At 67.6% G+C, this 111,751-nt stretch carries 109 protein-coding genes (2 of these 109 only partly in view); 52 read left to right on the top strand and 57 right to left on the bottom strand.

What is annotated here, in order from left to right:
* A protein-coding gene (locus tag FKQ52_RS15395) for a serine hydrolase (protein WP_141627986.1) crosses the window boundary here: on the top strand, nucleotides 1-469 show its 3' portion. It extends 1,169 nt beyond the left edge of the window; the window shows 469 of its 1,638 coding nt (coding positions 1,170-1,638); its start codon lies beyond the left edge, outside the window; its stop codon occupies nucleotides 467-469.
* On the top strand, nucleotides 466-1,323 hold the full coding sequence (locus tag FKQ52_RS15400) for a tetratricopeptide repeat protein (protein WP_141627987.1): 858 nt from the start codon (nucleotides 466-468) through the stop codon (nucleotides 1,321-1,323). Before FKQ52_RS15395 ends, FKQ52_RS15400 begins: the two co-directional genes overlap by 4 nt.
* Before the next feature lie 9 nt (nucleotides 1,324-1,332).
* Here the strand turns inward: FKQ52_RS15400 and FKQ52_RS15405 are convergent, their stop codons facing one another.
* The 4 genes from FKQ52_RS15405 to prmC all read right to left on the bottom strand — a co-directional run bounded on the left by FKQ52_RS15405 (nucleotide 1,333) and on the right by prmC (nucleotide 5,070).
* Entirely contained in the window at nucleotides 1,333-2,037 is a 705-nt protein-coding gene (locus FKQ52_RS15405) for a DUF4893 domain-containing protein (RefSeq protein ID WP_141627988.1), read from the bottom strand.
* 57 nt (nucleotides 2,038-2,094) lie between these two features.
* Complete coding sequence (locus FKQ52_RS15410) at nucleotides 2,095-2,751, bottom strand: DUF4893 domain-containing protein (protein WP_141627989.1); 657 nt, start codon at nucleotides 2,749-2,751, stop codon at nucleotides 2,095-2,097.
* Between the two features lie 140 nt (nucleotides 2,752-2,891).
* Entirely contained in the window at nucleotides 2,892-3,785 is an 894-nt protein-coding gene (locus FKQ52_RS15415) for a DUF4167 domain-containing protein (protein WP_370450982.1), read from the bottom strand.
* Nucleotides 3,786-4,161: 376 nt separating this feature from the next.
* Nucleotides 4,162-5,070: a peptide chain release factor N(5)-glutamine methyltransferase gene (gene prmC, locus FKQ52_RS15420; protein WP_141627991.1), complete on the bottom strand. Its 909-nt coding sequence runs from the start codon at nucleotides 5,068-5,070 to the stop codon at nucleotides 4,162-4,164.
* A gap of 143 nt (nucleotides 5,071-5,213) precedes the next feature.
* On the opposite strand from prmC, the gene FKQ52_RS15425 reads away from it, so the two are divergent.
* On the top strand, nucleotides 5,214-6,392 hold the full coding sequence (locus tag FKQ52_RS15425; protein ID WP_240811678.1) for a YihY/virulence factor BrkB family protein: 1,179 nt from the start codon (nucleotides 5,214-5,216) through the stop codon (nucleotides 6,390-6,392).
* 51 nt (nucleotides 6,393-6,443) lie between these two features.
* Nucleotides 6,444-7,103 (top strand): HPP family protein, encoded by a 660-nt coding sequence (locus FKQ52_RS15430; RefSeq protein ID WP_141627993.1) that lies wholly within the window; start codon nucleotides 6,444-6,446, stop codon nucleotides 7,101-7,103.
* Here the strand turns inward: FKQ52_RS15430 and prfA are convergent.
* Nucleotides 7,100-8,170, bottom strand: coding sequence for a peptide chain release factor 1 (prfA, locus tag FKQ52_RS15435; protein ID WP_141627994.1), 1,071 nt, complete (start codon nucleotides 8,168-8,170; stop codon nucleotides 7,100-7,102). The genes FKQ52_RS15430 and prfA overlap by 4 nt on opposite strands.
* A 166-nt stretch (nucleotides 8,171-8,336) precedes the next feature.
* Between prfA and FKQ52_RS15440 the strand changes: the two genes are divergently transcribed.
* Nucleotides 8,337-9,116 carry a sulfite exporter TauE/SafE family protein gene (locus tag FKQ52_RS15440; RefSeq protein WP_141627995.1) on the top strand — a complete coding sequence of 260 codons (780 nt, stop codon included), beginning with the start codon at nucleotides 8,337-8,339 and terminating at the stop codon, nucleotides 9,114-9,116.
* A 65-nt stretch (nucleotides 9,117-9,181) separates the two neighbouring features.
* On the opposite strand, the gene FKQ52_RS15445 is transcribed toward FKQ52_RS15440, so the two are convergent.
* The 7 genes from FKQ52_RS15445 to FKQ52_RS15475 all read right to left on the bottom strand — a co-directional run bounded on the left by FKQ52_RS15445 (nucleotide 9,182) and on the right by FKQ52_RS15475 (nucleotide 17,463).
* Nucleotides 9,182-9,673, bottom strand: coding sequence for a translation initiation factor 2 (locus tag FKQ52_RS15445; RefSeq protein WP_205750801.1), 492 nt, complete (start codon nucleotides 9,671-9,673; stop codon nucleotides 9,182-9,184).
* A gap of 168 nt (nucleotides 9,674-9,841) precedes the next feature.
* On the bottom strand, nucleotides 9,842-10,450 hold the full coding sequence (locus FKQ52_RS15450) for a glutathione S-transferase N-terminal domain-containing protein (protein ID WP_240811679.1): 609 nt from the start codon (nucleotides 10,448-10,450) through the stop codon (nucleotides 9,842-9,844).
* Nucleotides 10,437-11,309, bottom strand: a complete 873-nt coding sequence (locus tag FKQ52_RS15455) for a serine aminopeptidase domain-containing protein (RefSeq protein WP_141627996.1) — start codon at nucleotides 11,307-11,309, stop codon at nucleotides 10,437-10,439. The genes FKQ52_RS15450 and FKQ52_RS15455 overlap by 14 nt, the downstream gene beginning before the upstream one ends.
* A 60-nt stretch (nucleotides 11,310-11,369) precedes the next feature.
* Nucleotides 11,370-12,521 carry a flavodoxin-dependent (E)-4-hydroxy-3-methylbut-2-enyl-diphosphate synthase gene (gene ispG, locus FKQ52_RS15460; RefSeq protein ID WP_141627997.1) on the bottom strand — a complete coding sequence of 384 codons (1,152 nt, stop codon included), beginning with the start codon at nucleotides 12,519-12,521 and terminating at the stop codon, nucleotides 11,370-11,372.
* Nucleotides 12,522-12,592: 71 nt separating this feature from the next.
* On the bottom strand, nucleotides 12,593-13,681 hold the full coding sequence (locus tag FKQ52_RS15465) for a RodZ family helix-turn-helix domain-containing protein (RefSeq protein ID WP_141628411.1): 1,089 nt from the start codon (nucleotides 13,679-13,681) through the stop codon (nucleotides 12,593-12,595).
* Nucleotides 13,682-13,870: 189 nt separating this feature from the next.
* Nucleotides 13,871-16,075, bottom strand: coding sequence for a phosphoenolpyruvate--protein phosphotransferase (gene ptsP, locus FKQ52_RS15470; RefSeq protein ID WP_370450983.1), 2,205 nt, complete (start codon nucleotides 16,073-16,075; stop codon nucleotides 13,871-13,873).
* 113 nt (nucleotides 16,076-16,188) lie between these two features.
* Nucleotides 16,189-17,463, bottom strand: a complete 1,275-nt coding sequence (locus FKQ52_RS15475; protein WP_141627999.1) for an aspartate kinase — start codon at nucleotides 17,461-17,463, stop codon at nucleotides 16,189-16,191.
* Nucleotides 17,464-17,518: 55 nt separating this feature from the next.
* Here FKQ52_RS15475 and ubiG point away from each other — a divergent pair, with 55 nt between their 5' ends.
* Nucleotides 17,519-18,319 (top strand): bifunctional 2-polyprenyl-6-hydroxyphenol methylase/3-demethylubiquinol 3-O-methyltransferase UbiG, encoded by an 801-nt coding sequence (gene ubiG, locus FKQ52_RS15480; RefSeq protein WP_141628000.1) that lies wholly within the window; start codon nucleotides 17,519-17,521, stop codon nucleotides 18,317-18,319.
* Between the two features lie 106 nt (nucleotides 18,320-18,425).
* The gene (locus tag FKQ52_RS15485; RefSeq protein WP_141628001.1) at nucleotides 18,426-18,653 is read left to right on the top strand and encodes a hypothetical protein; all 228 of its coding nucleotides are present in this window, start codon (nucleotides 18,426-18,428) and stop codon (nucleotides 18,651-18,653) included.
* On the opposite strand, the gene FKQ52_RS15490 is transcribed toward FKQ52_RS15485, so the two are convergent.
* The 7 genes from FKQ52_RS15490 to FKQ52_RS15520 all read right to left on the bottom strand — a co-directional run bounded on the left by FKQ52_RS15490 (nucleotide 18,650) and on the right by FKQ52_RS15520 (nucleotide 22,873).
* On the bottom strand, nucleotides 18,650-19,183 hold the full coding sequence (locus FKQ52_RS15490; RefSeq protein ID WP_240811680.1) for a GNAT family N-acetyltransferase: 534 nt from the start codon (nucleotides 19,181-19,183) through the stop codon (nucleotides 18,650-18,652). The genes FKQ52_RS15485 and FKQ52_RS15490 overlap by 4 nt on opposite strands.
* The gene (locus FKQ52_RS15495; RefSeq protein ID WP_240811681.1) at nucleotides 19,138-19,608 is read right to left on the bottom strand and encodes a DUF6265 family protein; all 471 of its coding nucleotides are present in this window, start codon (nucleotides 19,606-19,608) and stop codon (nucleotides 19,138-19,140) included. The genes FKQ52_RS15490 and FKQ52_RS15495 overlap by 46 nt, the downstream gene beginning before the upstream one ends.
* Nucleotides 19,609-19,638: 30 nt before the next feature.
* A complete protein-coding gene (locus FKQ52_RS15500; RefSeq protein ID WP_141628003.1) occupies nucleotides 19,639-20,478 on the bottom strand; it encodes a helix-turn-helix domain-containing protein in 840 nt (279 codons plus the stop codon).
* Nucleotides 20,479-20,481: 3 nt separating this feature from the next.
* Entirely contained in the window at nucleotides 20,482-20,916 is a 435-nt protein-coding gene (locus FKQ52_RS15505) for a DUF1178 family protein (RefSeq protein ID WP_141628004.1), read from the bottom strand.
* Entirely contained in the window at nucleotides 20,913-21,761 is an 849-nt protein-coding gene (locus FKQ52_RS15510; protein ID WP_141628005.1) for a carbon-nitrogen hydrolase family protein, read from the bottom strand. The genes FKQ52_RS15505 and FKQ52_RS15510 overlap by 4 nt, the downstream gene beginning before the upstream one ends.
* Nucleotides 21,758-22,015: a glutaredoxin 3 gene (gene grxC, locus FKQ52_RS15515; protein ID WP_141628006.1), complete on the bottom strand. Its 258-nt coding sequence runs from the start codon at nucleotides 22,013-22,015 to the stop codon at nucleotides 21,758-21,760. The genes FKQ52_RS15510 and grxC overlap by 4 nt, the downstream gene beginning before the upstream one ends.
* 63 nt (nucleotides 22,016-22,078) lie before the next feature.
* Nucleotides 22,079-22,873 carry a ComF family protein gene (locus FKQ52_RS15520; RefSeq protein WP_141628007.1) on the bottom strand — a complete coding sequence of 265 codons (795 nt, stop codon included), beginning with the start codon at nucleotides 22,871-22,873 and terminating at the stop codon, nucleotides 22,079-22,081.
* Between FKQ52_RS15520 and FKQ52_RS15525 the strand changes: the two genes are divergently transcribed.
* Nucleotides 22,872-23,756 (top strand): methyltransferase domain-containing protein, encoded by an 885-nt coding sequence (locus FKQ52_RS15525; RefSeq protein ID WP_141628008.1) that lies wholly within the window; start codon nucleotides 22,872-22,874, stop codon nucleotides 23,754-23,756. The genes FKQ52_RS15520 and FKQ52_RS15525 overlap by 2 nt on opposite strands.
* 7 nt (nucleotides 23,757-23,763) lie before the next feature.
* Here the strand turns inward: FKQ52_RS15525 and FKQ52_RS15530 are convergent, their stop codons facing one another.
* The 4 genes from FKQ52_RS15530 to FKQ52_RS15545 are packed head-to-tail and all read right to left on the bottom strand — an operon-like array spanning nucleotide 23,764 to nucleotide 26,699.
* Nucleotides 23,764-23,943, bottom strand: a complete 180-nt coding sequence (locus tag FKQ52_RS15530) for a Flp family type IVb pilin (RefSeq protein WP_141628009.1) — start codon at nucleotides 23,941-23,943, stop codon at nucleotides 23,764-23,766.
* Nucleotides 23,944-23,962: 19 nt separating this feature from the next.
* Nucleotides 23,963-24,373, bottom strand: a complete 411-nt coding sequence (gene mutT, locus FKQ52_RS15535; protein WP_141628010.1) for an 8-oxo-dGTP diphosphatase MutT — start codon at nucleotides 24,371-24,373, stop codon at nucleotides 23,963-23,965.
* On the bottom strand, nucleotides 24,370-25,767 hold the full coding sequence (gene argJ / locus FKQ52_RS15540) for a bifunctional glutamate N-acetyltransferase/amino-acid acetyltransferase ArgJ (protein WP_141628011.1): 1,398 nt from the start codon (nucleotides 25,765-25,767) through the stop codon (nucleotides 24,370-24,372). The genes mutT and argJ overlap by 4 nt, the downstream gene beginning before the upstream one ends.
* On the bottom strand, nucleotides 25,764-26,699 hold the full coding sequence (locus FKQ52_RS15545) for a peptidyl-prolyl cis-trans isomerase (RefSeq protein ID WP_141628012.1): 936 nt from the start codon (nucleotides 26,697-26,699) through the stop codon (nucleotides 25,764-25,766). The genes argJ and FKQ52_RS15545 overlap by 4 nt, the downstream gene beginning before the upstream one ends.
* Before the next feature lie 235 nt (nucleotides 26,700-26,934).
* Between FKQ52_RS15545 and secA the strand changes: the two genes are divergently transcribed.
* Nucleotides 26,935-29,790: a preprotein translocase subunit SecA gene (gene secA, locus FKQ52_RS15550; protein ID WP_141628013.1), complete on the top strand. Its 2,856-nt coding sequence runs from the start codon at nucleotides 26,935-26,937 to the stop codon at nucleotides 29,788-29,790.
* 123 nt (nucleotides 29,791-29,913) lie between these two features.
* The gene (locus FKQ52_RS15555) at nucleotides 29,914-31,077 is read left to right on the top strand and encodes an aminotransferase class V-fold PLP-dependent enzyme (protein ID WP_141628014.1); all 1,164 of its coding nucleotides are present in this window, start codon (nucleotides 29,914-29,916) and stop codon (nucleotides 31,075-31,077) included.
* A 7-nt stretch (nucleotides 31,078-31,084) separates the two neighbouring features.
* Here the strand turns inward: FKQ52_RS15555 and FKQ52_RS15560 are convergent, their stop codons facing one another.
* From FKQ52_RS15560 to FKQ52_RS15575, 4 genes are all read right to left on the bottom strand, one after another.
* Nucleotides 31,085-32,005, bottom strand: coding sequence for a hypothetical protein (locus tag FKQ52_RS15560; protein WP_141628015.1), 921 nt, complete (start codon nucleotides 32,003-32,005; stop codon nucleotides 31,085-31,087).
* Nucleotides 32,006-32,114: 109 nt separating this feature from the next.
* Nucleotides 32,115-33,617 (bottom strand): CoA-acylating methylmalonate-semialdehyde dehydrogenase, encoded by a 1,503-nt coding sequence (locus FKQ52_RS15565; protein ID WP_141628016.1) that lies wholly within the window; start codon nucleotides 33,615-33,617, stop codon nucleotides 32,115-32,117.
* Nucleotides 33,618-33,698: 81 nt separating this feature from the next.
* Nucleotides 33,699-34,589 (bottom strand): alpha/beta fold hydrolase, encoded by an 891-nt coding sequence (locus FKQ52_RS15570; RefSeq protein ID WP_141628017.1) that lies wholly within the window; start codon nucleotides 34,587-34,589, stop codon nucleotides 33,699-33,701.
* Nucleotides 34,590-34,647: 58 nt separating this feature from the next.
* Entirely contained in the window at nucleotides 34,648-35,133 is a 486-nt protein-coding gene (locus FKQ52_RS15575; protein WP_141628018.1) for a Fur family transcriptional regulator, read from the bottom strand.
* 106 nt (nucleotides 35,134-35,239) lie between these two features.
* On the opposite strand from FKQ52_RS15575, the gene FKQ52_RS15580 reads away from it, so the two are divergent.
* Both FKQ52_RS15580 and FKQ52_RS15585 read left to right on the top strand, forming a co-directional pair.
* Nucleotides 35,240-37,264, top strand: a complete 2,025-nt coding sequence (locus FKQ52_RS15580; protein WP_141628019.1) for a TonB-dependent receptor — start codon at nucleotides 35,240-35,242, stop codon at nucleotides 37,262-37,264.
* Between the two features lie 91 nt (nucleotides 37,265-37,355).
* Nucleotides 37,356-38,147, top strand: coding sequence for a SapC family protein (locus FKQ52_RS15585; protein ID WP_141628020.1), 792 nt, complete (start codon nucleotides 37,356-37,358; stop codon nucleotides 38,145-38,147).
* 51 nt (nucleotides 38,148-38,198) lie between these two features.
* On the opposite strand, the gene FKQ52_RS15590 is transcribed toward FKQ52_RS15585, so the two are convergent.
* Together FKQ52_RS15590 and FKQ52_RS15595 are read right to left on the bottom strand one after the other, a co-directional pair.
* On the bottom strand, nucleotides 38,199-38,606 hold the full coding sequence (locus tag FKQ52_RS15590; protein ID WP_141628021.1) for an acyl dehydratase: 408 nt from the start codon (nucleotides 38,604-38,606) through the stop codon (nucleotides 38,199-38,201).
* Nucleotides 38,607-38,619: 13 nt separating this feature from the next.
* Complete coding sequence (locus FKQ52_RS15595; protein WP_141628022.1) at nucleotides 38,620-39,642, bottom strand: NADP-dependent oxidoreductase; 1,023 nt, start codon at nucleotides 39,640-39,642, stop codon at nucleotides 38,620-38,622.
* A gap of 321 nt (nucleotides 39,643-39,963) precedes the next feature.
* Here FKQ52_RS15595 and FKQ52_RS15600 point away from each other — a divergent pair, with 321 nt between their 5' ends.
* Nucleotides 39,964-40,245, top strand: coding sequence for a hypothetical protein (locus FKQ52_RS15600; protein ID WP_141628023.1), 282 nt, complete (start codon nucleotides 39,964-39,966; stop codon nucleotides 40,243-40,245).
* A gap of 63 nt (nucleotides 40,246-40,308) precedes the next feature.
* On the opposite strand, the gene FKQ52_RS15605 is transcribed toward FKQ52_RS15600, so the two are convergent.
* Entirely contained in the window at nucleotides 40,309-41,103 is a 795-nt protein-coding gene (locus FKQ52_RS15605; RefSeq protein ID WP_141628024.1) for a response regulator, read from the bottom strand.
* Between the two features lie 186 nt (nucleotides 41,104-41,289).
* Here FKQ52_RS15605 and FKQ52_RS15610 point away from each other — a divergent pair, with 186 nt between their 5' ends.
* From FKQ52_RS15610 to FKQ52_RS15635, 6 genes are all read left to right on the top strand, one after another.
* A complete protein-coding gene (locus FKQ52_RS15610) occupies nucleotides 41,290-41,484 on the top strand; it encodes a NepR family anti-sigma factor (protein ID WP_141628025.1) in 195 nt (64 codons plus the stop codon).
* Entirely contained in the window at nucleotides 41,481-42,077 is a 597-nt protein-coding gene (locus FKQ52_RS15615; protein ID WP_141628026.1) for a sigma-70 family RNA polymerase sigma factor, read from the top strand. The genes FKQ52_RS15610 and FKQ52_RS15615 overlap by 4 nt, the downstream gene beginning before the upstream one ends.
* A gap of 7 nt (nucleotides 42,078-42,084) precedes the next feature.
* Nucleotides 42,085-43,854, top strand: coding sequence for a sensor histidine kinase (locus FKQ52_RS15620; protein ID WP_141628027.1), 1,770 nt, complete (start codon nucleotides 42,085-42,087; stop codon nucleotides 43,852-43,854).
* A gap of 40 nt (nucleotides 43,855-43,894) precedes the next feature.
* Nucleotides 43,895-44,032, top strand: a complete 138-nt coding sequence (locus FKQ52_RS15625) for an entericidin A/B family lipoprotein (RefSeq protein ID WP_141628028.1) — start codon at nucleotides 43,895-43,897, stop codon at nucleotides 44,030-44,032.
* 193 nt (nucleotides 44,033-44,225) lie between these two features.
* A complete protein-coding gene (locus FKQ52_RS15630; RefSeq protein WP_141628029.1) occupies nucleotides 44,226-45,884 on the top strand; it encodes an MFS transporter in 1,659 nt (552 codons plus the stop codon).
* Nucleotides 45,885-45,923: 39 nt separating this feature from the next.
* On the top strand, nucleotides 45,924-47,375 hold the full coding sequence (locus FKQ52_RS15635) for an NAD-dependent succinate-semialdehyde dehydrogenase (protein WP_141628030.1): 1,452 nt from the start codon (nucleotides 45,924-45,926) through the stop codon (nucleotides 47,373-47,375).
* Nucleotides 47,376-47,378: 3 nt separating this feature from the next.
* On the opposite strand, the gene FKQ52_RS15640 is transcribed toward FKQ52_RS15635, so the two are convergent.
* Nucleotides 47,379-47,855, bottom strand: a complete 477-nt coding sequence (locus FKQ52_RS15640) for an Lrp/AsnC family transcriptional regulator (protein ID WP_141628031.1) — start codon at nucleotides 47,853-47,855, stop codon at nucleotides 47,379-47,381.
* Between the two features lie 145 nt (nucleotides 47,856-48,000).
* Here FKQ52_RS15640 and ald point away from each other — a divergent pair, with 145 nt between their 5' ends.
* Nucleotides 48,001-49,116: an alanine dehydrogenase gene (gene ald / locus FKQ52_RS15645; protein ID WP_141628032.1), complete on the top strand. Its 1,116-nt coding sequence runs from the start codon at nucleotides 48,001-48,003 to the stop codon at nucleotides 49,114-49,116.
* Between the two features lie 64 nt (nucleotides 49,117-49,180).
* On the opposite strand, the gene FKQ52_RS15650 is transcribed toward ald, so the two are convergent.
* Entirely contained in the window at nucleotides 49,181-49,984 is an 804-nt protein-coding gene (locus FKQ52_RS15650) for a hypothetical protein (RefSeq protein WP_141628033.1), read from the bottom strand.
* 159 nt (nucleotides 49,985-50,143) lie between these two features.
* On the opposite strand from FKQ52_RS15650, the gene obgE reads away from it, so the two are divergent.
* The 10 genes from obgE to FKQ52_RS15700 all read left to right on the top strand — a co-directional run bounded on the left by obgE (nucleotide 50,144) and on the right by FKQ52_RS15700 (nucleotide 58,818).
* Entirely contained in the window at nucleotides 50,144-51,205 is a 1,062-nt protein-coding gene (gene obgE, locus FKQ52_RS15655; RefSeq protein WP_141628034.1) for a GTPase ObgE, read from the top strand.
* A 61-nt stretch (nucleotides 51,206-51,266) separates the two neighbouring features.
* A complete protein-coding gene (locus FKQ52_RS15660; RefSeq protein ID WP_141628035.1) occupies nucleotides 51,267-52,268 on the top strand; it encodes a DUF6624 domain-containing protein in 1,002 nt (333 codons plus the stop codon).
* A 49-nt stretch (nucleotides 52,269-52,317) separates the two neighbouring features.
* Nucleotides 52,318-52,500, top strand: a complete 183-nt coding sequence (locus FKQ52_RS15665; protein ID WP_141628036.1) for a hypothetical protein — start codon at nucleotides 52,318-52,320, stop codon at nucleotides 52,498-52,500.
* 152 nt (nucleotides 52,501-52,652) lie between these two features.
* The gene (locus tag FKQ52_RS15670; protein WP_370451065.1) at nucleotides 52,653-53,240 is read left to right on the top strand and encodes a nicotinate-nucleotide adenylyltransferase; all 588 of its coding nucleotides are present in this window, start codon (nucleotides 52,653-52,655) and stop codon (nucleotides 53,238-53,240) included.
* A 117-nt stretch (nucleotides 53,241-53,357) separates the two neighbouring features.
* Nucleotides 53,358-53,762: a ribosome silencing factor gene (rsfS, locus tag FKQ52_RS15675; protein ID WP_141628038.1), complete on the top strand. Its 405-nt coding sequence runs from the start codon at nucleotides 53,358-53,360 to the stop codon at nucleotides 53,760-53,762.
* A 15-nt stretch (nucleotides 53,763-53,777) separates the two neighbouring features.
* Nucleotides 53,778-54,242: a 23S rRNA (pseudouridine(1915)-N(3))-methyltransferase RlmH gene (gene rlmH, locus FKQ52_RS15680; RefSeq protein WP_141628039.1), complete on the top strand. Its 465-nt coding sequence runs from the start codon at nucleotides 53,778-53,780 to the stop codon at nucleotides 54,240-54,242.
* 108 nt (nucleotides 54,243-54,350) lie between these two features.
* Nucleotides 54,351-55,424, top strand: coding sequence for a murein hydrolase activator EnvC (locus FKQ52_RS15685; protein WP_141628040.1), 1,074 nt, complete (start codon nucleotides 54,351-54,353; stop codon nucleotides 55,422-55,424).
* 146 nt (nucleotides 55,425-55,570) lie between these two features.
* Nucleotides 55,571-56,941, top strand: a complete 1,371-nt coding sequence (locus FKQ52_RS15690) for a S41 family peptidase (RefSeq protein WP_141628041.1) — start codon at nucleotides 55,571-55,573, stop codon at nucleotides 56,939-56,941.
* 105 nt (nucleotides 56,942-57,046) lie between these two features.
* Nucleotides 57,047-58,234, top strand: coding sequence for a divergent polysaccharide deacetylase family protein (locus FKQ52_RS15695; protein ID WP_141628042.1), 1,188 nt, complete (start codon nucleotides 57,047-57,049; stop codon nucleotides 58,232-58,234).
* Between the two features lie 110 nt (nucleotides 58,235-58,344).
* Nucleotides 58,345-58,818 carry an RNA pyrophosphohydrolase gene (locus FKQ52_RS15700; RefSeq protein ID WP_141628043.1) on the top strand — a complete coding sequence of 158 codons (474 nt, stop codon included), beginning with the start codon at nucleotides 58,345-58,347 and terminating at the stop codon, nucleotides 58,816-58,818.
* A 51-nt stretch (nucleotides 58,819-58,869) separates the two neighbouring features.
* On the opposite strand, the gene FKQ52_RS15705 is transcribed toward FKQ52_RS15700, so the two are convergent.
* The 7 genes from FKQ52_RS15705 to FKQ52_RS15735 all read right to left on the bottom strand — a co-directional run bounded on the left by FKQ52_RS15705 (nucleotide 58,870) and on the right by FKQ52_RS15735 (nucleotide 64,630).
* The gene (locus tag FKQ52_RS15705) at nucleotides 58,870-59,112 is read right to left on the bottom strand and encodes a DUF1272 domain-containing protein (RefSeq protein ID WP_141628044.1); all 243 of its coding nucleotides are present in this window, start codon (nucleotides 59,110-59,112) and stop codon (nucleotides 58,870-58,872) included.
* A 49-nt stretch (nucleotides 59,113-59,161) separates the two neighbouring features.
* Nucleotides 59,162-59,542 (bottom strand): multidrug efflux SMR transporter, encoded by a 381-nt coding sequence (locus FKQ52_RS15710; protein WP_304580235.1) that lies wholly within the window; start codon nucleotides 59,540-59,542, stop codon nucleotides 59,162-59,164.
* Nucleotides 59,543-59,706: 164 nt separating this feature from the next.
* Nucleotides 59,707-59,976 (bottom strand): ATP synthase F1 subunit epsilon, encoded by a 270-nt coding sequence (locus FKQ52_RS15715; protein ID WP_141628046.1) that lies wholly within the window; start codon nucleotides 59,974-59,976, stop codon nucleotides 59,707-59,709.
* A gap of 5 nt (nucleotides 59,977-59,981) precedes the next feature.
* Complete coding sequence (gene atpD, locus FKQ52_RS15720; RefSeq protein ID WP_141628047.1) at nucleotides 59,982-61,535, bottom strand: F0F1 ATP synthase subunit beta; 1,554 nt, start codon at nucleotides 61,533-61,535, stop codon at nucleotides 59,982-59,984.
* Nucleotides 61,536-61,578: 43 nt separating this feature from the next.
* Entirely contained in the window at nucleotides 61,579-62,457 is an 879-nt protein-coding gene (locus FKQ52_RS15725) for a F0F1 ATP synthase subunit gamma (protein WP_141628048.1), read from the bottom strand.
* Nucleotides 62,458-62,491: 34 nt separating this feature from the next.
* Nucleotides 62,492-64,024 carry a F0F1 ATP synthase subunit alpha gene (gene atpA / locus FKQ52_RS15730; protein ID WP_141628049.1) on the bottom strand — a complete coding sequence of 511 codons (1,533 nt, stop codon included), beginning with the start codon at nucleotides 64,022-64,024 and terminating at the stop codon, nucleotides 62,492-62,494.
* Nucleotides 64,025-64,075: 51 nt separating this feature from the next.
* Complete coding sequence (locus FKQ52_RS15735; RefSeq protein ID WP_141628050.1) at nucleotides 64,076-64,630, bottom strand: F0F1 ATP synthase subunit delta; 555 nt, start codon at nucleotides 64,628-64,630, stop codon at nucleotides 64,076-64,078.
* A 258-nt stretch (nucleotides 64,631-64,888) separates the two neighbouring features.
* Between FKQ52_RS15735 and FKQ52_RS15740 the strand changes: the two genes are divergently transcribed.
* Both FKQ52_RS15740 and FKQ52_RS15745 read left to right on the top strand, forming a co-directional pair.
* Nucleotides 64,889-65,734 carry a TerC family protein gene (locus tag FKQ52_RS15740; protein ID WP_141628051.1) on the top strand — a complete coding sequence of 282 codons (846 nt, stop codon included), beginning with the start codon at nucleotides 64,889-64,891 and terminating at the stop codon, nucleotides 65,732-65,734.
* 2 nt (nucleotides 65,735-65,736) lie between these two features.
* A complete protein-coding gene (locus FKQ52_RS15745; RefSeq protein WP_141628052.1) occupies nucleotides 65,737-66,549 on the top strand; it encodes a glutaminyl-peptide cyclotransferase in 813 nt (270 codons plus the stop codon).
* Between the two features lie 157 nt (nucleotides 66,550-66,706).
* On the opposite strand, the gene FKQ52_RS15750 is transcribed toward FKQ52_RS15745, so the two are convergent.
* Complete coding sequence (locus tag FKQ52_RS15750) at nucleotides 66,707-68,869, bottom strand: primosomal protein N' (protein WP_141628053.1); 2,163 nt, start codon at nucleotides 68,867-68,869, stop codon at nucleotides 66,707-66,709.
* Between the two features lie 30 nt (nucleotides 68,870-68,899).
* On the opposite strand from FKQ52_RS15750, the gene fsa reads away from it, so the two are divergent.
* The 4 genes from fsa (at nucleotide 68,900) to FKQ52_RS15770 (ending at nucleotide 72,256) form a co-directional block, all read left to right on the top strand.
* Entirely contained in the window at nucleotides 68,900-69,553 is a 654-nt protein-coding gene (gene fsa, locus FKQ52_RS15755) for a fructose-6-phosphate aldolase (protein ID WP_141628054.1), read from the top strand.
* Nucleotides 69,554-69,577: 24 nt separating this feature from the next.
* Complete coding sequence (locus FKQ52_RS15760) at nucleotides 69,578-70,279, top strand: DUF484 family protein (RefSeq protein WP_141628055.1); 702 nt, start codon at nucleotides 69,578-69,580, stop codon at nucleotides 70,277-70,279.
* Nucleotides 70,261-71,190: a tyrosine recombinase XerC gene (locus FKQ52_RS15765; protein ID WP_141628056.1), complete on the top strand. Its 930-nt coding sequence runs from the start codon at nucleotides 70,261-70,263 to the stop codon at nucleotides 71,188-71,190. The genes FKQ52_RS15760 and FKQ52_RS15765 overlap by 19 nt, the downstream gene beginning before the upstream one ends.
* Before the next feature lie 118 nt (nucleotides 71,191-71,308).
* Nucleotides 71,309-72,256 carry a retropepsin-like aspartic protease gene (locus tag FKQ52_RS15770; RefSeq protein ID WP_168196882.1) on the top strand — a complete coding sequence of 316 codons (948 nt, stop codon included), beginning with the start codon at nucleotides 71,309-71,311 and terminating at the stop codon, nucleotides 72,254-72,256.
* On the opposite strand, the gene lpdA is transcribed toward FKQ52_RS15770, so the two are convergent.
* From lpdA to FKQ52_RS15790, 4 genes are all read right to left on the bottom strand, one after another.
* Complete coding sequence (lpdA, locus tag FKQ52_RS15775; RefSeq protein WP_141628058.1) at nucleotides 72,257-73,678, bottom strand: dihydrolipoyl dehydrogenase; 1,422 nt, start codon at nucleotides 73,676-73,678, stop codon at nucleotides 72,257-72,259.
* A 106-nt stretch (nucleotides 73,679-73,784) separates the two neighbouring features.
* Entirely contained in the window at nucleotides 73,785-74,255 is a 471-nt protein-coding gene (locus FKQ52_RS15780; RefSeq protein WP_141628059.1) for a hypothetical protein, read from the bottom strand.
* 85 nt (nucleotides 74,256-74,340) lie between these two features.
* The gene (locus FKQ52_RS15785; RefSeq protein ID WP_141628060.1) at nucleotides 74,341-76,209 is read right to left on the bottom strand and encodes an ATP-binding protein; all 1,869 of its coding nucleotides are present in this window, start codon (nucleotides 76,207-76,209) and stop codon (nucleotides 74,341-74,343) included.
* 290 nt (nucleotides 76,210-76,499) lie between these two features.
* Entirely contained in the window at nucleotides 76,500-79,328 is a 2,829-nt protein-coding gene (locus FKQ52_RS15790; RefSeq protein WP_240811682.1) for a TonB-dependent receptor, read from the bottom strand.
* Nucleotides 79,329-79,555: 227 nt separating this feature from the next.
* On the opposite strand from FKQ52_RS15790, the gene FKQ52_RS15795 reads away from it, so the two are divergent.
* Nucleotides 79,556-80,656, top strand: coding sequence for a phytase (locus FKQ52_RS15795; RefSeq protein ID WP_141628061.1), 1,101 nt, complete (start codon nucleotides 79,556-79,558; stop codon nucleotides 80,654-80,656).
* Here the strand turns inward: FKQ52_RS15795 and FKQ52_RS15800 are convergent.
* Nucleotides 80,653-81,321 carry a TMEM175 family protein gene (locus FKQ52_RS15800; protein WP_168196883.1) on the bottom strand — a complete coding sequence of 223 codons (669 nt, stop codon included), beginning with the start codon at nucleotides 81,319-81,321 and terminating at the stop codon, nucleotides 80,653-80,655. The two genes, FKQ52_RS15795 and FKQ52_RS15800, sit on opposite strands and share 4 nt — an antisense overlap.
* Before the next feature lie 39 nt (nucleotides 81,322-81,360).
* Nucleotides 81,361-82,059 (bottom strand): MarC family protein, encoded by a 699-nt coding sequence (locus tag FKQ52_RS15805; protein WP_141628063.1) that lies wholly within the window; start codon nucleotides 82,057-82,059, stop codon nucleotides 81,361-81,363.
* A 98-nt stretch (nucleotides 82,060-82,157) separates the two neighbouring features.
* Between FKQ52_RS15805 and pyrF the strand changes: the two genes are divergently transcribed.
* Nucleotides 82,158-82,880, top strand: coding sequence for an orotidine-5'-phosphate decarboxylase (pyrF, locus tag FKQ52_RS15810; protein WP_168196911.1), 723 nt, complete (start codon nucleotides 82,158-82,160; stop codon nucleotides 82,878-82,880).
* On the opposite strand, the gene FKQ52_RS15815 is transcribed toward pyrF, so the two are convergent.
* Both FKQ52_RS15815 and FKQ52_RS15820 read right to left on the bottom strand, forming a co-directional pair.
* A complete protein-coding gene (locus tag FKQ52_RS15815; RefSeq protein WP_141628065.1) occupies nucleotides 82,877-83,743 on the bottom strand; it encodes a hypothetical protein in 867 nt (288 codons plus the stop codon). The genes pyrF and FKQ52_RS15815 overlap by 4 nt on opposite strands.
* A gap of 143 nt (nucleotides 83,744-83,886) precedes the next feature.
* Complete coding sequence (locus tag FKQ52_RS15820; protein ID WP_141628066.1) at nucleotides 83,887-84,123, bottom strand: DUF1674 domain-containing protein; 237 nt, start codon at nucleotides 84,121-84,123, stop codon at nucleotides 83,887-83,889.
* Between the two features lie 86 nt (nucleotides 84,124-84,209).
* Here FKQ52_RS15820 and htpX point away from each other — a divergent pair, with 86 nt between their 5' ends.
* Complete coding sequence (gene htpX / locus FKQ52_RS15825) at nucleotides 84,210-85,181, top strand: zinc metalloprotease HtpX (RefSeq protein WP_141628067.1); 972 nt, start codon at nucleotides 84,210-84,212, stop codon at nucleotides 85,179-85,181.
* A 1-nt stretch (nucleotide 85,182) separates the two neighbouring features.
* Here the strand turns inward: htpX and recQ are convergent, their stop codons facing one another.
* Nucleotides 85,183-87,039 (bottom strand): DNA helicase RecQ, encoded by a 1,857-nt coding sequence (recQ, locus tag FKQ52_RS15830; RefSeq protein ID WP_141628068.1) that lies wholly within the window; start codon nucleotides 87,037-87,039, stop codon nucleotides 85,183-85,185.
* A gap of 65 nt (nucleotides 87,040-87,104) precedes the next feature.
* On the opposite strand from recQ, the gene FKQ52_RS15835 reads away from it, so the two are divergent.
* The 9 genes from FKQ52_RS15835 (at nucleotide 87,105) to FKQ52_RS15875 (ending at nucleotide 95,552) form a co-directional block, all read left to right on the top strand.
* Entirely contained in the window at nucleotides 87,105-88,004 is a 900-nt protein-coding gene (locus FKQ52_RS15835) for a class I SAM-dependent methyltransferase (RefSeq protein WP_141628069.1), read from the top strand.
* Between the two features lie 34 nt (nucleotides 88,005-88,038).
* Complete coding sequence (locus tag FKQ52_RS15840; protein ID WP_141628070.1) at nucleotides 88,039-88,776, top strand: pseudouridine synthase; 738 nt, start codon at nucleotides 88,039-88,041, stop codon at nucleotides 88,774-88,776.
* Between the two features lie 51 nt (nucleotides 88,777-88,827).
* Nucleotides 88,828-90,042 carry an FAD-binding oxidoreductase gene (locus FKQ52_RS15845; RefSeq protein WP_141628071.1) on the top strand — a complete coding sequence of 405 codons (1,215 nt, stop codon included), beginning with the start codon at nucleotides 88,828-88,830 and terminating at the stop codon, nucleotides 90,040-90,042.
* Nucleotides 90,043-90,074: 32 nt separating this feature from the next.
* A complete protein-coding gene (locus FKQ52_RS15850) occupies nucleotides 90,075-90,713 on the top strand; it encodes a phosphoribosylanthranilate isomerase (RefSeq protein ID WP_141628414.1) in 639 nt (212 codons plus the stop codon).
* Nucleotides 90,714-90,745: 32 nt separating this feature from the next.
* Nucleotides 90,746-91,960, top strand: coding sequence for a tryptophan synthase subunit beta (gene trpB / locus FKQ52_RS15855; protein ID WP_141628072.1), 1,215 nt, complete (start codon nucleotides 90,746-90,748; stop codon nucleotides 91,958-91,960).
* A gap of 6 nt (nucleotides 91,961-91,966) precedes the next feature.
* A complete protein-coding gene (locus FKQ52_RS15860) occupies nucleotides 91,967-92,401 on the top strand; it encodes a hypothetical protein (RefSeq protein ID WP_141628073.1) in 435 nt (144 codons plus the stop codon).
* A 76-nt stretch (nucleotides 92,402-92,477) separates the two neighbouring features.
* Nucleotides 92,478-93,308, top strand: coding sequence for a tryptophan synthase subunit alpha (gene trpA, locus FKQ52_RS15865; RefSeq protein WP_141628074.1), 831 nt, complete (start codon nucleotides 92,478-92,480; stop codon nucleotides 93,306-93,308).
* 67 nt (nucleotides 93,309-93,375) lie between these two features.
* Nucleotides 93,376-94,269: an acetyl-CoA carboxylase carboxyltransferase subunit beta gene (locus tag FKQ52_RS15870; RefSeq protein ID WP_141628075.1), complete on the top strand. Its 894-nt coding sequence runs from the start codon at nucleotides 93,376-93,378 to the stop codon at nucleotides 94,267-94,269.
* A gap of 8 nt (nucleotides 94,270-94,277) precedes the next feature.
* Complete coding sequence (locus tag FKQ52_RS15875) at nucleotides 94,278-95,552, top strand: folylpolyglutamate synthase/dihydrofolate synthase family protein (RefSeq protein ID WP_141628076.1); 1,275 nt, start codon at nucleotides 94,278-94,280, stop codon at nucleotides 95,550-95,552.
* A 70-nt stretch (nucleotides 95,553-95,622) separates the two neighbouring features.
* Here the strand turns inward: FKQ52_RS15875 and trxA are convergent, their stop codons facing one another.
* The 7 genes from trxA to FKQ52_RS15910 form a co-directional block, all read right to left on the bottom strand.
* A complete protein-coding gene (trxA, locus tag FKQ52_RS15880; RefSeq protein ID WP_141628077.1) occupies nucleotides 95,623-95,958 on the bottom strand; it encodes a thioredoxin TrxA in 336 nt (111 codons plus the stop codon).
* Nucleotides 95,959-96,067: 109 nt separating this feature from the next.
* Nucleotides 96,068-99,511, bottom strand: coding sequence for a double-strand break repair helicase AddA (gene addA, locus FKQ52_RS15885; RefSeq protein WP_141628078.1), 3,444 nt, complete (start codon nucleotides 99,509-99,511; stop codon nucleotides 96,068-96,070).
* Nucleotides 99,508-102,582 (bottom strand): double-strand break repair protein AddB, encoded by a 3,075-nt coding sequence (gene addB, locus FKQ52_RS15890; RefSeq protein WP_141628079.1) that lies wholly within the window; start codon nucleotides 102,580-102,582, stop codon nucleotides 99,508-99,510. The genes addA and addB overlap by 4 nt, the downstream gene beginning before the upstream one ends.
* The gene (murU, locus tag FKQ52_RS15895) at nucleotides 102,579-103,274 is read right to left on the bottom strand and encodes an N-acetylmuramate alpha-1-phosphate uridylyltransferase MurU (RefSeq protein ID WP_141628415.1); all 696 of its coding nucleotides are present in this window, start codon (nucleotides 103,272-103,274) and stop codon (nucleotides 102,579-102,581) included. Before murU ends, addB begins: the two co-directional genes overlap by 4 nt.
* 20 nt (nucleotides 103,275-103,294) lie before the next feature.
* On the bottom strand, nucleotides 103,295-104,383 hold the full coding sequence (gene amgK, locus FKQ52_RS15900) for an N-acetylmuramate/N-acetylglucosamine kinase AmgK (protein WP_141628080.1): 1,089 nt from the start codon (nucleotides 104,381-104,383) through the stop codon (nucleotides 103,295-103,297).
* On the bottom strand, nucleotides 104,376-104,834 hold the full coding sequence (gene tsaE / locus FKQ52_RS15905) for a tRNA (adenosine(37)-N6)-threonylcarbamoyltransferase complex ATPase subunit type 1 TsaE (RefSeq protein WP_141628416.1): 459 nt from the start codon (nucleotides 104,832-104,834) through the stop codon (nucleotides 104,376-104,378). The genes amgK and tsaE overlap by 8 nt, the downstream gene beginning before the upstream one ends.
* A gap of 1 nt (nucleotide 104,835) precedes the next feature.
* Nucleotides 104,836-105,696 (bottom strand): GNAT family N-acetyltransferase, encoded by an 861-nt coding sequence (locus tag FKQ52_RS15910; RefSeq protein WP_141628081.1) that lies wholly within the window; start codon nucleotides 105,694-105,696, stop codon nucleotides 104,836-104,838.
* Between the two features lie 143 nt (nucleotides 105,697-105,839).
* Between FKQ52_RS15910 and FKQ52_RS15915 the strand changes: the two genes are divergently transcribed.
* The gene (locus FKQ52_RS15915; RefSeq protein WP_141628082.1) at nucleotides 105,840-107,945 is read left to right on the top strand and encodes a S9 family peptidase; all 2,106 of its coding nucleotides are present in this window, start codon (nucleotides 105,840-105,842) and stop codon (nucleotides 107,943-107,945) included.
* A 74-nt stretch (nucleotides 107,946-108,019) separates the two neighbouring features.
* On the opposite strand, the gene FKQ52_RS15920 is transcribed toward FKQ52_RS15915, so the two are convergent.
* Nucleotides 108,020-108,319, bottom strand: coding sequence for a hypothetical protein (locus tag FKQ52_RS15920; RefSeq protein WP_141628083.1), 300 nt, complete (start codon nucleotides 108,317-108,319; stop codon nucleotides 108,020-108,022).
* Between the two features lie 191 nt (nucleotides 108,320-108,510).
* Here FKQ52_RS15920 and FKQ52_RS15925 point away from each other — a divergent pair, with 191 nt between their 5' ends.
* From FKQ52_RS15925 to FKQ52_RS15935, 3 genes are all read left to right on the top strand, one after another.
* Nucleotides 108,511-110,532, top strand: a complete 2,022-nt coding sequence (locus FKQ52_RS15925; RefSeq protein ID WP_240811683.1) for an AsmA family protein — start codon at nucleotides 108,511-108,513, stop codon at nucleotides 110,530-110,532.
* 46 nt (nucleotides 110,533-110,578) lie between these two features.
* Nucleotides 110,579-111,436, top strand: coding sequence for an alpha/beta hydrolase (locus FKQ52_RS15930; RefSeq protein WP_141628085.1), 858 nt, complete (start codon nucleotides 110,579-110,581; stop codon nucleotides 111,434-111,436).
* A gap of 81 nt (nucleotides 111,437-111,517) precedes the next feature.
* Nucleotides 111,518-111,751, top strand: the beginning of a protein-coding gene (locus FKQ52_RS15935) for an AMP nucleosidase (protein ID WP_141628086.1). 1,212 nt of this gene lie beyond the right edge of the window; the window shows 234 of its 1,446 coding nt (coding positions 1-234); it begins with the start codon at nucleotides 111,518-111,520; the stop codon falls past the right edge of the window.

Genomic DNA, 111,751 nt, shown 5'->3' on the forward strand with positions numbered 1-111,751 from the left:
GCGCAGCGGGATCTCCGACATCCTGATGGGCAAGACCGGCTTCGACTGGATCGCCGACGCGGTGCGCCTGACGCAGGAAGGCAATGCCAAGTCCATCGCGGCGGCCGCGGAGATCGACGCCAAACAGGCGGCGGGCGCGGCGCCGTCCCTGCCGCTGGAAGCCTATGCGGGGAGCTGGGTCGATCCCTGGTACGGCGAAATCCGCATCGAGCCGCGCACCACGGGCCGGGGCCGCAACCGCCGGACGACCCTGCATCTGGATTTCACCCGCACCAACGCCCTGAAGGGACCGCTGGAGCCCTATGACGGCGACACCTTCCGCACCCGTTTCCCGGACACGCGGGAAGAAGATACGTTCGTCGTCTTCAAGGTGGAGAACGGCGTGGCGGTATCGGCAACCCTGAAGGCCGTCAGCCCGGATGCGGACTTCAGCTACGACTATCAGGACCTGAGGCTGACCAAGGCATGACCCCGATGCTCTCCCTGCTGTTCGCCCTGATGACCTCGCCCGCGCAGGCGCAGGAGCCGCCTCCGCCCGCCTGCATCGGCGCGACCTTCGTCAGCTGGCAAGCCTGCGCCGAGGCCGCGCGGGAGGGTACGCCGGCCTATTCACTGGCCATGATCAATCTGGGTACCGAGGCCTATCTGAACGGCGATCTGGCCGCGGCGCTGGTCCATTACGACAAGGCCCGGCTGGACGGTCAGGAGATGACCTCGGACGTCCTGTTCCACACGTTCCGGGCCGATACCCTGCGCTACGCCGGGCGGATGGATGAGGCGCGGGCCGATGCGCGCATCGCCTGGGGCTTTCTTGACGGACGACCGCCGGCCGATCTGCCCGCCGACCTCGCGCGGCCGGTGGACAATGAACTGCGCGCACCGATCCTGAGCATTCTCCTGCCGATCATGAAGGAGGACGACGCCGGAGCCTTCCGCCGGGCCCGCGACCAATATCTGGCCCTTCCGGCGACCGACTGGACGACGTTGAGCCAGCGATCCGGCGTCCTCACCAGCCTGGGCGAGCATGAGAGTGCAGTCACCGCCAGCAAGGCAGCGCTGGACCTGCGTCCGCAGGACCCGCTGTCGCAGAACAACCACTGCTACGCCCTGGCCGAGGCCGGCCGCGCGGCGGAGGCCCTGCCCTATTGCGAAAGCGCGGTCGCGGGCCTGCCTGAACTGGGGCCGGTCCGGCACAGCCTTGCGACGGTTCTGGCGAAGCTGGGCCGGTGCGCCGACGCCGAGGCCCAACTGGTCATCGCCAGACGGCTGGAGCCGGGCAGCAGCCTGTATCGGGAACAGCTGACCTGCACGCCGAAGGGCTGAAGACGCGCGTCACTTCACCAGCTCAAGGATCTCCAGTTTCGCCTCCTGACGTGGCCAGGGGACGACCAGACGCCAGCGGGACGAACCGATACGCTCGAAAACGCCGACCTGATCGCGCACGGGCTGCTGACCATAGTTCGGGAAGCCGGTTTCGTCGTCACCCCAAGCCTGGGCGCCGACGAAGATCAGGCGATTGTCCGTGTCCGGATAGAGCAGGCCGCGCGTGCGCTGGGAGCCGGTCGTCTTGGTCAGCACCAGATCGCCGCCGGGGGTCAGTTCGACCGAACAGCGGAAGAAGGGATAGGCGACATAGGCCAGGGTGTTCCCGGCTTTTGAACCCAGCTTGATCGTGCGGCAGCGATAGGTCCCCGGCGGCGGCTGGAGACGGCCGGACTGGCCCGCCATGGGATCGACCAGCGGTCCCAGAGCCTCGACCTCGGAAGCGAACCCCTTGTCCTCGGCCTCTGCGCGGCCCAGTCGCCAGGCCTGATCCAGACGGCCCAGATTGCCGGAATCCTCCGTCGAAACGATCTGGCGCCAATCGGAGATTCCGCCCTGTTCACCTTCCGTCGGAGGCGCGGTCGGAGCCGGGGCCGGTTCAGGCGCGGGGGTCGGATCGGTCGCGGGCGCCGGGGCCTCGGGCGGGGACACCGCATTGTCCCCGCAGGCGGCGAGCAGGGCGGCGACGGAAGCGACGGCGATCAGGGTCCGCATGGGGCAGGCTCCATAAGGCTGAGCTTGCACAACGGACGGGCGCGCCGGGGGTTGCCCTCAGGCGACGGGGACGAGCTCGATCAGGTCAAGATTGGATTCGTTCTGCGGCCATGGGATCACCAGCCGCCAGCGACGCTCGCCGATCCGCTCCAGCGACGCGACCAGATCGCGGTCCGGGCGCTGGCCATAGGAATTGGCGGCCGGTTCGGACGCCAGAGCCATCGAGCCGAGCATGACCATGTGCCGGTCGTCCTCCGGGAAAAGCAGGCCGGAAGGACGTTGTGACCCGGTCTCCTTGACGAATTTCAGTCCGTTGGGGGTCTGTTCGATCCGGCAGGCGAACCAGCCGTAGATGACATAGCCCAGACCGTCCTCGCCGCCCTGCGAGCCCAGCTTCACGGTACGGCAGCGATAGGCGCCGGCGGGCGGGACGACGGAGGGACGGCGCGCATCCGGGGCGATCAGCTCGCCCAGACTGTTCAGATCGCCCGAGCCGCGCTGGCGGCGGGCCTGTTGCAGGGCCAGGGACCAGGCGGCGTCGCGCCGGGTGTACCGGTCACGGTCCGACGCGGTGATGATGCTGCGCCAGTCCCGCAGGGTCGCGCCCGGTCCACCTGACGGCGGCGGGGGCGGCGGGGCCGGCGTGGAGGCGCAGGCCGAAAGGGTCAGGGCGGCGCCGACCAACAGGGTCGACAGCCGGAACAGGCGAGGCATGGGCGCTCCCGAACGCAGGCTGAGGGCTTGGCTCAACTCTTTTGGACCGGTTCAGGCAGCCGCCGTCAACCGCCCTCGCGTCACGAGGCGTCACAAGGCGATGGCGGTTCAGCGGTTTCCCCCTTGAGGGGAGGCCAGCGTCAGCCTTCCTCGGCGGGCGCCTCGACCTTGGGCTTGCGCGGCGCGCGGGTTCGCTTGGGCGCCGGAGCCTCCTCGCCTTCCGCCTCGGCGGCCGGAGCGGGCGCGGGGGCGGTCGAACGGGTCAGGAAGCCCGGCAGGCCGCCCGTGTCTTCCGACGACTCTTCGCGGCGCGGACGACGCGGCGTGCGTTCGGCGCGTTCCGACGCAGCCTCGGCGGCGACCGGTTCGGCCTCGACAGCGGCGGGCGCATCACTCTCGGCGGCGGCTTCACCACCTTCACCTTCGAAGCGACGGTTGCGCTCGTCACGACGACGTTCCCAACGCTCGCGTCGGCTTTCGCGGCGACCGCCTTCGCGGGGCTGACCGTCTTCGCCCTCGGCGCGGGGTTCGCGCGGCTCGCGCACTTCACGGGGTTCGCGGTCGTCGCGGTCACGCCATTCGCGGCGGCCTTCGCCGTTGTTGTTCTGACGATCCTGCTGGCGCTCGTCCTGCTCGCGCTGGCGGGCTTCCTGCTGGGCGGCGCGATCAGCCTCGGCCTGCTGGGCGGCGAGGATGGCGGCGGCCTGGGCGCCGGATTCGTCTTCGAAATCGATGTCGAAACCCTGACCGGCCAGTTCGCGCTGGGCGATCTCTGAGACCGAACGCTGGGGCTGCAGGGCGCGCAGGACGCGGAAATAGTGTTCGGCGTGCTGGGTGTAGTTCTCAGCCAGAACGCGGTCGCCGCCGGCCGACGCATCGCGGGCCAGCTGCATATAGCGCTCATAGACGGTCTGGGCGTTGCCACGGACCTTGATGTTCTCGGGACCTTGCGAGTCCCACGAACGGTTCGGGTTGGTGGCGTTGGCGTTGTTGCCGCCGCCGGGCTTTCTGTTGCGTCCGCGTTGACGCTTCATGCCCTTGAAATCTCTCATCGGACGCTACCGTGCCTTGATGGGGAGGACGGACCGGGCCTCCTGGGCTCGGTATCCATCCGGGGGTGTTCCGTCTCGGGCGGGGCCTATTCCCCGCTGGCGATGTGTTCGGAAAGCCGTGTCGCCCCGGACCATCGGACTCGATGGTCCGCTCGACGTTGGGCGGAAATCTGAGTTCAGATGCAAGAGCGTCTGAACCGATTTCCCGCCGGTCCGCCGGGCGACCGGCCCGACCGTCACTGCCCGAAGCGCGCGCGAAACAGGAACCGAAGCGGTTCGAGGCGTTTGCTTGGGTGGGAGACGAGAGAGACTTAGCGCGGGTTTGTGGCGTTTCCAAGGGGGTTTATGAGCCCCCGCATCAGCCCGCCTCGGGATACATCGGCGGAATGGGGTTGGTGCGGGGGTCCGGGCCGTTGGTGACGACGCGATCGCGGTTGGACAGGTCCTTGACCACGATGACGTTCTCGAAGCCCGCCTGTTCGAACAGGGCCTTGACCTGCGCCCCCTGATCCCAGCCGATCTCGACCGCGAAGGTCCCGCCCGGCTTGAGGATGCGCATGATCTCCGGCGCCAGTTCGCGATAGGCGACCAGACCGTCCGGACCGCCGTCCAGCGCCAGATGCGGATCATGCTCACGCACTTCGGGGTCCAACCCGGCGATGTCGTCGGACGGGATGTAGGGCGGATTGGACACGACCAGATCAAAGCTGTGGTCGGCGAAGCCCGCGGCCCATTCGGTGCGGATGAAGTCGCAGCGGCTGTCCAGATCGAGATTGGCGGCGTTCTCACGCGCCACGGCCAGAGCTTCGGTCGAGATGTCGGTGCCGACCCCCTTGGCCGCAGGCCGCTCGGCGAGCGTCGCCAGCAGGATGGCGCCCGAGCCCGTGCCCAGATCGATCATGGTGAAGCTGTCCTGCGGCTGGAAGGCCAGCATGACGACGTCGAGGATCGCCTCGGTGTCCGGGCGGGGGCTGAGCACGTCGGGGGTGACGTTCAGAATGATCTTCCAGAAGCCCTTCTTGCCCAGAATGCGCGACACCGGCTCACGCTTCAGGCGGCGGGCGACATAGCCGTCCATCGTCGCCTTCTGTTCGGCGGTGACCGGCCGGTAGGGGTCGGTCAGGATGTCGGTGCGCGAGCAGTCGGCGGCGACTTCCAGCAGCAAGCGGGCGTCGATCGACGGGCTGTCGATCTTCCCGGCCTTGAGCTCGGCCTGCGCGGCTTTCCAGGTCTTCAGCAGGGTATGGGCGGGGGCGGTGTCGGTCATGCGCAGGGCCTTGAACCGGACGCGGTCGGATTTCAAGCGTAGAGGATGCGGAACGACAGGTCAGCTTGGCCGTTGAGGCGCGGATGCAGAACCAGTCGGGACAGATGGGCTCGAGACGAAAGAGCGGGCCAGGTCTCTGGAGCGTGGCCGGAGCCATCGTGGGCGGTCTTGCGGCCGGGGCGGGCGCCGCGCACCTGCTCTATACGCGCGGACACAAGTACGGGATCGAACTGCGCCCGGCGCGACCGGAGATCCTGCCGCCAGCCCCGCCAAAGCCGGAGGATTTCGACGCGAAGGAGCCCGGGCGCGGGCGCATGGCCCAACGGCCGGAACATATTCCGCGCAAGGGTTGGGTCGACATCTTCTGGCGGGTCGGCGCGGCCTATTTCGGCGACCGGGTCGGCTTCGTGGCCGGCGGCGTGACCTTCTTCGTGGTCCTGTCGCTGTTCCCGACGCTGGCGGCCTTCGTGACCGTCTATGGCCTGTTCGCCGATCCGAACGGCGCCTGGGACCGGCTGCAGTTCCTGTATTCCGTCCTGCCCGGGGGCGTGGCCGAGTTTCTGGGTCAGGAGATGCAGCGCCTCGCCGAGAACACCAACACCGCGCTGACCTTCACCCTGGTCTGGACCCTGCTGCTGTCGCTGTGGACGGCGAACGGGGCGATCAAGGTGCTCTTCTACGGCCTGAACATCGCCTATCACGAGGTCGAGCGGCGCAATATCGTCCGCTACAACCTTATGTGCATGGCCTTCACCGTGTCGGGTCTGTTGGCGGTGCTGATGTCGGCGGGCATGGTGGTGGGCGCCCCCCTGGTGCTCGACTTCCTTGGACTGAGAGAGGAGTGGGGCTATCTGGCGCCGTTCCGGTGGCCAGTGCTGCTGCTGATCTACATGGCCGCCCTGACCGTCATCTATCGCTTCGGCCCTTGCCGACAGAAGGCGCGGTGGCGGTGGCTGACACCCGGAGCAATCTTCGCGGCCCTTCTAAGCCTCGGCCTGTCGCTGGGCTTCAGCTGGTACATCGGCGCCTTCGTCCGCACGGCCTCCTATGGCCCGCTGGCGGCGATGATGGGCTTCCTGTTGTGGACATGGCTGACGGTGCAGATCGTCATCATGGGCGCCGAACTGAACGCCGAGATCGAGCACCAGACCGCCATGGACACCACGACGGGCGACCCACGTGACATCGGCGACCGGGGCGCGGTGGTGGCCGACACCGTCGGCCCCAAACGCGGAAGCCCGGCGGCGCTGGCCTTCACCCTGAAGCACGCCGAGGCGCTTTCGGATCGGCTTGTCCGGCGACGTATCAGACGGGACAGCTAGCCCACGGTCCCCCGATATGCTCTGGCTCCGCGCAAAGCGGCGAGGAGACCGATGAGACTGTTCCAACCTCTTCTGGCGGGCGCGACTCTCCGTGACCGGGCCATCGCCTGTCTCGGCGCCCTGCTGGGCATCGGAGCGACCGGGCTGCTGTCCCGCGTCGTACTGGGCGGCGACACGGCGCTGTCGCTGTTGATGGTCGCGTCCATGGGCGCGTCAGCGGTGCTGGTGTTCGCCGTTCCCGCCAGTCCTCTGGCCCAGCCCTGGCCGCTGATCGGCGGCAATGTCATCTCGGCCGTGGTCGGGGTGATCGCGGCGCGACTGATCCCGGACCCGATGATCGCAGGCGCGGTCGCGGTGGCGACGGCCATCGGCCTGATGTCGCTGCTGCGCTGCCTGCACCCGCCGGGTGGCTCGACGGCCCTGATCGGGGTGCTCGGCGGATCCAGCATTCATGGCGCGGGCCTGATGCTGGCGCTGGCGCCGGTGGGGCTGAACGCGATGATCCTGGGGCTGTCCGCCTGGGTGTTCCACCGCTTCTCCGGCCACGCCTGGCCCCACAGGGCGGTCGCCACACCGGGCCCCGCGCCGGTGACGGACGAGGATATTGAAGCCGCGCTGGAGACCGTCGGGGAACCGCTGGACGTCAGCCGCTCTGATCTGAAGGCCGTGGTGAAGCTGGCGCTGGATAACGCCGCCTCGCGGAAGCCTTAGCCGCCGAACTCGGCTTCCAGATCGGCCAGACGGGCGGCCTGATCCTCGGCGATCAGGGCGTTCAGCATGGGGTCGATGTCGCCCTCCAGAATCTGGGGCAGGCTGTGCAGGGTCAGGCCGATGCGGTGGTCGGTCACCCGGCCCTGCGGGAAGTTGTAGGTGCGGATGCGCTCGGACCGGTCGCCGGAACCGACCTGTGACTTGCGGGCGTCCGAGCGGGCCTGATCCTTGGCCTGCCGCTGCATGTCGTACAGGCGGACGCGCAGGTTCTTCATCGCCTTGTCGCGGTTCACGTGCTGCGACTTTTCGGACGAGGTCACCATGATCCCGGACGGGAAGTGGGTGATGCGGACTGCGGAATCGGTCTTGTTGACGTGCTGACCGCCCGAGCCCGAGGCGCGGAAGGTGTCGATGCGGATGTCCTTGTCAAGGATCTCGATCTCGACGTCCTCAACCTCGGGCAGGACCGCGACGGTGGCGGCGGAGGTGTGGATGCGGCCCTGCGTCTCCGTGGCCGGGACCCGTTGGACGCGGTGGACGCCGCTCTCGAACTTCAGGCGACCGAAGACCCCCTCGCCGGTGACGGTGGCGATGATTTCCTTGTAGCCGCCGGCCTCGCCCTCGGTGGCGCTGTCGACCTCGACCCGCCAGCCGCGCGTGGAGGCGTAGCGCGAATACATGCGGAACAGGTCGCCCGCGAACAGCGCCGCCTCGTCGCCGCCGGTGCCCGCGCGGACTTCCAGAACAGCCGAGGCATTCTCGTCGGCGTCCCGCGGCGCCAGCAGCAGGGCGACCTCACGTTCCAGCTCCGGGAGGCGATCCTTGAGCGCCTGTAGCTCCTCGGCGGCCATCTCGGCCATCTCCGGATCGGCGGCCATGACTTCCAGATCAGCCATTTCGGCGCGGGCCCTGGCCAGTCCCTGAACCGCGTCGGCGACCGGCTTCAGCTCGGCGTGCTCCTTCGACAGGCGCACGATCTCGGCGCCGTCGCTGGCCGCGCCCATGCGCGCCTCCACCTCGTGGAAACGGTCGAGCACCTGATCGAGCCGGGCCTGGGGCAGTCGCAAGAGGGATCATCCATGCGGGAAAGGGGTCGGAGCCTTTAGCGCGCCGCGCCCCGCCCTGTCGATGCACGGTCACGACAGGATCAGCCATCCGTGAACGGCGCAACCTTTGCCGTCGGGGTTCATTGGGCGAAGATCGGCGCCTGTTGGTGCGACAGACGGGGCATGCATGGAAACCTTCCTCCTGTTTCTGGCCGTGGGTTTTCTGGCCCAGGCGGTCGATGGCTCGCTGGGCATGGCCTATGGCGTGATCTCGTCCTCGGTGCTGCTGGCCTTCGGCGTGCCGCCCGCGACGGCCTCGGCCAGCGTGCACGGGGCGGAGGTCTTCACCACGGCGGCGTCGGCCGGAAGTCACGCCTGGCACAGGAACATCGACTGGAAGATGCTGGCCCCGCTGGCCATCGCCGGGGTGATCGGCGGCTGTCTGGGGGCCTATGTGCTGGCCGGTCTGGACAGCGACATCATCAAGCCGTTCGTCATCGCCTATCTGGCGCTGATGGGCGTGTGGATCCTCTGGCGGGCCGCCCATGACGTGAAGCCCAAGCCCATCCGTCCGCGCTGGATCGTCGCGCCGCTGGGGGCCCTCGGCGGCTTTCTGGACGCCATCGGCGGAGGGGGCTGGGGACCGACCGTGTCATCCACACTCGTCGGGGCCGGACAGGAACCGCGCCGCGCCATCGGCACGGTCAACACCGCCGAGTTCTTCGTCACCGTGGCGGTCAGCGCGACCTTCGTCTGGTCGCTGGTGAGCGGCCACTGGGAAGAGGCCGACGCCTTGCAGAACCATGCGGCGGCGGTCGGCGGACTGGTCGTCGGCGGCCTTCTGGCCGCGCCGTTCGCCGGGCTGATCGCCAAGCGCGTGCCGCAGCGCCCGATGACCTATGCGGTCGGCGGGCTGCTGATCGTGCTGGCCGCCTTCCAGGGTGTTCAGCTGTCGGGCGTGCTCTAGACAAGAGAAAGGGCGACCGGCCCCCTGTCCAATCGCCCTATCTTCATCCGATTGACGGACCGCGTTTACGCGCCCGGCGCGGCGTCTTCAGCGGCGGCCGCGGCGGTGGAGGCGGCTGCTGCGGCGGCGGCGGCTTCCTCGGCCTGTCGGGCGGCTTCCTGCGCCAGACGCTCGGCGTCCTGTGCCGGAGTCAGCAGTTCGACCACCAGCGGGTTCGGCGTCAGATCCCGCATCGCGCCCGAAGTCGCGTCGACGGCCGCGCCGATGCCGCCGCCGAGAATGCCGTTGCCGACCGCCATGGTGACGATGCCGTTACGGCTCACACGACCGACGACGGCGTGCTCCTGGGTGACGTAGCCGTCCATCGTGACGGTGGCGGTGAAGTTCGACTTGCGCGGCATGCGGAAGGTGCAGGGCGTGGCGTCGCACTGGAAGCCGTTCGAGGTCGTCACCCGGGCGCCGGACGGCGTGCTCTCGACCTTGAAGTCCTCGTCGACGCCGCGAAGGATGGAGGCGCAGGCCGGCAGACAAAGCGTGATCGCGGCGAGCGCGACCATCTGCGCGGCACGGCGCGCGGTACGAACAGAAATCACTGAAATCCCCGAAATTCAAAGAAGATCGCCCCCCGGCGATCTCCATCACTCCCTCGCACCGGGACCGAGCCGCCGTCAATCACCGGTGCGCGAAATTGCGCCGATCCGGATCGAAAGACAGCGGGAGGCGCCTCAGGCCGGTTGGGTGGCCGCGAAGCTGGGCCGGGCCTCAAGCGCCGCCTGAAGCGCGACCAGACGCGGACGCCCCGTCGCCCAGTCGAAGTCCGGGTGGCGGAAGCTGATCCAGGTCAGGGCGATCCCGGCGGTCAGGCTGCCGATGTGGAAGTCGTCCGCCGACAGATCGGCAGCTTCCAGCGCATCCAGCGCGCGGTGCATGTTGGCGGCCCAGCGTTCCATCCATGACGGCGAGCGCTCGTGCTCGGGGCGGCGCTTCTCGAGCACCAGCTTGACCCCCATTTCCAGCAGACCGTCGGCGGTCGCCTCGATCCGGCGCACACGCAGCCGTTCCGGACCGCTTTCGGGCGTCAGGCGCGGGCCCGAGCCGACCATGTCCAGATACTCGCAGATGATCGGGCTGTCGTTGAGCGGCAGACCGTCCTCGGCGATCAGGGACGGCACCTGGATGAGCGGGTTGTAGGCCAGAAGTTCCGGAGCGTTCGCATAGGGGTCAACCACGACCTCCTCGAGCGAAACGCCCTTCTCACGGGCCACGACGCGGCATTTGCGGGCGAAGGGTGACGGGGTGGTGATGTAGAGCTTCATCATCTCAGCGGCGCTCAATGGTGACGCCCTCGGGGGCGGTCAGGGCGTCAAGGCGGGCGCCGGCGGCGGCGTCGCCCAGCGCATGGGCGCGGATGAAGTCCGTGGTGGTCCGGGCGATCAGGTCCATATCGGCGGCGTCGGCGTTGGCGATCAGGCTGTGGTCGCCGCCCGCGAAGGTCACGAGCATCTTGTCGCCCGCCGGGCTGGTGTCGAAGGGCGCGCGGTGGTCGCGCGGATCGGTGACGAAGCCGCGCACCAGATCGTTGTCGCCGGTGATCATCAGAACCGGAGTGGTGACGCCGGCGAAGGTTGAGGGGGTGACCACCTGCGGGATCAGGCCCGGGGAGGACAGGGCCACGACGACCTTGATGTCCGGGTCCGCCTGCGGCCCCGCCATGGTCAGGGCCCCGGCTTCCATCAGGGCGTTCAGCGAGCCGAACGAGTGACCCGCCGCGATTAACGGCTTGCCCGGATGGCCGGCCTTCACATAGCCGCGCACCACCGCCAGATCGACAATCCGCGTCATGAAGATGGTCTGGGGCGTCGCCCCGGCGTTCCGCGGGTGGCGCGCCGAATCCGTATGAAGCGGGGCGACGACGGTGAAGCCGTGCGCGACCCAGTACTCGATGATGCGATGGTAGGCCGCCGGGGCGCCGCCCCAGCCGTGGCCGAAGACGATCACCGCCTGCTCGTTCTCGGCCTGCCAGACGCTGACGTCGATGGTGCGGCCGTCAGGAGCGGAAAGCTCGACGTGGGTGGCGGCCGTCGCCGCGGCGGAGCTGACGGGCGCGGACGCTTGCCGGGCGAAGGCCGGCGCGACAGGGGCGAGTCCCAGCGAGAGAGCCAGAACAAGCGCGGACGCGGCGCGACGGATCATATTGAATACCCCACCGAATGATCTGGTCTGACTAGACCAGCGGCGGGTGTCAGAACAGGGCTATTCCGCCGCTGCCAGGGCCGTTTCGTCGGCGGCCTTGCGGGCGGCGTCCAGTTCGGCGGCCTTGGCTTCGACCTGGGCGACAATCTCGTCGATCATTCCGTCGTTGGCCTGCTTGTGGGCGATCTTGCCGTTCAGATAGACCATGCCCGACCCCTTGCCGCCGCCGGTGAAGCCGACGTCGGTGTAGAGGGCCTCGCCCGGGCCGTTCACGACGCAGCCGATGATCGACAGCGACATGGGCGTGGTGACGTGGGCCAGCTTCTCTTCCAGCACCGCGACCGTCTCGATGACGTTGAAGCCCTGACGGGCGCAGGACGGGCAAGCGATGATGTTCACGCCGCGGTGACGCAGACCCAGCGACTTGAGAATGTCGAAACCGACCTTGATCTCCTCGACCGGATCGGCGGCCAGCGAGACGCGGATGGTGTCGCCGATACCGGCCCACAGCATCGAGCCCATGCCGATGGCTGACTTGATGGTGCCGGTGCGCAGGGGGCCGGCCTCGGTCACGCCCAGATGCAGCGGGCAGTCGATGGCGTCCGCCAGTTGCTGATAGGCGGCGACGGTCAGGAAGGGGTCGGACGCCTTCACCGAAATCTTGAACTCGTGGAAGTCGTTGTCCTGCAGGATGCGGGCGTGGTTCAGCGCGCTTTCGACCATAGCATCAGGGCAGGGTTCGCCGTACTTCTCGAGCAACTCGCGCTCCAGCGATCCGGCGTTGACGCCGATCCGCATCGAGCAGCCGTTGTCGCGGGCGGCCTTGATGACCTCCCTCACCCGCTCGGCGCTGCCGATGTTGCCCGGATTGATCCGCAGGCAGGCGGCGCCGGCCTCGGCGGCCTCGATGCCCCGTTTGTAGTGGAAGTGGATATCGGCCACGAGCGGGACCTTCGCCTCCCGGGCGATGGTGCGGAAGGCGGCGGTGGACTCTTCGTCCGGGCAGGAGACGCGAACAATGTCCGCCCCGGCCTCTTCCAGCTTGCGGATCTGGCTGATCGTCGCCGCCGCGTCCGAGGTCGGCGTATTGGTCATCGACTGGACACTGATCGGCGCGCCGCCGCCGACCGCGACATCGCCCACCATGATCTGGCGGCTCTTGCGGCGCTCGATATGGCGCCAGGGACGGACGTGGGTGTGATCAAGGCTCATGCGAGGGCCAACATAGGCTCACGATTGCGGCATGGCCACGACAAGCCGCGTTCCGGCGGCGTCGGGACGCATCAGCCTCCGGTCGGCGCGACCGGAGCCGGCGCAGGCGTGGCGGCGGAGACGGCCTGGATCTGGGCCTGCGCGGCCAGACGGGCGGCCTCGGCGCGCGCGGCGATCTCGGCGGCAGCCTCGCGGGCGAGCGTCTGGGCGCGGGCGTTCAGCTGCGACAGCTGGGTCTGCTGGGCGGTCAGGGCCCCGCCGTGCTCGCCGTTCAGATAGACGTCGAAGGCGCCGAAGTCGGAGGCGTCGATCACCGCCGCCACATTGGCCGGGGCGCGCCAGGCCTCGCCGGCCGCGAGTTGGCGGGCGAACAGCACCCGGCCGTCGCCCATGCGCACCACGATGGCGGCGGCCTTGCGGGCCTGGATCACCACATCCGAGGCGCTGGCGGAGGCGCCGTAAATGGCGCCGCGCGGATTGAAAGCCTTTGCAACCGGGGTGGCGGCGGCCGCGGCCGCGGCGGCCTCAGCCGGATCGATGCCGGTCAGCTGCATTTCGAGGCCGGGCGTGACGTAAAGAGCCGGAATGGTCTGGTCAGGCGGCGCCGGATGCGGCGCGGTCAGGCGCATATTGGCGTCCTGCCCCGGAATGGTGCCCACACGCCACGTCTCGGGCACCTCGGCGATGTCCGACGGCTGGGGCGCGCGCATCAGATTCACGCGCTGGAAGACGTTCCAGCCGACCACCGCGAACAGCAGCACGGCGCAGCCCGCGATCAGGCGGGGCGAATAGCGTTTCACTTCCTCGAAGGCGACGCCGACGGGGGGCTGCAGCGGGACCGAAGGGTCCGGGCTCTCACGCTTGAACCGCTCGACCGCCAACTGCTCGTCCAGACCAAGGGCGCCAGCATAGGCGCGCACATAACCGATGGAGAAGACGCGGTTGGGAAGGATGGAGAAATCGTTCTGCTCCAGCGCGGTCAGATACCGGGCCGGCACGCGGGTCAGCGATGCGAGTTCAGCCAGCGAGCGACCAGAGTGGTCGCGCGCGATCTTCAGGCCTTCGCCCAGAGTCGGGGCATCCGTGACCGAAGGAACCAGATCCTTCCAGTCGCCGTGCGCACCATACTCTTCCGGGCCCTTGCCCGCATCCAGCGCCATGACGCTCGACCCCACACTCGACGGCGCGTCATCCACGCCCGCCGTACTCGAACCCGGCCCCTGTACCATATCGGGATGACAGTCGGGTCCTGCCCCCGCAGGCCCGCCGAACTCGCCTTGTGGATAACTCATAAGAGTCGACCGTTCAATGATTTGTTAAGCACCCTGGCCGTTCCGGCCCCGGCACGATCAAATCTGTACGTTCAACTTCCGGGCCAGAGTTTCGAGCTCGCCACGGACCGAGCCGGACGATGATCCAAGCAGGCTGGTCATGCCCCGATGCGCCGCCGCCAGGTCGGTGGACAGGATCATTCGCTTCACCGGTCCCACACCCCCGGCCGGGGCCGAAAGACGGGTGAAACCCAGCGCCAGCAGGGCGAACGCCTCGAGCGGACGGCCCGCCAGTTCGCCACAGACCGAGACCGGCGTGCCGGTGTCGGCGCATTTCTTCTGGATTTCGGCCAGCGCGCGGAGCGCGGGGGGCGAAAGGGGATCGTACCGATCCGAGACCAGCGGGTTCGTGCGGTCAGCCGCGAACATGTACTGGAACAGGTCATTGGACCCGATCGAGACGAAATCGGTCAGGGGCAACAGGGCGTCCAGGTGCCACAGAAGGCTGGGGCATTCGATCATCGCCCCGACCCGCAGCAGGGCGGGCAGTTCGCGGCCCCGTCGCCGCGCCCAGTCGCACTCGATATCGACCAGTTCGCGCGCGGCGCGGAACTCGTCGACCGTGGCGATCATCGGGAACATCACGCGCAATTCGCGCCCGGCGGCGGCGCCCAGAAGCGCCCTGAGCTGCAGGCGAAGCATGGCCGGCCGGTCCAGACCCAGACGGATGGCGCGACGGCCGAGCGCCGGGTTCTCTTCCCGCTCGGTCTCCAGATAGGGCAGAACCTTGTCGCCGCCGATGTCGAGGGTGCGGAAGGTGACCGGGCGGTCGCCCGCCGTGTCGAGCACCAGCCGATAAAGGGCGGTCTGGCTGTCCAGACGCGGCAGTTCTTCCGAGACCATGAACTGGAACTCGGTGCGGAACAGGCCGATGCCCTCCGCGCCGGTTGCATCAAGATTTTCCAGATCGACAGCCAGACCGGCATTGGTCAGCAGGCTGATCCGCTGGCCGTCGGCGGTGACGGCGGGCACATCGCGCAGCTTGGCGAACTCGGCCTGCCTCTGGTTGCGGACCTCCATCCGCGACTGGACCGCCGACAGCATGTCGGGACGCGGGCGCAGATAGGCCTCGCCGGTCTCGCCGTCGGCGATGACCAGATCGCCCTCCGACAGGCGATCCCGCAGCCCCTGCAGGCGGCCGACGCAGGGGATGCCGAGCGCGCGGGCGACGATGGCCGCGTGACTGGCCGCTGAACCTTCTTCCAGCAGCAAGCCTCTCAGCTTGTTGCGCGGATATTCGAGCAAGTCCGCCGGACCGAGGTTGCGGGCCACCAGAATGGCGTCGTCCGGCAGGTCGCGCGTGCCCGGGCTGTCGCCCGCCAGCACACGCAGCAGACGGTTGGCCAGATCCTCGAAATCGTGCAGCCGTTCCTTGATGTAAGGGTCGCGGGCCTTGGCGAAGCGGGCGCGGTGCTCGTTGCGAACCCGGTCAACGGCAGCCTCGGCGGTCAGGCCGGTGCGGACGGCCTCTTCCAGCGACCGGTTCCAGCCCCGGTCGTCGGCGAACATCCGGTAGGTTTCCAGCACCTCGAATGACTGGCCCGCCAGCTTGCCCTGCCCGCCCTCCAGCATGGCGTCGATATTGGCCTTCAACCCGATCAGGGCCTCGCGCAGGCGGATTTCCTCGACCTGCTGGTTCTCGGCGAGAAGGTTTTCGGGCGCGACCGGCGCCTCGTGCAGGACGACATGACCGAAGGCCAGACCTTCGGCGAACCGCTGCCCCTTGAGGCGCTCCGGACGGTGCGGGGCGACCTCGATGTCGCGCAACTCTTCCTGACCCAGCAGCTCGCCGGAAGCCACGGTCTCGGCCAGCACCATGGCGATGGTCTGGATGTCCTCGACCTCGTCCTCGTCGTAGCGGCGCTCGGACCGGTTCTGGACGACCAGAACGCCGATGGCGCGACCACCGCGCAGCAGGGGCGCGCCGAGGAAGGCGTGGTAGGGGTCTTCGCCCGTTTCCGGACGATAGGAGAAGCTGGGATGCGACGGCGCGTCCGACAGGCTGATCGGACCGGCGCTGCGGGCGACCTCGCCCACCAGGCCCTCGCCGGGGCGAAGGCGGGTGTTGTGGACAGCGTCCGGCTTCAGACCCTGGGTGGCGAACAGCTCCAGCTCGCCCGACGCCCGGCGCAGATAGATGGAGCACACCTCGGCGACCATCGACTGGGCGATGATGCGCACCACGGTGTCGAGCCGTTCCTGAGCCGGCGCGGCCCCCGCCATAGCCTCGCGGATCTGGCGAAGGAGGTTACGCGGCCCCCTCGTCGTCAATCCGCCAACCGGCATGGCCCCTCCCGAAAGTCAGCGCTCCAGATGGGCGCCGCAAAGCTTGATTTCTAGACGGCTTCCAGTCCGTAAGCCGAATGAAGCGCACGAACCGCGAGCTCAGCATAGGCCGCATCGATCAGAACACTGATCTTGATCTCCGAGGTGGAGATGGCCTGGAACTTCACACCCTTGTCCGCCAGCGCCTTGAACATGGTCTGGGCGACGCCCGCATGACTGCGCATCCCGACCCCGACGACCGAAACCTTCGCCACGTCCTCATCGACGCGCAACTCCTCGAAACCGATATCGGTCTGGGTCGCTCGCATCAGTTCGGCGGCGCGCTGGGCGTCACGGCGACCGGTGGTGAAGGTCAGGTTGACGGTGCCGGCGGTTCGGGCCTGCGACTGGACGATCATGTCCACGTTCACATTGGCCTCGGCCAGACGGGTGAAGACGTCGGCGGGCGCGTCGACCCGGTCGGACAGGCCCAGCAGGGTGATGCGGGCTTCGTCACGGCTCATGGTCACACCGGACACGATGCGCTTTTCCACGATCTCCTCCTCGTCGCAGATCAGGGTTCCGCCCTTGTCGGGCATGACGCCGTCGGCGTCAGGTTCGATAAAGCTGGACAGAACCCGGACAGGGACCTGTTTCGCCATGGCCAGTTCGACCGAGCGGGTCTGCAGCACCTTGGCGCCCAGCGAGGCCATCTCCAGCATCTCCTCATAGGAGACCTTTTCGAGGCGGCGGGCACGGGATTCGATGCGTGGGTCGGTCGTGTAAACGCCGTCGACGTCCGTATAGATGTCGCAGGGGCACTCCAGCGCCGCCGCCACGGCCACCGCCGAGGTGTCCGAACCGCCGCGACCGAGCGTGGTGATCCGGCCGTCCTTCGTCACACCCTGGAAGCCGGGGACGATGGCGATCTGGCCGGTGTCGAGCGCGGCGCCCAGCACCTCGCCCGGCACGTCCTCGATGCGGGCGCGGCCGTGGGCGTCGTCGGTGATGATGGGAATCTGCCAGCCCATCCAGCTGCGGGCGTTGAGGCCCATGTTGCGCAGGGTCAGGGCCAGCAGGCCAGAGGTCACCTGCTCGCCCGAGGCGACGACGACGTCGTACTCGTCGTCCGACATCTCGATGCCGGCGGCCGGGCGGCCCGCGCCGTCCGTCCAGGCGACCAGTTCATTGGTCTTTCCCGCCATGGCCGACACGACGACAGCGATTTTCTTGCCCGAAGCAGCCTCGGCCGCGACGATACGGGCGGCGCGACGGATACGCTCGAGGTCGCCCATCGACGTTCCGCCGAACTTCATCACCAGTCGCTGTGAGTCGGTCCGCGTCATCCTGACAGGCTGCTCCGTGCTTGCATGAAACGGCGCGCGGGTTCATCGCTGCGCCATGGCTGCTTCTAACGGCACGGTATCGGCGCGCAAACCCCAAAGCGGGGCGGAATTCCACGATCAGGCGGAAGGACCGTCGATCGACCCCGCCGACGTGGCCCGCTTTTCCGCCCAGGCCGCCGAATGGTGGGACGCGCGCGGCCCCTTCGCGCCGCTGCACCGCTTCAATCCCGCGCGGCTGGCGTTCGTGCGCGACCGGGTCGCCGAACGGTTCGGGCGCGACCCGAAGCGGCGCGAGGCCTTCGCCGGGCTGACCCTTCTGGACGTCGGCTGCGGCGGCGGCCTGATCGCCGAGCCCATGCGCCGCCTCGGCTTTGAGGTGACGGCGGCGGACGCCTCCAGCGAGAACATCGGCACTGCCCGCGCCCACGCGGAGCAGTCGGGCCTCGACATCACCTATCGCGCCGCGACAGTGGAGCAACTTGAAACCGAAGGCGCGGGTCCGTTCGACGTGGTCCTGACCATGGAGGTGATCGAGCATGTCGCCGATCCGGAGGCCTTCGTGCGCGCCTGCTCGCGGCTGGTCAAACCGGGCGGCATCATGATCGTCGCCACCCTGAACCGAACCCTGAAGGCGCTGGCGCTGGGCAAGTTCGCGGCTGAATATGTGCTGCGCTGGGTGCCCGCCGGAACCCATGACTGGAACCAGTTCCTGAAGCCGGACGAAATCCGCGCCATGCTGGCGGACGAGCCCCTGACCGTCACCGGCCCGTTCGGACTAGCGTTCAACCCGCTCACTGCCCGGTGGAGCGAGGGCGATTCCGACATCAACTACATGATGGTCGCCACGCGGGACTGAGACCCGCCTTACGACGATTTCACTTACCTGACCGTGTTTTAACGGGACCGGGACCTGGGCTCATGCGACCCCTTGTGGCGTCAACTTCGCCTTGGGGAACACCACCATGAAACGCTTGATCATCGTCGCGGCCGTCGCAGCCGCCGCCCTGCTGAACGCCGCCTGCGTCACCGTTATCGGGATGGACGACACCGACTATCGCTGGACCGGCGAGAACGCCCAGCCGTTCGACGGCGCGCGCGATGCCTGCCGCAACAGCGCCGGCGGGGCCGAGGGCTCGACCGCCTTCGTCCAGTGCATGGCCGAAAAGGGCTGGACCCGCGTCAAGGACTAAAGCGGGCGCACCATGTAGCGGGCGTCGGAGCCATAGGAGGCCAGCTTGGCCGCCATCTCCGGCGTCTCGCGCACGACAAAACCGTGGCGCGCCCAGAAGGGCGCGGCGTCATTGACCGCGACCAGCGCCACCGCGGGCCAGCCCGCCGCCTTGGACGCCGCCGCCAGTTGTTCGACGACCACTCCCGGATAGCCGCCGCCGCGGGCGTCGGGATGCAGGGCCAGGTCGTGCAGATACATGACCGAGGCGTCCGACGGGACGCCCCCAAGCAGGGTGTTGAGGGCGGGCGCGCTGTCCGGTCGCCATGGATAGGCGACCATATAGCCCTTCGGTTCTCCCGGTCCGTCCGCCAGCACGAAACAGCCGGACGGGTTCAGGGAAAGTCGGTTCTCGAACAGATCGCGACCCTCGAAATGATCCGGAAAGCCGATCACGGCGATGGCGGCGACCGCATCGAGGTCGGCCACCGTCATCGGCCGCCAGGTCAGGCGGGGCAGTTGCTGTTGAATTCCGCCTTGTGGAACCGCCACCGGATGGTCCTCGTCTGTCCGTCAATCTCGCCCTCGATCCGGGCGTTCAGCATATCGCCGTCGCGTTCATAGATGACCCGTTTGGGGAAGTCGTGGGCGGCCTGCTCGAAGACCACCCGGTTCGGGCCGGACTCGAGGACCGGGAAGGTTGTCGGCGCCTGTCCCTCGGGGATGGCGAAATAGCCGAAGGGCGCATCCGGCGCCGGGCCGGTCGGGGCGATGCGGGCCAGCTCCCAGCCGACGCGACCATCGCGGACAGTGATCGAGCTTCCGGCCATCAGCCCCAGACGCGGCGGGCTCCAGGTCTCCGCCACCTCACGCCCGCCGTCACAGGACAGCCAGTAGCCCGCCATCCAGCCGAGATCCGGGCGCAAATCGGCCTGCGGGCTCAGGACGGCGGCGGTCATCGTCAGGGCGGTCAGCATCTCGGGTCTCCCTCCGGGTTCGAAGGCAAGCTAGGCCGGGTGGTCGGTATCCGGCTTGTAGGTTTGCGACGCGATGGCGCGGGCCAGCGCCTGCTGCTCCCGCGCCCATTCGGTGGCGGTGCAGCCGAGAAAGCGGCGGAAGTCGCGGGCCATCTGGGGCTGGTCGAAATATCCGGCTTCCAATCCTGCGCCGAGCCAGCTCTCGGCCCCGGGCCTGCCGGGATGGGCGGCGTGATCGAACACCCGGCGGAACCGGAAGATGGACCGCAGCATGCGGGGCGAGACCCCGACCCGGTCGGCGAAGCGGCGCTGGAGGGCGCGCCGGTCAGCCGGCGAGCGCGCCGGTGAAGGCTGGTCCGTCGCGGCAAGGCCGATCTCATCACGGACGACAGGATCAATCCGCCAATCGGACCGCGACCGTCGTGCATCCAGCCATCGGACGAACGCCTCGGCCTGCCCGGCCGGGTCTCCGGCGGGAGCGGTGAACCCCGCCAGGCGGTCCGTCATGTCGAGCCGTCTGTCCGTCGCGCTGTCGAGAGACCGGCCCAGCCAATCGCGGGCGCCGTCCGGTTCAAACCGGATCGCCACAAGCTCGGTCGGCCCGACAGGGCGCAGTGCGAGAGGGCGCGTCATCTGGCCGGCGAAGATGGCGGCGGGCTGAATCCGCCAGGCTCCGTCCTCGTCCTGTTCCTCATAAGGGGAGCCGATGTCGAAGATCAGCTCCGGACAGCCATCCGGCGCGATCCGCTGGACCACCGGCGCGGGATCAGGGTCGGCATAGGTCCAGATGACGCGCACAAAGGGCTTGAGGGCCGCGGGCGGTTCGAACTCCTCATAGCGCTCCCCCTCCCCCGACACGGCCCCGGACATGGCTCAGTGAACTCCGGACTTGTCCGGCGGGATGTCAGGGAGCGGCGCGACCGGGACCCCGTCGTCGCGCAGCTTCTTCACATCGGCGGGGGTCGCCTCGCCATAGATTTCGCGCTTCTCGGACCGGCCTTCATGGATGTCGCGGGCTTCGCGCGCGAAGGCGTCGCCCACGTAGTCGAAATTCCGCTCGACGTGGCTGCGCACCTCGCGGGCCGCCTCCATCATCATGGTTCGCATCTTCGCCTGCATGTCCGCGGCGGGCGCGGACTTCCTCGTGCCGGACACCGACGGCGCCATGATCTGTTTGGACACCGCGCGCGAGCCGCACATCGGGCATTCGACCAGTCCCCGCGCGGCCTGATCGTCATAGTCCGAAGACGATCCGAACCACGCCTCGAACCCGTGGCTCCCGTCACAGATCAGGGCGTAGCGGATCATGCAGGGATCGGGGACGGGGGCGCGAACACGCGGTCGTGGGTCAACTGCGGCACGGCATTGCGCGCTGTTTCGACCGCATCGAAGTCCAGGGTGGCGAACAGGACGCCGGGCTCGTCATTATCGAGTTTGGCGATTACCTCGCCCCAGGGCGCGACAATGGTGGAACGCCCCCACGTCATGCGACCATCCTCATGCTCCCCCGCCTGCGCCGGGGCGAGGATGTAGGCGCCGCTCTCGATGGCGCGGGCGCGCAGCAGGATTTCCCAATGCGCCTCGCCCGTCGGAACGGTGAAGGCGGCGGGGACGGCGATCATGGAGGCCCCGGCCTTGGCCAGCGCCCGATGCAGCTGCGGGAAGCGGATGTCGTAGCAGATGGTCAGGCCCAGCCCGCCCCACGGCGTCGGAGCCACAACCGCACCGTCGCCGGGCCGCACCGTCGCGCTTTCGCGCCAGCGCTCGCCGGTCGGCAGGTCGACGTCATAGACGTGCAGCTTGTCATAGGTCGCGACCACCTCGCCCTGATCATCAATCAGCAGGGAGCGATTGGCGGCGCGCTCGTCGCCTGCGTGGCCTGACTTCACAATGGCAGAGCCGATCAGCAGCCAGACCCCCAGGTCCTTCGCCAGATCGCGCAATCGGACGACCACCTCGTCCCGGTCATCCGTCGTCAGGACAGCCTCGCGGGCGTCCTTGTCCCGGATCAGGAAGTTGGTGGCCTCGGGCGTCAGGATCAGCTGCGCCCCGCCCTGCGCCGCCTGACGGATCAGGGGCTCGACATGGGCGAAGGCCGCCGCCGGAGAAGCCGGGGTGCGGGTCTGGACAAGGGCGACGGGAAGCGTGGTCATGCGGCCAGCAATGGGTCCAGCCCGCCCTTGCGGTCAAGCGCGTGCAGATCGTCCGAACCGCCGATGTGCTGGTCGTTGATGAAAATCTGCGGGAAGGTCATCCGGCCCTTCGAGCGCTGGATCATCTCCTGCTTCTTCTCCGGATCGTTCGACGCGACGATCTCGGTGTAGTCCACGCCCTTTTTCGTCAGCAAGGCTTCCGCCATAGCGCAGTAGGGGCAACCGGGCTTGGTGTAGATGACGACTTCGGCCAAATCTCTCTCCAACTCGAAAAGCGCCCCGCCTGCCTGAAACTCCGCAGGGTCAGGGTGTTTCCCTTACATAGTCAGTTCCCGTACTGTTCGCACGCGTGCGATCACCGCCAGATCGACCGCGCGTGCGCCGGCCTGCAGCAAGGCCCTGGCGCAGGCCTCGGCGGTGGCCCCCGTGGTCAGGACATCATCCACCAGAAGGACGCGCCGCCCCTTGATTCGGCGAGCGCCGACAGGGGTGACGGCGAAGGCCTTCTTCACGTTCAGACGGCGGCCCCGCGCGGACTTGCCGCCCTGGCTGGTCGTATGCGTCTGCCGGATCAGGGCGTCGGGCAGATAGTCGAGCCCGGCGACACGAGCCAGCGGGCGCGCCACCTCCGCCGCCTGATTGAAGCGACGCGCCAACAGCCGCCAGCGATGCAGGGGCACCGGCATGACCACGTCCGTCTCCTCCAGCAAGGGGGCGGCGGCGCGGCTGATCCATCGGGCGAACAGGGGCGCGAACGGCTGATGATCTCCATGTTTGAACTTCAGGATAAGTCCCCGTGACGCCTCGTCATACAGGCAGGCCGCCCGCGCCCGGGTGAAGGCGTAGGGCTGGGCCAGACAGGCCGCGCACCGCTCGGACGCGAAGGCCCCGCCATCCATCTCGAAGGCGGCTCCGCAGCCATCACAGACCGGGTCTTCGAGAAACACCACCCGGCTCCAGGCGTCCGGCGTCAGCCCCGCCGAGGCGGTGGCTTCCGGGCTGTCATGGGCCAGCGGCGGCAGCAGAACGTCCGCCATTCCACGGCCGATCCGACGCCCGATGCCGGTCGCCGCTTCCCAACGCGCCCTCCAGACCCCATCCTGAAGGCTCATGAGCCCCTCCTCCGGTCCCCCCGTCATCTTCGACAGCCTGCGCCGAACGGCAAGGCTTGAGCGCAGCGAAAAGTTGTTTTCCGGCGCCGATTTCCTTCATGCCCGCGCCGCCCAGACCGCTGTCGACAGTCTGGACGCCCTTCTGCGCGACTGGCCGGAGGTGGCGGACCTGTCCGCCCAGCCGGGTTCGTTCGCCGCGGCCCTGACGGACGCCCATGCGGCCGCACGGGTCGGACCGGTCAAGATCACGGGTAATCTGGCGGAGCGCGCCGCGCCGGGCGCGGGGCCGCTGGACCTGCCGGACCAGTCGCAGGACCTGATCGTCAGCCTGATGAGCCTGCACTGGGCCAATGACCTGCCTGGCGCTCTGAGCCAGATCCGGCGGGCGCTGAAGCCGGACGGTCTGTTCGTCGGCACCCTGCTGGGCGCGGGCACGCTCAAGGAGTTGCGCGCGGTCCTGACCGAGGCGGAGCTGGAACACCGCGGCGGGGCGCAGGCCCGGGTCTCGCCCTTCGCGGACGGATTTGACGGCGCGGCCCTGCTGCAGCGGGCCGGGTTCGCCCTGCCGGTCTCGGACGTGGATCGCCTGACCGTGCGCTATTCGGACCTGTTCGCCCTGATCCGCGACCTGCGCGCCATGGGCGAGACCAATGTATTGGCCGGAAACGGCCGACCGCTGACGCGCGGCATCATCGCCCGCGCCGCGCAGCTGTACTCGGAAAAGTTCGGAGAGCCGGACGGCCGCATCCCGGCGACCTTCGAGATCGTGCACCTGGCCGGCTGGGCGCCCCACGACAGCCAGCAGAAGCCTCTGCCTCGCGGCTCGGCGAAGATGCGACTGGCGGATGCGCTGGGCGTGAAGGAGCAGACCGGCGAGGACTGACGGCCCGTCAGCCGCCCATCCCGGTGCGGATGGCGTTCATTGCGGTGTTGAACAGCCCGCTGGTGGTCCCGCCGAAGACGGTCAGGGCCGACAGGATGACCAGAAAGATCAGTGCGATGATCAGGCCGTACTCAATCGAGGTCGCGCCACGCTCGTCGCGCCGGAAGCGGGTGAGGAAACGTCTCATCCTGCCTCCTTTCTGAAGGCTAGAGCAGATCGCGTAGCCAGGCGATCAGAGGTTCGTCCGCCGGAGGCATGGGGTAGTCCGACAACTGCGCCGGCCGCACCCATTTCAGGGCCGAATGCTCGCGCGCCTGAACCACACCCGACCAACGTCGGCACAGGTACAGTGGCATCAACAGGTGAAAGGACTCGTAACCGTGACTGGTAAACACGAACGGCGAGAGACAGGCCTCGTTGACGTCGATGCCCAGTTCTTCCTTCAATTCGCGGATCAGCGCGGCCTCCGGCCGTTCCCCCGGTTCGACCTTGCCGCCCGGGAATTCCCAGAGCCCGGCCAACTGCTTGCCCTCGGGTCGCCGGGCGATCAGCACGCGACCGTCAGTGTCCACAAGGGCGACGGCGACGACGAGGACCGTTTTCACGCCCTCGCTCATGAGCGGTAGTCGCCGTTGATTTCGACGTAGCGCTTGGTCAGGTCACAGGTCCAGACGGTAGCCGACGCCCTGCCCGAGGCGACATCGACGGTGATGTCGATCTCGGGCTTCTTCATATAGGCGCTCATCTTCGCCTCGTCGTAGGTCGGCGAAGGCGCGCCGTCGACGGCGGCGACGTGGGGCCCGAACTTGATCATCAGACGGTCGCGGTCGACCGGCTCCTCGGTCTTGCCGACGGCCATGACCACGCGGCCCCAGTTTGCGTCCTCGCCCGCCAGGGCGGTCTTCACCAGCGGGCTGTCGGCGATGGATTTGGCCAGCTTGCGGGCCGAGGCGGGGCTGGCGGCGCCGTCCACGGTGATCTTGACGAATTTCGTCGCGCCCTCGCCGTCACGGACCAGCTGGTGAGCCAGATCCAGCATGACCTCGTCCAGCGCACGGCTGAAATCCTTCAGGCGACGGTCACCGACCCGGCCGATGCGCGGCGCGCCCGAGGTTCCGGTGGCGAACAGCAGGGCGGTGTCATTGGTCGAGGTATCGCCGTCCACGGTCACGCTGTTGAAGGTCGTGCGGACATGCAGCCCCAGCAGGGCCTGCAGCACGGCGGGCGAGATGGCGGCGTCGGTGACGATGAAGGCCAGCATGGTCGCCATGTCCGGCGCGATCATGCCCGAGCCCTTGGCGATGCCGGCGATGCGGACCTTGTGCCCCTCGATCTCGCACTCGGCGTAGGCCCCCTTGGGGAAAGTGTCCGTGGTCATGATGGCCCGCCCGGCGGCGGCCCAGTTGTCGGCGTCGAGGCCGGCCTCGATCTCGGGCAGACGGGCGGCGATCTTGCGATCATCCAGCACCACGCCGATCACGCCGGTGGAGGCCAGCATGACGTCGCGCTGGCGGCAGCCGAAACGCTTGGCGACTTCCGAGGCCGTGCGCCGGGCGGCGTCAGACCCGGCCTTGCCGGTGAAGGCGTTGGCGCAACCGGCGTTGACCACCAGCGCCCGCACGTCCTTGCCGCCGTCCTCGGCGCCCAGGTGACGTTTGCACCAGTCCACGGGGGCGGACCCCACCTTGTGGCGGGTGAACACCCCGGCGCAGGTCGTGCCGCGCGCGAAGCTGAACACCACCAAATCCTCGCGCTCATGCTTGTAGAAGCCGGCCCGACCGGTCGCGATCTCGACACCCCCGATGGGCGGGATGGTCGGGAAGGGCACGGCCAGCGGGGAAATCTCCAGACCCGGTTTGCCCGGCGCGGCCGGCGCAGGCGCGGTCACGGGCTTCGACGACGTCGTGGCCCGCTTGATGGCCGTGGCCACAGGCTCCAGAGCCTTCTCCAGCGCCTGCTCGATCTTCTGGCCGGTCGAACCGCGACCGGTCGGGGTGGGCGTCTTGCTCATCGGGCCTTGGCGGGAACTGGAGTGGCGGGAGAATTCGGTGCGGGCGCGTCGGCCGGAGGGGCGGAAGCGGGTTCCTGCGACGTCGCCCCGTCGCCGCCCAGCAGCACATCAACCGACGCCTTGCCGCGCAGGTCCTCCAGCAGCTGACGCACGCCCTCATAGGTCAGGTAGCGCACGATCTGCGGGCGGGCCTGATCCATGGTCGGCGGGGTTTCTCGACGGCGATCCTCGACCCGCAGGACAGCCCAGCCGCCCTCCGTCTGGAACGGGCCGACGGTCGATCCCGCAGGCCGGTCGCGCAGGGCGTTTCGGTAGGCCTCCGGCATGACGTCCGGTGTCAGGTAGCCGAGATCACCGCCTGAAAAACGGGTGGCGTCGTCAATCGAACGCTCCATGGCCACGGCTTCGAAGGCGGCGCCCTGCCCCAGCACGCCGACGACGGCGTCGGCTTCGGCGCGGGTGCGCGACAGGATCAGCCGCGTGCGCACCTCCTCGGAGGTCCGGGCCAGATTGAGCTGACCCTGATAAATCTCCTCGATCTTCTTGTCCGAGATCCGGTCGTTGACCACGGTCTCGACCAACATGTCGCCGAGGATGCGCTCACGGGTCGCAGCCAGCCGGCGCTGGGCCAGCGGTGAATTGTCCAGCCCCCGACGCTCGGCCTCGCGAGCCAGAAGCTTCTGGTCGATCACTTCATCGAGAACACGCCGGAACAGGGCGGAGGACACATCCAGAGGCTCGCCCTCGCCCACCAAACCCTGCGCCACGGCCTCACGCTTCACGTCAGAGGCCCAGATGGTCTCGTCCTGAACCCGGGCCACGGCGCGATCACCGGGCTCCGGCGGGCGATCCGAACCGCCGCCCCGGCCGCAGGCGGCGACCGTCAGCGCAAGCGCCATCAGCAGGGGAAACAGGACGCGGGAAGACCTCATGCGGACGCGCTCCGTCTGCGGGCGGCGAAAGGCCCTCGCGTTGACAGGGATAAGGGCGGTGCTTAAGTCCCGGCTGCGCCCAAGTCGAGGGGTTTTCGATCGTTCGCGCGGCCCTCGCGCGCGCCTGTCACGGGCGCACCGGGCCGCCGTCGTCGGAGCCTCTCAGCGGCGTCCGCTCGCCGCCCTTCCGGGACCTCGTACCAGAGCCATTCGCTCGACCGCCTTCGGATACTCCATGCTCGGCTTCGCCAAGAAGATTTTCGGCTCGTCCAATGACCGCAAGGTCAAGGATTTCATGAGCCGCGTTCAGAAGATCAACGCGTTGGAGGAGAAGTACGCCGCCCTCTCCGACGACGAGCTGCGGATGATGACGGATGCGTTCCGGGACCGCCTGGCCGCCGGTGAGACGACCGACAAGATCCTGAACGACGCCTTCGCGGTCGCCCGCGAAGCCTCGCGCCGGGTGCTCGGACAGCGCCAGTACGACGTGCAGCTGACCGGCGGCATGATCCTGAACGACGGCGGCATCGCCGAAATGCGGACCGGTGAAGGCAAGACCCTGGTCGCCATCGCCCCGGCCTATCTGAACGCCCTGTCAGGCAAGGGCGTGCACGTCATCACCGTGAACGACTACCTCGCCCGTCGCGACGCCGAATGGATGGGCCGCGTCTATCGCTTCCTGGGCCTGGAAGTGGGCGTGATCGTAAACGGTCTGTCGCAGGGCCAGCGCCAGGCGGCCTATGCGGCCGACATCACCTACGGCACCAACAACGAATTCGGCTTCGACTATCTGCGCGACAATCTGGTCTATGACCGTCGCGAGATGGTGCAGCGTCCGCACCACTTCGCCATCGTCGACGAAGTCGACTCGATCCTGATCGACGAAGCCCGTACCCCGCTGATCATCTCGGGCCCGACCGAGGACCGCTCGGACCTGTATGTAACGGTCGACGCGATCATCAAGGACCTGATCCAGGACAAGTCGACCTACGATCTGGACGAAAAGCAGAAGCAGGCCCTGCTGAGCGAAAAGGGCTCGGAGCTGGTCGAACAGCTGATGGAAGAGCGCGGTCTGTTCGCCGAGGACACCACCGGCCTGTACGACGCCGCCAACATCACCCTGGTCCACCACATCAACCAGGCCCTGCGCGCCAACACCCTGTATCAAAAGGACAAGGACTACATCATCAAGGCCGGTGAGATCATGCTCATCGACGAGTTCACCGGCCGGATGATGCAGGGCCGCCGTCTGTCCGAAGGCCTGCACCAGGCCATCGAGGCCAAGGAAGGCGTCAAGATTCAGCCCGAGAACCAGACCCTGGCCTCGGTGACGATCCAGAACTACTTCCGCCTTTACGAAAAGCTGTCGGGCATGACCGGCACGGCCGCGACCGAGGCCCAGGAGTTCATGGACATCTACAAGATGGACGTCCTTGAAGTTCCGACCCACCGTCCGATCCAGCGCATCGACTACGACGACGAAATCTATCGGACCGAGCGCGAGAAGAACCTCGCCATCGCCGCCCAGATCGCCGAACGCCATCTGGCCGGGCAGCCGGTTCTGGTCGGCACCGTGTCCATCGAGAAGTCGGAGGTCCTGTCCGAACTGCTGAAGAACTTCGTCTACAAGGTCGAGACCGGCCGGACCCTGAAGAAGGAGTTCGAAGGCAAGGCCAAGGAAGCCGAGAAGATCGGCGATGCCGCCTACGACATCCAGTATGAGGTCAAGCTGCGCGGCATTCCGCACGCCGTCCTGAACGCCCGCCAGCACGAGCAGGAAGCCTATATCGTCGCGGACGCCGGTCTGCCCGGCGCCGTCACGATCGCGACCAACATGGCTGGCCGCGGCACAGACATTCAGCTGGGGGGCAACCTCGAGATGCGGATGCAGAAGTGGCGTCTGGAGCAGCGCAACCTCGCCATCGAGGTCACGCCGGAAATGGAAGCCGCCAAGGAAGCCGAGTTCAAGGCCGACATCAGCGCCCAGAAGGAAATCTCGATGGCCGCGGGCGGCCTGTTCGTCCTGGGCACCGAGCGTCACGAAAGCCGCCGGATCGACAATCAGCTGCGCGGGCGCACGGGCCGTCAGGGCGACAAGGGCACGTCGAAATTCTTCCTGTCCTGCGAGGACGACCTGCTGCGCATCTTCGCCGGCGACCGTCTGGACTCGATCATGAAATCGTTCGGCGTCGCCGAGGGCGAGGCGATCAGCCACCCTTGGCTGAACAAGGCGGTCGAACAGGCCCAGAAGCGCGTCGAGACCCGCAACTACGACATCCGCAAGAACCTGCTGAAGTACGACGACGTCGTGAACGACCAGCGCAAGGCCGTGTTCGAGCAGCGTCAGGAGTTCATGGACTCCACCGATCTTTCCGAACTGGTCAACGAGTTCCGCGCCGATGTGGTCAATGACCTGGTCGAGCGCCACATGCCGCCCAAGGCCTATGCAGAGCAGTGGGACATCGCTGGTCTGGACGAGAAGGTCCGCTCGACGCTGGGCCTCGAGCTGCCGCTGGCCGAGTGGGCCGCCGAGGAAGGCGTCTCGAACGAGGAGATCGAGGAGCGGATCAACGAGGCCGCCGACGCCCGGGCCGCCGAACGCATCGAGATGGTCGGGGCCGACCAGATCCGCAGTCTGGAGCGCCAGTTCCTGCTGCAGATGATCGACATGCAATGGCGCGAACATCTGGTTCAGCTGGACCACCTGCGCGGCGTGATCGGCCTGCGCGGCTATGGCCAGCGCGATCCCTTGAACGAGTACAAGACCGAAGCCTTCAACCTGTTTGAATCGCTGCTGCACAACCTGCGTCACGACGTGACCCGCTGGCTGATGACGGTCGAGTTCCGCTTCGAGCAGCCGCCGGCGATGGAGATGCCCGAGTTCCAGGAAATCCATCTGAACCCCGGCACCGGCGAGAACGAGATGCGCAACCCGCTCGCCCAGCTGCCGGAAGGCGCGCTCCAGGGCGATGATCGCTCGCGACTGCCGGTGGACGTGCTGCCGGTCGGTTGGGAGCGCACTCCGCGCAACGCCGACTGCCCCTGCGGCTCGGGCCGCAAGTTCAAGCACTGCCACGGAAGCTTGATTTAAGGGACGCCGCCGCGCTGCTTGAGCGCGACCCGTTGAGGCGACAGCCTATTGAGTGGGAGGCGGGTCAGCGATGGCCCGCCTCTTTCCGTTTCGGCCGGCGGACGAACCGGTTAAGGTCCGGCCATGAGCTACAAGTTCCTGTTCTCGCGCGCCCTCGGTCTGGACCCGGAGCGGCTGCATTTCGCCGCGCATAGCCATCATCTGTGGCCGGACGCCAGCTTTGACGGACAGGTCCGGGCGTGGGTCGAGGCCAATCGCTTCGCCGACCGGAAATGGGACCTGATCTTCGGAGAGGTCATTCCGGAAGCCCAGAAGCATGTCGCGAAGGAACTGAACCTCCCCTCGCCCGACAGCGTGGTGTTCGCGACGAACACCCATGAATTCCTGCTGCGCATCGTCTCGGGCGTGGAGACGAAGCCGGTCCGTATTCTGTCGACCGATGGCGAGTTCCACTCGTTCCGGCGTCAGGGCGAGCGCTGGGAAGAGGCGGGCGAGGCGGTGATCACCCGCATCCCGCTGCATCCGTTCGACACCTTCGAGGCTCGCTTCATCGCGGCGGCGAAGGCCGGAAGCTTCGATCTGATCGTGGTCAGTCAGGTCTTCTTCCGCACCGGGCAGGTGTTCAGCGGGATCGCCGACCTGGCCGAACTGGCGCGGCCGGAGGGCCCGTGGGTGGTCATCGACGGCTATCACGGCTTCATGGCGACGCCGACCGATCTGTCGGCGGTTGCGGACAAGGTCTTCTACGTCGCGGGTGGGTACAAATACGCCATGTCGGGCGAAGGCGCGGGCTTCCTGCACGCTCCGGACGGCTTCTGCCCCCGGCCGGTGATCACCGGCTGGTTCGCCGAGTTCGGCGATCTGGAGGGCCCTCCCGGCGGGGTGCGGTACCGCACCGACGGCGGCCGGTTCTGGGGCGCGACGCTGGAGGCCACGCCCTTCTATCGCTTCAACGGTGTGCGCCGGATGCTGGACGAGGCCGGTCTGACCACCGCCGACGTCGCCGCCCATGCCCGCGGCCTGATGCAGACCTTTCGGGACGCCGTTGAGGCCGGGCGGACCGGACGACTGGGCAAGGCCGAACTGTTGAACCCGCTCGACAGTGAAGGCGCCCGAGCCCGCTTCCTGGCCTTCCGGCACCCGGACGCGCAGGACTGGCGCAAGCGACTGCTGGACGCAGGCGTGGTGACTGACGTGCGTGACGACGTCATCCGCTTCGGCTTCGGCCTGTATCAGGACGAGGCCGACGTCGAACGACTGATCGCGATCTGCGCGAAGGTGCTCTGATCCGCCTCTAGAAGAAGGTGGTTTCGTCCTGCTGACGGGCCTCGGGCGCCTTGCGAGGGGCCGGGGTGCGATTGGTCGGCGCAGGTGTGGGAGCCGGCGTCGCCTGACCCGGCTGGGCGGGTTGTCCGGGTTGGCCCGGCTGAACCGGCGTCGGGGTCTGGCCGGGGACCGGCGTGACCTGCGGCAGGGCCGGATAAGGCAGGGTCTGCGGGGTCGGCCCGCCCTCCGGATAGGCCGGGGCCTGACCGTTGGCGTCCACCGCGGGCACATCCGGCGCCACGCGATCCGGGGCGTCCAGATCATCGCGGATGAACGCCCAAGAGCGTGCATCCGAACAGGCGCAGGCCTTCATGAAGCCCTCGCGGTCGCGCCAGATGATCAGCGGATAGCGGGTCTGGAGCCCGGCTTCACTCAGGTTGCGGCTCAGCTGGTTGACGAAGTCGCGCCCGGCATCGACCACCGCCGCCCGGGCCAGGTTGCCGTCCGCCGCCGGAATGCCCGCGGCGGTCCAGTTGTTCACCGGGGTCGCCGTCCAGCGCTCGTAGAGCACCCAGTCACGGGTCAGCCACAGCTCGGCCACGGTGGCGCGCTCGGCCGCCGTCGACTGCTGCATGCCTTCACGATCCGGACGAGCGAAGACGAGAACCCGCACCTCCACCCCGGCAGCCCGCAGCTTGGGCCCCTCCTCCCGCTCGAAACGCTGCATGGCGGCGCTGTCGCGGTAGCCGATGATGTAGAGGGCCTGCCCGCCGCCGCCCGCCGACATCCATGAGCTTTCGTCCAGCAGGCGCTGAATTTCGACCTGATTGCGGGTCACCGTCACCGGCTGGAAGCGGGCGTAGAAATTCCAGTAGGCCCAGTAGCCGCCGCCCGCGAGGGCGAGGCCGATCACGGCGGCGAGGGCGGACCAGACGAAAAAGCGACGCATGCGGGGGAGCGCTCCAGCTTCACAGTGCGAAGACGTTAACGCCTAACACCGAAAAGCGCTGCCGCGAACGCCGAAGAGGTGAATCCTCTTCGGCGCCGTGTCGTTAGCGTCACCCCATCGTCGGGATGACGAAGCTGCTGTCGGCGTGTTCCAGCTCGCTGTCCGGCCAGCGGGCGGTGATGGTCTTGACCTTGGTCCAGAACTTCACGCCTTCCATGCCGTGCTGGTTTGTGTCGCCGAAGGCCGAGCGCTTCCAGCCGCCGAAGGTGTGATAGGCGACCGGCACCGGGATCGGCACATTGATGCCGACCATGCCGACGTTCACACGGGCGGCGAAGTCTCGGGCCGCGCGGCCGTTCTGGGTGAAGATGGCGACGCCGTTGCCGTACTGGTGCTTCGACGGCAGGCTCAGCGCCTCCTCGAAGCTGGCGGCGCGCATGATCTGCAGGACCGGGCCGAAGATCTCTTCCTTGTAGGATTCCATGTCCGGCTTCACGTGGTCGAACAGCGACGGGCCGACGAAGTAGCCGTTCTCATGGCCCTGCAGCTTGAAGCCGCGACCGTCGACGACCAGCTCGGCGCCGTCCTTGACGCCCTGATCGATCCAGCCTTCGACGCGGGCCTTGTGGGCGGCGGTGACGACCGGGCCGTAGTGAGCCGAGGCGTCGGTCGAAACGCCGACGCGCAGGGTGTCGATCTCGGCGACCATGCGCTCGCGCAGTTCATCGGCGGTCTTCTGCCCGACCGGCACCACCACCGGAAGGGCCATGCAACGCTCGCCGGCCGAGCCGAAGGCCGCACCGGACAGGTCCTTGATGACCTGATCCATATCGGCGTCCGGCAGGACGATGCCGTGGTTCTTGGCGCCGCCCATGGCCTGGACGCGTTTCCCGTGCTGGGCGCCCATCTGATAGACGTAATGGGCGATGTCGGATGAGCCGACGAAGCTGACGGCGTGAACCAGCGGGTGGGTCAGGATGGCGTCGACGGCGGTCTTGTCGCCATGCACGACGTTCAGGACGCCGGCGGGGGCGCCCGCCTCCATCATCAGTTCAGCCAGACGGACCGGCACGGACGGGTCACGCTCGGACGGCTTCAGCACGAAGGTGTTGCCGACGGCGATGGCCACGCCGAACATCCACATCGGGATCATGCCGGGGAAGTTGAACGGGGTGATGCCCGAGACCACGCCCAACGGCTGACGCATCGAATAGACGTCGATGCCGGGGCCGGCGCCGTGGGTGTACTCACCCTTCAGGACGTGAGGGATGCCGCAGGCGAACTCGATCACTTCCAGACCACGCTGGATGTCGCCTTTCGAGTCGGCGATGACCTTGCCGTGCTCCGAGCTGAGCAGCTCGGCCAGCTCGTTCATGTTGGCCTCGACCAGACGCTTGAACTCGAACATCACCCGGGCGCGGCGCTGGGGATTGGTCGAGGACCAGCCGTCAAAGGCGGCCTGGGCGGCCTGAACCGCGCGATCGACCTCGCCGGTCGTCGCCAGCTGGACACGGGCCTGAACCTCGCCGGTGTTCGGGTTGAACACGTCGCTGAAGCGATCCGAGGCGCCGACGAACGACGCGCCGCCGATGAAGTGGTTGATATCACGCATGATGAAGGCGTTTCCCTGAACCGAACTTTTGTTCTTGTGGGCGCGGTTTAGCGGCTGGCGTCGAAGGGCGCCAGCGGGGCGTCAGACCGCCGCGTCGAACAGGGCGTCGCGGGCGACGTCGGCCTTGAGCATCGGGAAGAAATGCGTGCCGCCGTGGACGGTCTCGACGGTGACGTTCGGCAGGCGACGCGGGTCCGTCGCGACCGAGCAGGTGGACCCGGCCTCGGCCTTCAGAATACGCACCGGGCGATCCAGCCGCTTCATCGCCGTCCACGGATCGTGGGACTGTTCGGCGTAGTTGGAGGCTTCCCAATCGGGGCGGCAGGCCAGGGTGAAGCCGTCGGACGTCTCGACCAGACCGTCGGTCAGATAGTCGGCGATCATCATTTCCGGCCAGCCCCGGAAGGCGCCGCGACCGATGTAGCCGCTGAGGGCTTTCTCCCGGCTCTCGAACACCGAGCGACGCTTCAGCGCCCCCTTCACCAGCGGGATGTGAGAAGCCATGCGGTCGAACAGCGGCAACCGGAACAGGCCGACGGTCAGCCGGCCCCAGATGACCGGGTCCATCAACACCAGCTTCGACACCTTGTCCGGGCGCTCGGCGGCGGCCAGCAGGGATGAGGTTCCGCCCATGGAATGGCCGGCCAGAACCACCGGCGGCCCATCCAGTCCCTCCAGCAGCGCGGTCAGGTCATCGCGATGGTCCGTCCAGCCCCGGCGACCGGCCGTGTTCGCCGGCAAGTCCGACTGGCCATGTCCGCGCAAATCAGGCGCCCAGATGCGCAGCGTGCCCGACAGGGGCGCCAGCAGGGTGCGATAGGTCATGGCGTTGAAGCCGTTGGCGTGAACGAAGACCAGATCCACCGGTCGCTTCGGGTCGCCGAAATCGAGAACGGACATGGCGCCGGCGCCCCACCGGTTCTCGACCGGAAGGCTCAGGCGACGGGGCGGGGAGAGCCGGATCGCGTCCATGGCCCCAGAGATAGAGGCCCGCGAAAGCGTTTTCCAGAAAAACCGACGCCATGCGGCGTCAGGCAGCGGTCCGACAGGCCGGGCAACGCCCGTGCGCCTCGATGGTGGTGCGCTCGATCACATAGCCGACATCGGCGGCGGCCCGGTTAAGGCCCTCGGCGATCGCGGCCGGGATTTCTTCGGTAGCGCCGCAGCAGTCACAGATCAGGAAGGCCGCCGAATGATCCACGGCGCCGGACGAACAGGCCACATAGGCGCTGATCGAGGCGATGCGGTGGGCCAGCCCCTTGCGCTCGAGAAACTCGAGCGCGCGATAGACTGTGGGCGGCTTGGCCGGCTGGCCGTCCTCTCCGAAGCGGGCGATCAGGTCATAGGCCTTCACCGGCTCGCCGGCGGCCAGCAACAGCTCCAGCACCCGCATGCGGGCGGCGGTCATGCGCTCGCCCTCGCCCGTCAGGCGCGCGTCGGCAGCCGCCAGAGCCGAAGCCACGGAGTCGGCGGACGGTGGACCGTCGTGGTGGTGATGGTGGCAGGCGTCGCCCATGGACCGACAGCTAATGCTTCCCCCCGCCCGCCGCAACCGGAAGCGACTTGACGGAATGTGATGTTATCTCATAACACTTCAGCTTCCTTTCCGCCAGAGTTCCCCGATGACCCTCCCCGCAGTCTCCCGCGCCGCCCTCCTGACCGCCCTCGGCTGGAGCGCCCTGGCCGGCGCCGCCGCCGCCCAGACCGCTCCGCAACAGCCTGCGACTGAACTGGATGAAGTGGTCGTCACCGGCGCTCCCTTCGGAATCAATCAGCGCGCCACCACCATCGCCACCACCGTGGTCGATCAGGAAGCCCTCGCCCAGGCGCCCGCCGCCTCGCTGGGCGATCTGCTCAACGGCCTGCCGGGCGTGCGTTCTACCGACTTCGCGCCGGGCGCCAGCCGCCCGGTCATCCGGGGCCTGTCGGGCCCTCGGGTTCAGGTTCTGACCAACGGCATCGGCCTGATCGACGCCAGCTCGGTCTCCCCGGACCACCAGGTCGCCACTGACCCCGCTGAAGCCAACCGGATCGAGATCGTGCGGGGGCCGGCGACCCTGGCCTACGGCGGCACCGCCATCGGCGGCGTCGTGAACGTTCTGGACGGCCGCATCCCGGACCGCCTGCCGGACGGTGTGGACGGCATGGTCTCCACCCAGGCGTCCAGCGTCGATGACGGCTGGGCTGCCTCGGGCCGCGCCACCTTCGCGCTCGGCCCCATCGCCGTGAATCTGGATGGGATCAAGAAGGACGCCTCGGACTACGACATCCCGGCCCCCGCGATCTCGCAACGGCTGGCCGACGCCGAGGGCATTTCGCGCGGCGAGGGCGGCACGCAGCCGAACAGCTTCTCCGAACTGGAAAGCTGGGGCCTGGGCGCGTCATATATCGGGTCGCGCGGCTATATCGGCGCGTCGTACAAGGACCTCTCATCGACCTACGGCACTGTGGCCGAGCCGGACGTCTTCATCGAGCTGAAGCAGACGCGTGAAGACGTGCGCGGCGAGCTGCGCTTCGACAGCGGCCCGTTCCAGGCGGTGCGCGGGTCGGCCGGCCACGCCGAGTACACTCACACCGAGTTTGAGGGTCCGGGCGAGCCCGGCACGATCTTCAACTCCGACGGTCAGGAAGGCCGGATCGATCTGGTCCAGCGTGAGCGGAACGGCTGGAACGGGGCGATCGGCGTACAGGCGCTGTCGCGCACCTTCGAGGCGATCGGCGATGAGGCCTTCGTGCCCTCCAGCAAGATCGAGGAGACGGGCATCTATACGGTCCAGCGTCTGGACAGGGACGGTTGGGGGCTGGAGGGCGGCCTGCGTTATGATCGCCGCACCCTCGCCGCCGATCCGTTGGACGGCAGCGCCCGCGTGGATCGCAGCTTTGACAACTGGTCCGGCTCGGCGGCCGCCTTCATCCGCCCGACCCACAATCTGTTCCTGGGCCTGAGCTTGGCGCACAATGAGCGCGCGCCGTCCGAAGTCGAACTGTTCGCCGACGGCCTGCACGTCGCCACCGCTGTCTACGAGACAGGCGATGTGACGCTGGACAACGAAAAGGTCACCACCCTCGAAGGCACCATCCACTTCGACGCGGGCCGTTTCCGCGGCGACCTGCACGTGTATGCGTCGAAGTATGACGGCTTCATCGATGAACGCCCGACCGGCGCGACCTTCGTCGACGACGGCGAGGAATTCCCGATCTTCCAGTTCACCCAGACAGACGCGGAGTTCCGGGGTTTCGAGGCCGAAGCCTCGTATGAGCTGTGGAGCTCGGGTGATCGCGCGCTGTCACTGGAAGGCGCCGCCGACTATGTCCATGCCGATACCGATCTGGGGCCCGCGGCCCGGATCCCGCCGTACAGCGTGACCGGCCGTCTGGCCTGGACCTCGACGCCGTTCGACGCGACCTTCGAAGTTCGCCACGTCGGCGAGCAGGATCGTCTGGCCGACTACGAACTGGGCACCGACAGTTACACGCTGGTGAACCTGTCGGGCGCCTGGCGCCCCTTCGCCGACAGGAACGTCTCGGTCTTCGCCGAGGCGCACAACCTGACCGATGAGGAAGCGCGGGAGCACGTCAGCTTCCTCAAGGATGTGGCCCCGCTCCCGGGCCGCAACCTGCGCGTGGGCGTCAGCTACCGCTTCTAGGACACAAGAGGAAGGCGAGCCCGTTTGCCGCCCGCTGATCTGTGGGCTAGAACGCCCGCCTTCCTCTTTTTTACAGAGCCTGACCGCGTCCATGACCGACACTATCGCCCAGAATGCCGGCCTGTCCGGAAACGTCCTCTTCTACAGCCAACCGGAGCCGCTGTCGGTCGAAGCCCACGGCACGCTGGGCGTCGATGCCGTCGCGAAGCCCTATGCGTTCGCCGGCTCGTCGAACCTGGTTCCGCTGACGGTCACCGAGTTCGCGCCCGCCGCCCTGTCCTACCCGGTCATCTTCGCCGGTGAATCCAAGCAACCCGTCGCCGTGATGGGCCTGCGTCAGGGCGAGAACCTGTTCGTGAGCGACGAAGGCGACTTCCGTCCGGAAGCCTACATCCCGGCCTACGTCCGCCGCTATCCGTTCGTCTTCGCCAATGACGACGTCCAGAAGCGTCTTATCCTGTGCGTTGATCGCGCCGCGTCCTTCATCTCGGAAGGCGGCCAGACGCCACTGTTCGTCGACGGCCAGCCGTCGCCCTACACCCAGCAGGCGATGGAGTTCTGCAACAATTTCGAGCAGGAGCGTCAACGCACCGACGCCTTCGTAAAGCTGCTGACCGATCTCGACCTGTTCGAAAGCAAGGAAGCGGTCTTCACGCCGCGCAACCCGGACGGCACCGCCGGCACGCCGCAGAAGCTGGCTGAGTACTTCGCCATCTCGGAAGACAAGCTGAAGGCCCTGTCGCCCGAGAAGCTTGTCGAACTGCGTGACAACGGCGCCCTGGGCCAGATCTACGCCCACCTCGTGTCGCTGCTGGGCTGGGACCGCCTGATCGCCATGGCCTTCCAGAAGGCCGCGACGCAACCGGCCGCCGCCAACGCCTGATCCGTCCGGACCGGATGAGAAAAGCCCCGCCGTCACCGGCGGGGCTTTTTGTTATCTGCGGGCGAGCAAGGACCGGGTGAGGCAGGAGAAAACCAGTCGCCCCGCCTCGTCGAGCAGATCCTGCTGAGCGATGACGATGCCCTTCTCATCTCCGACCGGATCCTTGCCCATGATGGTCACGCGCCCGCGCAACAACTCGCCGGCGGGTGGATTTCGCATGTAGCGCAGCCCATCGACCGCCAGCACCTTTGATTGGGCCCAGCCCGCGGCCTTGTCGGCGTACAGCCGGCTCCACAGGGCGTAGACCATGGCGTCCGGAGCCCCATAAGCGACGTCCCAGCCGGGGAGAAAGCGCTCAACAAACACCTCCAGCGCCGCCTGATCGACCATGCAGGCCCCCAGCGGCACCACCTCGCCCACGCCCAGATCCTCGAAATGGACGTGCAGGGGTTCGGTCATGCGATGCGCTCCGTCAGGCGGCCGGCTCTTCCGACACCCTGACCAGCAGCTTGCCGTCATGGTCGCCGGTGAACAAGCGGTTCAGCGAGTCCAGCGCGACCTCCAGTCCGTCATCGACGTGGACCTTCCATTGCACCCGACCGTCGGCGAGCATCGGCCCGACCTCGGCCACCATTTCCTTCGCCCGATGACCGTAGTCCAGAACCAGGAAGCCCTTCACGTCGAGGCGGTGGGTGATGATCCGGCTGAAGTTCGGCGATGGCGGCGCCTTGGTCGCATTGTACGAGGAGATCAGGCCGCAGACGGCCATGCGACCGTGCACCTTCAGGCGATTGAAGACGGCCATCATGATGTCGCCGCCGACATTCTCGAAATTCATCTCGAACCCGTCGGGAGCCAGACGGTCCAGCGCCGCGCCGACGTCTTCGTTCTTGTAGTCGATGGCGGCGTCGAACCCGAGATCCTCGGTCAACCAGCGACACTTGTCGGGGCCGCCCGCGATGCCGATGACGCGTGCGCCGTGGGCCTTGGCGATCTGGCCCGCGATGGAGCCGACGGCGCCGGCGGCGGCAGAGATGACGATGGTCTCGCCCGCCTTGGCCTTCAGTACATCGGTGACGCCCGCCCAGGCGGTCATGCCGGTCATGCCCAGCACGGACATGTTGGCGGTCAACGGCAGGCCCGGCGCGCGATGAACGCGTGAGGCCGTGCTGTCCGGGATCACCGCATAATCGGCCCAGCCGCCCGCTGCTGTCGTGACCACGTCGCCGACCTTGAAGCGCTCAGACCGGCTTTCCTCGACCACGCCCAGGGTCAGGCCGCGCATGACCCCACCCAGCGGCACGGCGGGCAAATAGCCCTCCGCCTCGTTCATCCAGGTGCGGTTGGTCGGGTCCAGCGACAGATAGATGGTCCGGACAAGAATTTCGGATTCGTTCAGCTCCGGCAGGGTCCCTTCGATCAGCTCGAGATCTCCGGGCTGGATCAAGCCGCTGGGACGCTGGCGCAGCACCCACTGACGATTGGTTCGAGCCATTGACGGTTCCTCCGGGTTTTCTTTCTGGACGCGCATAGTGGCTTGCCCCGCGCCGCTGTCCAGTCGCGCCAAAGAAAAAGGCGGACCGCATATGGTCCGCCTTGAAGTGGCATCATCGAGAATGAGGTGCGGAGGCGACAGACCGGCTGGCGCCGGTCTCAAGTCGGGGGGGCGTCGCCGCCTCCGCAGTCAGATAACGAGGCCTCCCCGCCCGGGTTCCTGCGGACGCTGAATATTTTCACGTCAGGCGAGAGTTCGGAACAGCGCCGCCGGGCGCAGCGTTGAGGCACCACATATTCTGGAAAACAACGGGAGGCCGTCATGAGCCCGCAATCCCCCCACGACAAGGTCGCCGACGCCGTACATGAGGGTCGGCCCGCCGACGCCCAACTGGTCCGGCAGGGCCGAAGCGGTAGACGCATCCTGCTTCTGCTGATCGTCTCTGCTGGCGCCGCTGCGGTCCTGTTGCTCGGGCTGTGGGCCGCGACCAACGGCCGCTTCGCGGACCTTGAGCCCAGCCGGGCCGAAAAGGCGGCCGAGGCGCAGACCTTTGATCAGGAACCGACGGCGACGGCTCCCGTCACGGCCGCCCCGGCGCGGTAGCGGACGAGAAAAGGCCCCGGCTACGCCACCGGGGCCTTCTCTTTTCAGACAGGGCGACAGCGGTCAGGCCGCTTCCTTCTGGCGCGATGGATGGAAGAACAGCGCCTGACTGATCGCCGCCTTCACCGTTTCGGGCTGGAAGGGCTTGGTGATCAGGAAGGTCGGCTCGGGCCGCTCTCCGGTCAGCAGACGTTCAGGGAAGGCGGTGATGAAGATCACCGGCACGTCGATCCGCTTAAGGATGTCCTTCACAGCGTCGATGCCCGAGGAACCGTCGGCCAGCTGGATATCGGCCAGCACCAGCCCCGGACGATGGCGCGCGACGGCGTCGACGGCTTCGTCATGGGTGGTCGCGATGCCGGTGACGTGGTGGCCCAACTCCTTCACCAGACTTTCGATGTCCGCGGAAATGATCGCCTCATCCTCGATGATCAGGACGTCCGTCGCGAGCTCCGCGTCGATGTCCGATTGCGCTTCCGAGATCAGTCGCTCGACGTCCAGCGCGTCGGCTTCCAGGATCTGGGCGGCTTCCGAGGGGGTGAACCCTTCGAGGGCGGTCAGCAGAAAAGCCTGACGCGACTTGGGCGCGATCCGCATCAGACGGCCCGCGGCGTCATCGCGGCCTTCGATGCCGCTCTTGTCTTCCAGCTGTGCGCCCGTCGAGGCCCAGATGGCGTGGAACACATGATACAACGCCACGCGCGGCGTCATATCGGTCGGCAATTGCCGCTCTCCGGCGGCCAGGGCCTCAAGGGCGACACGGACGTAATTATCGCCCGTCGTCTGATCGCCGGTAAGCGCGCGAGCGTAACGGCGAACATAGGGCAGGTGCGGCGCAAGGCGGGCCAGCAGGCTCATACTCGAAATCCCCGACAGGTTCGCAGCCCGGAAAACAGGCCGCAGCTCACCAGAAACGTATCAAATCAGCCACGGTTCCCTTCGCCACCCGAAAGCTTGAGCATATTTTGATTTCCCGCCCGGAACCCCAAGGCCGGCGTGGCGTTCCGGCCTTCTACAATAGCGTCTGGGTGGCGACCTTATTCAATGACAGACAACTCCAACCCTCCGGGGAAACCGGCCAAGGGCGGCGCCGGCCTCGAAGAGGCCCGCCTGCGTCAACAGGCCATCGGCGTGAAGCTGAGGCATATGTTCGACGAGGTGGTGAACGAGCCCGTTCCCGATGAATTCCTCGACATTCTGCGTCGCGCTGACGAGCGGTCCGAGGGAGGCGGCGCATGAATGCCGCCCCCAAGCCTCCGTCGGCTGATGACAACGCCTTCAAAAAGGAACTCGTCACCCTGATCCCGCATCTGCGGGCCTTCGCGCGCACCCTGACGGGCGACCCCACGGCCGCCGACGATCTGGCGCAGGACGCGATGATGAAGGCGTGGGACGCCCGCGCCAGCTACCAGATGGGCACCAACATGAAGGCGTGGACCTTCATGATCCTGCGCAACCAGTTCTATTCCGAGAAGCGTCGGTCGTGGCGCCAGTCGCAACTGGATCAGGAGGCCGCCGAACGGACTCTGGTGGCGGTGGACGATCCGGAATCGCCCGTCGCTCTGGACGAGTTGCGTCTGGCCCTCGCCACCCTGCCCGAGGAACAGCGTGAAGCGTTGATCCTGGTCGGCGCCGGGGGGTTCGCCTATGAGGAGGCCGCCGAAATCTGCCAGTGCGCGGTCGGCACCGTGAAGAGCCGGGTCTCCAGAGCCCGCAAGGCGCTGCAGGCGACGCTTGAGAAAGGCGGGTATGCCCGTGATGGCCGCGCCGCCGGCGACGCCATGCGTTCCATCCTTGCAGATGCCGACCGCCTGAGCAGCGTCCGGAACTGATCGGGTGGTGCGACTGGGGCGCGCATTCGGCCGGGGCCTCTCCCAGCCGAAATTCCAGGGCATCCGCTTCCGGCTGGGTGTCGCCCTTGCGCTCGCCCTGTTGCCGATCCTTCTGCTCGGCGCCTTTCAGGCGCAGCAGCAGTTTCGTGCTCAGGATCTGGAACGTCGCCAGGATTTGCAACTGGCGGCCGAACGCACGGCCGCCAGCGCCAAGTCCCGTCTGGACAGCACCAGTGTCCTCCTTCAGGCCCTGCGCCCCGAAGCGCTGGAGGTCTTCTGCGAGCCAAGGTTGACGGCTCTGGTCAGCCGGCTGGATGGTCTGGACGGATTGGCCCGCGTCACCGCGACCGGCTACACCACCTGCGCCTCCCGTGGTCTGGTGGACGACACGCCGCCATGGCTTGCGCAAGCCCGCCAGAGCGCCTGGTTCCAGCGGCTGCGGGCGGGAGAAGGCACCGTCCTCGCACGCGCCCCCGCGGCGCCCGGCCAGGAACCGGGCCTGATTGTAGCGCTGCGGCTGGAACGTCCGCTGGGCGCCTTTGACGGCGCCATGATCGCGGTCATTCCGCTGGCCTCTCTTCAACCCGATGTCGCCGATGCCGCCCTGCCTGAAGGCTCACAGGCCGCACTGACCGACTCCGCCGGACGCATCCTGACCGCCACCGACACCACCGCCTTCACCCTCAAAGGCGATATGTCCCTGACCGGTTGGGTGGAAAGGGCTCGCACGGAAGGCTCGTCCATCTTCGAAGCGGACTCCACCGACAACCGCCACCGGGTTTTCGCCGGCGCCGCGCTGGCGGGCCGGGACGTTTACGCCCTGCTGTCGGCGCCCTCGCCCGGCCTGCTGTCCTGGGCCCGTCTGAACCCGGTCGGTCTGCTGTTCATGCCGCTGGCGGCCTGGCTGGCCGCCTTCGCGTCGGTCATGCTGTTCAGCGAACGGATCGTGGTCCGCTGGCTGGACTATCTGGAGCGGATCGCCGCCATCTACGCCCGGGGTCGCTTCTCGGTCCGGGCGGTGCAGGCGGTGAACGCCCCGTCCGAAATTCGGGTGCTGGCGCGAACCTTGGACGAGCTGGCCGACACCATCACCACCCGCGACGCCGCTCTTCTGGCCTCGGTCGATGAGAAAGACGCGCTGATGCGCGAGATCCATCACCGGGTGAAGAACAATCTGCAGATCATCTCATCCCTGCTGTCGATGCAGCAGCGGGCGCTGACCGATGAACCCGCCAAGGCGGCCGTCGGCGACACCCGGCAGCGGATCGCCGCCCTGGCCCTGATCTATCGGACACTCTACCAGAGCGACGACCTGCGCTACGCCGACGCCCGCATCTTCCTGACCGAGTTGGTCGGGCAGCTGATCGCCAGCGAAAGCGGGCGCGGCCATCTCGTGACCTCATCGGTCGAGGCGGATTCGCTGGTGGTGGACCCCGACAAGCTGGCCCCGCTGGCGCTTTGGCTCGTGGAGGCCGTAACCAATGCGCAGAAGCACGCCTTCGCCGGACGCGGCGGCGACCTCAAGGTCCGATTCAGAGTGCAGGGCGACCGTAGCGTACTTGAGGTTCAGGACAACGGACCGGGGGTCAGCGAGACCGAACGCGCCGGTGTCGGGCGAACCCTGATGGGCGCCTTCGCCAAACAGCTCCGAGGCGAGGCGGAGATGATCCCCGCCGAAGGGGGGGGGACCATCGCCCGCATGACCTTCGCCACGCCTGAAGCCGTCATTCCGGCCGACCCCGCGGATCTGGGAACCGCACCCGCGCCGCGACGTTGATACGCCACAGCCTCCCCAAGGGCCTCAAGGAGTAGAAACCATGCGCAAGATTTTCATTCTGGTCGCCGCCGCCGCCGCCCTGACCACCGCCGCCTGCAACACTGTCGCCGGCGCCGGTCGTGACGCTTCCGCCGCCGGCAGCGCCGTCACCGAGGCCGCCGAAGACGCCAAGAACTAAACCGCTTTCACCGGTTCCCGGCTGCGACATCCCCCCGACGCGCAGCTCGGTTGAAGAAGGCCCGTTCGCTTCCCCCGCGGACGGGCCTTCGCCTTTTCGGAACACCGGTTGCCGCTTGCGCCTGACGCGGGCCGCTCTAGCATCCCGGCGGGAGGCGTCCGCAGATGACGTCCACGACGCGGGGAGGCGTTGAATGACGGACGTGGCTGAGCACCGGGACGGACCGGGCCTGAAAACAGTTGTCGGCGCCTCGGCGGCAGGCACGGCCTTCGAGTGGTACGACTTCTTCGTCTTCGGATCGCTGGCGACCGTGATCGCCAAACACTTCTTCGCCGACGCCGGGGAGACCGTCAGCTATATTCTGGCGTTGTTGACTTTTGGTCTGGGCTTCGTGGTCCGTCCGCTGGGCGCGCTGGTGTTCGGCTGGTTCGGCGACAGGACTGGACGCAAGACCACTTTCCTTGTGACCATCACCATGATGGGGCTGGCGACCGTGGCCATCGGCTTGCTGCCGGACTTCAACGCCATTGGTCTGGCCGCGCCAATCCTGTTGCTGATCATGCGAATGCTGCAGGGCTTCGCGCTGGGCGGTGAGTATGGGGGGGCGGCGATCTATGTGGCCGAGCACTCCCCGCCGAGGAAGCGCGGCCTGCTGACCGGCTGGATTCAGACGACGGCGGCCATGGGATTGATCGGTGCGCTGGCGGTCATCCTGATCACCCGCGCCATTCTCGGGAGCGAGGCCTTCGACGAATGGGGCTGGCGTATTCCCTTCCTGCTGTCGGCCCTGCTTCTGGCGGTGTCGCTGTGGATCCGGCTGAAGCTGAACGAGAGCCCCGCCTATCAGCGCATGGAGGCGGAAGCCGGTGAGAACCGCGCCCCCTATCGCGAGGCCTTCCTGACGTGGAAGAACGGCCGCTTCGTCCTGATCGCCCTGTTCGGCATCATGATCGCCCAAGGGGCGGTCTGGTATTGTGGGTATTTTTATACCCGGTTTTTCATGGAGAAGGTGCTCAAGGTCGGTACGAACACCGTGGACCAACTGGTTCTGATGGTCACCGTGGCCTCGGCCTTCCTCTACATCTTCTTCGGCTGGCTGTCGGATCGGCTGGGACGCAAGCCGGTCATGCTGTTCGGCATGATCCTGGCACTGATCGCCTTCTTCCCCGGCTTCCACGCCCTGACCCGCGCCGCCAATCCGGCGCTGGCCGAGGCGCAGGCCGTCAGCCCGGTGACCGTCATCGCCGACCCGGCGGATTGCAGCCTGCTGTTCGATCCCATCGGCAAGGCGGTGTTCACAAGCTCCTGCGACATCGCCAGAATCGCCCTGTCCAACGCGGGCATCCCCTACGAGACGACGAAGGCCGTCGCCGGATCGGCGACCGCGATCCGGGTGGGCGGGGTGGATGTCGCCTCGGTTGACGGCGGCGGTCTGGACGCGGCCGCGCTTAAGGCCGCCCGGACGGATGTTGAAACCCGCGCCCGCGCCGCCCTCACCGCCGCCGGCTATCCGCAGAAGGCGGATCCGGCACGGATCAACATGCCGCTGACCTTCGGCATCCTGATGATCTTCATGGTGGCGGCCTGCGCCCTGTACGGTCCGCAGGCCGCGGCTCTGGTCGAGTTGTTCCCGACGCGGGTGCGCTACACCGCGATGAGCCTGCCCTACAACATCGGCACCGGCTGGGTCGGCGGGCTGTTGCCGGCGGCCAGCTTCGCTCTGGTGGCGGCGTCCGGGAATATCTATTTCGGACTCTGGTACTCGGTCGCCTTCACGGTCGTGGCCGTCATCGTCAGCCTGATCTGGCTGCCGGAGACCAAGGGCCGCGACCTGGACACGATCGGTGACTGACGCGTTCCTGACGTTCCTCCCCAGAACCGGACGAAGACCATGACGATTTCTCCCCGCGACGCCGGACTGAAGCTCCTGCGCGAGCATGCCTTGATCGCGGGGGAGGTCGTGACCGGCGCCGCCCGGATCGCGGTCGATGACCCCGCCACCGGCGAGATCATCGGCCATATCCCCGACCTCGGCGTCGCCGAGACACAGAAGGCCATCGCGGCGGCGGTCGAGGCCTTTCCCGACTGGTCGCGATCCGACCCGCACAAACGCGCCGCCTTCCTGCGGGAATGGGCGCGGCTGATCGATGAGAACACCGAGGGACTGGGAGCCCTGATGGCGCTGGAGAACGGCAAGCCGTTCGAGGAGGCCAAGGGCGAGGTCGCCTACGCCAACGGCTTCATCAAATGGTTCGCGGGACAAGCCGAGCGCCTGATCGGCGAGACGCAGGACAGCCCGCTGGGCCACGTCATTCTGACCTTCCGCGAGGCGGTCGGGCCATGCGCCCTGATCACGCCCTGGAACTTCCCGGCGGCCATGCTGACCCGCAAGCTGGGGCCGGCCTTCGCGGCGGGCTGCACGGCCGTGGTCAAGCCGGCCAGCCAGACGCCGTTCACGGCTCTCGCGCTGGCGGAGTTGGCTTATCAGGCAGGCCTGCCCAAGGGCGCACTGAGCGTCATCACCGGGGATGCGGCGACAATCGGCGGCGCGCTGACCTCCTCACCGGATATCCGGAAGCTGAGCTTTACCGGGTCCACTCCCGTGGGCCGCAAGCTGGCCGAGCAGTCCGCTCCGACCCTGAAGCGGGTGTCGATGGAATTGGGCGGCGCGGCGCCCCTGATCGTCTTCGCCGACGCTGACCTCGATCTGGCGGTGGCAGAGACCATCAAGGGCAAGTTCCGCAACTCGGGCCAGACCTGCGTTTGCCCGAACCGGGTGTATGTCGAGGCGTCGGTTGCGGACGAATACGCGACGAAGCTGGCCGCCGAGGTGGCGAAGATTCCGGTCGGCGCAGCCTTCGAGCCCGGCGTGAAGGTCGGCCCGCTGATCGAGGACAAGGCGCTCGACAAGGTCGAGGATCACCTGAAGAGGGTGCGGGCGGCGGGTGGCAAGGTGCTGACCGGCGGCGCCCGCCATGAACGCGGCGGGCGTTTCTTCCAGCCCACGGTGACCCTGGGCGGGGACGACACCCTGTTCCGCGAGGAAGAGACCTTCGGGCCTCTGATTCCGGTCTTCCCGTTTGAGACCGAAGACGAGGTGCTGACCAAGGCCAACGACAGCGAGTTCGGCCTGGCCTCCTATCTGTTCACCCGCGATCTGGACCGCGCCTTCCGTATCGGTCGCCGGATCGAGGCGGGGATGTGCGGTGTGAACACCGGTCTGATCTCAACCGCCGTGGCGCCGTTCGGCGGCGTTAAATCCTCCGGCTACGGCAAGGAGGGTTCGATCCACGGGATCGACGAATACGTGGACATCAAAGCCGTGACGCTGGCGCTGAAGTAGAGGTCACACCGGCAACGCCCCGCGCTTGACCACCGTGCGCATGGCGACGCTGGACGAGACGCGGGTGACGCCGGGGATGCGGGTCAGTTCGCGGGAGTGGATGCGTTCGAGGTCATCGACGTCGCGGACGACGAGGCGCAGCAGGTAGTCGGAACCGCCGGTCATCAGATAGCACTCGACCACCTCAGGCACGGTGGCGATGGCGGTCTCGAAGGCGGTCAGGGAGGCCTCGGCCTGTGAGGACAGGGTGACTGTGACGAAGACGCTGATCGGCAGGCCGACAGCGCGCTCGTTGATAATGGCGGCGTAACGGCTGATGACGCCCTCCGTCTCCAGCGCGCGCAGACGACGCAGGCAGGCGCTTTCAGACAGGTTCACCGCGCGGGCCAGATCGGCGTTGGTCATGCGCCCGTCGCCCTGAAGCGCGCGAAGCATCTTTCGATCCGTCTCGTCCAGGGCAACGGCGGAAATTGTCTTCATTGCACGCCTCATTCGCAGATTCTGCGACTGTACGCCGTTCAGTCAGCGAAAAGAACAGGAACCTGCGCGGAAAGCGCCGCTAGATTGCGCGCCAGGCGCGACCGGCACAGGGCGGCGCGTTCACCGGTTCAGGCGAGGAAATCCCATGCGCGTCGGCGTCCCCAAGGAAATCAAGAAGAACGAGCACCGCATCGGCCTGACGCCGACCGCCGTGCGCGAATATGTGGCCCACGGCCACGCGGTCTCGATCGAAAAGGGCGCCGGTCTGGGCGCCGGCTTCACCGACGCCGACTACGTCAAGGCGGGCGCGAAGATCGTCGACACCGCCGCTGAAATCTTCGCCGCCAACGACATGATCGTTAAGGTGAAGGAGCCGCAGAAGGTCGAGTGGGAGATGCTCCGCGAAGACCAGATCCTGTTCACCTACCTGCACCTGGCGCCCGATCCCGAGCAGACCAAGGGCCTGATCGCGTCGAAATGCGCCGCCGTGGCTTATGAGACCGTGACCGACGCCCGTGGCGGCCTGCCGCTGCTGGCCCCGATGTCGGAAGTCGCCGGCCGGATCGCCGTCTTCTCCGCCGCCGAAACCCTGCTGAAGCACAACGGCGGCATGGGCCTGCTGTTCTGCGGCGTGCCGGGCGTGGCTCCCGCCCGCGTGCTGGTGCTGGGCGGCGGCGTCGTCGGCCTGAACGCAGCCCGCATGGCCATGGGCCTCGGCGCCGAAGTGGTGGTTATGGAACGCTCTATCCCGCGCATGGCCTACATCGACGAAGTCACCAACGGCCGCGTCATCACCCGCTACTCCTCGATCGGCGCGATCGAGGAAGAACTGGTAAAGGCCGACGTCGTTATCGGCGCCGTGCTGGTGCCGGGCGCCGAGGCGCCGACACTGGTCAGCAAGGCTCAGCTGAAGTCGATGAAGCCGGGCTCGGTCCTGATCGACGTCGCCATCGACCAGGGCGGTTGCTTCGAAACCAGCCACGCCACGACCCACGAAGACCCGACCTATGTCATCGACGGCGTCGTCCACTACTGCGTCGCCAACATGCCCGGCGCCGCCCCGCGCACCTCGTCGGAAGCCCTGAACAACGCCACCCTGCCCTTTGGCCTGGCGCTGGCCAATAAGGGCCTGGACGCGCTGAAGGACAATGCGCACCTCGCGCGCGGCCTGAACGTGCTGAAGGGCGAGCTGACCTATCCCGCCGTCGCCGAGGCGCTGAACATGCCGTGGAGCGACCCCTACGGCGTCTGGGCGAAGTAAGGCTTCGACCTCGGTGGAAAAGACAGGGCGGGATCGGAAGCGGTCCCGCTCTTTTCACATCCGGCTAAACGATCAGCGACACCAGCCCGCCGCCGAGATCGGTGCCCGCCTGCTGGATCGCGCGATCAAGATCGACGGCGGCGTCATCCAGTTCGCGCGCCTCATGAGGTGAGAGCGAGTCGTCTTCCCCTGCCCTGGCCTGTTCCGTCGCCCGGCGGATCATCCCTTTCAGCTCGGCGGCCATGCGGCGGACATCGGCCATGAACTCGCTGTCGGCGCGCTTTTCGCCATTCCGGCGAGACATCTCGGCGGCCTGTGACTTCTGCTCGTCGATGGCGTGCTGATAGGGGTTGGCCGACTTCGCCTCCCCACCTGCCGTCGCCTCCCCCCCGGACCCGGCGTCGCCAGACACGCCAGCCTCAGCGGATTGAGCCTGAGCCTGCCCAGCCTGCGCCTGCGCCTGCGCTCCCGCGTCTGCCGAAGCCGCCGCCGCCGCATCGCCCGAAGCGATGGGCGCCGCGCCCGTCGCGCTCATGCCCGCCGTGTTTCCGCCTGCCGAAGCATAGGCCTTCACCGCCGCGCCGAGTTCACGCGCGAGCTGGGCCGCCAGACGGGCGATGCCTTCCGGATCCATGCCCGCCATGGAGCGGAGCATCTGCAACCGGGCCTTCAACCGCTCGATGGTCTGGCGAGCGGCGGCCTTGCGGGATTCCGAAGCCTCATCAGAGCGCGTTTTCAGCGCCTCCGACGCCACCTTCGCCTTGCGCAGCTTCCCGTCAGACGCCGCCTTCAGCCGATCCGCGCGCGTGTCAGCCGACACCTGCAGCGGCTTCATCAGATTCATCAGGGTGTCGGACGAAATCTTCACGACCCGGGAGGGTGAGGTGAGCCGCGGAATCCGGCAAGAGCGCCCGGAACCGGACCTTTCCGGCGTCGGCCTGTAAATCGCCGCTCTCTTGGGGTATATGCCCGGCGCTCAAACAGCGAGCGACCGCGTCGCGAGCGGCAGCGTCCAAGAAGTCCCGCGATGAAGTTTCTCGACCAGGCCAAGATCTATATCCGCAGCGGCAACGGCGGCGGCGGAGCTGTCTCGTTCCGGCGCGAGAAATTCATCCCCAACGGCGGGCCGGACGGTGGTGACGGCGGTCATGGCGGGAACGTCTGGATCACGGCCGTCGATGGCCTGAACACCCTGATCGACTATCGCTATCAGCAACATTTCAAGGCCCAGACCGGCCATCACGGCCAAGGCCGCCAGATGCATGGCGGCAAGGGCGAGGACATCGTCCTGCGCGTTCCCGTCGGCACCCAGGTGCTGGACGAGGACAAGGAGACCGTCCTGCTGGATATGGATCGCGCCGGCATGACCGAGATGCTGCTGAAGGGCGGTAACGGCGGCTGGGGCAACACCCGGTTCAAGGGCCCGCAGAATCAGGCCCCCACCTACGCCAATCCCGGTCAGGAAGGTCAGGAGCGCTGGATCTGGCTGCGCCTGAAGCTGATCGCCGACATCGGCCTGGCGGGCCTGCCGAACGCGGGCAAGTCGACTTTCCTGTCGGCGGCCTCGGCGGCCAAGCCGAAGATCGCCGACTATCCCTTCACGACCCTGGCGCCCAATCTCGGCATGGTGGACCTGAGCCCGACCGAACGGTTCGTCATCGCCGACATTCCCGGGCTGATCGAAGGCGCATCGGAAGGCGCGGGCCTCGGCACGCGCTTCCTCGGGCACGTCGAGCGCTCCGCCTCGCTGATCCATCTGATCGACGGAACGCAGGAGGATGTGGTCGAGGCGTGGCGCATCATTCGCGGCGAACTGGACGCTTATGGCGAGGGGCTGGCGGACAAGACCGAGCTGCTGGCGTTGAACAAGATCGACGCCTTGTCGGAAGAAGAACGCGAAGAGAAGGCCGCCGCCCTGAAGGAAGCCTCGGGCAAGACGCCTTATCTGGTGTCGGGCGTGTCGGGCGAGGGTGTGAAGGAACTGCTTCGGGCCGCCTGGAACGAGGTCCGCAAGACGCGGGGCGAACTGACGCGCGTGGATGCGGAAGACGAAGGCGTCATCGAAACGCCCGGCGGCTGGCAGCCATAGTCTTTCTGCCTTGATCCTGCCCTGAAACTTGGCTGTTCTGCGTTCGACGGGAGGGCTGCCGATGCTTCAACGCACCATGGTGACAGCTGCCGTGGCAGCAGTGTCGATCCTGATGGCGGGATTCCAGACCGCGCCGGCGCCGCCGCAGTTGAGTCCGGCGCTCGCGGTGCTGGCCGAGGACGCGAGTGCGGCGCAGGGCTTCGACTACATGGCCCTGAAAGCCGAAGGCGTGGACCTAAAGGCGATGTCCGACGCGGTCTATCGGCGCGCGGTGGTGGCGGGTTCCGACCCCCGCTGTCTGACCGAGGCGGAAGCCGAACTTCAGGAAAATCTGGCTGCGGCGGCGGAGGCGACGGATCGCGCGGCCTTTGATGACGACCGGGCGGCCGCGGCGGAGGCCTGGGCGAAATGGAACCTGTTCTCCGAGGGCCTGGAGCATGGCCAGATCGCCACCGAGCCGCCGTTCAAATGGGTCTCGGACCGCTATGCAGAGATCTCCGAAGAGACCAATCCTCGCTCCGTTGAGTTGCTGCGCCGGACGGCGAAAGATCAGATGTACCGCCATAGCTGGACCGGTGGCGAGCAGGTGTGGGGACCGTTGAACCCCGGTGCACGGAGCCGGGTCCTCGCGAGGTTGATGCGAGCGACCTGTGTGGTGGATCGGGACAATACCGAATGGTTGAAGGCCGACGTCGCGGCCAACGGCTGGTTCACGATTTCAGCGAGCGGCGCGCGGGCGTCGAGCTCCGCATGGTTGATGGCCCAGCACGCCGACCGTGACCGGGATTTCCAGCGGCATGTGCTCAGCTTGATGGAGCCTCTGGTCTCGACCGGGGAGGTCTCGAAGGCCAACTACGCCTATCTGTGGGACCGGATCGCCGTGTCCGAGCGACGACCCCAGCGCTACGGCACACAGGGACGCTGCGTGGCGCGGAACCGGTGGGAGCCGAACGACCTTGAAGACCCGGCGGGCGTCGAGGCCCTGCGCGAGGTCGCCGAGATCGGGTCGCTGGCGGAGTATCAGGCCCATATGCACCAGTACTGTGCGGATTTCGCAGGGTGAAGGAACAGACTCCGGCGCCGTCGTTTCCCTTCCCGAAAGGGAGACCGACATGGCTGATCCGAAACAGAGCGAGGGCCGCAGGGCCAACGGCGCCATGCCGGGCGGCAAGCCTGACCAGACGACCTCTGACGCCGAGGTGAAGCGCACCGGCGAGGCGTCACGTCGCAAGGCTGGTCCTGACGGACCGGACGCCACCGAGATCGGCGACACCTTCAAACGGTCTCCACACTGATGAAGCGCGACAGAGCCTTTTCGACGTGTTAGGGCGCGGGTGAGCATAAGTCGCGCGAGCCCGCCTTGTCCTTCTTCCACGCCGGTCCCGCGCCGCAAAAACCCGGTCCCCGCCCGGGCGCGCTCCGCGACGGTCTGGACCTGACCCCCGGGATGGCCGTCGGCCTGTTCGGCGGCTCCTTCAATCCTGCCCACGACGGACACGCCCACGTCGCCGAGACCGCCCTGCGCCGTCTGGGACTGGACCGGGTGGTCTGGCTGGTCTCGCCGCAAAACCCTTTAAAAGACGCGCGCGACAGCGCGCCTCTGGCCGACCGGATGACCTCCGCCGCCGAGGCCGCGAAACTGGCGGCCAGCGGACCGTCGATGATCATTTCGGATGTCGAGACCCGCATGGGCACCCAGTGGACCGTCGATACCCTGCGCGCGCTGGTCGCGCGGCATCCGGGCGTGCGGTTCGTGTGGTTGATGGGATCGGACAATCTGGCGAGCTTCCACAAATGGCGCGGCTGGACCGACATCATGCGCCTGATGCCCATGGCGGTGATCTCCCGGCCGGGTTCCCTGCTGGACAGCCGGACCGCCCCCGCCGCATCTCGTTTCGCGGGCGCGCGGGTCGCTGCGGAGAAGGCCCGCCTCCTGCCTGATCTGGAGGCTCCGGCCTGGACCTATCTGACGGCGCCGCTCAATCCGCGGTCGTCCACGGCCCTGCGCGCGGCGGCGAAAGGCCGGGGCGGGTGACGCCCGGCGGGGTTTGTGCTAGACTGCCGCTTTAGTAACTACCCCCGGAGCCCTCCGCTGACCCCCTCTACCGCGTATGACGCGCACGACGACGCCGTTTCCAACACGGCGCATGAGATGGACGAGATCGAACCCGTCCACTCCGAAGATGGTCACGAGGCGCCCCTTCCCGTCGGCCTGACCGAGCTCGAGAACGCCATTGTGGCCAAGCTTGACGAGGACAAGGCGCAGGACATCGTGCTGATCGACCTGCGCGGCAAAAGCCCCATGTCGGACGCGATGATCGTGGCCTCGGGCCGTTCGCACCGCCACGTCGGTGCGCTGGCGGACCATCTGCAGCGCCTGATGAAGGAAATGGGTCTGGGCCGGGTCAAGGTCTCGGGCCTGCCGCACTGCGACTGGGTTCTGCTGGATGCAGGCGACGTGATCGTCCACCTGTTCCGCCCCGAAGTGCGTACCTTCTACAACATCGAGAAGATCTGGTCGGTCGACAGCGGCCACCGCACCGACAGCCGCGTCTGATCGGTCGAATACTTCATGAAGCTGGGCGTCATCGCGATCGGCAAGCCGGGGCGCGGCCCTGAAGCCATGCTGGCGGATGACTACGCCCAGCGCGCGACCCTGGCGGGGCGGGCGCTGGGGCTTGGCCCGCTGGAGCTGATCGACCTTGAGCCCCGCAAGCCCGGCAAGGCGCCGGAGGCTGAACTGATCCTCAAGGCCGCCGAGGGCGCATGCCTGATCGCCTGTGACGAGCGGGGCAAGACCTACTCCAGCCGCGCCTTCGCCGATCATATCGCCATGCTGCGAGACCGTGGCGAACGACGGCTGGTCTTCGCCATCGGCGGGGCGGACGGGCTGGACGCCAGCGTGCGCGCGGCCGCGAGTTCGACCCTTGCGTTCGGCCCCCAGACCTGGCCGCACGCATTAGCGCGGGCCATGCTGGCGGAACAGCTGTATCGGGCCGTGACCATTCTGGCCGGCTCGCCCTATCATCGGGACTAGGCGAAATCGGCCCGGATGCTTCGCATCCGGGCTCAGATTTCGCTCAAGTTTAATCCGGACCATTTTTTGGATTCGGATTGGGATTCAATCCGAAGCAAAAATGATCTGATGCGTCCCGTCCTTCCTATCCTGCTGGCGAGCCTGATCGCCCTGCCCGTCGCCGCCGCGGCCCCGCAGGAGCAGGGCGAGGTCGCGCGCCTGCAGACTGAGTATCGGGATGAATTGGCGCGGGCGCGCCGCCTGCGGGCCGAGGCCGAGGAAGCGGCGGCCGAGATCGCCGGGCTGGAGCGCGAACTGTCACGCCTGACCGCCGCCGTGAACGCCGACGATCAATTGATCAGCGCCCAGCGGACGCGGTTGCGTGAACTGGGTCAGCGGGAGGCCGCTCTGGTGGCGAAGCTGTCGGCGGCGCGCGGACGACAGGCCCGGCTGCTGTCGGCGCTTCAGATGATGAGCCGCAAGCCGCCGCCCCCTCTGCTGGTCCCGGCGGACGAAGCCGTCGACGCCGTTCGCGCCTCCATCCTGATGCGCGCCATCGCGCCGGAACTGCGGGCGCGGACACAGGCTCTGATGGACGAACAGTCGGAACTGACCCGGGTCCGACGGCTGGCCGCGCTGAACAGCGAGCAACTGTTCACGACCGAGAGCCAGCGCGGCGACCGCCGGGCCGAGATTGAGACGCTGAGCGCACGCAAGGCCGCGCTGCGGGCTGTACTGCGTGCGGAAGCGACCCAGGCCGAACGCTCAGGTCGGGCGCTGGAAGCCCGACTGAACACCCTCGGAGCCACCGTTCCGACCATCGACGCGGACGCGCCCGCGACGGTGGCGCGCTTGCCCGCGGGTCGAAACCGTCTGACCGCGCCCGTCGACGGCGCGCCCTCGATCAGGTTCGGCCCGGGCGCGGCAGGATGGCGCTGGCGAGCGGACAGACAGGAGGCGCGCGCTCCGGCTGCGGGTCGGGTGGTCTTCGCGGGACCGCTGTCAGGATGGGGCGAGGTGGTTATCGTCGATCTGGGCCCCGGCTGGCGCGCGGTGATCGCAGGCATGGAGGAGCTTTCGGTCACGACCGGCGCCCGCGTCGCGGACGGGCAGGCCCTGGGCCGAACCGGCGCCGACGGCGAGGTCTGGTTCCAGTTGCGTCGCGACGAACGCGCCATCGACCCGGCGCCCTGGCTGGATTGAGCGCGCCTTCTCCGCGAATCCGCTTTCCAACCGACGATGACGCTGATTTTATCCACCGTGCCCGGACAGGCCACGATTTGGTCGCGCGCCGGTATGTTACTGCCGCCCACAAGGTCGCCTCCCCGGCCCGCTGAAGAAGAAGACGAATGCGTAAGCTGCTGATGATCGGCGCCGCCGCCGCCACCGTGATCGGCCTGGGGGCCGCCACCGCCGCAGGGCAGACGCCGCGCAACGAGGCCTTCCGCATGATCGGCCTCTTCGGCGACGTGCTGGGCATCGTTGAGCAGGCCTATGTGGTGCCGGTCGATGACAAGAAGCTGATCGAAGCCGCCCTTCAGGGGATGATGGGCGCGCTGGACCCGCATTCCAACTACCTGCCGCCGGACGGCTATGGCGAACTGCGGGAGCGTACCGAGGGCCAGTACTCCGGCGTCGGCCTGACCATTTCGTCGGAAGGCGGGCTGGTGAAGATCATTTCGCCGATGGACGGCGGCCCGGCGGCGCGCGCGGGCGTTAACGCCGGCGACGTCATCTCGGCCATCGACGGCCAGAGCGCTTCGGGCCTGACGGTGAGCCAGGTGTCCGACAAGCTGCGCGGCGCGGTCGGCACTTCGGTCAAGGTCACCTTCCTGCGCGACGGCGAGGAGCCCCGCGAGGTCACCCTGACCCGGGAGATCATCCGCATCGATTCCGTCACCGGACGGGTCGAGGGCGAGTTCGGCTATCTGCGTATCTCGACGTTCAACGAGAACACCGGCCGCGAACTGACCGACACCATCAACCGCCTGAAGCGCGAGAACCCGGCCATCAAGGGCTATGTTCTGGACCTGCGGAATAACGGCGGCGGCCTGCTGGACGCGGCCATCGCGGTGTCCGACGCCTTCCTGGAGCGCGGTGAGATCGTCAGCCAACGTGGTCGCAAGCCGGATCAGATCCAGCGCTACGCCGCGCGCCCGGGCGACCTGACGGGCGGCCTGCCGCTGGTGGTGCTGATCAACTATGGGTCGGCTTCGGCGTCGGAGATCGTGGCGGGGGCCCTGAAGGACCACCAGCGCGCTACCGTTGTCGGCCTGACCAGCTTCGGCAAGGGTTCGGTGCAGACGGTCATCCCGCTGCGCAACGGCGCGGACGGCGCCCTGTCGATCACCACGGCGCGCTACTTCACGCCGTCGGGCGCCTCCATCCAGAAGATAGGCATCGAGCCCGATCTGGAAGTCGCCCGCTCGGAAGCCGAGGCCCGGATCGTGTCGCGGTCCAGTTTCATCTACTCCGAAGCCGCCTACGCCACGGCGCTGGACGCCTCCATCGGCGCCGAGCGCAAGGGCGCCCACGTGCCGCACGAGGCGCCGGGCGAGTCCTACGACAAGGACAAGGACTACCAGCTGGAGCGCGCCTTCGACGTGCTGCGCGCCGGTGGCGTCCTGACCCGACTGGCGGCGGCTCCGGAAGGGATCGTCATCTCGGCCCCCGGCACGGTTCTGGCCGATAACGGATCGAGGGAAACCCCGGCGCAATAAGCGTTTGCATGGCTAACGCGCCGTTAGGATTTCTTAACCGGCGCCCGGCAATGTGAGCCTCGAAGGGGTCCGCGTGGGCCCCACCCTCGAGCGCGCTCATTGTCCATGTTCGCCAAGCGTCAGTCCGCCCTCGCCGCCACCGCCGGAGCCCCGCCGGTGAAGGTCCCCTTGCGTGATCGCCTTGCACCGGTCGGCCGCATTCTGAAGAAGCCGCCGATCGCCGTGGCCGGCGCCGGCCTGCTGCTGATGGGCGCCGCGGCCCTGTTCATCACTGTGTTGGGCGATCCTCGCGCAGGCGCGCCGTCAGCCCGCGCCACCCTGCACCGCCAACCTGAAGCGCCCGCCGCCGCACCCTCGGGCATGGAAGCCTTCTCCATGGGGGCCTATCAGGACCTGACCGGCAACGGAACGCTGGACCCGGCCCTGATGGGTCAGGCCGTGATCACCCTGCCGGACGGCGCCACGGTTTCGGGCGACGGCGCCCCTGTGACGGCTCCGCGCATCCCGGCCCAGCCCCTGACACCGGCCCCCATCGCCGCCCTGCATCAGCCGGGCCCGGACGGTCAGCTGCCGCGCATCGCGCCGGATGGCCGCGTTCCCGCCCAAGCCTACGCCCGCCCCTTCCGCTCGAACGGCAAACCCCGCGTGTCGGTGATCGTCGGCGGTCTGGGCCTGAACGCCGTGACCACCCGCGCCGCCATCGAACGCCTGCCCCCGGAAGTGACCCTGAGCTTCGTCCCCTACGCCGAAGGGCTGCAGGGCTGGATCGACGCCGCCCGCGCTCAGGGGCACGAGGTCATGATCGAGATGCCGATGGAGCCCACCGGCTACCCGGCCAATGATCCCGGCCCCTACACCCTGCTGTCATCGGCGGACGACGCGGAGATCACCGCCCGGATGAACTGGCTGCTGAGCCGGGCCACAGGCTATTTCGCGGTGACCAACTATCTGGGCGACCGCTTCGCCACCTCGGATCAGGGCATGAACACCTTCCTTGGCCTGCTGCGGTCGCGCGGTATCGCCTTCATAGATGACGGCTCCATGAGCCGTAAGCCGGGCGCCTGGGCCCGCGCCAGCGCCAATCGTGTCATCGACGAGGAACAATCCCCCGCCGCCATCGTCGGCCAGTTGAACGCGCTGGAAGCCCTCGCCAAGGCGCGTGGCTCAGCCATAGGCTCGGGCTTCAGCTATCCGGTCACGGTCGAGGCGGTGGCCCGCTGGACCGCCGGTCTGGATGCTCGCGGCCTGCAACTGGCCCCCGCCAGCGCGATGGCGTCACGGCCGGGGCGTTGAGGCGCAGGAATTCGGGCTTAGGAATTAGGAATTAGCGGCGCAGACGGGCGACCTGATACCGTCCTCCCTAATTCCCAATTCCCAATTCCTAAGCCCCAAGCCCTCCTCCCATGACCGACCTGTCCCAGTACCGTCCCAACGTCGGCGTCGTGCTGTTCCATCCGGACGGGCGCGTCTGGTACGGGCGGCGCGCCGGAACGCCGGGGCCGCATAATTGGCAGTTCCCGCAAGGCGGCGTGGATGAAGGCGAGGACTATCTGACCGCCGCCCGCCGCGAGCTGGCCGAGGAGACGGGCGTCTCTTCCGCCGAGCTGATCGGCGAAATCAGCCAATGGATCGCCTACGACTTCCCCGAAGGCTATGGCGGGAGCAAGCAGGCCCGCGGCTGGAAGGGCCAGAAGCAGAAATGGTTCGCCTTCCGCTTCACCGGCGCGGAGTCCGAGATCGATCTCGAACAGCACGAGGAGATCGAGTTCGACGCCTGGCGCTGGGGCCGTCTGGACGAGGCCCCTGACCTGATCGTGCCGTTCAAGCGCGAGGCCTATCAAGCGGTGGTGTCGACGTTCAGCGCGCTGCTGATCTGACTGCCGAACGGAAGATCGCTGGCCCCCGGACGTGATGACGGGCCAGGTTGATCAAGCGGCCACACATCCCTGCCGGATGATCCGCTTTGTCGACGGCGGATATTTCGCCAACCTACCCGCCGGACGTATCGGGCGAGGCGTGAAGCCACCGCCGCAGTTGGGGCAAACATCCTTCAGCACGCCCTCCACGCAGTCAGCGCAGAAGGTGCATTCAAAGGTGCAGATACGGGCGTCCGCGCTCTCGGGCGGCAGGTCGCGGTCACAGCATTCGCAGTTCGGGCGCAGTTCGAGCATCAGGGCCTCCCTGCGGAGACCCTGACACCCGCTCTGGCTCACCGCAACGTCAGTGCGCGCCACCACCCGGGGCCAGACGGAACAGCACCAGTCCCGACACCACCAGAACCGCTGCCAGAATGCGCAGCGGGTTGATCTCCTCGCCCAACAGGACGACGCCGACGATGAAGGCTCCCACCGCACCGATGCCGGTCCACATGACGTAGGCCGTGCCCATGGGCAGGGTCTTCATCGAGAAAGACAGCAGGGCGAAGCTGACGCCCATGAAGCCGAGCGTGGCGACGCTGGGCCACAGGCGGGTGAAGCCGTGGGACTGTTTCATGAAGTAGGCCCAGACGATCTCGAGAACGCCGGCGATGAGAAGTGAAATCCAGGCCATCGGAATACGGCCCTCCTTGCAAAGGGCCGGGCCGTCCCGGACTTGGTCCACACCCGAAGGCGCGGAGCGAGGACGTGGCCTCGTCTTGCAGGGCTATCTAGGGCGCCCTGCCCGGGGGTCAAGGGATGGCATGCACAACCAATCACCGCGCGCCGGCCAAAGAAAACCCCGGCCAGCAAGGCTGACCGGGGCTTTTCATATGCGATACGTCAGCCTCAGGCCGAGGCCACTTCCGCGGCCTGTTCGGCCAGGATGGTGAGGCCGGCAGGGGTCACGTCGGCGAAGCCGCCGTGAACCTCGAACTGACGACGGTTCGAACCGTCGATGATGGTCACCACGCCTTCGCGCAGGGCCGTCATGAAGGGCGCGTGATGGGCCAGGACGCCGAAGTCGCCCTCGACGCCCGGCGCGTCAACCTGGTCCACGAGGCCCGAGAAGACCTCGCGTTCCGGCGAGACGAGGGAGAAGTTCAGCTTGTCGGCCATATCGATCAGGCTTCCGAAGCCATCTTCTCGGCCTTGGCGACGGCCTCCTCGATCGGGCCGACCATGTAGAAGGCGGCTTCCGGGAGGTGGTCGTATTCACCGGCCACGATGCCCTTGAACGAGCGGATGGTGTCTTCCAGCGAGACGAACTTGCCCGGCGAGTTGGTGAACTGCTCGGCGACGAAGAACGGCTGCGACAGGAAGCGCGAGATCTTCCGGGCGCGCGAGACGATCAGCTTGTCCTCTTCCGACAGCTCGTCCATGCCCAGGATGGCGATGATGTCCTTCAGGGCCTTGTACTGCTGCAGCACTTCCTGGACCGAACGGGCGACGCGGTAGTGCTCCTCACCGATGACCAGCGGGTCCATGATCCGCGAGGTCGAGTCCAGCGGGTCCACGGCCGGGAAGATGGCCTGGGCGGCGATGTCACGCGACAGAACGGTCTTGGCGTCCAGGTGGGCGAACGAAGCGGCCGGGGCCGGGTCGGTCAGGTCGTCGGCCGGGACGTAGATGGCCTGGATCGACGTGATCGAGCCCTTCTTGGTCGAGGTGATGCGCTCCTGCAGGTTGCCCATCTCGGTCGCCAGGGTCGGCTGATAGCCCACCGCCGACGGGATACGGCCCAGCAGAGCCGACATTTCCGAACCGGCCTGCGTGAAGCGGAAGATGTTGTCGACGAACAGCAGCACGTCCTTCCCTTCCTCGTCGCGGAAGTACTCGGCCTGGGCCAGGCCGGTCAGGGCGACGCGGGCGCGGGCGCCGGGCGGCTCGTTCATCTGGCCGTAAACGAGGGCGCATTTGGAGCCTTCGGTCGAGCCGTTGTTCTTGGTCGGGTCCACGTTCACGTTGGACTCGATCATCTCGTGATACAGGTCGTTGCCTTCGCGAGTGCGTTCACCCACGCCGGCCAGAACCGAGTAACCGCCGTAAGCCTTGGCGATGTTGTTGATCAGTTCCTGCATGGTCACGGTCTTGCCGACGCCGGCGCCGCCGAACAGGCCGGTCTTGCCGCCCTTGGTGTAGGGGCACATCAGGTCGATGACCTTGATGCCCGTGACCAGGATTTCCGACGAGGTCGACTGCTCTTCGAACGAAGGCGCCTCGCGGTGAATCGGGCGGTACATGTCGGTCTTGATCGGGCCCTGCTCGTCGATCGGCTGGCCGACGACGTTCATGATGCGGCCAAGGGTGCCCGGACCGACCGGCGCCATGATCGACGTGCTGGTGTCAGTGACCGGCTGACCGCGGGTCAGGCCTTCGGTGGTGTCCATGGCGATGGTGCGGACCATGTTCTCGCCGAGGTGCTGGGCGACTTCCAGAACCAGGGTGAAGGGTTCGCCCGTCTTCTGGTCAGTGTTCTGCGTGTGCAGGGCGTTCAGGATCGCCGGCAGCTGGCCGTCGAACTCAACGTCGACGACGGCGCCGATGACCTGGGCGATGCGACCCGCGCCGGCGGCTGCGACAGCCTTCGGAGCGGCGGGCTTCTTCGCCACAGCCGGCGCCTTCGGGGCGGCGGGCTTCTTGGCGGCGGGTTTCTTCGGGGCGGCGGTGTCGGTCATCGGTTCGTTCCGTTCGGAAGGTCTTGTCTGTGCGGGGTCGGGATCAGAGCGCTTCAGCGCCGGCGATGATCTCGATCAGTTCGGTGGTGATCTGGGCCTGGCGCTTGCGGTTGTACTGCAGGGTCAGGCTGTTGATCAGGTCACCGGCGTTGCGGGTGGCGTTGTCCATGGCGCCCATCTGGGCCCCGAAGAAGCTGGCCTGGTTCTCGTAGAGGGCGGCCAGCACCTGGGTCGTGATGTTGCGCGGCAGGAGCGTCTCGAGGATTTCCTCCTCCGAGGGCTCGTATTCATAGACGGCGCCGTTCAGATCGATCGGGGCGGCGTCGCCGTCCACCACGGCCGGGATCAGCTGGCGCGGGGTCGGAACCTGCGAGATCACCGACTGGAAGCGGCTGTAGAACAGGGTCACGACGTCGGCGTGGCCGGCTTCGAACTCTTCCGCGATCAGGGCGGCGATCGGTTCGGCCGCAGCCATGCCGATGACCTTGTGTTCGCTCAGCTCGAAGGTGCGGATCAGCTTGTCGCCGTACAGGCGGGTCAAGCCGTCACGAACCTTGCGGCCCACGGCGACGATGCGGACATCCTTGCCGTTGGCGATCAGGCTGTTGATCCGCTCACGCGCGGCGCGGATGACGTTCGAGTTGAAGCCGCCCGCCAGACCCTTGTCGCCGGTTGCGACGACGATCAGGTGCTTCTGATCCGCGCTCGTGCCGGCCAGCAACTTGGGCGCACTGTCGCCCGAGACGCCGGCGGCCAGGTTGGCGATGACCGCGGCCATCTTCTTCGCATAGGGACGGGCGCTTTCGGCCTGATCCTGGGCGCGCTTCAGCTTGGCCGCGGCGACCATGTTCAGGGCTTTCGTGATCTTCTGCGTGGACTTCACGCTGTCGATCCGATTGCGCATTTCCTTGAGGCTGGCCATCGGGCGCTACTCTTTCAGCTTCCGGGGGTCAGACTTAGGCGAAGGTCTTGGTGAAGGCTTCCAGAACGCCCTTCAGCTCAGCTTCGAGCTCGGCGGTCAGGTCCTTCTTGGTGCGGATGCCTTCCAGCAGGCCCGGGTTCGACGACTTGATACGGGCCAGAAGTTCCGACTCGTAACGGCCGATGTCCGAGACGGCGATGCCGTCCAGGTAGCCGCGGGTGCCGGCGTAAACCGACACGACCTGCTCTTCCATGGTCAGCGGCGAATACTGCGGCTGCTTCAGCAGCTCGGTCAGGCGGGCGCCGCGGGCCAGCAGCTTCTGGGTCGAGGCGTCCAGGTCCGAGCCGAACTTCGCGAAGGCGGCCATTTCCCGGTACTGGGCCAGTTCGCCCTTGATGGTGCCGGCGACCTTCTTCATCGCCTTGGTCTGGGCCGACGACCCCACGCGCGACACCGAGATACCGACGTTCACGGCCGGACGGATGCCCTGGTAGAACAGGTCCGATTCCAGGAAGATCTGGCCGTCGGTGATCGAGATCACATTGGTCGGGATGTAGGCCGACACGTCGTTGGCCTGGGTTTCAATCAGCGGCAGGGCGGTCATCGAGCCCGAGCCGTAGTCGGCGTTCAGCTTGGCCGAACGTTCCAGCAGGCGCGAGTGCAGATAGAAGACGTCGCCCGGATAGGCTTCACGGCCCGGCGGGCGGCGCAGCAGCAGCGACATCTGGCGGTAGGCCACGGCCTGCTTCGACAGATCGTCATAGACGATGAGGGCGTGCATGCCGTTGTCGCGGAAGAATTCGCCCATGGCGGTGCCGGCGAACGGAGCCAGGAACTGCAGCGGGGCCGGTTCCGACGCGGTCGAGGCGACCACGATGGTGTATTCCAGAGCGCCCGACTCCTCGAGGGTCTTCACGATCTGGGCCACGGTCGAACGCTTTTGACCGATGGCGACATAGATGCAGTAAAGCTTGGCGGACTCGTCGTCCGTGGCGTTGACCGACTTCTGGTTCAGGATGGTGTCGATGGCGACGGCGGTCTTGCCGACCTGACGGTCACCGATGATCAGTTCGCGCTGACCACGGCCGACGGGGATCAGGGTGTCGATCGCCTTCAGGCCGGTCTGCATCGGCTCGTGCACCGACTTGCGCGGGATGATGCCTGGAGCCTTCACGTCCACGCGGCGGCGCTCGGTGGCGACGATCGGGCCCTTGCCGTCGATCGGCTCGCCCAGCGGGTTCACGACGCGACCCAGCAGACCCTTGCCGACCGGCACGTCCACGATTTCGCCGAGGCGACGGACTTCATCGCCTTCCGCGATGGCGGTGTCCGCGCCGAAGATCACGGCGCCGACGTTGTCGCGCTCGAGGTTCAGGGCCATGCCCTTCACGCCGGCCTTGGGGAACTCCAGCATTTCGCCGGCCTGAACATTGTCCAGACCGTGGATGCGGGCCACGCCGTCGCCGATCGACAGCACCTGACCGACGTCGGAAACGTCGGCTTCAACGCCGAAGTTGGCGATCTGCGACTTGAGGATGGCCGAGATTTCGGCGGCGCGGATGTCCATTTGGATCTCTCTGTCTTCGTCTCTTGGTGCGCGGTGAGGCGCCGTATTGGGTTAGGCGCGCTTCAGCGCAAACTTCATCTGGTCGAGCTTGGTCTTCAGCGAGGCGTCGAAGAGCTTCGAGCCCACCTTGACCTTCAGGCCGCCCAGGATCGCCGGGTCGACACGGGTCGTCAGTTCCGGATCCTTGCCCAGCGAAGCGCGGAGCGTGGTCTGGATGGTCTTGAGTTGCGCGACGGTCAGCGCCTGGGCCGACACGACCTCGGCGGCGACCAGACCGGTCTTCTTCGCGTACAGCGCCTCGAAGGCGGCGATCACGGCGGTCAGATCACGGGCGCGGCCGTTCTGGGCCAACAGGCCGAGGAAATTCGCGGTCACGCCGTTGAACTTCGCCTTGGCGGCGATGGCGACGAGACCCTTGACCTGATCCTCGGCGGCCAGCACCGGCGAGGTCGCCAGGCGGCGCAGGTCAGCGCTCTCAACCCAGGCGGCGCGCAGGGACTTCAGGTCCGCGCGCACGGCGTCCAGCGCGCCCTTTTCGTCTGCCAGGTCGAACAGCGCTTGTGCATAGCGCTCGCCGACTTCCGTCGTTCTGAAATCGTCAGCCACTTATAAGGTCCACGCGAGTTAGCGTTCGGGTCGTGGCCGACAGCGCGCCCGCGCCGACCAAAGGCTTGAAATGCTTTGAGAAAGCACTTTGGGGACGCGTTCACTAACGCGCCCTCCGGCTCAGCCGGGCGCCTGATAGCACCCCTGCCCTTCCGTCGCAACCGGGACAGGCCGCCACATTGGGCCGCATTGCCGCACCCGCAACCGCAACGCTACACAGGCATTTCAGCCCAAACCTCACAGGATGATACGCCCCCGATGTTCGACTTCTCCGTCTTCTTCACCGATCCGACCGTATGGGCGGCGCTCATCACCTTGGTGGTGATGGAGGTGGTGCTGGGCATCGACAACCTCATCTTCATCTCGATCCTGTCGAACAAGCTTCCCCCCGAGCATCGTCAGCGCACCCGCCGGATCGGCATCGGCCTGGCGCTGGTCATGCGCCTTGGCCTGCTGGCCACCATCGGCTGGATCGTGGGCCTGACCGCGCCGGTCTTCGATCTGGGCATCCAGGGCGCCGTCAACAGTCATGGCGAAACCAGCTTCGACACCGCCTTCAGCTGGCGCGACCTGATCCTGATCGCCGGCGGCCTCTTCCTGATCTGGAAGGCCACCAAGGAAATCCACCACGCCACGGACACCACCCCGTCCCATGACCTTCTCGAGAAGGACAAGAAGGACGTCGTCATCAACAACGTCGGCTCCGCGATTTTCCAGATCATCCTGCTGGACCTGGTGTTCTCGATCGACTCGATCCTGACCGCCGTCGGCATGACCGACCACGTCGTCGTCATGATGATCGCCGTCGTCGTCGCCGTCCTGACCATGCTGCTGGCCGCCGACCCGCTGGCCGAGTTCATCGACAAGAACCCGACCGTGGTCATGCTGGCGCTGGGCTTCCTGCTGATGATCGGCGCGGTTCTGATCGCCGATGGTTTCGGCGTGCACGTGCCGAAGGGTTACATCTATGCAGCGATGGCGTTCTCGGCGATGGTGGAGGGCCTGAACATGCTGTCCCGTCGGTCCTCCGCGCGGAAGGCAGCCGCTGAGCAGGCCCATCAGGACAAGCTCAACAAGGCCGAGACGGCCGAACCCGGAGTGTGAGCATGAGGCGGCTGTTTCTTCTCGCGGCCGCCCTTGTCCTCCCCACCGCCGCACCGGCGCAGACCCCTGCGTCGGCGGCGCCCCCGGCCGCCCAGGCGGCTCCCGCGCGTGCGGCGGTCCCGGTCTATGGCGTCGAGGTGGTACGGACCTATCCCCACGACCCCCACGCCTTCACCCAGGGCCTGATCTGGCGAAACGGCGTCCTGTACGAGAGCACGGGCCGGTCTCCCTCGACCATTCGAAAGGTTCGGCTCGAGGACGGGGCCGTCCTGCAACGCCGCGAGCTGGATCCAGCCCTCTTTGGCGAGGGCCTGACCGAACTGAACGGGCGCCTGATCAGCCTGACATGGACCACCGGCAAGGGCTATCTCTGGAACCCCGCCGACCTGCGCCTGCTGGGCGAGTTCAACTACGAGGGCGAAGGCTGGGGTCTGACCACCGACGGAACCCGGCTGATCCTGTCCGACGGCGCCCCGCATCTCCGCTTCCTGGACGGGCAGACGCTGCAGCCCGTCGGGACGGTGCCGGTCACGCTGGATGGTCGCCGCGTCGGTCAGTTGAATGAGCTGGAATGGATCGACGGAGAGGTCTGGGCCAACATCTGGCAGACCAACTTCATCGTCCGGATCGATCCGCGGACCGGAAACATCGTCGGCATCATAGACCTGACCGACCTGCTGCCTGACCGGACCGGCATGGACCCTCGCGACGATGTTCTGAACGGCATTGCATGGGACGCGGAAGGTCGCCGCCTGTTCGTGACCGGCAAGAACTGGCCCAGCCTGTTCGAGATCAGACTGACCGGAGCGCGCTGATCTCGCTTCGCAAATTCAGCGCACTTATGTGGGACCGCGGTCAAAAGGCTCCGCCTTTTCGACCCGGCGCGGCTTGGCGCTTCGCGCGCCGCCAGTCCCTGAAGGTTGGCCGATCTGCGCTTGAGCAGCGAGCCGCCGCGCGGCGAGCGATAGCGCCCTAAAGGAATGAATACGGATCCACGTCCACGTTCAGACGCACCGAGGCCGGCACCTTCACCCGACTGAGCCAGACGCGCAGGAAGCCCTGCAGGTCCACGTCCCGGTCGGCGCGCACCAGCAGGCGCTTGCGGCGACGCCCCCGGACCAGGGCCAGCGGCGCGTCGGCGGGGCCATAAACTTCCAGCCGCTCGGCGTTGGGAATGGCCTCGGCAAGATCGCGGGCGACCTTCTCGACTGCTTGCGCGTTCTCGCCGGACAGGATCAGGGCGGCCAGCCGACCGTAAGGCGGCAGGGAAGCCGCCTCGCGCTCGGCCATCTCGGCGTCAACGAAGGCGTCCCGGTCACCGGCCGCCAGAGCCATCAGCACCGGATGTTCAGGCGTCCAGGTCTGTAGAAGCGCCCGCCCGGGTTTGTCTGCCCGCCCGGCCCGGCCCGTCGCCTGCGTCAACAGTTGAAACGTCCGCTCGGCCGCCCGCAGATCACCGCCGCGCAAACCGAGATCGGCATCCACCACCCCGACCAGCGTCAGATGGGGGAAGTTATGCCCCTTCGCCGCCGCCTGGGTGGCGACCAGGATATCGATCTCCCCCTCCGCCATCGACTGGATCAGGGCGCGGGCGGACTTGCCGTCCGGGACAGTGTCCGAGCTGAACACGGCGGTCCGGGCCTGCGGGAACAACTGGCGCACCTCTTCCTCGACCCGCTCCACACCCGGCCCGACCGGCACGAGGCTGTCCTCGGCGCCGCAGGATGGACAGGCCTTCGGCTTGGGCATGGAGAAGCCCGTCAGGTGGCAGACCAGCCGTCCGGTGTAGCGATGCTCGACCAGCCAACTGTCGGTGTCGGGCGCGGTCAGGCGGTGGCCGCAGACGCGGCAAAGGACCACGGGAGCATAGCCGCGCCGGTTGAGGAACAGCAGCGTCTGCTCCTTGCGCGCCAGCGTCTGGCCGATCGCCTCACGCAGGGGCTGGGACAGCCAGGTCTGGGGGTCCGGCGGCGCGGCCCGCAAATCCAGCAACCCGATATCCGGCAACACCGCCGCGCCGTGGCGCGCGCCCAGCTTCAGCCAGCGATACCGGCCCTGATGAGCGTTCCAAAGCGTCTCCAGCGACGGCGTCGCCGAGGCCAGCACCACTGTCGCGCCCTCGATCCGGGCGCGGGCCACGGCGAGGTCCCGGCCATGGTAGACCAGCCCCTCCTCCTGCTTGAACGAGCCGTCGTGCTCCTCATCAACAATGATCAGGCGCAAATTGGCATAGGGCAGGAACAGGGCCGAACGCGCGCCGACCACGATATTGCAGCGCCCCGCCTGAACGGCCTCCCAGACCTGACGTCGGCGCGGCGGCGCCACCCCCGAATGCCATTCGGCGGGCGCGGTCCCGAAGCGAGCGCTGATCCGCTCGATCAGGGCCTGCGTCAGGGCGATCTCGGGCAGCAGGATCAGAATCTGGGCGGTGGGATCCGCTCCCAGCGCGCGGGCGGCGGCCTCCAGATAGGCCTCGGTCTTGCCGGACCCTGTGACCCCGTCCAGCAGCATCGGTACGAAGCGGAGTGAGCCGACCGCCTCTGCGACGGCTTCGGCGGCGGCGGCCTGATCCGGGTTAAGGGTCGCGGGCGCATGATCCGGATCGGGAGGATCGAAAGCCGCGACGGCCTCGATCTCGATGATCTCCAGCACCCCCTCATCCAGAAGGCCTTTCACCACGCCGGACGATACATTGGCGGCGCGGGCCAGATCGGGGCCCGGCATGGACTTTTGACCCAGAAGCTCCAACACCGCGGTCCGGGCGACAGTCGGTCTGGCGGGCAGACGATCGCCCACCCGGCGTACCCGGCGCTCAGGCCGCGGACGCGGCGCCCGCAACCCCTTCAGCGCCGCCGACGCCATCTCGCCCGGCGCGCTCAGCGTCCAGCGCGCGGCCCATTCAACGAAATCGACAGTGCGCCCGGGCAGGCGCGGATCGTCCAGGACGTGATCCAGCGTCTTCAGTCGCCGGTTCGAGCCGGTCGTCTCGCGCACCTCCGATACGATGCCCCGGATCAGGCGCGGTCCCAGCGGCACGGCGACCTGATCGCCGCGCGCGACCTCGACTCCGTCGGGAACTTCGTAGTCGAAGGCTTCAGGCACCGGCAGAGGAATCAGGACGGATGCGACTTTCACCCTTGCCCCCTCTCCGCTAGAAGCCCCGACATGAAACTCTTCCTCGACACCGCCGAAGTCGCCGTCATCAAGGACCTGCTGCCGACCGGCATGGTCGACGGCGTGACCACCAATCCGAGTCTGATCGCGAAGTCCGGGCGCAACATCGCCGAGGTCATCGCTGAAATCTGCGCCCTGGTCGAGGGTCCGATTTCGGCCGAGGCCGTCGCGACCGACTATGAGACCATGGTCAAGGAGGGCGACAAGCTGGCCGCCATCGCCCCGAACGTGGTGGTGAAGCTGCCGCTGACCTGGGACGGGCTGCGGGCGGCGCGGAACTTCTCGGACAAGGGCATCAAGACCAACGTCACCCTGTGCTTCTCCGCCGCCCAGGCCATGCTGGCCGCCAAGGCGGGCGCGACCTTCATCTCGCCCTTCGTCGGGCGCCTGGAAGACCACGGTGCGGACGGGATTGGCCTGCTGGAAGAGATCCGCACCCTGTACGACATCCACGGCTTCGAAACCGAAATCCTGGCCGCCAGCCTGCGTAATCCGGGCCACGTCTCGGCCGCCGCCCTCGCCGGCGCCGACGCCGCGACCCTCCCGGCCGACACTTTCAAGGCCCTGGTCAAACACCCGTTAACCGACAAGGGGCTTGATGCCTTCCTGGCGGACTGGGGCAAGACCGGTCAGTCCATCCTTTAGAACTGGCGCCTCGGGGAGAGGTTAGTGAGCGTTTCGCCTGACCTCTTTTCGAAGCAAGACGAGCTTCACTGGCCGGACGTCCGCGTCTGGCTTCAGGCGCACGCCCAGACCCTGCTGGACGATCGCTCCCTGCTGGAAGAGATCGGGCTGAAGCCGCACGGGCGCAATGTGGTCGAGTTCGGCCGCGCCGCCCTGACCAAGCTGGAAGAAGCCGTTGAGCGCGAAGCCGACGCCCGCAAGCGGATCGAGGCCGTCGCCCGCGCCAATTTCGCCGCCCAAACCCAGACCCATGTTGCGGCTCTGGACCTGATGGAGTCCCGCAATCCTTCCGATCTGGCCCGCCGCCTGGACGCAGTGGCGCAGGGACGGTTCGGCCTTGCCGGCGCGGCCATCGCCATGGAGAAGCCCGGCGGCGTTCCGTTCGGCTGGAAAGCGCTGGACGCGGGCGGCGTCGATGGCCTGCTGGGCGAGCATGGCCTGACCTGGCTGGGCCCGAATTTCGATGGGCTGAATCTGTTCGGCGCGACGGACGGAGAGGTAAAGTCGGTCGCCCTCATCCGCATGGCCCCGCACTTCCCCGGCGACGACACCCCCGGCCGCCACGCCGTCTGCGCCTTCGGATCACCTGAAGAAGACGGGTTCACCCCGACCATGGGCTGCGAACTGGTGGCCTTCATCGCCCGGGTGGTCGAGCGCACGGCCGAACGATGGCCCATTCTGAACTAACGGCTGACGAGGCGCTCGCCGCCTGGCTGGAGCATCTGGCGCACGAGCGGCGCCTGTCACCCCGCACGCTGGAAGCTTACGGCCACATCGGGCGGCTCTATCTGGCTTTCCTTGAGCGCCATCGGGGCGAGCCCCAGCGGCTTAAGGGCCTCGGCGCGATCACGGCTGCGGAAGTGCGCGCCCATCTGGCCGAGCGTCGCTCGGGCGACCACCCCCTGAACGCGCGCTCGATCAGCCAGACCCTGTCCGCCATACGCGCCTTTCACGGCTTCCTGGACCGGAGACTGGACACGCCTGCGCCTCAACTGGCTCTGGTGCACGGACCGAAGGTGAAGCCTTCCCTGCCCCGCCCGATCAGCGAGGATCAGGCGCGCGGCCTGCTGGAGGAAAGCGAGGCCGATCCGGATATGGAGCCTTGGGAAGCGGCGCGGGACCGGGCCGTTCTGACCCTGCTGTACGGCTGCGGTCTGCGGATTTCCGAGGGCCTGTCGCTGATCCGGGCCGACGCTCCCTTGCCCGAAACCCTGCGGATCACCGGCAAGGGCGGCAAGACGCGGATGGCGCCGGTCCTGCCCGCCGTGCGCGAGGCGGTTGACGCCTATCTCGCGCTTCAACCCCACCCCCTTGAGCCGTCGGACGCCCTGTTCCGGGCGAAGCGCGGCGGACCGCTGGGACCGCGTCAGGTGCAGGCGGCCATGCAGCGCCTGCGCGGGCGGCTGGGTTTGCCCGCCAGCGCCACGCCCCACGCCCTGCGCCACAGCTTCGCGACCCACCTGCTGGGCGCGGGCGCCGACTTGCGCTCGATCCAGCAACTGCTGGGCCACGCCAGCCTGTCGACGACGCAGAAATACACCGCCGTCGATGCCGCCTACCTGCTGGACGTCTATGCGGCGGCGCATCCGAGGGCGTGAGCGAACACGGACTCGCCAGCGTGCGAGATCGGCGTAAGGTGCCCTGAAAAGACAGAGGGAAACGCCGTTGCCCCTGTATCGCCTACCGGGTCCGGATCGCCGACTGCTTCTGACTGGATTGGCCGCCACCCTGGCGTGGGGCAGGTCCTCTGGCGCCCCCGCGCAGGCGCCGGACGAACCGGCCGCAATCCCGCTTCTGGCCAATCTGTTCACTCGCGTGGCTGCGTCCGTGACCATCAATGATCACGGACCCTTCACCTTCGTCATCGACACGGGCGCAGGCCGGACGTCGATCGCCGACACCCTTGCCGGGCGACTGCGTCTACCGGTGATGGAGCCCGTGACCGTTCACGGGATCACTGCCGCGACCCGGACCGACAGCGTCCACGTGAACCGGATTTTTCTGAGCGGTCTGGGTTTCCGCGATCTGCGCTGCCCGATCTTGCCGGCAGACCAATTGGGGGCCGATGGTCTGCTGGGACTGGACGTTCTGGGACGCTACCGACTGGGCTTCAATGTGGACCGCCGCTCGGCCACCCTGAACGGGCGAGGCGCCCGCATACTGATGGGCGGCGCCGACATGAACACCGGCACGAGGCTCCAGAGAAACGGCGTGCGTTCCGTCCGCGGTCGCTTCGGGCAACTGCTTCTGACCCGGACTCTGGTCGACGGGGTGGAGACCGCCGCCTTTATCGATAGCGGCGCCCAGTACTCCATCGGGAATGAGGCCCTGCGGCAGGCCATCACGACACGGCGCGCGAACGTACCCCGCCCGTATCGCCAGATCCTGCTCTATGGCGTCACCGGCCAGAGCCTGCCGGCTGATATCGCACGTGTGGAGGATATTCGTCTGGGCTGGTCAAGACTCGGCCAGACGCCCCTGCTGTTCGCCGACCTGCATTGCTTCCGGACGCTGGAACTGGCCGACCGGCCCGCCCTGCTGGTGGGGGCGGACCTTCTGGGTCGGTTCCGGCGAGTCACACTCGACTTCCCCGGCAACACCATCGCCTTCGAGGGCCTTCGCCGTCAGACGACGCGGACTATCGAGGACGAACTCGGGGCCTGATCAGGCCTGCATGGTCCAGTTGTCGACGCCCATGGCCGCCTGTTTGACGGCTTCCGAACGGGTCGGGTGCGCATGACAGATGCGGGCGATGTCTTCCGCCGCGCCGCCGAAGGCCATGGCCACACAGGCTTCACCGATCAGTTCGCCGGCCTGCGGGCCATAGATGTGGACACCCAGAATCTTGTCGGTCGCGGCGTCAGCCAGAACCTTGGCGAAGCCTTCGGTCTCGTGATTGATCTTGGCCCGGCTGTTGGCGGTGAAGGGGAATTTGCCCTTCTTGAATGCGACGCCCGCCGCCTTCAGCTGCTCCTCGGTCTTGCCGACCCAGGCCACTTCCGGGCCGGTGTAGATGACGCTGGGGACCAGATCGTAGTCGACGTGACCCGCCTTGCCGGCGATGTATTCAATGACGGCGACGGCTTCTTCTTCCGCCTTGTGCGCCAGCATCGGGCCGGTCGTGACGTCGCCGATCACCCAGACGCCGGCCTTGCCCGTCTTCAGATGATCGTTGGCCAGGAAGCCGCGCTTGTCGGTCTCGATGCCGACCGTCTCCAGACCCAGACCAGCCGTGTAGGGCCGGCGGCCGATGGCGACGAGAACCACGTCGCCCTTCAGGGTTTCGGCGGCGCCGCCGGCGGCAGGCTCCAGCGTCAGCTCGACGCCGTCCTTGCCCGTCTTCGCGGCGGTGACCTTGGTGCCCATCCTGAAGGTCATGCCCTGCTTGGTCAGGCCGCGCTGGAAGGCGGTGGCGACCTCGGCGTCCATGCCTGCGCCGACCTTGTCCAGGAACTCGACCACGGTGACCTGGGCGCCCAGACGACGCCAGACCGAGCCGAGCTCGAGGCCGATCACGCCCGCTCCGACCACGATCAGGTGCTTCGGCACGGCCGGCAGCGACAGGGCGCCGGTCGAGTCGATGACCTTGCCTTCGACGAAGTCGACGCCCGGCAGCGGGGTCGGCTCCGAACCGGTGGCGATGACGATGTCCTTGGCGGTCAGCCGGGTCACCGTTCCGTCGGCGGCGGTGACTTCAACCGCGCCGGGGCCGGTGATCTTTCCCTTGCCCTTGATCCAGTCGGCCTTGTTTTTCTTGAACAGGAACTCGATGCCCTTGGTCAGGGCGCCGACACTGTCGGCCTTCTGCTTCATCATTTGCGGCAGGTTGACCTTGGCCTCGCCCACCTCGATGCCGAGGGTCGAGAACTCCTTGGTCGCGACCTCAAACAGTTCCGAAGCATGCAGCAGGGCCTTCGACGGCATGCAGCCGACATTCAGGCAGGTGCCGCCGAGGGTGTCGCGCATCTCGACACAGGCCACCTTCAGACCCAACTGACCCGCGCGGATCGCGGCGTTGTAGCCGCCCGGCCCGCCCCCGATGATGACGACGTCATACGCGGTGCTGGGGGAAGCGGCTTCGGCCATGGGGTCTCTCTGATGCTCTGTCTGGGCGCGGGGAAGGCGCGCGGAACCTAACGGCAAGACCGCGGGGGTCAACCATCCACAGGCATATGGTGACGATCCGTCCGTATCATAAGGACAGCTGCCCCGGAATGCGGTGCTTGCGCTGGCGGCGGGCGACCACGATCACCAGAACGCCGAGCACCAGCAATCCGCCGAGGATCAACCACAGCGGATCGAACGGCAGGCCGCCTGCGGACGGCGCCGAACGGGCGGCGATGTCGGCGGAGCCACCGTTCCGGTCCATGGCCAGTCGCAGGACCGCGTCGGCGATGAAACCCAGGAAATAGGCGATGGAAGCCCGGGCGTTCCCCGCCCCCAGCATCAGGGCCGCGATGAGATAGAGAACCACCGCGCCCGCCCACAGCGCCCAGGCCGGGATCACGCCGAACAGGTTGCCCCCGGTCGCGGCTTCCGCCTCTGCCCGCATGGCGCCGACGTCCGGCGCGCCGCCGCTGACCAGCGGCGACAGGAACGGCCAGGCCAGCCAGCCGACATAGCCGAGGATCGCAAGGGCGACGAGGAAGCGCAGAACCTTCATGACCGGTCTCCGTAGGGGGCGTTAACCACCCTACACCTCACGCACAGAACGTCGATAGACGGGCCAGACGTGGCCGCGCTTCGGGTCAGGCGCTCTGGCCTTCGGGCTGGAGCACCGGTTGAGGCAGGGTGATGGACACCTCGGCGCCGCCGTCCGGCACGTCGTCGATGGACAGGACGCCGCCCGACTGGCGCGCGAAAGCATAGGCCTGTGACAGGCCCAGCCCCGCTGCGCCCTCACGCGTGGTGAAGAACGGCTCGACCGCGCGGGCCGCCAGATCGCGATCCATGCCCGGTCCGGTGTCCCGGACACTCAGACGAAGACCGCCTTCAAGCAGGGCCTCCAGACGCACCGCGACCGAGCCCTTGGCGCCCACCGCCTCGACCGCGTTCTGGGTCAGCGCGCGCACCGCGCCTTCGAAGGCGACCGGATCCAGCCGGGCGGGCGCATCTCCCGACGGCCCCTCGATCATCAGATCAATATCCGGCCCAGCCATGGCGCGAAGTCGGGTCTCCATTCCGCGCAGCAGAACTCCGGCGTCCAAGGTCTGGAACACCGGCGCGTCGTCGCCCTGCGAGAAGGCGGTCAGACGACGGGTCAATTGCTCGCCGCGCTGACCGGCGGCCAGTGCGGCCTGCCCCAGACGACGCACGCGGGCGGGGTCATCCGCCTGACGCAGCATCATATCGAGCGCACCGGTCATGACGCCCAGCAGGGCGTTGAAATCATGCGCCAGACCGCCGGTCAGACGGCCGACGCTCTCCATGCGGCGTCCGCCCTGAAGCTCGGCCTCGGCGTCCTCCCTGGCCTTGCGCGCGATGGCGCGGGCGGTCTCGGCGTCCTCGCGCGCGACCGCCGCGGCGGTCAGGGCTTCCTCGGCCTGCAAGCGAGCGGCCTCGGCTTGCTCGCGCAGGGTCTGGACTTCTTCCTCGGAGATCGCGGGCGCGCTCGGCTCGCTCTCGATGATCGTCTCGGGCAGCGGGCTGAAGACGATGGTCTCGACCGGCGCCTCGACAGACGGCTCGACCGGAACGTCCTCGACCACCGGCTCGGCGCGTTCGCCGGCCAGCAGCAGGGCGTCGACCTGACCGTTCGCATCCGTCAGCGGCAGCATCGACCAGCGAATACCCTCCGGCGCCCCATTTCGGGACGTGAAGGCGTCCGCCTCACCGGAGGGGGCCGACAGAGCCGCGCGCAGGGCCTGACGAGCTTCCACGCGCTCGTCCTCCGCCAGGAACAGGTCCGCGAAATCGCCTTCGGCGACATCCCGGCCCAGCACCAGCAGGGCGGTGCGGTTGGCCTCGCGCACAACACCGTTGGCGGCGACCACCACGAGGGCGCTGGAAGCGGCGTCAAAGACCCGGCGGGTCAGATCGCTTTCAATCACCACCGTTTCCGGCACGAGGACTTCCGGCGTCTGCAGCCCTTCGGTCTCGACAATGGCTGCGGTGGAGCCGGTGATCTGGCCCAGTTCATTCTCGATCGGCATGGCGGTCACCGAGACAAGCATCTTCCGACGGGTCGCGGGGTTGGACATCATGTGGTGGAAGCCCTTGACCGTCTGGCCCCGCAGGGCGCGAGCGCTGGGCAGGAGGTCCGGCGGCACCGGACGCCCGTCCGGGAAGGTGATCCCCCAGGTCGCCGAATGGAAGCGAAGGCCGATCAGTTCTGCGTCGCGACGCCCGAGCAGCTGGTGCGCGGCGCGGTTGGCGAAGACAAATTTGCCCTGCTTGTCGGTCTCGACCAGAGCGACGGGGATGGCGTTCAGGGTCTCGAACAGCCGCTTCTGGGAATCCTCCGCCACGCGCTGGACCAGATCCAGCTGGCCCGAGGCGTCGACATGCTGACCCCGCTTCTTGAAGGCGAACCCCAGAGCGATCAGCCCGACGAGCCAGCCGACCACCGCAACAGCGCCCAGCACCCACATCCAATTGATCTGGCCTTCGAGAAACATTCGACCTGACTGTCCCGTTCTGGCGCCTCTGCGCCGGTTCGGGAGACACCTTGCAAACGGCGAACCGCAACGGCCGCCTTTCGCCCCCAAGGCGACCTAGCGGGGGATGATCCGACGGTCCACCCCGGTCGGTTAACCTTGTTGTGTGCAGGCAAGAAAAGGGGCCGGACGTCGCCGTCCGGCCCCTCATCTTCTGTCGCTATGCTCGGCTCGCGGAGCCTCGCCACCTGAGCGAGGGCAGCTAAACCGCGCTCAGAAAGAGAGCGGCCGCGCCGCAAACGTTGGCGCCCTTAAAGCTTGAAGCGAACGCCGACGAAGACGTTGTAGCCGAACTTCTCGTATTCATAGGTCCGCTCACGCGAGCCGTAGTATTTGATGCCCGCCGAGTCTGTCAGGTTCTTCGCTTCACCGAACAGCTCGACACCGTTGCCGAAGTCATAGCTGGCGGTGAAATCCAGTTGCTCGCGACCTTCGACCCACAGGTCGAGGTCAGCCGTATCGGCGTTGATCTCTTCCAGATAGTCGCTGCGCTTGGTGTACGACAGACGGGCCGAGAAGCCGTCCATCTCGTAGAAGAGCGCGGCGTTGTAGTTGGTCTCTGACTGACCCGGCAGGGCGAAGGTGTTGCGACCGCCGTAGCTCTGGGCCGTCTTGATCTCGGCGTCCGTGACCGTGAAGTTCGCGAACACGCCGAAGCCCGACATCCAGCCCGGCAGGAAGCCGAACTTCTGCTGCCAGTTCAGTTCCAGACCCATCAGGTGACCGTCAGGCGCGTTGATCGGCGTTTCGAAGTCGGCGTCGAAGGTCGAGCCGCCGATGGTGACGGTGTCCTCGTACTTCAGGATGTAACGGTAGTCCGTCAGGTCCTTGTAGAAGGCGTTGGCCGACACGACGCCCAGCGAGGCGAAATAGTACTCCAGACCGACGTCGATGTTGTTCGACAGGGTGGGCTGCAGGTCCGGGTTGCCGATCTCGTAGGAGATGTTGGTGCCGTCTGTTTCCTCGACACGACGCGGAACAATCTGGCTGAACTCCGGACGCGAGATCGAGCGCGTCAGGGCGAAACGGCCGATCAGGTTGTCGTTGAAGGCGTGGCGGACGGTCAGGTTCGGGAAGAACTCGGTGTCGTCACGGCTGACCGCAGCGGTTGACAGGGCGCCTTCGATCACGGTCGGGGCCGAGCCGTCGAAATTGGTCTGCTCAACGCGCAGGCCGACGATGATGTTGGTCGAGCCGATGTCGAAGCGGGCCTGGCCGTAACCGGCGATGATGTCTTCCTGGGCCTCATAATCCGCGACCACCGAGTCAGGCATCCGGCGCGGCGAGGCGGCGCGGGCGGCGGCCAGATAGGCGTCGACCAGGCTGTTATCAAACTGGGTGCCCAGATGGTAACCGAAGTTCCGGCCCTGCTCGGTCCCCCAAAGCGAGGCCAGCGTGCCCGGGTTGGCCGAAGCGTCGCGGTTGCGTTGACGCTCTTCATCCGCGGAGACGTCGCGGGTGCTGAATTTCAGGCCGAACTTCCAATTCACATCGAGACCGCCGAACTGGCTCGGGAGTTCCAGGTTCGTGCGGAAGGCGACGTCTTCCTGCTGGGTCGTATTTGAACGGAAGGTGTTCTCACGGAACGAGAAGCTCGCCGGGTTGGCGAAGAAACCGGTGGCGGTATCGCCAAAGATCGGGTTGCCCGGCGCATAGAAATAGGTCGGGGCGTAGTGGTTGGTCGTGTCGTAGCTCAGCGTGGTCGAGCTCGAGCGGTAGACCAGCTCGTCACGGTGCGGATAGGTCTGTTCGCTGTTGGCCCAGGCGAGATCGGCGTCCCAGGTCATGCCGTTGTCGAACGTATGCTCGGCGCCGGCGACCACGGTGTAGATTTCGTTGTTCTGGGTCCGGTGACGCAGGCCCCGGTAAATACGCGCACCGGTGTAGGTCGCGGTCGTGTCCGTCGCGCCGGCCTGTAGCGTGCCGTCGGCATAGGCGAGGATCAGGGTGTTCCGGTACTCGTCATCCTCGAAATCAGCGTACGAACCCCGGACGAACAGACGGGTCTGGTCGGTTGGGCGCCATTCCAGGGCGGTCGTCAGGGCCTGACGCGTGCGCTGGGTTTCGTACTGCTTGAACAGGGTCTCCTCGAGCACGAAGACGTCAGCGCCGCCCTGCTCCTCGATGACCCAGGCGTTCTCGATGTTCTCGGGACGGCGGTTGGTTTCCGAATAGCTCAACGACAGCAGGGCGCCGAAAGTCCCGTTCGGGCCGAACACGTTCGATACGGTCGCGCCGGCGCGGGTGTCCGAACCGCCGTAGTCGTTATAGCTGCCGCCGGCGTAACCGTTCACGACCAGACGACGACGGTCGAAAGGCGACCGGGTGCGGATGTTGACGGCGCCGGCGATCGAGTCGGCTTCCTGGCTCGGCAGCAGGGTCTTGGAGACCTCGATGTTGGAGACGATGTCGCTGGGCAGGGTGTCCAGATCGACGGCGCGGGTGCCCGGATCGACGGCGGGGACGGTCACGCCGTCCACCGACACGGCGGTGAAGGCCGACGGGGCCCCGCGGACGTTGATGTAACGGCCCTCGCCCTGGTCGCGCTGGATGGCGATACCGGCTACGCGCTGCAGCGATTCGGCGACGTTCGGGTCCGGGTAGCGACCGATGGCGTCGGCCGACAGGACGTTGATGGTGCCGTCAGCGTTACGCTGCTGGTTCAGCGAGCGGGCGACGCCGTCGGTGATCACGCCGGTGACGACGATGTCTTCCAGGTTGGCCGCGTCGGCGACGCCCAGGGTGATCGACAGGCTGACCGCTTCACCGCCCGTGGCCGTGATCGTCTGGGCGACGGTCGGCAGGCCGATGTAGCGCACGTCGAAGGTGGTCTGGCCTTCCGGCACGGTCAGGATGAACTGGCCGTTGGCGTCCGAAACCACGCGGCTTCCCGAACCGCGCACGATGACCTCGGCTCCGGCCAGCGGCGCGCCTTCAGCGTTGATGACGCGACCGTAGACGGTCGGGGCGGCGGCCACCATGGCGGCGTCGTCGCTGGCGGCCATAGCCGGGTTGGCGGCGGCGAACGTCAGGACGCTCGCGCTCATGAGCAGGTGCAGCTTCATTTCGATGATCCCCATCCCCGGCGTTTCGCCGTGGGCTTGGGAGCCGCGCATAGCGCCGGGCGACAACGGCAAAGCGACGGAACGAAGACGCTGACCTCTCGAATTTTGAACGCCGTTATGACGATTGATCGCCCCACGGAAGGTTCGTCACGAATGTGCCTCCGGACCGTCATGGTGCGTTGCTTGACGGTTTCCCGGCAGGCGTGGTCTGGCGCGCGCGTTCAGATGCCTTGGAGGGCGCGATGACTGTCCGGACCCTGCTTACCGCCGTCGTCGCCACGGCCCTGCTGGCGGCCTGCGCCACCCACGAGGTCGACTACCAGGGCGAAGGCGCGGGCGTCGTCGGGGCCGGCGCTCCCGTTCATGCCGTGCTGGAAACACCGTCAGTCGGCACCGCAGGCGAGGACGCCGCCGATGATCCGGCCGTCTGGGCCTCGGCCACGCCGGTCAATGTGAAGGGCGCCCGGGTCGGCGGCTGGGTCGCCGGAACCGACAAGAAAGCCGGTCTCTATATCTACGGTCTCGACGGCGCGATACTTCAGTTCCTGCCGGAGGGTCTGCTGAACAATGTCGACGTGGTCGAGGGCCTGAGCCTCGGCGGCCGTCCGCAGGTGCTTCTGGGCGCCAGCGACCGCACGCCGGGCAAGACCGGCATCGCGCTTTACGCCTTCGACCCCGCCGGAACCGGCGACAACGGCGTGCGCCTGTGGGGAAACATCGCCACCGATGTGGTCGAGCCCTACGGATTCTGCTTCGCCCGCCGCGGCGCCGAGGTTCATGCCATTCTGGTGGGTCATGAGGGGGAGCTGCGCCAGTTCGTCCTGACCGTCGGCAGCGATGGCCAACCCTCGGCCCGTCTGGTGCGCCGCGCGGAGGTCGGCTCGATCTCGGAAGGCTGCGCCGCCGACGAGGCCACCGACGCCCTCTACATCGCCGAGGAAAACGTCGGCGTCTGGCGCTACGGACTGGACCCGGCCTCGGGCGCGGCCCGAACCCTGGTCCAGGCCATCGCGCCCGGCGTTCTGGTCGCCGACGCGGAGGGCCTGACCATTCTGGCGGATGGAGCCGCGCGCTATCTGATCGGCTCCAGTCAGGGCGACTCCACCTTCCCGGTCTGGCGCATCGACGGCGCGGCGCCCGAGTACAAGGGCCGCTTCGTGGTCACGGACGGAAACGGCGTTGACGGGATCACCGGCACCGACGGTCTGGACGCGCTCGGCGGGCGGGTCAGTGACCGCTTCCCGGAAGGCGTGGTCGTCATTCAGGACGACGTGAACGACGTCGGGACCCAGAACTTCAAATACGTCGACTGGCGCGAGATCCGGACGGCGTTGGGTCTCTAGGCAGCGACCGCCCGGCGCTTGCGCAGGGTGATCACCGCCACGCCCAGCGGGATCAGATTGTAGATCACCCCCGGCAGCCATGGCGCGAGGCGCAGGAGCGGCGTCGCCGCGATCAGGGCTGAAATCAGCCCCGTCGCCGTGGCGATGGTCCAGGTGCCCGCCCATTGCAGGCCGGCGCGACGCGCCGCCGGATCGCCGTCCCGCAAGGCGCAGGCGGCGTGCGCGAACAGGGCCGCGTTAAGCCCCGACAGGATGGCGAAGCCTGCGCCATAGATCACATAGGTCCACCGCAGGTCAGTCAGGCCCGACATCAGCCGTCCGCCCGGCAGAAGTCCGCCCGAAATGTAATGGGTCGCCGTCTCGGTGAGCAGGCGCAGCGGGAAGACGAAGACCAGAACCGCGAACACCACCGTTAGACTGAGGAAGGTGGTCCAGCCGGTGCGCACCGGCGTCAGCCGCGACCATGTCCGGTGGGCCAGCCAGAACAAGGCGATCAGGGCGAAACCGCAGGCGAAGGCCGGAATTCGCGCCAAAGCCCGCGCGAGGTCGGCGAACGACTGGAGCGGCTCCGCCCCCGCGATGATCAGCAGGGACACGGCGAAGGCGAAGGCGGCGTCGACGAAGGCGTCGAGCCGCTGGATTTCCGGCGTCCGGAACGATCTCACCCCCGCCGATCCGTCCACCGCCCCCTCCCCCGTTCTGGTCTAGTGGCCGCCGCTCGGATAGGGCGTCGTCACCCCGGAGCTGATCATGCCCGGAATAGCCTCGCCCAGCCCCATCAGGATGAATTGGATCGCCAGCGCGCACAGGATCAGGCCCAGCACACGCACCACGATGGCCAGACCCACATCGCCCAGTACACGGCTGATGGGGCCGGTCAGGGCGAAGCTGACGAAGGAGACGATGCAGGCCGCCGCGATGGCCACCAGCGCCGCCGCCGTCCCCGTCGGGCCGATCTTTTGCGCCTCACCCGCCTGAATAATGATGGCCGAGATGGCGCCCGGCCCGATCATCAGCGGAATTGCGAAGGGCACGACAAGCCGCTGGAACCGCCGACGGGCATAGCCGCGCACATCCTTCAGATCATTGGCCGCGTCCTTGTCGGCGAAAGTCGCCAGAAAGTCCTCCCGCGCCATGTCGAGGCCCAGCAAAAGCAACAGGATGCCGCCCGCGATCCGGAAGGCGGCCAGCGAGATGCCGAAGAACTGCAGCAGCCCCAGACCCGTGAACAGGAAGAAGGCCAGGAAGGCCGCGGCGAAGGCGCAGATCAGGGCCGAAACCGAAATGCGTTGGCGCAGGGTCGCGCCCGCCGTCGCCGCCGCGAAGATCGGCAGGTTCCCCACCGGATCCAGCAACGCGAACAGCGTCACGAACAGGTTGACCCCCAGTTCGACCGCGTCCATGACCTGCCCTCGCCCCTAATTCACCAAGCCGCCCATTTGGGCTGAGCCGCCCGCGCGCGTCCACCCCCGGCGGGCAAGGAGATCGACGAATGACGCCCGTGCTCACCGACCCGCGCCTGATCGTCGGCCTGGACCTGCCCTCGCTGGACGCCGCCCGCGCCATGGTCGAGCGGCTGGGCGCGACGGTGACCTCCTACAAGATCGGCCTCACCCTGCTGGCCCGTCCCGGCGGTGTCGCCTTCGCTCACGAGCTCAGGACGGCGGGCAAGATGGTGTTTCAGGACTGGAAACTGCACGATATCGGCGCCCAGGTCGAAGGCGCGGCCCGCGCGGTGGCCGAGGGCGGATGCGATCTGCTGACGGTCCACGCCGAGCCGCAGGTGATGACCGGTGCGGTCAAGGGCCGCGACGCCGCCGGATCGGGCACCAAGCTTCTGGCGGTGACGGTGATGACCAGCCTGTCGGACGGCGATCTGACCGACATCGGCTACGGCCAAACCGCAGCCCAGCTGGTTGAACGGCGGGTTCGACAGGCGCTGGATTGCGGCGTGGACGGCGTGGTCTCCAGCCCGCTGGAGGCCGCCCGCGTGCGCGAGATCGCGCTTGAGGCCGGGCGCCCCGACTTCCTGATCGTCACCCCGGGTGTTCGCCCCGAAGGCGCGGACAAGGGCGATCAGCAGCGCGTGGCCACGCCCCGCGCTGCGCTGGAAGCCGGCGCGACCCATCTGGTCGTCGCCCGTCCGGTCGTCGGAGCCGGGAATCCGCTTCTGGCGGCCTCGGCCATCGTCGAATCGATCGACGGTGTCGCGATCGGGGCCTAACCCCGCTCGCCGGGCTCCTGACGGTATTCCTGACGCGGCAGGCGACGGCGTTGCGGCTGGGCCGGACGCTCGATGCGCGGCTCGATCCGGGCCGGCGGGTCGTAGCGCTGCGGTTCAGGCAGGTAGGCGGGCGGATAGGGCGCGGCGGGACGGTCGCGATCACAGCCGCAATCGCGACGCTCGTACCGGTCGTCGTCGCGGCGATTGTAATCGTCACGGGCCTCATACCGGCGGGCGTCCTCTCGGACATAGCCGCCCTCGTACGCCTCGTACTCGCTGTAGCTCTCGCGGACCTCGTAGCGGGCTTCCTCTCGGCTCTCATAGCGATCGTGGCGCTCGCTGTAGCCATAGCGGCCGCCCCGGTCGCGGTCGTAGCCAGCGTCGTCATAGCGGTAGCCGCAGCGCGACGGGCGATAGTCGTCCCGGCCCATGCCGGTGACCACATAGCCGAACGGCGCCGAGGGGCAGGCCGGGCGCGAAAGCACGCGCTCATCATAGATCGCCGGGCCGCCGGAGTAGTAGCCGCCTGCGTCTCCGCCATAGCCGCCACCGACATAGAAGATTCCGCCCCCGGCATAGCCGCCCCGGGCGCCGCCGACGTCATAGGTTCGGGCGTTCAGATAACCGCGCGCCGAAGCCCCGGCCGAGGCATAGGCCTGCGCCGAAGCATTGACGTTCACATTGATGTTCGTATTGCCGCCGCCATGCGCGGGCGGACGATGACCGCCGCCTCCGCCGCCATGACAGCAGGGCGTCGGCGGCTGGGGCTGATGTCCGCCGCCGCCTCGACGATCACCGGCGAAGGCGGGCGAAGCGGCGAGGATCAACAGGGCGGCTCCGGCCGCGGCGGTAAGCATACGCATGTCACGGACTCCGTTTCAGGAGCCGTTATGGCGCGCACAGGACAGGGGCCGCCCGACCTTGCACCGTCAGGGGGAGCCTTCGGCCGCGCATTCGCCCGACAGGGTGCAAATTAACCCTGCCCGCATCGGGTCAGCCTTCGCCGTCAGAAGTCGACCGCGATGCCCTTCTTCTCCCAATCGCCGAAACGGGTCGGCTCGGGCCCGCGCGGACCGCCATGCTCGGTCGCCAATTCCGTCGCTTCCGATGCGGCGCGACGATCCGCCGCCTCCAGCAGGGCGCGGCGCGCGGCCTCGCTCAAGGGCCGCTCAGGCGTGGCGTGCGGGACATCTTCGTTGAAGACGGGGGCGGATTCGGTCTCGGGGGTGGGATGATCGGTCACAGCGTTCTCGCCTTGAGCCAATGCGTTGCAATTCGCAAATTGGAAGTCTCCCCAACCGGCGCCATCCGCCCCTCTGTCGAATCCCGATGAACCACCTGAAGACCTTTGCCCTTCTGGCCGTGCTGACCGCCCTGTTCATGGGCGTCGGCTACATGATCGGCCGCGTGCCGGGCATGCTGATCGCGCTGGCGGTCGCCGGAGGCATGAATATCTTCAGCTACTGGAATGCCGACAAGATCGTGCTGAAGATGTACCGCGCCCAGCCGGTGGACGAGAGCCATCCGAACGCCGTGGTCCGCACCTATGTCGCCGACACCCTGCAGATGGCGCGAGACGCGGGCATGCCTCGCCCGATGATCGCCATCATCCCCAACGATCAGCCGAACGCCTTCGCCACGGGCCGCAATCCGGAAAACGCCGCCGTCTGCGCCACCACCGGCCTGCTGGACATGCTGACCCGCGAAGAGATTCGCGGCGTGATGGCGCACGAGCTGGCTCACGTGAAGAACCGCGACACCCTGACGATGACGGTCACCGCGACCATCGCGGGCGCCATCGCGGCGCTCGCCAATTTCGCCCTCTTCTTCGGTGGAGGGGATGACCGCGAACGTCCCGGCGGTATCATCGGGACGCTGGCCCTGATGATCCTGGCGCCGATGGCCGCCGGTCTGGTGCAGATGGCCATCAGCCGCTCGCGCGAGTACGAGGCTGACCGCGTCGGCGCGGAGATCGCGGGCGATCCGAACGCCCTCGCCTCCGCCCTGCAGAAGATCGAGGCCTACGCCCACCGCATCCACAACCCGACCGCCGAGCGCAATCCCGCCTCGGGCCAGCTGTTCATCATCAACCCGCTGGCGGGCAAGGGGGCGGACAACCTGTTCTCGACCCACCCGGCCACCGGCAACCGCGTCCACGCCCTGATGGAGCTGGCGGTGAAGATGGGCCGTCGTCCGGCCCCGCCCCGCCCCGCTGTGGTTGAACCCGCCGCGACCCGGCCGGTGACCACCTCCGTCCCGACCTCCGGCGAACCGCCGGTCCGCCGGGGTCCCTGGAGCTGATCTAGGCTGCGGCCGACAGCGCCTCGAGCACACCCTTGCCGTACCGGTCCAGCTTGGACTGGCCGACACCGGGAATGTGTTCAAGCGCCCGCAGATCGCCCGGCTCCGCCAGGGCGATCTCCAGAAGGGTCTTGTCCTGGAAGATGACATAGGGCGGCACCCGCTGCTCCGCCGCCCGCTCGCGTCGCCAATTGCGCAGCACTTCGAACCGGGCCCGCACGTCGGCGTCCATGTTTTCCAGCGCGGCGTTCCGACCATTGCGGACCCGTTCTCGCGGAGCCGAAACACGCGCCGGGGACAGCCGCACCTCAATCACCCGCTCGCCGCGATAGACGGCGCGCACCGCCTCCGGATCACCCAACCGAACCAGCGGCTTGCCCTCGTTCGGATCCTCGACCAGCAGGCCCTCGAACATCAGGTGGTCGATCACATCCCTCAGGGTATGCGAGGCGATATCCGCACCGATGCCCCAAGTGGACAGGGCCGTCTCCCAAGGCTGAACATCCTTTGTCTTGCCCTGCAAATGATCGACGACGCGCGTCTTTCCGAAGCGTTCGCCCAGCCTTTGAACCGCCGCCAGCGCTTTCTGGGCCGGAACAGTGGCGTCGAACAGGGCGGGTGGATCACCGCAGATGTCGCAGACTCCACAGCGATCCGCACCGACTTCGCCGAAATAGCGCCGCACCGTCTGCGGACGACAGGTCGCGCCGTCCAGCATGGCGAAGAGTTGACGAACCTTGCGGGTCTGGACCTGTTTGACTTCTTCCGCCATCGGCCGACCCTCAAGGCGGCGCAGGCTCCAGGCGATATCGGACGGACCGTACAGGGTGATGCCCTCGGCGGGCTCTCCATCCCGGCCGCCCCGGCCGATCTCCTGCCAATAGGCTTCCAGCGAACCGGGCGGGTCAGCGTGGATCACGAAGCGGACGTCCGCCTTGTCGACCCCCATGCCGAAGGCGATGGTCGCCACCATCACAGCCCCGTCCTCGGCCAGGAACCGCTCGAGCCGCCTGTCCCGCTCTTTGGTTTCCATGCCTGCGTGATAGGCGATGGCGTTGGTTCCGGCGTCCCTCAGGGCCTGCGCCACACGCTCGCAGCCGTCGCGGCTGCCGCAATAGACGACCCCCGACTTGCCTCGCCTCTGACGTACAAGATCAATCACCGCCGCGTCGGTCTTGGCGCGCGAACCATTTTCCTTGCGGATGGCCGAAAGCTGCAGGTTCGGGCGAGCGAAACTGTCGACGATGACCTTCGCCCCCTCGAGCCGCAAGGACCGGACGATGTCCTCCCGCGTCCGCGCGTCCGCGGTGGCTGTGACGGCGATACGCGGCACGCCGGGGAACAGTTCCGCCAGCTTGCCCAGCGTCCGGTAGTCGGGGCGGAAATCATGTCCCCATTGCGAGACACAGTGTGCTTCATCAATCGCGATAAGGCTCAGGGGCAGTTCATGCAGCCGGTCGATCAGATGTGGCTGCGCGAGTCCCTCAGGCGAGACATAAAGAAGGTCCAGTTCACCGGCCCGCACGGCCCTCCAGATGGCCGAGCGGTCGTCCATCGACACGCCCGAATCCAGTCTCGCTGCCGAGACACCTTGTTGTTTCAGCGCTTCCACCTGATCGGTCATCAAGGCGATCAGGGGGGAGACCACCAGACCGAGGCCCGTCCGCAGCATCGCCGGGATCTGGTAGCAGACCGACTTGCCGCCGCCGGTCGGCAGAACCGCCAACACATCGCGGCCGGACAGGATTTCCTCGACCACCCCGGCCTGCATGCCGCGGAAGTCTGCGTGGCCCCAGACGCGCTCCAGCGTGGCGCGCGCATCGGCCATGGTCGGAGCGGAGACTGAGTCGGGGAGCATGGCGGGGTTGTGCCCGATCTGTTCCGGGGTGTCACCGTGAAGCGTGGTCCGCTAGAGGAGCAGCCATGACCACGCTTCTCTATGGCCGCCCCCCGGCGGTGTTCGATCCGCCCGGCGCCGCGACCCAGACCTCGCCCCTGATTCCGGGCGCGACAGCACTGGAATCCCTGCCGGAGAACAGCGCGGACTCGATCATGATCTATGCCCCGCCCGGCGTGCTGGAGCGGCGCTACACCCTGGCTCTCGCCCTGAGAGCCCTTAAACCCGGCGGGCGACTGGACGTCATGGCCCTCAAGGACAAGGGCGGCTCGCGACTGAAGAAGGAACTGGAAGCCTTCGGCGCGGAAGTGGGCGAGAGCGCCAAGGCCCACCACCGCCGCTGCGTGGTGATCAAGACGGACAAACTGACGGGTCTGGACGCCGCCATTGAAGCGGGCGCGCCCCGCATCGTTCCGGGCCTGGACGCCTGGTCCCAACCGGGCGTCTTCGCCTGGGACAGGATCGACCCGGGCTCTGCCCTGCTGGCCCAGACCCTGCCACCCCTGAAGGGCTTGGGCGCCGATCTGGGCTGCGGCTATGGAGCCTTGGCCACCGTGGTGCTGCGCTCGCCCGCCGTGACCGCCCTGCGCCTTTATGATCTGGACCGCCGCGCGGTGGAGGCCGCGCGCAGGAATGTCGAGGACGGCCGCGCCGTCATCGAGCAGGCCGACGTCCGCAACCTGCCCACCGAAGGCGATCTGGACTTCATCGTCACCAATCCGCCCTTCCATGACGGCGGCGCCGAGGACAAGCGACTGGGCCAGACCTTCATCCGTCAGGCCGCGGGCATGCTCAAGAAGGGCGGAACCCTGTGGCTGGTCGCCAACCGCCACCTGCCCTACGAGGCCGAACTGAACGAGGCCTTCAAACGCGTCCGGATGGTCGCCGACACCGGCGGCTACAAGGTCTTCGAGGCGGTGAAGTGAGCCGCCCTCAAGTAGCCCGACGGGCGATAGGGCAATGAAAAAGACCCCGACCAGCCGCGTCGACAAGCTTCTGGGCTCGCTGGGCTACGGCTCACGGGCCGAGATGGCGCGCATGGGCAGGGCGGGCGGCATCGTCCTGGATGGCGTCGACATAACCGATGTGTCGAAACGCATTCCGGTCACGCCGGACCTCCCGACCCGAATGGAGATCGACGGCGAGCCGCTGGACCCGCCGCAGGGCGTGGTCATCCTTCTGCACAAGCCGCTGGGCATGACCTGTTCGCACAAGGAGGACGGGGCGCTGGTCTATGACGTCCTGCCCGACCGCTGGCGGCGGCGCGACCCGGCCATTTCGACCATAGGACGGCTGGACAAGGAGACCTCCGGCCTGCTGCTGATGACCGACGACGGCGACCTGCTGCACCGGGTCATTTCGCCGAAGAAGAACGTCGCCAAAATCTATCGCGCCCGGCTGGCCCGCCCGCTGGACGGCTCCGAGGCCGCCCTGTTCGCCTCGGGTGAGCTGCTGCTCGAGAACGACGACCGCCCGCTGAAGCCCGCCGGGCTTGAGATCGTCTCCCCGACCGAAGCCCTCGTCTCCGTGACCGAGGGCCGCTACCACATGGTCCGCCGGATGTTCGCCGCCGTCGGCAACCACGTCGAGGCCCTGCACCGCGAACGGCTGGGCGGTCTGTCCCTGCCCGACGACCTGCCCCCCGGGCAGTGGCGACTGCTGACCGAAGACGAGATCGACGCCATCTTCACCGGCTGACGGAACTCCGTCCCCGTCTGTCCGCTAAGGCTCAGCTTCGACGGAGAACCGATGACCGGCGCCACCCTCAAACGTGACCTCAGGACCGGGCGGTCTCTCTGGGCTGACAGTCCGGGGCTGGGCGTCCACACGCGTACGCTCGGCAAGGCTATCTCCGTCGACGTCGCTATCGTCGGCGCGGGGATCAGCGCGGCCTTCATGGCCCGCGAGCTGTCGCGCGATCATTCCGTGGCGGTGCTGGACCGGCGCCCGCCGCTTTCCGGCTCGACCATCGCCTCGACGGCCCTGTTGCAGTGGGAGATCGACCTTCCCCTGACCGCCCTGTCCGAGAGGATCGGCGCGGCCAGCGCGAAGCGGGCCTACCTGCGATCCCGGCGCGCCATAAAAGACCTGAAGCGGATCGTGGTGGAGGAGCGGATCGTCTGCGGTCTGCATGACAAGGACACGCTCTATCTGGCCGGAGACGCGTATGGCCATCGCGCGCTGGAGGCGGAGGCGGACGCTCGCGCCGCCTTGGGGCTGGAGAGTCGATACATCAGGCCTGCGGACCTTCGCGACCGGTTCGGCATCGACCGCACCGGCGCCATCCTGAGCCGGGGCTCGGCGAGCGGCGACCCTGCCCGTCTGGCGGCAGGGTTGCTCCGACGGGCCGCGGCGGACGGCGCCGGAATTTATTCTCCGGTTGAGGTGCTCGAGGCCGTCAGCGACCCGGACGGCGTCACCCTGCTGACCGACGCCGGACAACCGGTTCGCGCCGGCGCCGTCATCTTCTGCTGCGGATATGAGTTTCCCAAGGCGGTGCCGACCCCCGGCGCCGAGGTGATCTCGACTTGGGCGCTGGCCTCAAAGTCCCGGACGCCCTGTCCCCGCTGGCTGAAGGACACTCTCCTCTGGGAAGCGGCGGACCCGTACCTCTATCTGCGCATGAGCCGCGACGGTCGGCTGATCGTCGGCGGCGAGGATGAGGCATCATCCACCGCCCACGCCGACAGGGCGAAGCTGAAGCGCAAATGCGCCACCATCGCCGAAAAGCTTAAGCGCCTGCTGCCGATGGTCGAGTTTGACATCGACTACAGCTGGGCCGGCGCCTTTGGAGAAAGCAGCACAGGCCTGCCGTCCATCGGCCCCGTGCCGGGCATGGAGCATGCCTGGGCCGTTATGGGGTTCGGCGGCAACGGCATCACCTATTCGGTGATCGCCAGCCAGATCGTGTCCTCGGCGCTACGTGGAAAGCCTGATACGGACGCGGATCTGTACCGATCTTGACCCGGTCGCCCGAGGGGCGCACCGCCATTGCCATGACCCGGGCGAAGATTTGCGGACTGACGACGCCGGATACGCTGGACGCGGCCCTTGGCGGCGGCGCGGCCTTCGTCGGCGCGGTGGTGTTCCCGAAAAGCCCTCGCCACATCGCACCCCTGCACGCCGCCACCCTGTTCGAGCGCGCGCGGGGCAAGGCGAAGATCGTCGCCGTCACGGTTGATGCCGACGATGCCCTGCTGACCGAGATCGCCCTGATACTGAAGCCCGACCTAATCCAGCTGCACGGATCGGAGCCCCCGGAACGGGCCGCACAGGTCCGGAGCCTGACCGATGCGGGCATCATCCGCGCCCTGTCCGTCCGCAACGCGGCCGACATCGACGCCGCGAAGGCCTGGGAGCCCGAAGTGGAGCACCTGATGTTCGACGCGAAGCCGCCCGAGGGCTCATTCCTGCCCGGCGGTGTCGGCGCCTCCTTCGACTGGACCCTGCTGGCCGGCCGATCCTTCGCAAAGCCCTGGTTCCTCGCCGGCGGCCTCACCCCCGACAACGTCGCGGACGCGGTCCGCATCGCGAGCGCGCCCCTGGTGGACGTGTCCTCTGGCGTGGAAAGCGCCCCGGGTGTTAAGGACCCTGCCCGGATCGCGGCGTTTCTGAACGCCGTATCCACCGCCTGATTTCCGCCGCCTGCCCGCGTGAGTTTGCCCTCGTGAACGCCATCATACCCAACGACTACAGCTTCCCCGACGCGGAGGGCCGGTTCGGTCCCTATGGCGGACGGTTCGTGGCCGAAACCCTTATGCCGCTGATCCACGAGCTGAATGACGCCTACGATGCGGCCAAGGCAGATCCGGCGTTCCAGGCCGAACTGGACAGCTTCCTGACCGACTATGTCGGTCGCCCCAGCCCGATGTATTTCGCCGAGCGTCTGACGGCCCATCACGGCGGCGCCGACATCTGGTTCAAGCGGGACGAGCTGAACCACACAGGCGCCCACAAGGTGAACAACTGCATGGGCCAGATTCTTCTGGCCATGCGGATGGGCAAGACCCGGATCATCGCCGAGACCGGCGCAGGCCAGCACGGCGTGGCCACCGCCACCGTCTGCGCCCGCTTCGGGCTGAAATGCATCGTCTACATGGGCGCCACCGACGTGGAGCGTCAGGCCCCGAACGTCTTCCGCATGAAGCTGCTCGGCGCCGAGGTGGTCCCGGTGACCTCGGGTCGCGGCACGCTGAAGGATGCGATGAACGAGGCGATGCGGGACTGGGTGACCAATGTCGAGGACACCTACTACCTTATCGGCACCGCCGCCGGACCGCATCCCTATCCGGCCATGGTGCGGGACTTCCAGTCGGTGATCGGCCGCGAGACCCGCGCCTCCATGCTGGCTCGCAAGGAGAAGCTGCCGGACGCCTGCGTGGCGGCCATCGGCGGCGGCTCGAACGCCATCGGCCTGTTCTACCCCTTTATCGGTGACGCCGGCGTGCGTCTGATCGGGGTTGAGGCCGCCGGTCGCGGACTGGACGGCCCGGATCACGCCGCCTCCATCCAGGGCGGCCGCCCCGGCGTCCTGCATGGCAACCGCACCTATCTGCTGCAGGATGACGACGGCCAGATCCTGGAGGGCCACTCCATCTCGGCCGGTCTGGACTACCCCGGCATCGGTCCCGAGCACGCCTGGCTGAAAGACATCGGCCGCGCCGAGTACCGCGCCGCCACCGACGCCGAGGCCCTTGAGGCCTTCCAGCTGTGTTCCAGGCTGGAGGGGATCATCCCGGCCCTGGAGCCCAGCCATGCCCTCGCCCGCATCGGCGAGATCGCGAAAGAAGTAGGCAAGGGCGGCGATGTGGTGCTGAATATGTGCGGGCGGGGCGACAAGGACATCTTCGCCGTGGCGAAGCATCTGGGCGTGGAGCTCTAGGACACCATGAAGACCCTCATTCTGGCCGCCACGGCGGCCCTGATCGCGGCGCCGGCTCTGGCCCAGACCGCGCCGACGCCCCGACTGAACGTGGAGATCCCCGAGGTCGCCTCCGTCAGCGCCGATCCGACCTGCGGCGGGAACGCCGGTCTGGCGCAACAGGCCTTCTGTGTGACGACGACGCAGGCGGCGATCACGACCGTGGTCGACACCTTTACCGCCGACTTCAGCCGTCAGGGGTGGATCGCCGCCGGTGGAAGCGACAATCGGGTCGTCTACGTGAAGCGCAAGGAAGGCGGCGGCTGCGACGGTTTCCAGATGCTGGCCTTCGCCGATGAATCCCGCGTACAGGCGCCCGGCGCTCCGGCCTGGCTGGCGTTCGCGGCCATTCCCGGCGATGTCTGCGCGGCTCACCCCGCACCGACGCCCGCCAACCCCTGACGGCGCCGCTCATGCCGACCCCTTTTGCCCTGGCCGCCCTGTCGGGACCGGCCGCCGCCCCCGCTGCGACCGCCCAATGACCACACACCGTATCGACGCCCGCTTCGCCGCCCTCAAGGCGGAGGGCCGGGCCGGTTTTGTCGCCTATGTGATGGCCGGCGACCCCTCGCGCGATGAGTCCCTTGAAATCCTGCGCGGACTTCCGGCGGCGGGTGCGGACATCATCGAGCTGGGCTTCCCCTTCTCGGACCCCATGGCCGAAGGCCCCCCCATCCAACGGGCTGCCCTGCGCGGCCTCAAGGCCGGTCTGACGCTTAAGGGCACGCTTGATCTGGCCAAGGCCTTCCGCGAAGGCGATGCGGATACCCCGCTCATCCTGATGGGGTATCTCAATCCGCTTGAAAGCTACGGCTACGAGGCCTTCGCCCGCGACGCCGCGGCCAGCGGCGTGGACGGCGTGATTATCGTCGATTGCCCGCCTGAGGAAGCCGATCCTCTGACCGACGCCCTGGACCCCCACCAGGTCTCCCTGATCCGGCTGGCGACCCCAACCTCGGACGACGCCCGCCTGAAGGTGATCGCCCGGCGGACCTCCGGCTTCGTCTATTATGTCTCGGTCGCGGGTGTGACCGGGGTCAAGGAAGCCCAGGCCGGTTCGGTCGCTCCCGCGGTCGAGCGAGTGCGCAAGGCGTCGGGCCTGCCGGTCGCTGTCGGTTTCGGAATCAAGACGCCGGAACGGGCGGCCGAGGTCGCCCGCGTGTCCGACGCCGTCGTCGCCGGCTCCGTGCTGGTGGACGAAGTCGCCGCCGCTCTTGAAGCGAACGAACCCGCCGCTCCGCGCGTTCTGGCGAAGGTGCGCAGCCTCGCCGACGCGGTGAAGGGCGCGCGCGCGACAGAAACCGTCTGATCTGAACCGCATTGTTCTGAGACCAGATGCGTCGCATCTGGCTCGAAAATGCTCTAAAGCGCCCCGCATGGTCGACAAGAACAAACCTCAGCAAGAGAAGCGCGGCGGCTGGCTGTCGCGCTTTGCTCCCGGCGTCCGCAAGATCGTCAGCCGTCGGGACACGCCTGACAATCTCTGGGTCAAGGACCCGGACAGCGGCGAGATGCTCTATCGCTCGGACCTCGAGAACGCCCTTTGGGTGACCCCCTCGGGCCGTCACATGCGCATCGACGCGCCGACGCGCCTGCGCTTCACCTTCGACGGCGGCCAGTACGAGTCCATCGACACCCCCGACGTGCCGGAAGACCCGCTGAAATTCTCGGACGGCAAGCCGTACAAGGATCGCCTGAACGCCGCGCGCAAGGCCGCCGGCCGCAAGGACACCATGGCCATCGGCTTTGGTGAGATCGACGGGACCGAAGCCGTCGCCATCGTCCAGGACTTCACCTTCATGGGCGGATCGCTGGGCATGGCCGCGGGCGAAGCCTTCATCGCCGCCGCTCGCGCCGCCATCGCACGCGGCGTGCCGCTGGTCTGCTTCACCGCCGCCGGCGGCGCCCGTATGCAGGAAGGCGCCCTCAGCCTGATGCAAATGGCCCGCACGACGCTGGCGATCCAGGAACTGAAGGCCGCCCAACTGCCCTTCGTCGTCGTCCTGACCGACCCGACCACCGGCGGCGTCACAGCCAGCTACGCCATGCTTGGCGATGTCCATCTGGCCGAGCCCGGCGCCCTGATCGGCTTCGCCGGTCCGCGCGTCATCGAGGCGACCATCCGCGAGAAACTGCCGCCGGGCTTCCAGCGCGCCGAATACCTTCAGGAAAAGGGCATGGTCGACAAGGTCGTCGCCCGTGGCGATCTGCCTGAAACTCTCGGCCAGATACTGTCGATCCTGATGGGCGGGAAGCGCCGGGCCGCGTAATAGCGGTCATGGACCCGATCTCCGAACGCCTTCGCGCGCGGCATCCGCAACGCATCGACCTGTCACTGGGTCGAATGAAGGCCTTGTGCGCGGCGCTTGGCGATCCGCAGGATCGCCTGCCGCCCGTCATCCATGTGGCGGGCACCAACGGCAAGGGCTCGACCGTGGCCCTGCTGCGCGCCATCGCCGAGGCGGCGGGACTCAAGGTCCACGTTTATACCTCCCCGCATCTGGTGCGGTTCAACGAGCGCATCCGGCTGGCCGGCGAACTGATCACCGACAAGGCCCTGAACCTTATCCTCGACAGGATCGAGACCGTATCGGGCGAAGCGACCGTCTTCGAAAGCACGACCGCCGCCGCCTTCGTCGCCATGACCGAGACCCCGGCCGATCTCGCCATCATCGAGGTCGGGCTTGGCGGGGTGCTGGACGCCACGAATGTGATCGAGCGTCCGCTGCTCAGCCTGATCACTCCGGTCGATCTGGATCATGCGGAGTTTCTGGGCACGTCCCTGCGTGGCATCGCGATCGAAAAGGCCGGCATTCTGAAGCCCGGAGCGCGCGGCCTGATCGCCCGACAGGCTGAAGAGGCCATGGCCGCCATCGAGGTGGTCGCCCAGGCTGTTGGCGCACCCCTGACCGTCATGGGCGTGGACTTCGACGCCTGGGCCGAGCGAGGCGGCATGGCCTTCCAAGACCAGGAGCGCTTTCTCGACCTCCCCGCGCCCGCGCTGACGGGCGGGCATCAGATCGACAACGCTGGTCTCGCTGTCGCCGCCGCGCTGGAACTGGACCTGCCCGAAACCGCCATCGTCGAGGGCCTGAAGACGGTGCGCTGGCCGGCTCGGTTGCAACGCCTGACCGCCGGTCCCTACGGCGAGGCGGCGAGGGCGGCGGACGCGGAGCTCTGGCTGGACGGCGGGCACAATCCCCATGCGGCCCGGGCGCTGGCGACGGCGCTGGCCTCCCGACAGGCGAAAGCGCCCCGTCCCACGGCCCTGATCGTCGGCATGCTGGGCAACAAGGATGCGGGCGGCTTCTTCGAGGCGCTGAAGGCATCCGACGCCACCGTTTTCACCGTCGGCTTCGAGGGCGCGGCGGCAGACCCGGAAGCGCTGGCGGCCGTCGCACGTGGCCATGGACTGGGCGCCGCGGTCTCGGGCTCCGTCGATCAGGCGCTGACGCAAGCCCTGCGGCTGGGCGCGGGACGCGTGGTCATCTGCGGCTCCCTCTATCTGGCAGGCGAGGTTCTGGGCGCGTCGCCCGAGACCTGGCCGACCTGAGCCGGACAGAACAACGCCCGCCCGGCGAGGCCGGACGGGCGCGTCTGAAGTGACGACAAAGCGGCGGCGATCAACCCTCGGCCTTCACCCCGGCCTCGGCCAGCCATTCGACAATCTTGCCCTTGGGCATGGCGCCGACCTTCATCGAGGCCATCTGACCGTCCTTGAACAGCATCAGCGTGGGGATGCCCTTCACGCCCAGCTTGGACGGCGTCATCGGACTGTCGTCGATGTTCACCTTGGCGATGGTGACCTGACCGTTCAGTTCGTCGGCGATCTGCTCCAGCGCAGGGCCGATCTGCTTGCACGGGCCGCACCATTCCGCCCAGAAGTCGACCAGCACCGGCTTTGACGCCTTGAGCACGTCGGTTTCGAAGCTTTCGTCAGTGACCTTGACGGTGGCCATGGATGTTCTCCTGACGGCCCGCGCGGGACCGCGTCGCATGAATGTCAGCCGGACACCTTAGGGTGATTCCGGCCCGTTGCAGCCGATGTGGGAAACCGGGCCCCCAAAATCAACGGATCAGCGCCGCCTCCAGCATCGCCTGCGGAACCGGCATCAGCTGCGGCCCGTCCGTCCAGACGAGAGCCGCCGCCACCGGTCGATCAGGATACATTTGTCCCAAGATGGAGACATAAACCGCCAACTGCAGCACATAGGCCGGGTCCGCATCCTCGATCCTCGAGGGCACCGGGCGGTTGGTCTTGTAATCGACCACCAGAACCCGCTCAGGTGTAACCACCAATCGGTCCATGCGACCGGAGACGGTCACCCCGTTGACCCTTCCCGTCAGCGCGACCTCGGGCCGGGAACCTTGGCCGAAGACCGGCGCGAACAGCGGATGGTCGAGAACCATCAGCGCCGCCCCGATCATTTCCGCCCGTTGCTCTCCGCTCAAATCCCGCTCTCGGGACAACAGGCGTCCGGCGATCGCCGGACGTTGGTCCGACGGGACTTCAGGCAATCGTTCAAGCAGACGGTGGATCAGGTCGCCCCGCCGGAATCGCCCAAGGCCGCCGCCTCCCATAGAGAGAGGCGAAGGCGCCGGGATGCGCAGCACCTCGTCCATCTGCGAGGGTGATGCGATCCGGGCGGCGGCGTCAGGCGAGGGAGAAACGCGGGCCCAGTCCGGCGCGATGACACGCCCGGCCGGAGCCGCGCCTTTCGGCGGCGCCTGGCCGGGATCGACCCCGTAGCGGCGCAGCTCGCCCACCATCCGGACCTGTCCCTCCAGACCGTCAAAGGTGCGGGTCAGGACATCCCACCAGCTGCCTTCGTCAAAGCCGGCCTTTGTCTTCGCGCTGCCCTTGCCCATGATCACGATCCGGTCCCGGGCGCGGGTCAGGGCGACATAGAGCAGACGCAGGGTCTCGGCGTCCGCCCGGGCCTGCCGGGCGTCGCGCGCGGCGCGCGAGGCTTCGCAGTCCTCCTTCGAGCTGCCCGGGCACATCAGCCAGGCCTCGGAGCCATTCTCCAGCGCCACAGGCATGAGGGACGGCCCCTGAGCCTTCGCCCGGCTGGTGGTGTCCGGCAGGATGACTACCGGCGCCTCCAGCCCCTTGGCGCCGTGAACCGTCATGACGCGAACCTCGCCACGTGGCCCCTCCAGCTCACGCTTCACCTCCACGTCAGCGGCTTCAAGGCGGGCCAGACAGGTCTCCAGGTCGATGGCGCCACGGCCCTCGGCCGCCAGCACCTGGTTCAGCGTCTCGTCGATCGCCTCTTCGGCCTCCGCGCCCAGACGCCGCAGGATCCGCGCCCGTCCCGAAACGCCGGTGTCGTCCACCCGGCCGAGCACGGCGGAGAAGAAGGCGAAAGGATCGCGGTCACTCATGGACAGGGCGAAGTCCAGCATGTCCCGCGCTCGGGACCATTCCGGCCGCTCACCGGCGCGGTCCGTCAATTCCCGCCACAGCCGCCGACGTTCAGACTTTGCGCCCGCGAGGGCGAACAGTCCGTCCTCATCCACATCGCACAGGGGGCTGCGCAGCAGGCCCGCCAACGACAGATCGTCGTCCGGATAGAGGACAAAGCGGGCCAGGGCGATCAGGTCATCAAAGACGATGTGCGACGACAGCTTCAGCCGGTCCGCCCCCGCCACGGGCACGCCCGCCGTCTTCAGCGCCCGGATGATCTCCTCGAAGGTCGCATCGCGACGACGCACCAGGATCAGGAAGTCGCCATAGCCCGATGGGCGAGGCTCGCGGGTCTTCCGATCATACACCGTGACCCCGGTCTCGACCTGCAGCCGGATATCGCTAGCCAGATCGGCCGCCAGTTGCTTGCGGGCCGAGACAGCGGATTCCTGATCGACCGGCGCGTCCCATGCCTCGCGGTCGGGCCCCTTGATCTCCTGATGCAGAGGCCAGAGGTCGACCGAACCGGCCTGTCCCGACCGCATGGCGGTGTGAGTGGGCACGGCCGCCAGGCTTTCACCGACCAGTGCGGCGGCTCGCTCCGGTCCGGCGAAGACCGCGTCCACAAAGCCCAGCACATCCGGGGTCGAGCGGAAGGATTTGGCCAGCTCTACAGCCCTGAATTCCGATCCGGCGCCCTGCACCATCATGTCATAGCGCTGGGACTCCTGACGCAGCCGCTCCGGACGGGCGCCCTGGAAGGAATAGATCGACTGCTTCTCGTCGCCCACCGCGAAGACCGTGCGGTCCAGCCTTTGGCCCGAGGGCGGCGGAGGCGTGAACCGTCGCCCCCCTTCCCCTGCGAAGAAGCTTTCGGTCAGGGCTTTCAATATGTCCCACTGCTGGGGCGCGGTATCCTGCGCCTCATCGACCAGCACATGCTCTATGCCGCCGTCCAGCTTGTAGAGCACCCAGGCCGCCGAAGCCCGATGGGTCAGAAGCTCAACCGTCCTTGCGACCAGATCACCGAAGTCCAGCGCCCCGGTCGCGGCCTTGGCCTGCTCGTAAAGCCGCGCATGGGCCGCAGCGAGGGTCAGGACATGGATCGTGTCCCGCGCCACCCGCAGACGCCGGACCTGCTCCAGCGTCGAGACGTATTTCATCTGCAGATCGGCCAGCCAGCCCCCTGCCGTGGGGGGAGCCTTGGATGTCGCCATCGCCTTGCGCGGCTCGCCTCCGGTGAGGAAGACCTCGGCGATCCCGGCGAAGGTCCAGTCCGCGGCCCGCATCCGGTCAGCGCACTTCTGGTCGTTGGTCCCGCCCGTCGCCATGGCGGAGGCCGTCTCCAGCCACTCCGCGCGGTCGAGGAAGCGCATGAAATCGCCCTCCACCGCCTCGGCTGTCTGCTCCGGGTGAGCGCCCACGAGCAGATGGGGGGCCGGCGCCCGACCTTCGGCGACCCTGTCGACATAGTCCGCCAACTTGTCCCGGTCCGTCTCGATCAAGGCCAGAAGCGACTGGAATGCGCCCCAGTCCAGCTCGACGGCGAAATGGCTGTAGGCCCGACCGATAGGGCCGTCCGCGTCCTCCAGGGCGGCGCGGGCCAGTTCCTCCCGCACGGAATGCGACAGGGCCACCGCCGCCTGATCCTCCAGCACCGTGAACCCCGGCGTCACGCCCGCCTCGATCGGAAACCGCCGCAGCAGCTTCTCGCAGAAGGCGTGGATGGTCTGGATCTTCAGCCCACCCGGGGTCTCCAGCGCCTTGGCGAACAGGCGGCGGGCGTCCGACAGCTCCGGCCCCGACAGACTGGCCGGATCGCGGCCGTCCAGATCGGCGAGCGACACCCGCAACCTGTCATCATCCAGGACGGCCCATTCGCCCAGCCGATCAAACAGACGCGCCTGCATCTCGGCGGCGGCGGCCTTGGTGTAGGTGACGCACAGAATTTCGCCCGGTCGCACTTCACGCAGCAGCAACCGCGCCACCCGGTCCACCAGGGTCGAGGTCTTGCCCGAGCCGGCGTTGGCCGTGACGAAGACCGACTGGCCCGGATCGGCCGCGGCGATCTGGGCGGGGTCCGGCAGGATACGCGCGCTCATTCGGCGTCCCCCCCGTCCTCACCGCCGACCACATGCCACTCCCACACCCGGGCGAGATGATCGTAGTTGCCGCCGAAATTGCCCATGAACTGGGGGGCCGTCCAACTGAGGTAGGGCGTCACCTCCTCGTCGAAACGGGCGATCCGCGCGGTCAGGCCGGCCAGCGCGGCCTCGCACAGCGCCATCGCTTCGGCCCCTTCGCCACGCACCACCTTGCTCCCCGGCTCCTTGCGCCCGACGACCCGCACATAGGTCAGCTCTTCCGGCTCGACCGGTCCCGTGTCCTTCAGCCCGGCCTCCGCCAGAATGGCCCCGGTCAGCGTCAGCTGGGGCGAGAAGCCGGTCTTCACCTGTTTGGCGCTGGGAACGGAGCCGGTCTTGAAGTCCAGCACCGCCGCCCCCGTCGCCGACAACTCGATGCGGTCGACCCTTGCCGTCAGGCGGAACGGCCCGGCAGGCCCCGGAATGACCATTTCCACCCCTTCCTCGACCCGGATTTCAACACCTCGCGCGCGACGCTCCGCCTCGAACCCGGCCAGCCACACGGCCGCGTTGCGCGCCAGCGGCGCCTCGCGCGCCATGGCGGGGTCCTCGAAACCGGCGGTCGCCAGTTCCTCCAGCAGGAACGCCTCCAGCCGGTCGGCGCGGTCTTCGGGAGGGATCTCGGTCCAGAGCAAGGCGAACCGCTCCATCGCCTTGTGCACCGCGTCCCCACGCGCGAGGGCTTCGGCGGCCTGACCGGGCCGGTCCAATTGTCGCAGATTCAGGACATAGCGTGCATAGACGGCATAGGGATCGCGCACCCAGCGTTCGACGCCTGTAACCGCCAACTTTCTCGGCCGCCGCTCGACCGGCGGGCGCGGTGCGGGGCGTGGCGCGTAAGCCGGACGGGACGAGGCCGGCGCATCCAGCCTCCGGGCCTGTTCCAGCGCCTCGGAAGGTCGTGCGATGGAGACGGGCGTCTCGTCTGTGTGAGCCCCTCGGGTCAGCATCTCGAGCCGCCACAGCCAGCGCGACTTCACCGCCGGCTGCCCCCCCCTGCGTTCACAGTGAACCAGAATGGCCTCATCGGCGCTCGCCGCCTGTACGAAATCCTGCGCCGTCTGACCCAGACGGCGTTCGGGTGGTGGCAAACCAAGTGTCTCGCGCATGGGACGCGAAAGGAAAGGGTCCGTCGGCGCGGCGTTCGGCCAGACCCCTTCCTCCAGTCCGGCCAGGATCATCCGGTCGGCCCGCACCAGACGAGCCTCGATGGCTCCGAGGATACGCAGACGCGGTTGATTGGCCCCGCCGGTCCGCACCGTCTCGTCCGCCAGCAGGCCGTGGACCAGATCAGCGAACTCGCTCCGGTTCACCGCACCCAGCGACCCTCCGCCCTCGATCAGGGCTGACAGCAGGGCGGCGGCGGCCTCACCGTCGGGCCCGCCCCACGCGTCCTGCCCTGCCAGGGCTTCGACAAGTCCGGTCAGGGCTCCCGCGGCTGCGTCCGGTAAGGCGGCTTCGGCGAACGGCGCACGCGCCACGCCGGACAGGGCTTCAAGTCGGTCCAGCAGGGCCCCGGCGGCCGCAAGTCCCGATACTGTGAATTCCGACGCGACCCGCCCGTCGTCTCTCGGCTTGCCCGCCTCGAGTAGCGCCTTTCGCGCACGGCTCCAGTCGCGTCGGCGCGGACCACGCAGGGCGTATCGCTCAAACGCACTGACCGCGCGATCATAGTCGAACGGCTCCAGCGCCAGCCGCACCTGCGGGTGTTTCAACAGCCCCAGCAGGGTGTGGGGGTCCAGCGGGTCCGCAATGAAGCGCGCCGCCAGATCGACCAGACGTCCCGCGGACATTCGGGTCAGCGGCTGACCGGAGGACACGTCAGCGCTCACGCCCCAGCGTTCCAGCCGCGCCGCCACCCGCCGCGACAAATCGAGGTCGGGCGTCACCAGCGCACAGGTCCGCCCCGGCGTTTCAAGCATTTCTCGCATCATCAGGGCGATGGCCGCCGCCGCATCTTCCTCGGCGCGCGCCGTGACGACCGAAAGGCCACGAAGCCCCTCCGCGATCGGGTCCGCCGACTGCTTGCCCGCCGCGTCGGCCCGCAGGCCCCGGATCAGGTTGCGCCAGTCGTCTGTAGCGTCCGCGGGCCGCAAGGCCTCATTCAGCAGTCTCTGGCGGGCTTTCCCGCGCGCCTCGACGGCGGCTTCAACGGGTGGGCGGAACCAGGGCCGCACACCCTCGCGGTCAACCCGGCCGTCCAGCAACCGCCACAGGGCGTTCTGGGGGTGCTGCTCGCTGTCCCGCAGGCGAGACCAGACCATCGGATCGAGATCCATATCCAGCCCCGGCAGGACGACACAGCCCTGCGGCGCGTTCGCGACGGCGTTCAGAACATCCGCGGCGGCCGGGGCCGAGCCGGTCGATCCGGCGGCGATGACCGGCTGCTCCGGCGGTCGGTCGCGCCAGCTGTCCGCCAGCAACCGCAATAGCTTCGCCCGTCGCCAGGCCGGATCAACCAGCCCCAGCGCCTTCAGCCGTTTCGGCCAAACCTCGACCGCCAGCCCGAGGAACCGCGCCGATTCCTGCCAGTGCTCGGCCAGATCACCCTCGACCAGACCGGCCACCCGACCGATGTCCTCGATCTCCTCCAGATGGCAGGAATCGAGGAAGCCGCCGAGCGCGTCCGCCATCTCCAGAGCCCGCAGAGGCGACAGGTCCGCGCGGAACTGCTCGGTGATCATCCGCGCCATCTCGAAGCGACGCGTCAGGGGCGCGATGGCCGGCGGCAGGTCCAGTCCCAGTTCACCCGGCGCGAACGGCGGCTCGTCCTCTTCCAGATCGCCCAACGGCCGGACCTGCGGCAGCAGAATGGCCCGCCCGCCCGCCTGCTTCGCCAGTGCCCCGGTGAAGGCGCGCGCCGCCCGGCGATTGGGCAGCAGGATCACGGCATCCGACAGGGCCTCCGGCGGATGATCGCCCAGCCAGTCCAGCACCCCCGCGGCGAGGTCTTCCAGAAATGGCCGCCAAGCCTCCACCGCGTACCAGCGCGGTCGGTCGCCGGCGAAGGGATCGAACCGTGACGTCACGGGCGTCCGGCCAGTCTCGCCTCGGCCTCAGCGCGGGCCTGCGGATCACCGACGTGCATCCAGTCGCCGTCCATCACCACCCCGTACAGCCGCCCGGCGGAGGCGGACCGGCGCCAGAACTGGCTCAGCGAGAACGGACCATCGGGCCCGTCAGCGACATAGTCCGGCTTGCAGATGTGCACGCCCATATAGGCGAAGGGGGCTGACGGCGCCTCGCCCCGGAAGGTCAGCCGTCCGCCTTCATCGAGGAAGAAATCGCCGTCGCCTTCAAATCCGATCGAGCCTTCGCGCTTCGCGAGAAGAAGCGCGGCATCCATGATTGACGGATTCCACAGGCGCGCGAGTTGATTCAGGGCCTCGCCCCGATCAACCCAGACGCTGTCGATATTGGCGACAAAGACAGGATCGCTCCCCAGCAAAGGCGCCGCCTTCTTCAGCCCGCCGCCCGTCTCCAGCAGGGTTTCCCGCTCGTCCGAGATGACGATCTCCGGTCCCCGCCCCCGCGCGGCCAGGTGCGCTTCCAGCCGGTCAGCGAACCAGTGGACATTGACCACGGCCTTCGCGACCCCCGCATCCGCCAGTCGATCCAGCACATGGTCGATCAGGGCGCGCCCGCCGACCTCGACCAACGCCTTGGGCCGGTCATTCGTCAGGGGGCGCATCCGGGTGCCCAGCCCGGCGGCCAGCACCATCGCGGTCTTCGGCGCGTCGGTCATTTGCGGCTGGCCTCCGGCACATGGGCGTTGAACCAGTCCGCGACGGTCTCGAGGCCCGGCGACTTCAGATTGGCGTTCAGATGCGCCCACATGCGCGGCATGAAGGCGGCGTATCGCGGCTTGCCGTCGCGCACGATCAGGCGCGCGAAGACGCCCAGAATCCGCGCCTCGTTCAGCGCCGCCAGACCGGCGTAGTCCCGCATGAACTCGGTCCGGTCCACCTGGGGGCGCAGGCTGAAATAGTGATCCAGCGCCTTCGTCTCGAGCGCGGGCGAAACATCCCGGCGGGCGTCCTGAAGCAGGGAGTGCAGATCCCACGACGGATGGGCGCGCACCGCGTCCTGGAAATCGATCATCCCGACCATGGACGCGCCCGACTTCCCCGGCAGCCGGATCAGATTTTCGGCGTGATAGTCGCGGTGCGCCATCACGCTCGCCCCCGCCGCGCCGCGTTCGACCACCGGACGCCACGCCTCGCGCCAACCTGCGATCGCCGCCTCATCGAAGCGCAACGCCGGGTCCAGCTTGGGCATCCATTCCACGAACAGATCGGCTCCGCCCTGCAAGGCCGTTTCGTCATAGACCAGCAAGGGCCAGTCGCCCGCCGCGCCCGACAGCCGCTCCGGCGTCGTCGCGTCATGCAGGGTCGCCAGCGCCTCGACCGCGGCCAGATACAGCGGCGCCTCCGCCTCCCCGGCCTCGATCACACGGGCGAACAGGGCGTCGCCGAAGTCCTCCAGAACGGCCAGACCCGCCGCCGCGTCCACGGCGAGGATCTCCGGCGCGGACAGACCCAGCGCTTTCAGATGCGCGGCCACGGCGGCGAAGGCCTCGATCCGGCCGGCGGACAGACGCGCGGTGGCGTTCCAGCCGGAGGCGAGCCGCTGCTCCGGCGTCCACGACGGATCGGCGGGGGGGCTTTCTGCGCTGGCCGCCTGATCCATCAGCATCAGTGAGCGTCCGTCCGTTGTTGTCAGCCGCTCATACCGGCGGGTCGAGGCGTCGCCGGGCAAGGGATCTCGCGCCGCATCCGCCAGACCGGCGGACTTCAGAAACGCCAGACGTTGGGCTTCACGATCAGACATGCAGGTCCTTCAGCTTCTCTTCCCACGCCCCCGCGCCGGACAGGGTCGCCCCCCTTCCCTCGCCTTGTTCGGACAGGGTCACAACCAGTCGATCCGGCCCCAGCCAGGCGCCGGGATCATCACCCAGCCGTTCCGGCCATTCGATGACGGCGCAACCCTCATCCAACGCCTCGTCCAGACCGATCTCCGCGGCCTCCTCGGGCCGCGTCAGCCGGTAGAGGTCGAAATGCGCGACGGGCGGCTCGCTGTCGTAGAACTGAACCAGGGTGAAGGTCGGCGACGGCACATCCTCATCCGGCGTGGTCAGGGCGCGGATCAGAGCGCGGGCCAACGTCGACTTGCCCATGCCGAGCGGGCCATACAGCAGGACGCTTTCACCCGGCTCCAACAGGGGCGCGATGGCCGCGCCCAGCCGCCCGGTGGCGTCCGCGTCCGGAAGGGTCAGGGTCAGATCAGGCAAAGTCGGCGTCCGGCTGGGCGGGCAGGACCCGCTCGGTGAAGGCCTTCAGCGCATAGGTCGCCTTGCCTGCATCGATGTCGAGACGCGACGGCGGGATCGGCTTGCCGACCTTCATCTGGAAGGCCGTCCGGCGCTTGTTCAACAGCTCATGGAACAGGGTGATGTCCCTCAGTTCCTCGGAGAACCGGTCAAACCAGTGGAACAGGCGCGAATAGGGACCGGCCACATGGATCGGCACCACCGGCGCCTCATACTTCCGCGCCAGGGACGCGGCGGTCGGCGCCCATTCCGGATCGGTGACCGACCCGTCCTTCGCGATCCGCGCCAGCCGCCCGGCCGGGAACATCACCAGACACCGCTCGGCCTCAAACGCCGCCTTCGCCGCCTGCAGTGTGGCGCGGGTCTTCTCGCGGGTGCGTTTGTCATGAACCCACTCCACCGGAATAATCACCTCGGCCAGTCGGGGCGAGACCCGCAGGGCGTCGGCGTTCGCGAAGAAAATGGCGTCCGGCCGCCGCTTGTTGATGGCGTCAAAGACGGCGATCCCGTCGGCGATCCCCGTCGGATGGTTAGCCACCACCACGCATCGCCCCGTCGCCGGGATGCGATCCGCGTTCAGCACCGAGACCTTCAGGTCCAGCAGGTTGCTCATATAGTCCAGCGCCGCCCCGCCCGAGAGCGGCTTGACCGCGTCGGCCATGCGGACCGCCTGCGGATAGTTCAGCAGCCGGTACAGAAGCGGCCGCACCAGCGGCCAGACCGCTGACTGCGTCAGCCGCGGCGCGCGCTCGGCGATCAGCACGTCGCAGATGTGCGGCTCAGGTCGCGCGGGCAGGGTCTCGGGGGTCGTCATGCGACGCCGGTTGTCGCCGCTCCCGCGAAGGACGGCAAGCGGCTTGGCGACCGCATCGCACGCCTTTGTGAGCACAGGCGGCGCCGCTTCCGCCCGCCGCCCCCCGGTGCTACGCCACCCGCCGAAGACAAAGGAACCTGCCCATGCGTCACCGCTCCCTGCTTTCGTGCGCCGTCGCCGCCATCGCGCTGTCGACCGCAGTCCCCGCCCTGGCCGAGACCCCGACCGTCTCCCCGGCTCCGGCGGAGGCGTCGGCCCAGGCCGCGCAACCGGCCTTCGACTACCGCGCCATGATCTCGGCCAACCGGCTGGGCGATCCGCAGGTGTCCCCGGACGGCCGCTGGGTCGTCTATTCGGTGACCACCACGGACGTCGCCGCCAACCGCCGCGCGGGCGCCCTGTTCATCCAGGACCTGCGCAGCCCCGGCGAGGGCCGTCGTCTGGCCATCAACGAGGGCGGCGCCAACACCGCGCGCTGGGGTTCGGACGGCAAGCTGTACTTCCTCTCGGGCCGGTCGGGCTCCAGCCAGGTCTGGCGCGCGGAAGCCGACGGGACCGCTCCGGTTCAGGTCACCAACCTGCCGCTCGACGTGAACGCCTACCGCATCAGCCCCGACGCCTCGAAGGTCGCGGTCTCGCTGGCGGTCTTCCCCGACTGCGCCGACCTGGCCTGCACCGTGGATCGCCACAAGGCTGTCGCTGACGATCCTTCGACCGGCCAGACCTACGACCGCATGTTCGTGCGCCACTGGGACACCTGGAACGATCACACCCAGAACCATCTGTTCGTTCTCAACGCCGACGGTTCGGGCCAGCCCGTCCACGTCACCCGTGGCTTCGACGGCGACACTCCGTCCAAGCCGTTCGGCGACGAGAGCGAGTTCGTCTTCACCCCGGACAACCAGGGCATCGTCTTCTCGGCCCGCGAGGCCGGAAAGACCGAGCCGTGGAGCACCAATTTCGACCTCTATCAGGTCGCCATCGGCGCGCCCGGCCAGCTGACCAATCTGACCGACGCCAATGACGCCTGGGACACCGGCCCGGTCTTCTCGCCGGACGGCAAGACCTTGGCCTATCGCGCCATGGCCCGTCCGGGTTTCGAGGCCGACAAATATTCGATCTTCCTGCGCGACGTGGCGACGGGCGAAACCCGCCAGATCGCGGCCGACTGGGACCGCTCGGCCGACACCCTCCAATGGTCGCGCGACGGCCGCACCCTCTACACCACCGCCGGCGACGTCGGTCAGACCCGCCTGTTCAGCATCGACGTCCGTCGCGGCACGGTGATCCCGATCACCGGCGAGGGCCACGTCTCGGCCTTCCAGCAGACGCCCTCGGGCTTCGTCTTCGCCCAGGACAGCCTGATCCGCCCCAGCGAGCTGTTCGTGAAGACCTTCCGGGGGCGCGAAATGCCCGCCCGGATCACCAATGTGAACCCGCAGCTGGACAACCTTGCCTTCGGTGAAGCCGAGCAGTTCACCTTCGCCGGCTGGAATGACGAGACCGTCCACGCCTACGTCATCAAGCCCGCCAACTATGTCGAGGGCCAGAAGTATCCGGTCGCCTTCCTGATCCACGGCGGACCGCAGGGGTCGTTCGGCAACGGCTGGTCCTACCGCTGGAACCCCGGGACCTATGCCGGTGCGGGCTATGCGGTGGTGATGATCGATTTCCACGGCTCGACCGGCTACGGCCAGGACTTCACGGATTCGATCAGCCGGCACTGGGGCGACCGCCCGTTCGAGGACCTGCAGAAGGGCTGGGCCGCCGCCCAGGCGAAATACAGCTTCCTCGACGGCGACAACGCCTGCGCCCTCGGCGCCTCCTACGGCGGCTATATGATCAACTGGATCGCCGGTAACTGGCCGGGCGAGTTCAAATGCCTGGTCAACCATGACGGCGTCTTCGACATCCGCGGCATGGGCTACGGCACCGAGGAGCTGTGGTTCACCGAGTGGGAGTACGGCGGCACCCAGTACGAGAATCCGCAGGGCTACGAGCAGTTCAACCCGGTGAACCACGTCGCCAACTGGCGTGACCCGATGCTGGTCGTCCAGGGCGACCTCGACTACCGCATCCCGACCTCGCAGGGCCTGTCGACCTTCACGGCGCTCCAGCGTCGCGGCATCGACAGCCGCCTGCTGTTCTTCCCCAACGAGAACCACTGGGTGCTGAAGCCGGCGAACAGCCTGCAATGGCACAACGAGGTGTTCGGCTGGCTGGACAAGTATCTGAAGCCGGCGAACTGATCCCGGCGTCAGACCAAAGAGAAAGGGCGCTCCCGGCGGGAGCGCCCTTTGTCATGTCCCGGTCTCGCTGGAGGTCAGCGGGCGCGGGCGTTGGCCGAACGGTTCATCAGCCGCGCATGCTCATTGGCGGTGATGCAGCGCGGGGTTGACCAGGTCGGGTCGGTCGGGCGCAGGGCCTGAACCTCGCGCGCGGTGATGAAGACCGGCGCGGCGCCGTGCTCACGGGTGAAGGCGCGACGGGTGGCGGCGTCGGTGGCGCAGACCATAACCGGACGAGCCGGAGCCGCTTGCGCGGTTTCGTGGGCGACAGCAGGGACCGCCGAGAGGGCGGAAGCGGCGACCGCGAGGGCCGCAAAGGCGCGAATTGCACGCATGGGATTTCCTCCAGAACGCCTGAAATGCTCAGGACTCGGACGGAATAATGCGCCAACGCCGTCTTTTGTAAATCTTATATGACGTTTGGAAGTATGAAATTTTACATTGGCGGTTTCAGGCGGTCTTGGGCCTTTCCGCGACCTCGTGCGTTGTGCAGGCTTCGATGGAGCCTCCCCGCTTGCTCAACCCGTTGAAAAACAGCCCGATCTGGCCCGCCGCCCGAGACCGTTTCCTGCTGCCGGCATGGCGATGGGTGCGGGTTCGGAGCGTCAACGCCTACGCGGCGGCCAGAGGCTGGCGACCGGGCCGAAAGACCCGCGTCGCCGGGATCGTCGCCCTCGTTCTGGTGCTGGCGATCACGATCGGCCTCGCCTTGCTCGACTGGAATCTGCTGCGTGGCCCCATCGGGCGCTGGGCCTCGGCCAGATATGATCGTCAGATCGAGCTTAACGGCGACCTGGATGTGAAGCTGTTCAGCTGGACCCCCTCTGTCCACGTCCGTGACCTGCGTGTCGGCGGACCCTCATGGGCGCGGGACCGCGACACGCTGAAGATCGCGGATTTTCAGGGCTCGGTCCGCCTGCTGCCCCTGCTCATCGGCAGGGTCGAGGTTCCGCGCGTCGCCATCGTCCGCCCCGAGGTCGTCCTGATCGCCACCGAGGACGGTCGCCGCAGCTGGCAGCTCAACCCGGACAAGCCTGACGACGGCAAGGGCCTGAAGCTGCCGCCGATCCATCAGCTGATCATCACCGACGGCTCTCTTTCGCTGGACGAGCAACGCCGCAAGATAAGAATGGAGGCCACCCTGTCCGCCCGCGAGGGCTCCCAAGGGCGCGCCGGTTTCCGGCTCGACGGTCAGGGCACGATCAACGGCACGCCGCTGACCCTGGCCGTGGCGGGCGGCCCCTTTATCAATATCCGTCGCGACCGCCCCTACCCCTTCCAGGCCTCGCTCGCGGGGGTGAACTCGACGCTCGAGGCGCGCGGCTCCATCACCCGACCCTTCGATCTCGGACAGTTCCAGACGACCCTCAGCCTTCAGGGCCGCGATCTGGCGGATCTGTATCTCCTGACCGGCATCGCCCTGCCGAACACCCCGCCCTATCGGCTGTCGGGCCGACTGACGCGCGACGACGCCAAATTCAGCTTCAACGACTTCGCCGGTCAGGTGGGATCGTCGGACCTGTCCGGCGATCTGGTGGTCGACAAGGTCGGCGATCGTCGGCGCGTGGACGCCGTCCTGCACTCCCGGCTGCTGGACATCGACGATCTCGCCACGGTTCTGGGCGGAACGCCGACGGTCACGCCCGCCGGCAATACGGTGGTGACATCCGGCCAGCCGGGCCGGTTGCTTCCCGACGCGCCTCTGGCCGTCGAGCGCCTGCGCGTCATGGACGGCACGCTGCGCTACACGGCGGGACAGGTGAAGCGGAACGAACTGGATATCCGCAAGGTCGAGCTGGGCGCCGATCTGGATCGCGCCATCCTTGATCTCGACCCGGTAGCCTTCACCTTCAATCGCGGCGAACTGCGCGGAACGGCCCGGATCAACGCGACCCGCGACACGCCTTACAGCACCGCCGATTTCCGCCTGCGCGGCTATCCGCTGGAATCCATCATCCCGGCCCAGGGCGGAGTCCCGACCGTGACCGGTCGGGCCTTGGGGCGCCTCCAGCTCGAAGGACCGGGCGCGTCAATTCACGACTTCGCCGCCGCCTCAAAAGGTCAGATCACAGTCGTCGTGCCGCAGGGCCGCATGCGTTCAGCCTTCGCCGAACTGTTGGGCATCAACGCAAGCGCCGGTCTGTTCCGCCTTCTCGGAGGGGATGAGTCCGACGTGGAGATCCGCTGCGCCGTCGCCGACTTCCGCGTCGCGGGCGGTACGGCGACGGCGCGGACCTTCGTCATCGACACCACCCCGGTTCTGGCCCAGGGGACCGGAACCCTTGATCTGGGCGCCGAGACCCTGAGCCTGCGCATCGACGGCGAAACCAAGGAGGCCCGTCTGGTTCGCCTCTGGTCACCGATCACGGTGCAAGGACCGTTGACCGCGCCCCGCGTTGGCATCGATACCGGCTCGGTGGTCGGTCAGGCCGGTTTGGCGGGGGTTCTGGGCGCCGTGGTCAATCCGCTGGTCGCCCTGCTGCCCTTCGTCGACCCCGGCCTGGCCGAGGACGCCAACTGCGGCGCGCTGATTTCTTCGGCCCGTTGAGCGCCGGCGTTCTGGTCCACGAGGGGTCTTCGTGCGTATCTGAAGCATGACCCGACGCGGCATTCTCGCATCCACCCTCGGCGCTCTCGTCGCGGCCTGCTCGCCTCTCGGCCTCCTGAACGGGCTGGGGCCGAGGGACGGCGGCGTGCGTCGCGTGGCTCGCGACATCGCCTACGGCACGGATGAGCGACAGACGCTCGACATATGGGCGCAGACCGATCCGTCAGATATGGCTCGGCCCGTTCTGGTCTTCTTCTACGGCGGCGGCTGGTCCGACGGGTACAAGAACCTCTACGGCTGGGCTGCGCAAGCATTGGCGGCCCGCGGCTTCCTCGTGGTCGTTCCCGACTACCGGCTGGTTCCCGAGGTCCACTTCCCCGCCTTCATCCAGGACGGCGCCGAGGCCACCGCCTTCGCCGGGACCATCGCGCGTCAGTATGGCGGCGACCCCGCCCGGCTCGGTGTTCTGGGCCACTCCGCCGGCGCCCATCTGGCGATGATGATCGCACTCGACCGACGATACATGGCCGGCGCCGAAGCCCCGAATCTCATCCGGGCCGCCGCCGGTCTGGCCGGACCCTATGATTTTCTGCCGCTGGACGTTCCCGCCTCGATCAACGCGTTCGGCCGCACGCCCGACCTGACCCTGACCCAGCCGGTCAGCTTCGTTCGCCCCGACGCCCCACCGCTCTGGTTGGGGCACGGAACCGCCGACACGGTCGTGCACGCCGAGGACACCACCATCCTGCGCGACCGGATGCAGGCGGTGGGCGGCCGTTGCGAAGCCAAACTCTACCCCGGTCTGTCCCACGAAGACCTGATCGCGACCTTCTCGCCGCTGTTCCGCAAGAAGGCTCCGGTTCTCGACGACGTCACCGCCTTCTTCCGGCGCGAGCTCGGCTGACGTCAGGGGGCGGTCACACCCCGTAACCGGTGTTCAGCGTGGCCGTCTCGCCAACGTCACCGTCTTCCGTTAAGGGAGGCCATGACAAATACGATGACAGCACAGGCGGCGCTGGACCGCCTCGAAACCCTCTACTCCGAATCCGTCGCCAATCTTCGCGACGCTGTGAAGACCTTCCTCGCCACGGGCGAGCGTCCCGACGCCGAGGCGCGGGCCAAGGGTCTCTTCACCTATCCTGAACTCCGCATCAGCTGGTTCGGCGACCGTCCGGTCAATCTGGCCACCCGCGCCTATGCCCGACTCTCGCGACAGGGT

The organism is Brevundimonas sp. M20, from assembly GCF_006547065.1.
GTDB lineage: Bacteria > Pseudomonadota > Alphaproteobacteria > Caulobacterales > Caulobacteraceae > Brevundimonas.

Bases quoted from the DNA above. Each gene is read 5' to 3' on its own strand.
- FKQ52_RS15600 (WP_141628023.1), top strand. From the start codon at position 39,964: ATGAGCCCGCAATCCCCCCACGACAAGGTCGCCGACGCCGTACATGAG.
- FKQ52_RS15745 (WP_141628052.1), top strand. From the start codon at position 65,737: ATGAGGCGGCTGTTTCTTCTCGCGGCCGCCCTTGTCCTCCCCACCGCC.
- FKQ52_RS15500 (WP_141628003.1), bottom strand. From the start codon at position 20,478: ATGTCCGGGGCCGTGTCGGGGGAGGGGGAGCGCTATGAGGAGTTCGAA.
- FKQ52_RS15570 (WP_141628017.1), bottom strand. From the start codon at position 34,589: ATGGACGCGATCCGGCTCTCCCCGCCCCGTCGCCTGAGCCTTCCGGTC.
- FKQ52_RS15410 (WP_141627989.1), bottom strand. From the start codon at position 2,751: ATGCCTCGCCTGTTCCGGCTGTCGACCCTGTTGGTCGGCGCCGCCCTG.
- lpdA (WP_141628058.1), bottom strand. From the start codon at position 73,678: ATGGCCGAAGCCGCTTCCCCCAGCACCGCGTATGACGTCGTCATCATC.
- FKQ52_RS15860 (WP_141628073.1), top strand. From the start codon at position 91,967: ATGAAGACCCTCATTCTGGCCGCCACGGCGGCCCTGATCGCGGCGCCG.
- FKQ52_RS15610 (WP_141628025.1), top strand. From the start codon at position 41,290: ATGACAGACAACTCCAACCCTCCGGGGAAACCGGCCAAGGGCGGCGCC.
- FKQ52_RS15415 (WP_370450982.1), bottom strand. From the start codon at position 3,785: ATGAAGCGTCAACGCGGACGCAACAGAAAGCCCGGCGGCGGCAACAAC.
- FKQ52_RS15525 (WP_141628008.1), top strand. From the start codon at position 22,872: ATGAGCCCCTCCTCCGGTCCCCCCGTCATCTTCGACAGCCTGCGCCGA.
- FKQ52_RS15850 (WP_141628414.1), top strand. From the start codon at position 90,075: ATGACCCGGGCGAAGATTTGCGGACTGACGACGCCGGATACGCTGGAC.
- FKQ52_RS15660 (WP_141628035.1), top strand. From the start codon at position 51,267: ATGCTTCAACGCACCATGGTGACAGCTGCCGTGGCAGCAGTGTCGATC.
- trpA (WP_141628074.1), top strand. From the start codon at position 92,478: ATGACCACACACCGTATCGACGCCCGCTTCGCCGCCCTCAAGGCGGAG.
- rlmH (WP_141628039.1), top strand. From the start codon at position 53,778: ATGAAGCTGGGCGTCATCGCGATCGGCAAGCCGGGGCGCGGCCCTGAA.
- FKQ52_RS15805 (WP_141628063.1), bottom strand. From the start codon at position 82,059: ATGGACGCGGTCGAACTGGGGGTCAACCTGTTCGTGACGCTGTTCGCG.
- FKQ52_RS15565 (WP_141628016.1), bottom strand. From the start codon at position 33,617: ATGCGTGATATCAACCACTTCATCGGCGGCGCGTCGTTCGTCGGCGCC.
- ubiG (WP_141628000.1), top strand. From the start codon at position 17,519: ATGGCTGCTTCTAACGGCACGGTATCGGCGCGCAAACCCCAAAGCGGG.
- FKQ52_RS15635 (WP_141628030.1), top strand. From the start codon at position 45,924: ATGACGATTTCTCCCCGCGACGCCGGACTGAAGCTCCTGCGCGAGCAT.
- FKQ52_RS15625 (WP_141628028.1), top strand. From the start codon at position 43,895: ATGCGCAAGATTTTCATTCTGGTCGCCGCCGCCGCCGCCCTGACCACC.
- FKQ52_RS15640 (WP_141628031.1), bottom strand. From the start codon at position 47,855: ATGAAGACAATTTCCGCCGTTGCCCTGGACGAGACGGATCGAAAGATG.
- FKQ52_RS15605 (WP_141628024.1), bottom strand. From the start codon at position 41,103: ATGAGCCTGCTGGCCCGCCTTGCGCCGCACCTGCCCTATGTTCGCCGT.
- atpD (WP_141628047.1), bottom strand. From the start codon at position 61,535: ATGACCGACACCGCCGCCCCGAAGAAACCCGCCGCCAAGAAGCCCGCC.
- FKQ52_RS15560 (WP_141628015.1), bottom strand. From the start codon at position 32,005: ATGCGTCGCTTTTTCGTCTGGTCCGCCCTCGCCGCCGTGATCGGCCTC.
- FKQ52_RS15455 (WP_141627996.1), bottom strand. From the start codon at position 11,309: ATGATCCGTCGCGCCGCGTCCGCGCTTGTTCTGGCTCTCTCGCTGGGA.
- FKQ52_RS15870 (WP_141628075.1), top strand. From the start codon at position 93,376: ATGGTCGACAAGAACAAACCTCAGCAAGAGAAGCGCGGCGGCTGGCTG.
- FKQ52_RS15780 (WP_141628059.1), bottom strand. From the start codon at position 74,255: ATGAAGGTTCTGCGCTTCCTCGTCGCCCTTGCGATCCTCGGCTATGTC.
- FKQ52_RS15840 (WP_141628070.1), top strand. From the start codon at position 88,039: ATGAAAAAGACCCCGACCAGCCGCGTCGACAAGCTTCTGGGCTCGCTG.
- FKQ52_RS15580 (WP_141628019.1), top strand. From the start codon at position 35,240: ATGACCCTCCCCGCAGTCTCCCGCGCCGCCCTCCTGACCGCCCTCGGC.
- FKQ52_RS15440 (WP_141627995.1), top strand. From the start codon at position 8,337: ATGGAAACCTTCCTCCTGTTTCTGGCCGTGGGTTTTCTGGCCCAGGCG.
- FKQ52_RS15545 (WP_141628012.1), bottom strand. From the start codon at position 26,699: ATGAGGTCTTCCCGCGTCCTGTTTCCCCTGCTGATGGCGCTTGCGCTG.
- FKQ52_RS15910 (WP_141628081.1), bottom strand. From the start codon at position 105,696: ATGACGACCCCCGAGACCCTGCCCGCGCGACCTGAGCCGCACATCTGC.
- FKQ52_RS15590 (WP_141628021.1), bottom strand. From the start codon at position 38,606: ATGACCGAACCCCTGCACGTCCATTTCGAGGATCTGGGCGTGGGCGAG.
- obgE (WP_141628034.1), top strand. From the start codon at position 50,144: ATGAAGTTTCTCGACCAGGCCAAGATCTATATCCGCAGCGGCAACGGC.
- FKQ52_RS15530 (WP_141628009.1), bottom strand. From the start codon at position 23,943: ATGAGACGTTTCCTCACCCGCTTCCGGCGCGACGAGCGTGGCGCGACC.
- FKQ52_RS15740 (WP_141628051.1), top strand. From the start codon at position 64,889: ATGTTCGACTTCTCCGTCTTCTTCACCGATCCGACCGTATGGGCGGCG.
- FKQ52_RS15785 (WP_141628060.1), bottom strand. From the start codon at position 76,209: ATGTTTCTCGAAGGCCAGATCAATTGGATGTGGGTGCTGGGCGCTGTT.
- FKQ52_RS15845 (WP_141628071.1), top strand. From the start codon at position 88,828: ATGACCGGCGCCACCCTCAAACGTGACCTCAGGACCGGGCGGTCTCTC.
- FKQ52_RS15790 (WP_240811682.1), bottom strand. From the start codon at position 79,328: ATGGGGATCATCGAAATGAAGCTGCACCTGCTCATGAGCGCGAGCGTC.
- FKQ52_RS15665 (WP_141628036.1), top strand. From the start codon at position 52,318: ATGGCTGATCCGAAACAGAGCGAGGGCCGCAGGGCCAACGGCGCCATG.
- FKQ52_RS15465 (WP_141628411.1), bottom strand. From the start codon at position 13,681: ATGGCGCTGGATGCGGGCAAGGGCCCGGAAGAGTATGGTGCGCACGGC.
- trxA (WP_141628077.1), bottom strand. From the start codon at position 95,958: ATGGCCACCGTCAAGGTCACTGACGAAAGCTTCGAAACCGACGTGCTC.
- FKQ52_RS15725 (WP_141628048.1), bottom strand. From the start codon at position 62,457: ATGGCCAGCCTCAAGGAAATGCGCAATCGGATCGACAGCGTGAAGTCC.
- FKQ52_RS15630 (WP_141628029.1), top strand. From the start codon at position 44,226: ATGACGGACGTGGCTGAGCACCGGGACGGACCGGGCCTGAAAACAGTT.
- FKQ52_RS15795 (WP_141628061.1), top strand. From the start codon at position 79,556: ATGACTGTCCGGACCCTGCTTACCGCCGTCGTCGCCACGGCCCTGCTG.
- mutT (WP_141628010.1), bottom strand. From the start codon at position 24,373: ATGAGCGAGGGCGTGAAAACGGTCCTCGTCGTCGCCGTCGCCCTTGTG.
- FKQ52_RS15835 (WP_141628069.1), top strand. From the start codon at position 87,105: ATGACCACGCTTCTCTATGGCCGCCCCCCGGCGGTGTTCGATCCGCCC.
- FKQ52_RS15695 (WP_141628042.1), top strand. From the start codon at position 57,047: ATGTTCGCCAAGCGTCAGTCCGCCCTCGCCGCCACCGCCGGAGCCCCG.
- addA (WP_141628078.1), bottom strand. From the start codon at position 99,511: ATGAGCGCGCGTATCCTGCCGGACCCCGCCCAGATCGCCGCGGCCGAT.
- amgK (WP_141628080.1), bottom strand. From the start codon at position 104,383: ATGTCTGATCGTGAAGCCCAACGTCTGGCGTTTCTGAAGTCCGCCGGT.
- FKQ52_RS15510 (WP_141628005.1), bottom strand. From the start codon at position 21,761: ATGACCACGCTTCCCGTCGCCCTTGTCCAGACCCGCACCCCGGCTTCT.
- prmC (WP_141627991.1), bottom strand. From the start codon at position 5,070: ATGACCGACACCGCCCCCGCCCATACCCTGCTGAAGACCTGGAAAGCC.
- FKQ52_RS15915 (WP_141628082.1), top strand. From the start codon at position 105,840: ATGCGTCACCGCTCCCTGCTTTCGTGCGCCGTCGCCGCCATCGCGCTG.
- FKQ52_RS15765 (WP_141628056.1), top strand. From the start codon at position 70,261: ATGGCCCATTCTGAACTAACGGCTGACGAGGCGCTCGCCGCCTGGCTG.
- fsa (WP_141628054.1), top strand. From the start codon at position 68,900: ATGAAACTCTTCCTCGACACCGCCGAAGTCGCCGTCATCAAGGACCTG.
- FKQ52_RS15815 (WP_141628065.1), bottom strand. From the start codon at position 83,743: ATGCGTATGCTTACCGCCGCGGCCGGAGCCGCCCTGTTGATCCTCGCC.
- FKQ52_RS15495 (WP_240811681.1), bottom strand. From the start codon at position 19,608: ATGCTGACCGCCCTGACGATGACCGCCGCCGTCCTGAGCCCGCAGGCC.
- FKQ52_RS15575 (WP_141628018.1), bottom strand. From the start codon at position 35,133: ATGGGCGACGCCTGCCACCATCACCACCACGACGGTCCACCGTCCGCC.
- recQ (WP_141628068.1), bottom strand. From the start codon at position 87,039: ATGCTCCCCGACTCAGTCTCCGCTCCGACCATGGCCGATGCGCGCGCC.
- FKQ52_RS15555 (WP_141628014.1), top strand. From the start codon at position 29,914: ATGAGCTACAAGTTCCTGTTCTCGCGCGCCCTCGGTCTGGACCCGGAG.
- ispG (WP_141627997.1), bottom strand. From the start codon at position 12,521: ATGAGCCTTGATCACACCCACGTCCGTCCCTGGCGCCATATCGAGCGC.
- htpX (WP_141628067.1), top strand. From the start codon at position 84,210: ATGAACCACCTGAAGACCTTTGCCCTTCTGGCCGTGCTGACCGCCCTG.
- FKQ52_RS15585 (WP_141628020.1), top strand. From the start codon at position 37,356: ATGACCGACACTATCGCCCAGAATGCCGGCCTGTCCGGAAACGTCCTC.
- FKQ52_RS15595 (WP_141628022.1), bottom strand. From the start codon at position 39,642: ATGGCTCGAACCAATCGTCAGTGGGTGCTGCGCCAGCGTCCCAGCGGC.
- FKQ52_RS15690 (WP_141628041.1), top strand. From the start codon at position 55,571: ATGCGTAAGCTGCTGATGATCGGCGCCGCCGCCGCCACCGTGATCGGC.
- FKQ52_RS15400 (WP_141627987.1), top strand. From the start codon at position 466: ATGACCCCGATGCTCTCCCTGCTGTTCGCCCTGATGACCTCGCCCGCG.
- ald (WP_141628032.1), top strand. From the start codon at position 48,001: ATGCGCGTCGGCGTCCCCAAGGAAATCAAGAAGAACGAGCACCGCATC.
- argJ (WP_141628011.1), bottom strand. From the start codon at position 25,767: ATGAGCAAGACGCCCACCCCGACCGGTCGCGGTTCGACCGGCCAGAAG.
- FKQ52_RS15875 (WP_141628076.1), top strand. From the start codon at position 94,278: ATGGACCCGATCTCCGAACGCCTTCGCGCGCGGCATCCGCAACGCATC.
- FKQ52_RS15715 (WP_141628046.1), bottom strand. From the start codon at position 59,976: ATGGCCGACAAGCTGAACTTCTCCCTCGTCTCGCCGGAACGCGAGGTC.
- FKQ52_RS15615 (WP_141628026.1), top strand. From the start codon at position 41,481: ATGAATGCCGCCCCCAAGCCTCCGTCGGCTGATGACAACGCCTTCAAA.
- FKQ52_RS15520 (WP_141628007.1), bottom strand. From the start codon at position 22,873: ATGAGCCTTCAGGATGGGGTCTGGAGGGCGCGTTGGGAAGCGGCGACC.
- FKQ52_RS15930 (WP_141628085.1), top strand. From the start codon at position 110,579: ATGACCCGACGCGGCATTCTCGCATCCACCCTCGGCGCTCTCGTCGCG.
- FKQ52_RS15405 (WP_141627988.1), bottom strand. From the start codon at position 2,037: ATGCGGACCCTGATCGCCGTCGCTTCCGTCGCCGCCCTGCTCGCCGCC.
- rsfS (WP_141628038.1), top strand. From the start codon at position 53,358: ATGGACGAGATCGAACCCGTCCACTCCGAAGATGGTCACGAGGCGCCC.
- FKQ52_RS15920 (WP_141628083.1), bottom strand. From the start codon at position 108,319: ATGCGTGCAATTCGCGCCTTTGCGGCCCTCGCGGTCGCCGCTTCCGCC.
- FKQ52_RS15430 (WP_141627993.1), top strand. From the start codon at position 6,444: ATGAGACTGTTCCAACCTCTTCTGGCGGGCGCGACTCTCCGTGACCGG.
- FKQ52_RS15505 (WP_141628004.1), bottom strand. From the start codon at position 20,916: ATGATCCGCTACGCCCTGATCTGTGACGGGAGCCACGGGTTCGAGGCG.
- FKQ52_RS15475 (WP_141627999.1), bottom strand. From the start codon at position 17,463: ATGACGCGGACCGACTCACAGCGACTGGTGATGAAGTTCGGCGGAACG.
- FKQ52_RS15485 (WP_141628001.1), top strand. From the start codon at position 18,426: ATGAAACGCTTGATCATCGTCGCGGCCGTCGCAGCCGCCGCCCTGCTG.
- FKQ52_RS15685 (WP_141628040.1), top strand. From the start codon at position 54,351: ATGCGTCCCGTCCTTCCTATCCTGCTGGCGAGCCTGATCGCCCTGCCC.
- murU (WP_141628415.1), bottom strand. From the start codon at position 103,274: ATGGTGCTGGCCGCCGGGCTGGGCACCCGGATGCGCCCCCTGACGAAT.
- atpA (WP_141628049.1), bottom strand. From the start codon at position 64,024: ATGGACATCCGCGCCGCCGAAATCTCGGCCATCCTCAAGTCGCAGATC.
- FKQ52_RS15670 (WP_370451065.1), top strand. From the start codon at position 52,653: ATGGCCGTCGGCCTGTTCGGCGGCTCCTTCAATCCTGCCCACGACGGA.
- FKQ52_RS15700 (WP_141628043.1), top strand. From the start codon at position 58,345: ATGACCGACCTGTCCCAGTACCGTCCCAACGTCGGCGTCGTGCTGTTC.
- secA (WP_141628013.1), top strand. From the start codon at position 26,935: ATGCTCGGCTTCGCCAAGAAGATTTTCGGCTCGTCCAATGACCGCAAG.
- FKQ52_RS15705 (WP_141628044.1), bottom strand. From the start codon at position 59,112: ATGCTCGAACTGCGCCCGAACTGCGAATGCTGTGACCGCGACCTGCCG.
- ptsP (WP_370450983.1), bottom strand. From the start codon at position 16,075: ATGGCGGGGGCCGCGCCGGCTCAGGAACGGCTCGACACCGTGGTGCGC.
- FKQ52_RS15445 (WP_205750801.1), bottom strand. From the start codon at position 9,673: ATGGTCGCGCTCGCCGCGATCACGCTTTGTCTGCCGGCCTGCGCCTCC.